Annotated in this window: 94 protein-coding genes, 1 other RNA gene and 2 riboswitches (2 of these 97 only partly in view); of the genes, 21 read left to right on the top strand and 74 right to left on the bottom strand. The window is 71.3% G+C overall.

The annotated features are described in order from the left end of the window. The 8 genes from JR065_RS06390 to JR065_RS06425 form a co-directional block, all read right to left on the bottom strand. A protein-coding gene (locus JR065_RS06390) for an amylo-alpha-1,6-glucosidase (RefSeq protein ID WP_206233152.1) crosses the window boundary here: on the bottom strand, positions 1-230 show its beginning. 1891 nt of this gene lie to the left of the window's left edge; 230 of the gene's 2121 nt are visible here — the first part of the coding sequence; it begins with the start codon at positions 228-230; the stop codon falls past the left edge of the window. Then, positions 223-1329 carry a glycosyltransferase family 4 protein gene (locus JR065_RS06395; RefSeq protein ID WP_206233154.1) on the bottom strand — a complete coding sequence of 369 codons (1107 nt, stop codon included), beginning with the start codon at positions 1327-1329 and terminating at the stop codon, positions 223-225. Before JR065_RS06395 ends, JR065_RS06390 begins: the two co-directional genes overlap by 8 nt. An 80-nt stretch (positions 1330-1409) precedes the next feature. Continuing rightward, positions 1410-1928 (bottom strand): Hsp20/alpha crystallin family protein, encoded by a 519-nt coding sequence (locus JR065_RS06400; RefSeq protein ID WP_241093425.1) that lies wholly within the window; start codon positions 1926-1928, stop codon positions 1410-1412. A gap of 316 nt (positions 1929-2244) precedes the next feature. Next, the gene (locus JR065_RS06405) at positions 2245-4206 is read right to left on the bottom strand and encodes an alpha/beta fold hydrolase (RefSeq protein WP_206233156.1); all 1962 of its coding nucleotides are present in this window, start codon (positions 4204-4206) and stop codon (positions 2245-2247) included. Further along, positions 4206-5216 carry a DUF4105 domain-containing protein gene (locus tag JR065_RS06410; RefSeq protein WP_206233270.1) on the bottom strand — a complete coding sequence of 337 codons (1011 nt, stop codon included), beginning with the start codon at positions 5214-5216 and terminating at the stop codon, positions 4206-4208. Before JR065_RS06410 ends, JR065_RS06405 begins: the two co-directional genes overlap by 1 nt. A gap of 71 nt (positions 5217-5287) precedes the next feature. Next, positions 5288-5863, bottom strand: a complete 576-nt coding sequence (locus tag JR065_RS06415) for a TetR/AcrR family transcriptional regulator (protein ID WP_241093426.1) — start codon at positions 5861-5863, stop codon at positions 5288-5290. A gap of 89 nt (positions 5864-5952) precedes the next feature. Next, positions 5953-8670: a phosphoenolpyruvate carboxylase gene (gene ppc, locus JR065_RS06420; protein WP_206233160.1), complete on the bottom strand. Its 2718-nt coding sequence runs from the start codon at positions 8668-8670 to the stop codon at positions 5953-5955. Between the two features lie 313 nt (positions 8671-8983). Beyond that, a complete protein-coding gene (locus JR065_RS06425; protein WP_206233162.1) occupies positions 8984-9820 on the bottom strand; it encodes a hypothetical protein in 837 nt (278 codons plus the stop codon). Between the two features lie 270 nt (positions 9821-10090). Beyond that, a riboswitch (S-adenosyl-L-homocysteine riboswitch) is annotated at positions 10091-10191 on the top strand. Positions 10192-10224: 33 nt separating this feature from the next. Between JR065_RS06425 and ahcY the strand changes: the two genes are divergently transcribed. After that, complete coding sequence (gene ahcY / locus JR065_RS06430; RefSeq protein ID WP_206233163.1) at positions 10225-11670, top strand: adenosylhomocysteinase; 1446 nt, start codon at positions 10225-10227, stop codon at positions 11668-11670. A gap of 124 nt (positions 11671-11794) precedes the next feature. On the opposite strand, the gene JR065_RS06435 is transcribed toward ahcY, so the two are convergent. The 4 genes from JR065_RS06435 to JR065_RS06450 are packed head-to-tail and all read right to left on the bottom strand — an operon-like array spanning position 11795 to position 15957. Further along, entirely contained in the window at positions 11795-12487 is a 693-nt protein-coding gene (locus JR065_RS06435; RefSeq protein ID WP_206233165.1) for a DUF2894 domain-containing protein, read from the bottom strand. Further along, positions 12484-13128, bottom strand: coding sequence for an OmpA family protein (locus JR065_RS06440; RefSeq protein ID WP_206233167.1), 645 nt, complete (start codon positions 13126-13128; stop codon positions 12484-12486). Before JR065_RS06440 ends, JR065_RS06435 begins: the two co-directional genes overlap by 4 nt. Continuing rightward, positions 13125-15221, bottom strand: coding sequence for a DUF802 domain-containing protein (locus tag JR065_RS06445; RefSeq protein WP_206233169.1), 2097 nt, complete (start codon positions 15219-15221; stop codon positions 13125-13127). Before JR065_RS06445 ends, JR065_RS06440 begins: the two co-directional genes overlap by 4 nt. Positions 15222-15231: 10 nt before the next feature. Beyond that, positions 15232-15957, bottom strand: a complete 726-nt coding sequence (locus JR065_RS06450) for a DUF3348 domain-containing protein (protein WP_206233271.1) — start codon at positions 15955-15957, stop codon at positions 15232-15234. 615 nt (positions 15958-16572) lie between these two features. On the opposite strand from JR065_RS06450, the gene JR065_RS21440 reads away from it, so the two are divergent. Genes JR065_RS21440 through JR065_RS06460 form a run of 3 tightly spaced genes read left to right on the top strand, consistent with a single transcriptional unit; the run spans position 16573 to position 19492 of the window. Continuing rightward, entirely contained in the window at positions 16573-17316 is a 744-nt protein-coding gene (locus JR065_RS21440; RefSeq protein WP_241093427.1) for an endonuclease/exonuclease/phosphatase family protein, read from the top strand. Beyond that, positions 17313-18530 carry a cardiolipin synthase ClsB gene (gene clsB / locus JR065_RS21445; protein WP_343237249.1) on the top strand — a complete coding sequence of 406 codons (1218 nt, stop codon included), beginning with the start codon at positions 17313-17315 and terminating at the stop codon, positions 18528-18530. Before JR065_RS21440 ends, clsB begins: the two co-directional genes overlap by 4 nt. Beyond that, positions 18527-19492: a lysylphosphatidylglycerol synthase domain-containing protein gene (locus tag JR065_RS06460; RefSeq protein WP_241093428.1), complete on the top strand. Its 966-nt coding sequence runs from the start codon at positions 18527-18529 to the stop codon at positions 19490-19492. Before clsB ends, JR065_RS06460 begins: the two co-directional genes overlap by 4 nt. A 33-nt stretch (positions 19493-19525) precedes the next feature. Here the strand turns inward: JR065_RS06460 and JR065_RS06465 are convergent, their stop codons facing one another. Continuing rightward, positions 19526-19933 (bottom strand): RidA family protein, encoded by a 408-nt coding sequence (locus tag JR065_RS06465; protein ID WP_206233173.1) that lies wholly within the window; start codon positions 19931-19933, stop codon positions 19526-19528. 130 nt (positions 19934-20063) lie between these two features. Between JR065_RS06465 and JR065_RS06470 the strand changes: the two genes are divergently transcribed. Next, positions 20064-20990 carry a LysR family transcriptional regulator gene (locus tag JR065_RS06470; protein ID WP_206233174.1) on the top strand — a complete coding sequence of 309 codons (927 nt, stop codon included), beginning with the start codon at positions 20064-20066 and terminating at the stop codon, positions 20988-20990. A gap of 126 nt (positions 20991-21116) precedes the next feature. Here JR065_RS06470 and JR065_RS06475 read toward each other — a convergent pair whose 3' ends face one another. Together JR065_RS06475 and JR065_RS06480 are read right to left on the bottom strand one after the other, a co-directional pair. Beyond that, positions 21117-21674: a DUF3228 family protein gene (locus JR065_RS06475; RefSeq protein WP_206233176.1), complete on the bottom strand. Its 558-nt coding sequence runs from the start codon at positions 21672-21674 to the stop codon at positions 21117-21119. Positions 21675-21887: 213 nt separating this feature from the next. After that, a complete protein-coding gene (locus JR065_RS06480; protein WP_206233178.1) occupies positions 21888-22805 on the bottom strand; it encodes a M14 family metallopeptidase in 918 nt (305 codons plus the stop codon). 239 nt (positions 22806-23044) lie between these two features. Here JR065_RS06480 and JR065_RS06485 point away from each other — a divergent pair, with 239 nt between their 5' ends. Together JR065_RS06485 and JR065_RS06490 are read left to right on the top strand one after the other, a co-directional pair. Continuing rightward, positions 23045-25396, top strand: coding sequence for a TonB-dependent receptor (locus JR065_RS06485; protein ID WP_206233273.1), 2352 nt, complete (start codon positions 23045-23047; stop codon positions 25394-25396). 348 nt (positions 25397-25744) lie between these two features. Then, on the top strand, positions 25745-27172 hold the full coding sequence (locus JR065_RS06490; protein WP_206233180.1) for an alpha-amylase family protein: 1428 nt from the start codon (positions 25745-25747) through the stop codon (positions 27170-27172). A 46-nt stretch (positions 27173-27218) separates the two neighbouring features. On the opposite strand, the gene JR065_RS06495 is transcribed toward JR065_RS06490, so the two are convergent. Both JR065_RS06495 and JR065_RS06500 read right to left on the bottom strand, forming a co-directional pair. Further along, positions 27219-28154, bottom strand: coding sequence for a Gfo/Idh/MocA family protein (locus tag JR065_RS06495; protein ID WP_206233182.1), 936 nt, complete (start codon positions 28152-28154; stop codon positions 27219-27221). A gap of 220 nt (positions 28155-28374) precedes the next feature. Further along, positions 28375-28611: a hypothetical protein gene (locus tag JR065_RS06500; RefSeq protein WP_206233184.1), complete on the bottom strand. Its 237-nt coding sequence runs from the start codon at positions 28609-28611 to the stop codon at positions 28375-28377. 194 nt (positions 28612-28805) lie between these two features. Between JR065_RS06500 and metF the strand changes: the two genes are divergently transcribed. Both metF and JR065_RS06510 read left to right on the top strand, forming a co-directional pair. Next, positions 28806-29630 carry a methylenetetrahydrofolate reductase [NAD(P)H] gene (metF, locus tag JR065_RS06505; protein WP_206233274.1) on the top strand — a complete coding sequence of 275 codons (825 nt, stop codon included), beginning with the start codon at positions 28806-28808 and terminating at the stop codon, positions 29628-29630. A gap of 691 nt (positions 29631-30321) precedes the next feature. Then, complete coding sequence (locus JR065_RS06510; RefSeq protein WP_206233186.1) at positions 30322-30933, top strand: DUF4124 domain-containing protein; 612 nt, start codon at positions 30322-30324, stop codon at positions 30931-30933. 524 nt (positions 30934-31457) lie between these two features. Here JR065_RS06510 and JR065_RS06515 read toward each other — a convergent pair. From JR065_RS06515 to JR065_RS06530, 4 genes are all read right to left on the bottom strand, one after another. Then, on the bottom strand, positions 31458-32411 hold the full coding sequence (locus JR065_RS06515) for a Nudix family hydrolase (RefSeq protein WP_206233188.1): 954 nt from the start codon (positions 32409-32411) through the stop codon (positions 31458-31460). 245 nt (positions 32412-32656) lie between these two features. After that, the gene (locus tag JR065_RS06520) at positions 32657-33031 is read right to left on the bottom strand and encodes a VOC family protein (RefSeq protein WP_206233190.1); all 375 of its coding nucleotides are present in this window, start codon (positions 33029-33031) and stop codon (positions 32657-32659) included. A gap of 399 nt (positions 33032-33430) precedes the next feature. After that, entirely contained in the window at positions 33431-36166 is a 2736-nt protein-coding gene (secA, locus tag JR065_RS06525; protein ID WP_206233191.1) for a preprotein translocase subunit SecA, read from the bottom strand. Between the two features lie 164 nt (positions 36167-36330). Further along, the gene (locus JR065_RS06530; protein WP_206233193.1) at positions 36331-37275 is read right to left on the bottom strand and encodes a M23 family metallopeptidase; all 945 of its coding nucleotides are present in this window, start codon (positions 37273-37275) and stop codon (positions 36331-36333) included. Positions 37276-37285: 10 nt separating this feature from the next. Between JR065_RS06530 and JR065_RS06535 the strand changes: the two genes are divergently transcribed. Further along, complete coding sequence (locus tag JR065_RS06535; RefSeq protein ID WP_206233195.1) at positions 37286-37765, top strand: DUF721 domain-containing protein; 480 nt, start codon at positions 37286-37288, stop codon at positions 37763-37765. A 156-nt stretch (positions 37766-37921) separates the two neighbouring features. Here the strand turns inward: JR065_RS06535 and lpxC are convergent, their stop codons facing one another. The 15 genes from lpxC to mraZ all read right to left on the bottom strand — a co-directional run bounded on the left by lpxC (position 37922) and on the right by mraZ (position 55806). After that, entirely contained in the window at positions 37922-38833 is a 912-nt protein-coding gene (lpxC, locus tag JR065_RS06540) for a UDP-3-O-acyl-N-acetylglucosamine deacetylase (protein WP_206233197.1), read from the bottom strand. Positions 38834-39161: 328 nt separating this feature from the next. After that, entirely contained in the window at positions 39162-40388 is a 1227-nt protein-coding gene (gene ftsZ, locus JR065_RS06545) for a cell division protein FtsZ (RefSeq protein WP_206233199.1), read from the bottom strand. A 321-nt stretch (positions 40389-40709) separates the two neighbouring features. After that, positions 40710-41945, bottom strand: coding sequence for a cell division protein FtsA (gene ftsA / locus JR065_RS06550; protein WP_003465508.1), 1236 nt, complete (start codon positions 41943-41945; stop codon positions 40710-40712). Continuing rightward, positions 41942-42835 (bottom strand): cell division protein FtsQ/DivIB, encoded by an 894-nt coding sequence (locus tag JR065_RS06555; protein WP_206233201.1) that lies wholly within the window; start codon positions 42833-42835, stop codon positions 41942-41944. Before JR065_RS06555 ends, ftsA begins: the two co-directional genes overlap by 4 nt. Positions 42836-42992: 157 nt before the next feature. After that, positions 42993-43958, bottom strand: coding sequence for a D-alanine--D-alanine ligase (locus JR065_RS06560; RefSeq protein WP_206233203.1), 966 nt, complete (start codon positions 43956-43958; stop codon positions 42993-42995). Then, the gene (murC, locus tag JR065_RS06565; protein ID WP_206233205.1) at positions 43955-45391 is read right to left on the bottom strand and encodes a UDP-N-acetylmuramate--L-alanine ligase; all 1437 of its coding nucleotides are present in this window, start codon (positions 45389-45391) and stop codon (positions 43955-43957) included. Before murC ends, JR065_RS06560 begins: the two co-directional genes overlap by 4 nt. Beyond that, entirely contained in the window at positions 45388-46629 is a 1242-nt protein-coding gene (murG, locus tag JR065_RS06570; RefSeq protein WP_206233275.1) for an undecaprenyldiphospho-muramoylpentapeptide beta-N-acetylglucosaminyltransferase, read from the bottom strand. The genes murC and murG overlap by 4 nt, the downstream gene beginning before the upstream one ends. A gap of 47 nt (positions 46630-46676) precedes the next feature. Continuing rightward, on the bottom strand, positions 46677-47999 hold the full coding sequence (gene ftsW, locus JR065_RS06575; RefSeq protein ID WP_206233207.1) for a putative lipid II flippase FtsW: 1323 nt from the start codon (positions 47997-47999) through the stop codon (positions 46677-46679). After that, positions 47999-49084 (bottom strand): phospho-N-acetylmuramoyl-pentapeptide-transferase, encoded by a 1086-nt coding sequence (gene mraY / locus JR065_RS06580; RefSeq protein WP_206233209.1) that lies wholly within the window; start codon positions 49082-49084, stop codon positions 47999-48001. The genes ftsW and mraY overlap by 1 nt, the downstream gene beginning before the upstream one ends. Then, the gene (locus JR065_RS06585) at positions 49074-50639 is read right to left on the bottom strand and encodes a UDP-N-acetylmuramoyl-tripeptide--D-alanyl-D-alanine ligase (RefSeq protein WP_206233211.1); all 1566 of its coding nucleotides are present in this window, start codon (positions 50637-50639) and stop codon (positions 49074-49076) included. The genes mraY and JR065_RS06585 overlap by 11 nt, the downstream gene beginning before the upstream one ends. After that, positions 50636-52093: a UDP-N-acetylmuramoyl-L-alanyl-D-glutamate--2,6-diaminopimelate ligase gene (locus tag JR065_RS06590; RefSeq protein WP_206233276.1), complete on the bottom strand. Its 1458-nt coding sequence runs from the start codon at positions 52091-52093 to the stop codon at positions 50636-50638. Before JR065_RS06590 ends, JR065_RS06585 begins: the two co-directional genes overlap by 4 nt. Positions 52094-52101: 8 nt before the next feature. After that, positions 52102-53958 (bottom strand): peptidoglycan D,D-transpeptidase FtsI family protein, encoded by a 1857-nt coding sequence (locus tag JR065_RS06595; protein WP_206233213.1) that lies wholly within the window; start codon positions 53956-53958, stop codon positions 52102-52104. Next, positions 53955-54218: a cell division protein FtsL gene (ftsL, locus tag JR065_RS06600; protein ID WP_206233214.1), complete on the bottom strand. Its 264-nt coding sequence runs from the start codon at positions 54216-54218 to the stop codon at positions 53955-53957. Before ftsL ends, JR065_RS06595 begins: the two co-directional genes overlap by 4 nt. Then, positions 54215-55345, bottom strand: a complete 1131-nt coding sequence (gene rsmH, locus JR065_RS06605) for a 16S rRNA (cytosine(1402)-N(4))-methyltransferase RsmH (RefSeq protein ID WP_206233277.1) — start codon at positions 55343-55345, stop codon at positions 54215-54217. Before rsmH ends, ftsL begins: the two co-directional genes overlap by 4 nt. A 14-nt stretch (positions 55346-55359) precedes the next feature. Beyond that, a complete protein-coding gene (mraZ, locus tag JR065_RS06610; protein ID WP_206233215.1) occupies positions 55360-55806 on the bottom strand; it encodes a division/cell wall cluster transcriptional repressor MraZ in 447 nt (148 codons plus the stop codon). A gap of 337 nt (positions 55807-56143) precedes the next feature. Between mraZ and JR065_RS06615 the strand changes: the two genes are divergently transcribed. Beyond that, positions 56144-56935 carry an NRDE family protein gene (locus JR065_RS06615; protein WP_206233216.1) on the top strand — a complete coding sequence of 264 codons (792 nt, stop codon included), beginning with the start codon at positions 56144-56146 and terminating at the stop codon, positions 56933-56935. Between the two features lie 291 nt (positions 56936-57226). Here JR065_RS06615 and rnpB read toward each other — a convergent pair. Both rnpB and rsmI read right to left on the bottom strand, forming a co-directional pair. Beyond that, positions 57227-57593: RNase P RNA component class A (gene rnpB / locus JR065_RS06620), an RNA gene on the bottom strand. Between the two features lie 68 nt (positions 57594-57661). After that, entirely contained in the window at positions 57662-58486 is an 825-nt protein-coding gene (gene rsmI, locus JR065_RS06625) for a 16S rRNA (cytidine(1402)-2'-O)-methyltransferase (RefSeq protein ID WP_206233217.1), read from the bottom strand. A gap of 82 nt (positions 58487-58568) precedes the next feature. Between rsmI and JR065_RS06630 the strand changes: the two genes are divergently transcribed. From JR065_RS06630 to JR065_RS06645, 4 genes are read left to right on the top strand one after another with little or no spacing between them, the layout of a single operon-like run. Beyond that, positions 58569-60293 (top strand): penicillin-binding protein activator, encoded by a 1725-nt coding sequence (locus tag JR065_RS06630; RefSeq protein WP_206233218.1) that lies wholly within the window; start codon positions 58569-58571, stop codon positions 60291-60293. Next, positions 60283-60651 (top strand): YraN family protein, encoded by a 369-nt coding sequence (locus JR065_RS06635; RefSeq protein ID WP_206233219.1) that lies wholly within the window; start codon positions 60283-60285, stop codon positions 60649-60651. The genes JR065_RS06630 and JR065_RS06635 overlap by 11 nt, the downstream gene beginning before the upstream one ends. Before the next feature lies 1 nt (position 60652). Further along, entirely contained in the window at positions 60653-61195 is a 543-nt protein-coding gene (locus JR065_RS06640; RefSeq protein WP_206233220.1) for a metal-dependent hydrolase, read from the top strand. Continuing rightward, the gene (locus JR065_RS06645; protein ID WP_206233221.1) at positions 61192-62577 is read left to right on the top strand and encodes an FAD-binding oxidoreductase; all 1386 of its coding nucleotides are present in this window, start codon (positions 61192-61194) and stop codon (positions 62575-62577) included. The genes JR065_RS06640 and JR065_RS06645 overlap by 4 nt, the downstream gene beginning before the upstream one ends. Before the next feature lie 116 nt (positions 62578-62693). On the opposite strand, the gene JR065_RS06650 is transcribed toward JR065_RS06645, so the two are convergent. Further along, positions 62694-65771 (bottom strand): efflux RND transporter permease subunit, encoded by a 3078-nt coding sequence (locus tag JR065_RS06650; protein ID WP_206233222.1) that lies wholly within the window; start codon positions 65769-65771, stop codon positions 62694-62696. Then, positions 65768-67024 (bottom strand): efflux RND transporter periplasmic adaptor subunit, encoded by a 1257-nt coding sequence (locus JR065_RS06655; RefSeq protein WP_206233223.1) that lies wholly within the window; start codon positions 67022-67024, stop codon positions 65768-65770. Before JR065_RS06655 ends, JR065_RS06650 begins: the two co-directional genes overlap by 4 nt. A 258-nt stretch (positions 67025-67282) precedes the next feature. Between JR065_RS06655 and JR065_RS06660 the strand changes: the two genes are divergently transcribed. The 3 genes from JR065_RS06660 to JR065_RS06670 all read left to right on the top strand — a co-directional run bounded on the left by JR065_RS06660 (position 67283) and on the right by JR065_RS06670 (position 69975). Continuing rightward, the gene (locus tag JR065_RS06660) at positions 67283-68083 is read left to right on the top strand and encodes a MipA/OmpV family protein (RefSeq protein WP_206233224.1); all 801 of its coding nucleotides are present in this window, start codon (positions 67283-67285) and stop codon (positions 68081-68083) included. A 32-nt stretch (positions 68084-68115) separates the two neighbouring features. Further along, positions 68116-68826, top strand: coding sequence for a response regulator transcription factor (locus JR065_RS06665; RefSeq protein ID WP_206233225.1), 711 nt, complete (start codon positions 68116-68118; stop codon positions 68824-68826). Between the two features lie 198 nt (positions 68827-69024). Next, positions 69025-69975: an acyl-CoA thioester hydrolase/BAAT C-terminal domain-containing protein gene (locus JR065_RS06670; RefSeq protein ID WP_206233226.1), complete on the top strand. Its 951-nt coding sequence runs from the start codon at positions 69025-69027 to the stop codon at positions 69973-69975. Positions 69976-70142: 167 nt separating this feature from the next. Here JR065_RS06670 and JR065_RS06675 read toward each other — a convergent pair whose 3' ends face one another. The 14 genes from JR065_RS06675 to JR065_RS06740 form a co-directional block, all read right to left on the bottom strand. After that, positions 70143-70868 carry a response regulator gene (locus tag JR065_RS06675; RefSeq protein ID WP_206233227.1) on the bottom strand — a complete coding sequence of 242 codons (726 nt, stop codon included), beginning with the start codon at positions 70866-70868 and terminating at the stop codon, positions 70143-70145. After that, the gene (locus JR065_RS06680; protein ID WP_206233228.1) at positions 70858-73536 is read right to left on the bottom strand and encodes a sensor histidine kinase; all 2679 of its coding nucleotides are present in this window, start codon (positions 73534-73536) and stop codon (positions 70858-70860) included. Before JR065_RS06680 ends, JR065_RS06675 begins: the two co-directional genes overlap by 11 nt. A gap of 82 nt (positions 73537-73618) precedes the next feature. Beyond that, on the bottom strand, positions 73619-74254 hold the full coding sequence (gene kdpC, locus JR065_RS06685) for a potassium-transporting ATPase subunit KdpC (protein WP_206233229.1): 636 nt from the start codon (positions 74252-74254) through the stop codon (positions 73619-73621). A gap of 42 nt (positions 74255-74296) precedes the next feature. After that, entirely contained in the window at positions 74297-76357 is a 2061-nt protein-coding gene (gene kdpB / locus JR065_RS06690; protein WP_206233230.1) for a potassium-transporting ATPase subunit KdpB, read from the bottom strand. A gap of 11 nt (positions 76358-76368) precedes the next feature. Beyond that, positions 76369-78183, bottom strand: coding sequence for a potassium-transporting ATPase subunit KdpA (gene kdpA / locus JR065_RS06695; protein ID WP_206233231.1), 1815 nt, complete (start codon positions 78181-78183; stop codon positions 76369-76371). A 16-nt stretch (positions 78184-78199) separates the two neighbouring features. After that, positions 78200-78292 carry a potassium-transporting ATPase subunit F gene (locus tag JR065_RS06700; RefSeq protein ID WP_206233232.1) on the bottom strand — a complete coding sequence of 31 codons (93 nt, stop codon included), beginning with the start codon at positions 78290-78292 and terminating at the stop codon, positions 78200-78202. 18 nt (positions 78293-78310) lie between these two features. Then, on the bottom strand, positions 78311-79039 hold the full coding sequence (locus JR065_RS06705) for a TorF family putative porin (RefSeq protein ID WP_206233233.1): 729 nt from the start codon (positions 79037-79039) through the stop codon (positions 78311-78313). Positions 79040-79212: 173 nt separating this feature from the next. Next, positions 79213-80790, bottom strand: a complete 1578-nt coding sequence (locus JR065_RS06710; RefSeq protein WP_206233234.1) for a CocE/NonD family hydrolase — start codon at positions 80788-80790, stop codon at positions 79213-79215. Positions 80791-81168: 378 nt separating this feature from the next. After that, positions 81169-82152: a thiamine-phosphate kinase gene (thiL, locus tag JR065_RS06715; protein ID WP_206233235.1), complete on the bottom strand. Its 984-nt coding sequence runs from the start codon at positions 82150-82152 to the stop codon at positions 81169-81171. A gap of 699 nt (positions 82153-82851) precedes the next feature. Next, entirely contained in the window at positions 82852-83331 is a 480-nt protein-coding gene (locus JR065_RS06720; RefSeq protein ID WP_343237250.1) for a hypothetical protein, read from the bottom strand. Between the two features lie 10 nt (positions 83332-83341). Continuing rightward, on the bottom strand, positions 83342-83821 hold the full coding sequence (nusB, locus tag JR065_RS06725) for a transcription antitermination factor NusB (protein WP_206233236.1): 480 nt from the start codon (positions 83819-83821) through the stop codon (positions 83342-83344). After that, positions 83818-84285: a 6,7-dimethyl-8-ribityllumazine synthase gene (ribH, locus tag JR065_RS06730; protein ID WP_206233237.1), complete on the bottom strand. Its 468-nt coding sequence runs from the start codon at positions 84283-84285 to the stop codon at positions 83818-83820. Before ribH ends, nusB begins: the two co-directional genes overlap by 4 nt. Positions 84286-84383: 98 nt before the next feature. Then, positions 84384-85562, bottom strand: coding sequence for a 3,4-dihydroxy-2-butanone-4-phosphate synthase (gene ribB / locus JR065_RS06735; RefSeq protein ID WP_241093441.1), 1179 nt, complete (start codon positions 85560-85562; stop codon positions 84384-84386). A gap of 119 nt (positions 85563-85681) precedes the next feature. After that, entirely contained in the window at positions 85682-86281 is a 600-nt protein-coding gene (locus JR065_RS06740; protein ID WP_206233239.1) for a riboflavin synthase, read from the bottom strand. A gap of 200 nt (positions 86282-86481) precedes the next feature. Continuing rightward, positions 86482-86672, bottom strand: a riboswitch (FMN riboswitch). 218 nt (positions 86673-86890) lie between these two features. Here JR065_RS06740 and JR065_RS06745 point away from each other — a divergent pair. Then, a complete protein-coding gene (locus JR065_RS06745; RefSeq protein WP_206233240.1) occupies positions 86891-87514 on the top strand; it encodes an outer membrane beta-barrel protein in 624 nt (207 codons plus the stop codon). Between the two features lie 336 nt (positions 87515-87850). On the opposite strand, the gene ribD is transcribed toward JR065_RS06745, so the two are convergent. From ribD to JR065_RS06770, 5 genes are all read right to left on the bottom strand, one after another. After that, the gene (ribD, locus tag JR065_RS06750) at positions 87851-88978 is read right to left on the bottom strand and encodes a bifunctional diaminohydroxyphosphoribosylaminopyrimidine deaminase/5-amino-6-(5-phosphoribosylamino)uracil reductase RibD (RefSeq protein ID WP_206233241.1); all 1128 of its coding nucleotides are present in this window, start codon (positions 88976-88978) and stop codon (positions 87851-87853) included. Beyond that, positions 88975-89865, bottom strand: coding sequence for a hypothetical protein (locus tag JR065_RS06755; RefSeq protein WP_206233242.1), 891 nt, complete (start codon positions 89863-89865; stop codon positions 88975-88977). The genes ribD and JR065_RS06755 overlap by 4 nt, the downstream gene beginning before the upstream one ends. 29 nt (positions 89866-89894) lie before the next feature. After that, the gene (gene nrdR / locus JR065_RS06760) at positions 89895-90428 is read right to left on the bottom strand and encodes a transcriptional regulator NrdR (protein WP_206233243.1); all 534 of its coding nucleotides are present in this window, start codon (positions 90426-90428) and stop codon (positions 89895-89897) included. 144 nt (positions 90429-90572) lie between these two features. After that, on the bottom strand, positions 90573-91826 hold the full coding sequence (gene glyA, locus JR065_RS06765) for a serine hydroxymethyltransferase (RefSeq protein ID WP_206233244.1): 1254 nt from the start codon (positions 91824-91826) through the stop codon (positions 90573-90575). A gap of 122 nt (positions 91827-91948) precedes the next feature. After that, positions 91949-92425 carry an RcnB family protein gene (locus JR065_RS06770; RefSeq protein ID WP_206233245.1) on the bottom strand — a complete coding sequence of 159 codons (477 nt, stop codon included), beginning with the start codon at positions 92423-92425 and terminating at the stop codon, positions 91949-91951. A 227-nt stretch (positions 92426-92652) separates the two neighbouring features. Between JR065_RS06770 and ettA the strand changes: the two genes are divergently transcribed. Beyond that, the gene (gene ettA, locus JR065_RS06775; protein ID WP_206233246.1) at positions 92653-94317 is read left to right on the top strand and encodes an energy-dependent translational throttle protein EttA; all 1665 of its coding nucleotides are present in this window, start codon (positions 92653-92655) and stop codon (positions 94315-94317) included. A 215-nt stretch (positions 94318-94532) separates the two neighbouring features. On the opposite strand, the gene JR065_RS06780 is transcribed toward ettA, so the two are convergent. Further along, positions 94533-95048 (bottom strand): peptide deformylase, encoded by a 516-nt coding sequence (locus JR065_RS06780; RefSeq protein ID WP_206233247.1) that lies wholly within the window; start codon positions 95046-95048, stop codon positions 94533-94535. A 286-nt stretch (positions 95049-95334) separates the two neighbouring features. Between JR065_RS06780 and JR065_RS06785 the strand changes: the two genes are divergently transcribed. Further along, entirely contained in the window at positions 95335-96351 is a 1017-nt protein-coding gene (locus tag JR065_RS06785) for a DUF4434 domain-containing protein (RefSeq protein ID WP_206233248.1), read from the top strand. A 16-nt stretch (positions 96352-96367) separates the two neighbouring features. Here the strand turns inward: JR065_RS06785 and JR065_RS06790 are convergent, their stop codons facing one another. The 14 genes from JR065_RS06790 to JR065_RS06855 all read right to left on the bottom strand — a co-directional run. Beyond that, entirely contained in the window at positions 96368-97501 is a 1134-nt protein-coding gene (locus tag JR065_RS06790; RefSeq protein ID WP_206233249.1) for an acyl-CoA dehydrogenase family protein, read from the bottom strand. Between the two features lie 2 nt (positions 97502-97503). Further along, complete coding sequence (locus JR065_RS06795) at positions 97504-98190, bottom strand: alginate O-acetyltransferase AlgF (protein WP_206233250.1); 687 nt, start codon at positions 98188-98190, stop codon at positions 97504-97506. Beyond that, on the bottom strand, positions 98187-99662 hold the full coding sequence (locus JR065_RS06800) for an AMP-binding protein (protein WP_206233251.1): 1476 nt from the start codon (positions 99660-99662) through the stop codon (positions 98187-98189). Before JR065_RS06800 ends, JR065_RS06795 begins: the two co-directional genes overlap by 4 nt. Positions 99663-99689: 27 nt before the next feature. After that, positions 99690-99920 (bottom strand): acyl carrier protein, encoded by a 231-nt coding sequence (locus JR065_RS06805; protein WP_206233252.1) that lies wholly within the window; start codon positions 99918-99920, stop codon positions 99690-99692. A gap of 13 nt (positions 99921-99933) precedes the next feature. After that, the gene (locus JR065_RS06810; protein ID WP_206233253.1) at positions 99934-101514 is read right to left on the bottom strand and encodes an MBOAT family O-acyltransferase; all 1581 of its coding nucleotides are present in this window, start codon (positions 101512-101514) and stop codon (positions 99934-99936) included. A gap of 11 nt (positions 101515-101525) precedes the next feature. Continuing rightward, positions 101526-102650 carry an alginate O-acetyltransferase AlgX-related protein gene (locus JR065_RS06815; RefSeq protein ID WP_241093429.1) on the bottom strand — a complete coding sequence of 375 codons (1125 nt, stop codon included), beginning with the start codon at positions 102648-102650 and terminating at the stop codon, positions 101526-101528. 4 nt (positions 102651-102654) lie between these two features. Next, a complete protein-coding gene (locus tag JR065_RS06820; protein WP_206233254.1) occupies positions 102655-103677 on the bottom strand; it encodes an alginate O-acetyltransferase AlgX-related protein in 1023 nt (340 codons plus the stop codon). Between the two features lie 18 nt (positions 103678-103695). Next, the gene (locus tag JR065_RS06825) at positions 103696-106527 is read right to left on the bottom strand and encodes an NfrA family protein (protein WP_206233255.1); all 2832 of its coding nucleotides are present in this window, start codon (positions 106525-106527) and stop codon (positions 103696-103698) included. Next, positions 106524-108668: a glycosyl transferase family protein gene (locus JR065_RS06830; RefSeq protein ID WP_206233256.1), complete on the bottom strand. Its 2145-nt coding sequence runs from the start codon at positions 108666-108668 to the stop codon at positions 106524-106526. Before JR065_RS06830 ends, JR065_RS06825 begins: the two co-directional genes overlap by 4 nt. Positions 108669-108674: 6 nt before the next feature. Then, positions 108675-110891 (bottom strand): hypothetical protein, encoded by a 2217-nt coding sequence (locus JR065_RS06835; RefSeq protein WP_206233257.1) that lies wholly within the window; start codon positions 110889-110891, stop codon positions 108675-108677. Then, the gene (wecB, locus tag JR065_RS06840; RefSeq protein ID WP_206233258.1) at positions 110888-112069 is read right to left on the bottom strand and encodes a non-hydrolyzing UDP-N-acetylglucosamine 2-epimerase; all 1182 of its coding nucleotides are present in this window, start codon (positions 112067-112069) and stop codon (positions 110888-110890) included. Before wecB ends, JR065_RS06835 begins: the two co-directional genes overlap by 4 nt. Positions 112070-112214: 145 nt before the next feature. Then, the gene (pncB, locus tag JR065_RS06845; RefSeq protein WP_206233259.1) at positions 112215-113411 is read right to left on the bottom strand and encodes a nicotinate phosphoribosyltransferase; all 1197 of its coding nucleotides are present in this window, start codon (positions 113409-113411) and stop codon (positions 112215-112217) included. A gap of 64 nt (positions 113412-113475) precedes the next feature. Next, the gene (locus JR065_RS06850) at positions 113476-114465 is read right to left on the bottom strand and encodes a glycoside hydrolase family 113 (RefSeq protein WP_241093431.1); all 990 of its coding nucleotides are present in this window, start codon (positions 114463-114465) and stop codon (positions 113476-113478) included. Beyond that, positions 114447-114965, bottom strand: the end of a protein-coding gene (locus JR065_RS06855) for a hypothetical protein (protein WP_206233260.1). 999 nt of this gene lie beyond the right edge of the window; 519 of the gene's 1518 nt are visible here — the last part of the coding sequence; its start codon lies off the right edge, out of view; the stop codon is at positions 114447-114449. Before JR065_RS06855 ends, JR065_RS06850 begins: the two co-directional genes overlap by 19 nt.

The raw sequence follows: 114965 nt of genomic DNA on the forward strand, positions 1-114965 counted from the left end.
TGCACGGTGAGCAGCACGTTGTCGCCGCCCACGCCGGCGCTCAGCAGCGACGGTTCGGTGTCGCCGAGCCGCAGCCGCAGCCGCGACAGCACCCGGGTGCCGTCGCGGTACAGCCCGTCGCCGTGGCTGTCGACGATGTCGCCGCGGGCGTCGCAGACCAGGAAGGTGTCGCCGTCCTTCAGCGCGTGCCGTACCGCCTGCTGGTTGGACGCGGCCGCCGCGTCAGACATGGGCCGCCTCGCCAAGGCCGTGCGCGGCGCGGCCCATCCGACCCACGTGGCCGAGCAGCGGGCTGGCGTTGCCGGAGCCGAGCAGCTGCCGGTACGCCTCGACGTAGCGGCGCGCCATCACCTGTGCCGAGAAGCGCTGCTCGAAACGGCGCCGGATCAGGCGCCGGTCGAGCGCCTGCGCGCGCTGCACCGCGGTCAGCGCCTGTTGTTCGGAGTCGACGATGAAGCCGGTGACGCCGTCCTCGACCACCTCGCGCACCGAGCCGTGGTCCCAGGCGATCACCGGCGTGCCGCAGGCCATCGCCTCGATCATCACCAGCCCGAACGGCTCCGGCCAGTCGATCGGGAACAGCAGCGCGCGCGCGTGGCCGAGCAGCTCGCGCTTGCCCGCGTCGCCGATCTCGCCGACCAGCTCCACCCCGTCGCCCAGCAGCGGCTGGATCGCCTCGCGGTAGTAATGCACATCGGCGGTGTCGATCTTGGCGGCCATGCGCAACGGCAGCCCGGCGCTGCGCGCGATGGCGATGGCGCGGTCGGGCCGCTTCTCCGGCGAAATGCGGCCGAGGAACGCCAGGTAGTCGCCGCGCGGCTGCGCCGCCGGCGCGTACAGCGCATCGGGCAGGCCGTGCGGCACCGTCGCCAGCCAGTTGCCCATCGGCAACGGACGCCGCTGCTGGTCGGAGATCGACACCAGCGGGTACTGCGGCCAGCGCCGGTAGGCCTGGTCCAGGTCCTTCAGGTCCAGGCGCCCGTGCAGCGTGGTCAGGGTGCGCGCGGCCAGGTCCTCGAAGAACGGGAAATGCAGCAGGTCCACGTGGAAGTGCAGGATGTCGAAGCGTCCGGCCTGGCGGCGTACTTCCTGCAGCATCGACAGGTGCGCCGCCAGGTCCGATTTCAGCGGCGCCGGATCCAGGCGGATGGCGCAATCGCGCATCGGCACCAGTTCGGCGCGGGTGCGGGTGTCGGCGCTGGCGAAGACGCTGACCTGGTGGCCAAGGCCGACCTGCGCATCGGCCAGGTAGGCGACGATGCGCTCGGTGCCGCCGTACAGGCGCGGCGGCACCGCTTCGTAGAGGGGAGCGATATGGGCGATACGCATGGAATCTCGCAACGCAGGGCCGGCGCGGGCGGGCCGCGCCGGCGTTGATCGGGAGGGAATGGCGCAGCGGCGTGCGCGGCTCAGCTGGACGTGCCGACCGGTATCCGGATCGGCGCCGGCTGCGCCTGCAGGTCCTTGGGCAGGGTGACGGACAGCACGCCGTCGCGGAACTCGGCGCGCGCCTGCTCGGCCAGCACCGGCGCATGCAGCGGGATGCGCCGTTCGAAGCGGCCGTAGTAGCGCTCGCTCAGGCGCCGTTCGCGGTCGTGGCGTTCGCTCGCGCGCTCGCCGCGCAGCACCAGGCTGCCGTCGTCCAGGGTCACCTCCACGTCGTCCTGGCGCAGGCCGGGCAGCTCGGCGCTGACCACGATCTCCTGGTCGCGCTCGGCCACTTCCACGCTGGGCCAGGTGCCGGCCGGGGCCACGTCGCGATCGGCGGCGCGGCCATCGGCGGGCGCGAACAACGCGTCCGCCTGCTGCCACAACTCGTCGAACAGGCGGTTCATGTCGCGGTGCAAGGCGGCGAAGGAAGCACGTCCATCGCGCACGGGTTGCAGGCTGCGATGGCGGTTCCAAGGGATCAACTGACTGATGCTCATGACAGTTCTCCTCGAAAGGCGGTCGGGACAAGGACACCCTCGCCGGCCCAGGCCTCCGCTGCATCCACGACGGCACCCGCCGTGGACAGCGCGCGGCGGCCTTGGCGCGCGGCGCTGGGCGCGGCGCTAGTTGGGAATCGTCGCAGGCGTTTTCAAGCCGGGGCCGGCCACGGCGGAACGCGGCGAATTCAGCGGACGGTTAGCAACATCATCGCGCGCGCCGCCGCGTCTCCGCGCTCATCCATCGCGTGCGCAATGTGGTGCGGGGCACGGCACCAGTGCGGCCCACGGTCGCTGGATCCGGCCACCGCGGCGGCTATTCCGATGCGATCTGCTCGTGCAGGATGCGGCGGATCTCGATGATCGCCTGCGGCGTCTCCTGCACGCTGTGCCAGGACGTGATCACCTTCTCCGACGCGGCGCCTGGCATGTGCGCGCTGCGGTACGGCACCAGGCCGTCGTCGGCGTCGGCCAGCGGCACCGCGGGATCGCGCCGGGCGATGATCGAGTGGTAGCGCACCGCCGGCGACACCGGCAGGTCGGCCGCCGCGCGCACGAATGGATCGGTGTCGCGCAGGTTGTCGATGCTGTTGGGCAGGGTCGGCGGGCCGCCGTCCTGCCCGCTCAGCTCGCGCACCGCATCGCCGAACCGGTCGAGCAGCGTGGCCGGCAGCCGGATCAGGCGGCCGATGAAGCGGCCCAGCCGGCCTTCGGCGATCGCGGTGCCGCGCTGCGGCGCGGCGATGAAGATCGCGCGGTCGACCTGCGGCAGCGGCGCGAAATGCAGCAGCGGCTGCAGGCGCTCGCGCAAGCGCGCGCCGCGTTCGCCCGGCAGCGCGCGCCCGGCGAGCAACGCATCCCAGACCTGCTCGCCGGAGGCGGTGACCAGCAGGCGCGCGATCACCCCGCCCATGCTGTGCCCGACCAGCACCATGTGCCGCGACGCCGGCGCGCGCCCCTGCGGATCGAAATGCTGCAGGGTCTGCTCGAGCAGGGTCTCGATCTGCGCGCGGTTCCAGGCGATCGGCATGTTGGTCGGGTAGTAGACCTGCCAGATCTGGTAGTGCCGGCGCAGCTGCTCGTCGCCCATGATCTCGTTGGCGACGTTGACCCAGGCTTCCGGGCTGCTGCCCAGGCCGTGCAGCATCAGCACGATGCGGCGCTGCGGGTCGTAGGGCTGCATCAGGTACAGATGCGGCCGCTCGATGCCGCGTTCGCGCCCGAGCATGGAGCGCAGCGATTGCGCGGCGAAGCCCGAGCGCGCCAGCCACAGGCCGTAGGCGGCGGTGAAGTTGGCCGCCAGCGGCAGCCGCTGCCCGTGCACATCGACCTCGGCCTGGCGGTACGGGTCGTACGGCGCCACCACCGCCGTGCGCGTGGCCAGCACCTGCGCCTGGGTGTCGCCTTCGAAGCGCAGCAGCGCGGTGGTCGGCGCGAACGGCATCTCGCTGAACCCCGGCAGGTCGCGCGGCGGTGTCGCCGACGCGGCGGACGCGGCCGGCAGCGCGGTCGGGTCGCCGACCTGCGCCGGCGATATCTCCGCGACCAGTTCGGCGCCGAAACCGTCGCGCCGGTAGCTGCTGCGCAGGCCGTCGAAGCGCAGCGACGATGCCGGGATCATCGCCTCCGGGCGCGCCGCGCCGCCGGGCAGGCGGAAGCCGCCCATCTCCGCGCGCACCGTCCACCCGGCCAGGGTCAACGTATCGGCCTCGCGCAGTTCGCTGGCGCCGCTGGCGCGCCAGCGCTCGAACAGGCCGCCGACGACCTGCTGCACCGCATAGTTGTAGTAGTCGCGCACCTGCGTCTGCCGGTCCTCGAAGGCGCGGGCGCTGGCCGGGCGCGCGGTGTAGAACAGATAGGCGTAGGCATGCCGCGCCGCTTCCAGCCACGCCTGCAAGGCCGCATCGTCCAGCGCCGCGCCGGCCTTGTTCGCGCGCGCGCCAGGGGTGCGCGCCAGCGCCGCGCGCACCCACAGCTCCGACAGCGTCGCCAGGCGGCGCTCCTCGTCCAGGCCCTGCACTGTGCCCAGTTGCGCCGCGCAGGCGGGAATGTCCGCCTCGCACGCCTTGAGCTCGATCGCCACCACGCGCAGCGCTTCGCGGCTGGCGTCGCTGAGCTCGCCGGTGCTGAGCACGTCGCCGCGCTTGGTCGCGATGTAGTCGCCCGAGCCGCGCGACTGCACGGTGACCATCGCGCAGCCGGACGCGGCGAGCAGGGCGCCGACGGCCAGCGCGCGCGCGGCGAGGACCCAGCCGCGCCTGCCGTCCGCCGCGCGCATCAGCGCGGCGCTCCGGCCATCGCCTCGCCCGGCACGCCGATGCGGATGCGCCGGGAGAAGTCCTCGCCGTCGCCGCCGGCGCGCGCGCGCTCGGTGATGCGACCGCGCGCGCGTAGCGTGGCCAGCGCGTAGCCGGGCACGAAGCCGCGCTGCGCGTGCACGTACGACGGCAGGTAGCCCGACAGCAGCAGCCGGTAGTCCAGCGGCAGCTGCGGATCGATCTTGCGCACCAGTTCGAACACGATGGTGGTGCAGTTGCTGGTGGCGGTGTTGTAGAACGCGGGCTTGCGCTGCAGCTGCCGCGCCTGCGCCACGTAGCCCAGGAACAGGCTCCTGAGCTGCGCCGGCGGGATGTTGAGGCGGTACAGGTACACGTCCTCGCCGCGCACGTTGCTGCGCACCGCCAGGATGTCGCGCTCGTCGGCGGCGACCATCACCTGCTCGAAGTTGCGGAAGAACCCGGCCAGGGCCGAGAACGATTCGCCGCGTTCCTTGCGGATCTCCAGCGAGAACACCACGCGCTGGCCATCGTCGAAGCCGAACGACACCAGCGTGTGCGCGATCGCCGGCCCCATCCAGTACGACAGCGCCAGGTCCGCCGACACCAGCCGGTCCAGGTCGTAGCGGCGGGTCTCCCAGCGCGGGGTGTAGTCGCTGTCGCTGCGCCAGGCGAAGTTGCGCACGTTGTGCAGGGTGACCACGCTGCCGTCGACCTGCGGCTGCAGGGTCATCGCCACGTCATCGGCCCAGTTCCGGTCCTGCTCGGGCAACAGCCGCGCCCAGCCGTACACCAGCCCGGCGCAGCCGACGGCGAAGATCAGCGGCAGCACGCGGTAGTCGCGCGCGTGGCGCAGGCCCCACAGCGCCGCGCCGCCCATCGCCACCCAGCTGATCGCCGCGGCGTAGCGCACCAGCGCGCCGGTGTGCGGCAGGTAGGCCAGGAACAGCCCGCCCCAGACGCTGGCCACCACGATCGCCAGCGCCGCGGCGATGCGCAGCGCCCGGCGCATGCGGCTGCGCCGCCTGGCGGCGGCCGGCGCCTTGGCCGCAGGCCGCGGCCTGTCCTCCTGCCCCGGCGCGCTCATGCGGCGTCCAGCGCGGCGGCGGCCGCCGGCGTGGCCAGCGCGAAGCACAGCAGCCGCCAGCCGCGCAGCGCCAGCGCCTTGCGCTCGGTCTCGTCGCTGCCGCGCTGGCACGCGCCGAGCATGTCCATCAGCAACGTGAGGTCCTCGCCGTCCACGCCCGCGCGGCACAGGCCGGCGTCGGTGGCGCGGCGCAGGAACGGCAGCAGCACCGTCAGCAGCCGCGCATGCGCCGCTTCCACCGCCGGATGGTCGCGCGGCATCGAACGCCAGTAGTCGGCCAGCGGGGCGGACATCGCGATGTGCTCGGCGACGTCGCGCAGCAGCAGAAACAGGCCGTCCGGGCGCTCGCCGATGTCGCGCGCGCAGCATTCCAGCCCGTCCAGGCCGCGCTGCAGCAGCGCCAGCATCAGCTCGGCGCGGTCGGCGAAGTTGCGGTACAGGGTGGCGCGGCCCAGGCCGGAGCGCTCGACCACCAGCTCCAGCGGCGCGAGCACGCCGTGTTCGCAGAAGACTTCGTCGGCGGCATCGAGCAGCAGGCGGCGGCGTTGGGCGGCATCGGGACGGATGTTCATCGCCGGCATTATCGGACAATTTTGTCCGACAGTGTCGGCGCCGCGCCTTCGCCCCGACCGGCGGTATCGGCGCCGCTCCGCTGCCGGCGTCAGCCGGTGTTCTGCACGCCCTGCGAGACGCCGTTGACGCAGGCCACCAGCGCGCGCAGCAGCGCTTCGTCTTCGCCGCCGGTCTGCCGCCAGCGCCGCAGCAGGTCCACCTGCAGCACGCTGATCGGGTCGATGTAGGGGTTGCGCAGGCGGATCGACAGCGCCAGGCGCGGATCGTGCTGCAGCAGCGTCTGCTGCCCGGTCAGCGCCTTGACCCAGCGCTTGGTCAGCGCCAGCTCCGCGCCGATGCGCGGGAAGAACGCCTCGTGCAGCGGCCCGGCCAGGCGCGAGAACATCTCGGCGATGTTGAGGTCGCCCTTGGACAGCACCATCGCGATGTCGTCCAGGAAAGTGCGGAAGAACGGCCAGTCGCGGGCCATCTCGCGCAGCGCGTCCTCGTGGCCGGCGTCGGCGGCCGCCTGCAGGCCGCTGCCCACCCCGTACCAGCCGGGGATCACCGCGCGCGCCTGGCTCCATGCGAACACCCACGGGATCGCGCGCAGGTTGGACAGCGCCGCGTTCTGGCCCAGCCGCCGCGACGGCCGCGAACCCAGGGTCATGCACTCGATCACGTCGATCGGCGTGGCCAGGCGGAAGTACTGCATGAAGTCCTTGGCGCCGACGAAGTCGCGGTAGGCGCCGGAGCTGCGCTCGGCGACCAGGTCCATCACCGGCCGCCACTGCGCCTCGCGCGGCTCGTCCGCGCGCGGGCGCAGGCTCGACAGCAGCACCGCGCCGGTCATCTGTTCCAGCGAGCGCAGCGCCAGCGCGCGGATGCCGTACTTGCGATGGATCACCTCGCCCTGCTCGGTGACCCGCAGGCGGCCGTCGACGCTGCCGCGCGGCGCCGCTTCCAGCGCGCGCGTGGTCTTGCCGCCGCCGCGCACGATCGAACCGCCGCGGCCGTGGAAGAAGGTCAGGCGGATGCCGAGTTCGGCGGCGGCGTCGAGCAGCTCCACCTGCGCGCGCTGCAGGCCCCAGCGCGAGGCGGCGATGCCGCCGTCCTTGCCGCTGTCCGAATAGCCGAGCATCACCATCTGCACGTCGTCGCGCGCCGCCAGGTGGCGGCGGTAGACCGGATCGGCGAGCAGGTCGCGCAGCGTGTCGGTGCCGCCGCGCAGGTCGTCCACGGTCTCGAACAGCGGCACGATGTCCAGCGGCACCGCGCCGTCGGCGTCGACCAGGCCGCCGCGCCGCGCTAGGGCCAGCACGGTCAGCACGTCGGCGCGATTGTGCGCCATGCTGATGATGTAGCTGCCCAGCGCGTCGGCGCCGTGGCGCTTGCGCGCGTCGGCCAGCGCGGCGAACACCGCGTCCAGCCGCGCGTTGCCTTCGTCGCCGGCGGCGGCCGGCAGCGTGCGCTCGCCGCCGGCGTAGGCGCCGAGCGCGGCCGCGCGTTCGTGCGCCGGACGCGACTCCCAGTCCGCCTCGCCCAGCGCGGCGGCCACCGCGCGCGCATGCACGCTGGACTCCTGGCGCACGTCCAGCCGCGCCAGGTGGAAGCCGAAGCTGCGCACCCGCCACAGCAGCCGGCGCACCGCGAACCAGCCCGCGTGCAGGCCCTTGTTGGCCTGCAGGCTGTCGAGGATCAGCTGCAGGTCGTGCTCCAGTTCGGCCGGGGCGGCGTAGGCGCCCGGCGCGTCGTCCAGCGTGGCCTGCAGCCGCGCGCGCATCAGGTCGTTGAACAGCCGGTACGGCATGTCGCCGTGGCGCGGGCGCGAGCCGGCGGCGGCGTCGGGCAGCAGCTGGCGGTAGCGTTCCAGCTGCGCCAGCAGCGCATCGCTGACCGCCACCAGCGTGGTCGACTGGCTGAGCAGGCTGGCCAGCTGCCACAGTTCCTTCAGGTAGCGGTCGAGCACCGCGCGCCGCTGCGCGTCCAGGGTGGCGGTGATGGTCCTGGCATCGACGTTCGGATTGCCGTCCATGTCCCCGCCGACCCAGGTGCCGAAGCGCAGCAGCCGCGGCAGCGCCAGGGTCTGGCCGTAGGTCTGTTCGACCGCCTGCTCCAGCGTCTCGTACAGCACCGGGATCACCCGGTACAGCACCTGGGTCAGGTAGAAGCCCACGTGCTCGCGCTCGTCGTCCACGGTGGGCCGCACCGGCGAGGAATCGGCGGTCTGCCACGACGCGGTCAGCGCCATGCGGAAGCGCGCCGCATCGGTGGCCTGCTCGCCCGGGGTGCGCATGCCGTCGAGGTTGTCGACCAGGCTGGCGACCATCAGCTGCTCCTTCTCCAGCAGCGCGCGCCGCACCGCCTCGGTCGGGTGCGCGGTGAACACCGGCTCCACGTCGATGCGTGGCAGCCAGTCGCCCAGTTCCTGCAGCGTCACGCCCTGCGCCTTGAGCCGGCGCAGGGCGTCGTGCAGCCCGTCCGGCTGCGGGGTGTCGGCGCTGCGGCGCTGGTAGTCGCGGCGGCGGCGGATTCGGTGCACGCGCTCGGCGATGTTGACCACCTGGAAGTAGGTGCTGAACGCGCGCACCAGCGCCTCGGCCTCGCGCGGCTCGCGTCCGTACAGTTGTTCGCTCAGCGACGACGGCGGCGCGTCGCTCTCGCGGCGCGCGATGGCGGTGGTGCGAATGGTCTCGACCTCGTCGAGGAACTGCGCCGACACCTGTTCGGCGAGCAGGTCGCCCACCAGCGCCCCCAATCGGCGTACGTCGTCGCGCAAGGGAATGTCGGGCGTGGCAAACACGATGCTGCTGCGGTACTCGTTCATCGGAAAACGCATGGCTCGGCGGTGGGGGCGCGGCAAGACTAACCCAAAAGTATTAGGCGCCCGCCCGGCGCGGCGACGGTTTCAAAGCGAACCATTGCCTGCGCGCGTGTCGCCGCGGCGCCGGCAGCGGCGCTTGCCTGGCTGGACCCCGTCGCGACCGGCGCCCGAAGCGGCTGTTCGCTCCACCAGAGCGCCAGGCCGACGGCCGCGTGCAGCGGCGCGGCTTGCAGGCCGGATGAGCCACCGGCCCAGGTCCGCCCACGTTCGCGGACCCTCGGTGCGCTGAGACCTGCAGCCGATGCGGGCGTGGCGGTCATAGCCGGTCCAGGCCCGCCACCGTGGTGGTGTACAACGCCAGGCCCGACCTGTCGATGACCTCGATCTTTCCGTTCGCGTGCTTGACGTCCTTGAGGTAGGGCAGGAACGCCACCTCGTCCGGCGCCGTGCGCACGATCGGCGTGTCGAGGATGAGCGCGTCCTTCCTGCGCACCCTGAAGTTCATCAGGAAGTGCCCGGTCGTCAACGCGCATTCCAGCGCGCAGCGATAGTCGGTCCCGGCGATCTTCCTGTCCTTGAAGATCCATTCGTTGCGGTAGCGGTCGCGGCGAAAATCGTCGATCGCCTGGCGCAACCGCGCCAGAGGCAGCGCGGTGTGGCTGGCGGCCTTTTCCAGGCCTTGCAGCAGCATCGGGATGAAGAACCCGTTGAGTTCCTCCGGCGAGGCGCATCGCCGGTAGCGTTCCACGTCCAGGGCGACATCCACGCTCAGCGCGCCGCTCGAGTTCACCTGCACGCCATCGGCCGGCTGCCGTTTGCCGACGATGCAGATCTTCTTGAAGCCTGCGGCCACGAACTTCTCGGCGCCAAGGCTGCGCTGCAGGAAGTTGCAGAGCGACCGGCTCTGGTCGCGGAACGGATGGACGACGTCGTCGCCGTATTCGCCCAGGTCGGGGTACAGGTACATCTCTTTCAGGATCATGTCTTTCAGAATCATGACGGGTCTGTCTGCTGGTTTCGGTTTGCGTGTGCTCGTCTTGCGTTCTTGCTGGCCCGATGAGCCGCGGCTCGCGAGCGTCCTTGGGCCCATGCCGGCCGGTTCGCGTCCGATCCGGCCTGCGCACGGTCCGCCGACGCCGGTCGCTGCCGGCACCGCACCACCGGCGCCGGCCGGGACGGGTGCGCCACGGCGGCTTGGCCCGACGCCAGCCCGCGGGTCGCGCCGCCAGCACGCAGGCCGATGGCGCGCCGTGCGAGCCGGGATCCGTCGCCTTCGTTCACCTTACCCTGCCCCACCCACCGCAACGGTAGCAGCCCTTCCCGGCCCCAGGCCGGCCAGTGCGGTGCGGATGTGCGCCAGAATCCAGAACCCGCCCCGCCTGTTCAAGCGCGGCGCGCGACAGCCGTTATAATCGGCTACCCCTCCGCCGAGGGGCGCTGCGACCGTTCGATCCCGAGATTGCCTTCGCGATCAGACCGGCCAGGCTCGGCGGCAGGCATGAGCTACAACGGCGCCCGGACCATCGCGAGAACTCTCGCCATCGACCGGAGCACATGATGAACGCTGTTGCCAAGACCTTTTCCACCGAGGGCGACTACAAGGTCGCCGACATCTCCCTGGCCGACTGGGGCCGCAAGGAGCTGGACATCGCCGAGCACGAGATGCCGGGCCTGATGTCGATCCGCCGCCAGTACGCCGCCGCCAAGCCGCTGGACGGCGTGCGCGTGACCGGCTCGCTGCACATGACCATCCAGACCGCGGTGCTGATCGAGACGCTGAAGGACATCGGCGCCGACGTGCGCTGGGCCTCGTGCAACATCTTCTCGACCCAGGACCACGCCGCCGCGGCGATCGCCGCCACCGGCACCCCGGTGTTCGCGTGGAAGGGCGAGACGCTGGAGGAATACTGGGACTGCACGCTGGAGGCGCTGACCTTCACCCTGCCCGACGGCACCCTGACCGGCCCGGAACTGGTGGTCGACGACGGCGGCGACGTGACCCTGCTGATCCACAAGGGCTACGAGCTGGAGAACGGCTCGAACTGGGTCGACAGCGCGTCCGCCTCGCACGAGGAACAGGTCATCAAGGACCTGCTCAAGCGCGTGGCCGTCGAGCGCCCCGGCTACTGGACCCGCGTGGTCAAGGACTGGAAGGGCGTGTCCGAGGAAACCACCACCGGCGTGCACCGCCTGTACCAGCTGGCCGAAGCAGGCACCCTGCTGGTGCCGGCGATCAACGTCAACGACTCGGTGACCAAGAGCAAGTTCGACAACCTGTACGGCTGCCGCGAGTCGCTGGCCGACGGCCTGAAGCGCGCGATGGACGTGATGCTGGCCGGCAAGGTCGCGGTGGTCTGCGGCTACGGCGACGTCGGCAAGGGCTCGGCGCATTCGCTGCGCGCCTACGGCGCACGCGTGATCGTCACCGAGATCGACCCGATCTGCGCGCTGCAGGCGGCGATGGAAGGCTTCGAGGTCAACACCGTCGAGGACAGCCTGGGCCAGGCCGACATCTACGTCACCACCACCGGCAACAAGGACATCATCCGCATCGAGCACCTGACGCGGATGAAGGACCAGGCCATCGTCTGCAACATCGGCCACTTCGACAACGAGATCCAGGTCGAGGCGCTGTACAAGTACCCCGGCGTGCAGAAGATCAACATCAAGCCGCAGGTGGACAAGTTCGTGTTCCCCAACGGCAACGCGATCTTCCTGCTCGCCGAAGGCCGCCTGGTCAACCTGGGCTGCGCCACCGGCCACCCGAGCTTCGTGATGTCCAACAGCTTCGCCAACCAGACCCTGGCGCAGATCGACCTGTGGCAGAACAAGGACAGCTACGAGAAGCAGGTCTACCGCCTGCCGAAGAAGCTGGACGAGGAAGTGGCGCGCCTGCACCTGGAGAAGATCGGGGTGAAGCTCACCACGCTCAGCGACGAGCAGGCCGCCTACCTGGGCGTGTCGGTGGACGGCCCGTACAAGCCGGAGCACTACCGCTACTGAGCCGCCGCGCGCACGCCCGCGGGCGTGCGCAAGGAACTCGAAGGATGGACGGGTGCCGAAAGGCGCCCGTTTCCGTTTGCGGGCCTGGAGCGCAAGGCGCCTGCCGCGCGCCGGACGCGCGACGTCAGTCGCGGCGCTTGCGCGTCCGGCTTCGCGCCGGCTTCCGCGCGCCGATGGCGGCGCGTGGCGCGGCGACGGCCGCCAGGCCGCCGCCGTCGCGCAGCTGCTCCAGCCACGACAAGGTGTCGACGTAGGACAGGAAGTGCTGGAGATATCCGGGCGACACCTCGCGCATCAGCGTGATCGAGCGCTGCACCAGCACGCCGGAATTGAGCGGGCCGGCATCCAGCGGCAATTGCTCGAGCGACTGCCGCAGCTGGCTGTCGCTGCGCAGCCGGTCCCAGGTCTTGCGGAACGCGTCGAGCGCGGGCAGTTGCGGAAACGCGGCCGGTGCGCGACCGGGCGCATCGGCGGCGAACACCTCGCCCGCCCCCGGCGCGCGCGCGCCGATATGCGCCAGCAGCCCGCCGAGCGGACTGCCGGCGGCGGCGCGCGGCGCTGTCGCGCCGTCGCCGTCGCCGTCGCCGTCGCCGTTTCCGGGTTCGGCGGGCGCCTTATCGAGGTCTTCGGCATAGGCGGCGAGCAGCTCGGACAGCCGTGCGTCCAGGATGCGCCGCACCTGGCCCTCGTGGGCGGCGGCGCGCGACGCCAGCGCGTCGATGAAAGCCAAGCGCAGCGGATCGGCGCGGTCGGCGTGCTGCCGCCGCCATGCATCGACCATCGCCCGCGCGCCGTCGCCGTCGCCGTCGCCGCTCATCGGGGCGTGGCGCCCGCCTGCCGCGGTTTGGGGATGGGCGCGATCTCCACGCGCCGGTTCCTGGCCCGCCCGTCGTCGTTCGCGTTCGAGCCCACCGGCTGCTGCGAGCCGAACGCGGCGGCGAATACCGACGCGGCGGGAACGCCCTCGGCGATCAGGGTACGGGTCACGGTCAACGCGCGTTGCGCCGACAGCTCCCAGTTGTCGGCGAACTGGCGGTTGCCGTCCAGCACCGGCCGGTCGTCGGTGAAGCCGCTGACCATCAGCACTTCGTCGCGCGACTTCAGGTACCCGGACAGCGGTGCGGCCAGGCTCTTGAGCACATCGCGGCCTTCGGGCTGCAGCTGGTCGGAATTGAGCGCGAACAGCACGCTGCCGCGGATGCCGATGCGGCCATCGACCAGGGTCACGCGGCCGGCGGCGAGCGGCGCGGCCAGCGCCTGCTCCAGCGTCTGCCGCCGTTGCGCCTCGATCTGCCGCTGCCGGACTTCCTCGTCCAGCCGGCTCGACAATTGCAGTTGCACGCCGATCACCCCGACCAGGATCAGCACGAAGACGCCGAGCAGCACCGACATCAGGTCGCCGAACACCGCCCACACCGGCGCGCTGGCATCGGCCTCGATCTCGATCTCGTCGCTCATGCCGCCTCGGCCCCGGCAGCGGCCTGCCGCGCGGCGAGCTGCTGCAGTTCGTCGATGATCTGCTTCTGCGACAGCACGCTCAGGTCGACGACCTCGCGCGCCTGCGCCACGTAGTACGCCAGCTGTTCGTCGCTGCGCGCCAGCGAGCTGTCCAGCGCGCCGGCGATGTGCTGCAGGCGTTCGCCCAACGCGTCGGCGGAGGTGCCGAACAGCTGCACCGCGGCGCCGAACGCATCGCCCAGGCTCGCCACTTCCACCGCGCTGCCGGTGACCTGCGCGGCCACCGCGCCCAGGCGCCCGGTCTCGGACTCGATGTGCTCGGCGAAGCGCGCGCCGACCCGGTCGAGCAGGTCCGCCGACGTGCCGACCAGCGCGTCGATCGCACTGCGCTGCTCGGCCGAGGCCTGGTTCACGCTGACCAGCAGGGTTTCCAGCGTCGCCAGCAGGCGGCCGCGCTCCTCGAGCATGGCGGTGTCGCGGACCATGCTGTCGGAGAGTTTCTGGCGCAGCTCGGCGACCACCTCGGCCGCCGCCTTCGGCGCTTCGGAGGCGATCTGCGCCAGCCGCGAGATCTCGGCGATGGTGTCGCGGGCGTGCGCCTGCGCCTGCGCCGAGATGTCGCCGGCGGTGCGCGCGAGCGTGTCGCAGATCTCCTGCTGGCGGCTGGCGACGAGTTCGCCGATCCGCTCCCAGTTGCCGCTCACCTGCGCGCTCATCGCCGCGAAGGTGTCCGTCCACGCCGCCAGGCGCTGCTGGTCGCGCGTTTCCAGCAGCGCCTGCAGGTCCGCATGCGACTGCTGCACCACGCCAACTAGCGCGGCGGCGTGCGCCTGGAAAGTCTCCGCGGCGGCGGCGTGCGCCTGCTGGTTGCCCAGCGCCAGGCGCTCGTTGAGCGCCGCCTGTCGCGACAGCGCCTGGTCCCAGGCGCCCGCGGCGGTGTCGGCGGTGGCGTCCAGGCGCGCCGAAACCGCCTCCACCAGGCCGGCCGAGCGTTGCGCGAAGGTCTCGGCGAAGCGATCCAGCGACGCGTGCAGGTCCGCGCTCAGCGCCTGGTTGGCCCGATGCTGTCCGGCCAGCGCCGCGTTCCAGCTGGCGGCCGCGCCGGCGCTTGCCGTTTCCAGGCTGGACGCCAGCGCGTCCAGCTGCAGTTGCACCGCGTGGCTGACGGTGTCGCGCATCGACGCCGTCTCGCGCGCCATGCCGGCCATCGTCGCCTCCATCACCGGTTGCAGCGCGACACCGACGGCCTGCGCGCTTTCGGCCACGCCCGCCTTCAGCGACTGTTCCACCGAACCGGCCAGGCGCGTGTAGGCGGCCTCGGTCCTGGCGTGGAAGTCCTCGTGGCTGGACAGCAGCCGCTGGTTCGCGGCGGCGCTGTGCTGCTCGATCGTGGCCATCATCGCCTGCAACCGGTCGACCAGCACCGGCAACAACTCGGCCTGCCGCTGCTGCAGCTGGAACGTCTCGCTGCGTTGGTGCGCCTGCGAGTGGCGGTGCAGCGTGGTCGCCACTTCCGCGTCCAGCCCTTGCACGGCCTGCAGCCGTTCGCGCCTGCACAGCGCCGAGAGCAGCCCCAGCATCGCCGAGGTGGCCACGCCGGCGATCGAGGTGCCGAACGCGAACCCGAGCCCCTTGACCGGTGCGGCGAGGGAGCCGCGGATCGCCTCCAGGTCGGTCGCGCTTTCCAGCGCCAGGCCGGTGCCCCTGAGCGTAGCCATCATGCCCAGCAGCGTGCCGAGCATGCCGAGCAGCACCAGCAGGCCGACCAGGTACGGCGTCATCGTCGGCGCAGGCAGCGCCACGCGCTCGCCCTCGATACGCAGGCGCACCGGGTTGCGCAGGGCCGCAGGCAGGCGGCCGAGCCAGGCGCCCAGCTCCGCCTGCGCCGAGGCGGCGTCGGCGACGGCCTGCGCCAGCGCCGCGGTGGCGTTGCGGTAGCGGTGCAGTTCCAGCGCGCCGGCCACGTAGCAGGCGCCGATCAGCAGCGTGACCGCCAGGCCCAACGGATTGGAGCCGACATAGCCGGCGCCGATCCAGCACACGGCGAGCAGGCCCAGCAGGAATACAGCGAGATTTAGCGGATTTCTGAACATGTCTTCCCAGTTAGCGGGTGCGAAGCGCTGCGAGCAGGCCTTCGATCGGTTGAAAACGGACATCCAGCTCGGCGAGCAGCACGCTGCGCATGTCGCGGACGAACACCTCCCGCCATGCGCCCGGCGATGCCGCCGTGGCGCTGGCCGGCATCGCGGCGTCGCCGGCCGGCGCCGTCGCCTCGGCCTGCCGCAGGCGCTCGAAATGCGTGCCGAGCAGCACCGGCACCGTGCCGAGCAGCGCCTGTTCGCGCGGACTCAGGGTCAGCTCCATGACCGCATCGACCTCGGCGAGCCGGGCCATGTCCGCCGACCGGTGCGCGAGCATGTCGCGCAGGCGGCCGCGCAGGCGGCCGGTGGCGGCCTGCATCGCACGCTGCGTGTCCACGCAGCGCCGCTGGAACGGCGCGTAGTCCGGCGCCGTGTCCGCGTCGCCGCCCTGCCCGGCGTCTGGCCGGCTCGCCGGAAGCGACTCCAGCCCCGCGATGGTGCCGGCCAACGAGGCGCGTACGCGCGCGCATTCGTCTTCGACGCCGCTGTCGATGCCGGGCGCGTCGGCCGCGGGCAGCGCGCCATCGAGCGCTTTGAACAGGGCCACGGCGCGGGTCCAGTCGATCCACTGGCTCAGCCGGTCCGACAGCGCCGGGCTGCTTTGCGCTACGTCGAGGTCGGTGAGGCGCGCGAGCAGGCGGATGAAAGCCGGGCCCGGCACAGGCGTGCGTTGAGGAGCTTTCGCCATTGTTCCGGTTAAAACGCGGCATTTTACCCCTATTGCGCGGCCGGCGCCCGGCGCCGCCCAAGTCCCGGCCCAGCGCCGGCGCGCGTCGGCATGGCGCCCCGCACCGTTGCGTGCTGGGCGTATCCGGATCCTCGGTAGCGGCCTGCCATCGCGGCCGGTCAGGTTCATGTACGCGAACCCGGCCAGGGCGCGATCGGCTCGAGGAATCGCTGTCCATCGCCAGCACGCCGGTTCGTACCGGTTCGTGGCGCGGCTCCACGCGCGATCGAAGCGTGTCTGTGGCCGACGCGGCCGCGCGCCCTGCGCACTGCCCCTGCGCGATGCCGTCGACAACCAAGCCGGCGCCCACCGCCGCGCGGAGAACTCAACCACCGGCGGCAATGCGATCGATGCGACGTCGCACGCCGGTTGGGCGCGCCTGCCGACGCCGGCCTGCATGCGGTCCGGCGTTGGCAGACGATCGAATGCCGTTCGCCACAAACGCGGTCCATGGCGCCGCGTCGGCCCACTGCGTTAAGCACGCGTGGAGGCCGTTACGCGATCGGCTTGCCGTTCCTCACGCGATGGCGCGCCCGCCGTCGGCAGAATGCGCTCGGTCCCACTCGTCCGCGTCGCATGACCTCGATCAACGTCCTGACCGTCAACGTGCACATGGGTTTCAACCTGCTCAACCGGCGCTTCGTGCTGCCCGAACTGCGCGAGGCGATCGGCGAGGTGTCGGCCGAGATGGTGTTCCTGCAGGAGGTGCTGGGCGAACATGCCGGGCATGCGCGGCGGCACGCCAACTGGCCGTCCGGGCCGCAGTACGAGTTCCTGGCCAATACGCTGTGGTCGCAGTTCGCCTACGGCCGCAACGCGGTGTACCCGCACGGGCATCACGGCAACGCGATGCTGTCCAAGTTTCCCATCGTCTCGTTCGCCAACCGCGACGTGTCGGTGCAGGGCCACGAGCAGCGCGGGCTGCTGCACGCCATCGTGCGCATCCCCAGCCACGACGCCGACGTGCACACGATCTGCGTGCACCTGGGCCTGCGCGAAGCGCACCGGCAGAAGCAGATCGGGCTGCTGTGCGCGATCGTCTCCAACGAGATCCCGCACGATGCGCCGCTGATCGTGGCCGGCGACTTCAACGACTGGCGCGTGCGCGGGCATCCGCTGCTGCGCCGCTGCGGGCTGATCGAGGCCTTCGACCACCTGCACGGGCGCGTGGCGCGGACGTTCCCGTCGCGCTGGCCGGTGCTGCCGGTGGACCGCATCTACCTGCGCAACGCGCGCTTCGAGCAGGCCCGCGTGCTGTCCGGGCGGCCGTGGTCGCACCTGTCCGACCACGTGCCGCTGCTGGCGAGGATCGCGCTGTGAGGGGCGCCACGCGCATCGATTCGTGTTGGCGCCACGGCCACCGCCTGCGCCTGCTGGAGAACGGCGACGTCTACTTCGCGCGGGTGTACGACGCCATCGACGCGGCGCAGCGCGAAGTGCTGTTGGAGACCTTCATCTGGTTCGAGGACAAGGTCGGCGTGCGGCTCAAGGACCACCTGGTCGCCGCGGCGCGGCGCGGCGTGCGCGTGCACCTGCTGGTGGACGCGTTCGGCTCGCCGGACCTTTCCCCGGCGTTCGTGGCCGAGCTGCTGGATGCCGGCATCGAACTGCGCATGTTCGACCGCAAACCAAAACTGTTCGGCATCCGCCTCAACGTGTTCCGGCGCATGCACCGCAAGCTGCTGGTGGTGGACGGGACGGTCGGCATGGTCGGCGGCATCAACTATTCGGCCGACCACCTGGCCGACTTCGGTCCGGAAGCAAAGCAGGACTATGCGGTGGAGGTCGAAGGCCCGGTGGTGGCCGACATCGCCTCGTTCATGCGCCATGCGATGCGCACTCACGGCACCGGCGAAGGCTGGGAGCCGCCGCCGGCGGCAGCCACGCGCGACGCCGCCGGCCCCGCCGAGGTGTGCTTCCTGCCGCGCGACAACGCGCGGCGCTCGCGCAGCATCGAGCGCGCCTACCGGCTGGCGTTCGGCCAGGCGCGGCGCGAGATCGTCATCGCCAACGCGTATTTCTTCCCCGGCTACGGCTTCCTGCGCGACCTGTGCGATGCGGCCCGGCGCGGGGTAAAGGTGTGCATGGTGTTCCAGGGACAGCCGGACACGCCGCTGGCGCTGATCGCCGCGCGCGCGCTGTACCGGCACCTGGTCGACGCCGGCGTGCACATCTTCGAGTACTGCGAGCGCCCGTTCCACGGCAAGGTCGCGGTCATCGACGGCGAATGGAGCACGGTGGGGTCGAGCAACCTCGATCCGCTGAGCCTGTCGCTGAACCTGGAAGCGAACCTGTTCATCCGCGACCCGGCGTTCGCGCACGAACTGCGCGGCTGCCTGCGCCAGCTCATGGACCATCACTGCCGCCGGGTCGATCCGGCAAGCGTGCCGCGCGGGCGCTTCTGGCAGCCGTTGACCCGGCCGCTGCTGTTCCACGTGCTGCGCAATTTCCCGCAATGGGCGGGGTGGGTACCCGCGCATACGCCGCGCACGGCGCTGGTGCAGCCGCCGCGCAAGGGAGATCCGTCGCCATGAAGACTTCGCGCAAACGCTGGCGCCGCGTGCGCCGGATCGTGTTCTTCGCCTTCCTCGCGCTGGTGGCGTTCCTGCTGGTGCGCTACGGGCGCTCGGTCGACTGGGCGCAGGTCGGCGCGACCTTGCGCGGCTACGACGCCGGCACCCTGGCCATGGCGCTGGCGCTGGCCGCGGGCAGCTACCTGCTGTACTCGTGCTACGACCTGGCCGCGCGCCGCTACGCCAGGCACACGCTGGCCACGCCGCGGGTGATGGCCATCTCCGTGGTCGCCTACGCCTTCAGCCTCAACGTCGGCGCGCTGGTCGGCGGCGCCGGCTTCCGCTACCGGCTGTATTCGCACGCCGGGCTGGGGCTGGGGACGATCGGGCGCATCGTCGCCTTCACCATCGGCACCAACTGGATGGGTTACCTGCTGCTGGCCGGCGCGCTGTTCGCCTCCGGCCTGGTGCGCACGCCGCCGCACTGGCCGGTCGGCGGCGCCGGCCTGCCGTGGCTGGGCGCGGCGATGCTGCTGGCGGTGGCGGGCTATCTGCTCGCCTGCCACGTCTGGCGCGGACGCGTGCTGCACGTGCGCGGGCACCATCTGCGCCTGCCGCCGGTGCCGCTGGCGCTGCTGCAGCTGGCGCTGGCGGCCGGCAACTGGGCGTTGATGGGGGCGCTGCTGTTCGTGCTGATGCCGGCCGGCGTGGACTACGCCTCGGTGCTCGGCGCGCTGCTGGTGGCCGCGGTCGCATCGGCCATCGCCCACATCCCGGCGGGCATCGGCGTGCTGGAGGCGGTGTGCATCCCACTGCTGGCGCACCAGGCGCCGCAACCGCAGGTGCTGGCGGCGTTGCTGGCGTATCGCGCCTGCTATTACCTGGGCCCGCTGCTGCTGGCGTTGGCCGGCTACGCCCTGCTGGAAGCGCGCAGGCGACGCGGCGCGGCCGGGTCCGCTACGCCGCCGCGCGCGGCGCCGTAGCGATCCGCTGCGGCGGTTCCGCCGGCGCGGCGGTCAGTGCCCGCCGGCGCCATCCGGCAGCCGCGCGATCACCTTGATTTCCACGTCGAACCCGTACAGCCAGGTCACGCCGACGGCGGTCAGCGTCGGATGCGGCGCGGCGCCCCAGTACTCCGGCACCACCGCCCAGACCCGTTCGAAGATCGACGGCGGGTCCACCATGAAGACGGTGACGTCGACCACGTCGTCGAAGCTGCAGCCGGCCGCGGCGAGGATCGCATTGAGATTGTCGAACGCGCGCCGCACCTGCGCTTCCAGTTCCGGTTCGGGCGAGCCGTCCTCGCGGCTGCCGACCTGGCCGGACACGAACAGGAAGCCGCCGGAGCGGATCGCCGGCGAGTATCGGTTGCGTTCGTACAGGGCCTGCCGGCCCGGCGGGAATACCACGTCGCGTGTTGCCATCACAGCCTCCATTGCGGGTCGAGCGCCCCGTCAGAACGATGCGCAGACAGTAGGCGCTTGCCGCCCGCGGATAAACGCGCAACGCTGTCCAGCACTGTTTGTGGAATCCAAACAATTCTTCGGAGCGCGGATGGACCGGTTCGACGCGATGCAGGCGTTTGCCAGGGTGGTGGAAACCGGCAGCTTCACCAAGGCCGCCGAGACGCTGCAGATGAGCAGGACCAGCGTGACCCAGCTGGTGCAGCAGCTGGAGGCGCGGCTGCGGGTGCGCCTGCTCAACCGCACCACGCGCCGGGTCAACGTCACCGCCGACGGCGCGGCCTTCTACGAGCGCGCGGTGCGCCTGCTCGCCGACATGGACGATGCCGAGACCGACCTGTCCAGCGCATCGGCCGCGCCGCGCGGCCGGCTGCGGGTCGACGTGCCGAGCCCGCTGGCGCGCCTGATCCTGGTGCCGGCCCTGCCCGCCTTCCACGAGAAGTACCCTGACATCCAGCTGCACATGGGCGTGAGCGACCGCCGCGTCGACCTGATCGACGAGAACGTGGACTGCGTGGTGCGCGGTGGCGAGCTCAGCGAGCAGTCGCTGGTCGCGCGCCGCATCGGCGACCTGCAGGCCGGGATGTACGCCGCACCGGGTTATCTGGCGCGCGCGGGCACGCCGTCGCATCCCCGCGAACTGGAAGACAGCCACCACCGCATCGTCGGCTACATGCGCTGGGGTGGCGGCAAGGTGCTGTCCCACCCGATGCGCCGCGGCGAGGAGCGCATCGACGCGCAGGGCCGCCACGTGCTCGCGGTCGACGACGGCAACGCCTATCTGGCCGCCGGCGTCGCCGGCATGGGCGTGCTGTGGCTGCCGGACTACATGGCCGCGCCGCACGTGGCCGGCGGCGAGCTGGTGCGCGTGTTCGCGGACTGGCGGCTGGAGCCGATGCCGCTGTACGTGGCGTTTGCGCCGAACCGGCATGTCAGCGCCAAGCTGCGCGTGTTCATCGACTGGATCGCCGAACTCATGGCGCGGCATGCGCCGGTGATGGCGCATCCGGGCGGGTGAGGCGCGGCCGGGCGCATGCGGATGCGGCGCCCTTGCCGAGTGCTAGGTGCGGATCATTGATGGCCGCTCTCGGCCGCTAGCCATGCCGGGCCGCGCCACGGCACGAGCGGTCAGTGCAGCACGCCGCTACGGCCGCCAGTTCGCGTTGCGGTCCCAGAACGCGACGCTGCGCCGGTAGGCCTCGCGGTCCAGCGGCACGCCGGAGCCGCCCTCCTCCACGCCCAGCGCGTTGCGCAGCATCGTGATCGGCGCCATCGGGATTTCCTCCGGCTCGGCGGTGTACAGGCATCCCACCACGCCCCAGTCGGCCTGGATCGGCGCGCGCTCGCTGGCCAGTTGCTCGCGGCTGTAGAGGATGACCACGAAGTAGCCGGCGACCGGCGGCTCCACGCCCTCGAACCAGCGCACCAGCACCGGCAGTTCCTCCGGACTGCGCGCCTCGTACGCCGAACGCAGCAGATGGCGGTTGCCCTCGCCGATCGGCGCGGTGAGGCAGCGGGTCGATGTCCAGTTGCGGTGCACGTGCAGCTTGCAGAACGGCGCGTAGCCGTCGAGCACCTTCAGCGGCGGCTCGTCGTTGAGGCGGCGCTCGAACTGCTCGGGCGTGCAGTCCTGGATCGCGTTGCGGCGGCGATCGCGGGGAAACAGGCGGGTACGGGCGAAGGGGGTCAGGACGATGGACATGGCGGTAGGCGCGAACGGAGCGCGTCAGGGTAGCGGGTGGAAGCGAACCTAGCGCATTTCTGGTGCAGGCTCGCAGCCTTGTGGAACGGTTTCAGTCACGACCGGCCGGTCGGTAACGCCCGTCGCGACTGAAGTCGCTCCCACAACGATTGCGCTGGCTGCCAGCACCCGCGGTGAAAAGGCGCTAAGGCCTGTTAACCTATCGGGACAGCCCTAGTGGGCCAGCGCGTAGTCGATCGCGGCACGGATCGCCGCCACCTGCGCGGCATTGCACTGCGCCGGCGTGGCCTTGGGGCTGTCGGGATAGACTTCGGTGGTGGTGGTGTAGCGCGCGTCGGTGATGCCGGCGCACAGCCCAAGCCTGCGCAGCGGATAGAGGATGACGCCCGGCGCCACGACCGCCGAGCCGATGATCCGGCCATCGGCATCGGCCGGCGCGATATGGGTCACCTTCGCCACCGCCGCCACCACCGCCTGCTGGAACGCCAGCTGCGGATTCTCGCTGTCGCCCACCAGGTAGAAGCCGTCCGGGACCCCGTCCGCCTCGTAGGCCACGCCGTCGCGCGCGGCCAGCGCCGGGCGGAACTCCGACTCGTCGCTGTCGGTGGTTTCGTGCAGGTCGATATGCAGCGCCACCTGCGTGCGCAATGGCGCGACCAGCCGCATCAGCGCGGCCGACTCGGCCGCCGGGCTGTCGGCGCGGAACGAACGGTTCGGATCCACCGCCTCCGCGTTCCAGCGCTGGATGCGCTCGTAGGCCCACGGGCTCACGCACGGCGCCAGCAACACGTTGGCGCGGCCCGCATGGTCGCCGGCATGCCGCTGGGCGAACTGCAGCGCGCCATGCACGCCGCTGGTCTCGTAGCCGTGCACGCCGCCGGTCACCAGCATGCACGGCAACGCGTCGTCCCAGCCGCGGCTGCGCAGCGCCAGCAGCGGATAGCGCTCCGGCGCGTAGTCCAGTTCGCCGTATTGCACCACGTCCCATTGCGCGCGCAGCGGCTCGATCGCCGCCACCACGTCCGCCTGGTAGCTGCGCTGGCGGCGCTGGCGCGACAGCCATTGCGCCTTTTCCGCAGGACCCCAGGGCCGGCCGGGCACGCCGATCGGGTAGAAGGCTTGGACTGTCATCGCGTCGCTCATGCCGAAGGAAACCGTGAAGCGGGCGACTTTAGCACCGCACGCGCCTGCGTTCCGGGCCGCCGCACGTCGCGCGCCGCGTATGCGGCGCGGCGCGCGCATGCGCCATGCAACCGGCGTGCAACACGGATGACATATCGTGCCGCGGCGCGGAACCGTCCGCCACACCGCCGCCGGCCTTGCGCAAGCCGAACGGAATTCGCACTGGCGCCATGAAAGGAACCACCTCGATGTACCTGCACGCCGATCTCCGTCCATCGCCGCGCCACCGCGCACGCGACCCGCAACGCCCGTCCACGCTGCCGCGCAGGCACAGGCTCGCCCTGGCCTGCAGCTGCCTGTGGCTGGCCACCGCCGCCGCTTCCGCCCAGGACGCGCCGCCGCCGGCGACCGCGACCTCGCTCGATGCGGTCACCGTCACCGCCGAGCACCGCGAGCAGGACCTGCAGGAGGTGCCGGTGTCGGTGGGCGTGGTGCAGGGCGAGGCGATGCGCGACTTCACCACCGGCGGCGACGACACGCTGCTGGCGCTGTCCGGGCGCGTGCCCGGCTTCTATGCCGAGACCACCACCGGGCGCATCTTCCCGCGCTTCTACATCCGCGGCCTGGGCAACATCGACTTCTACCTGGGCGCCTCGCAGCCGGTGTCGATCATCCAGGACGACGTGGTGCTGGAACACGTGGTGCTGAAGTCCAACCCGGTGTACGACGTGGACCAGGTGGAGGTGCTGCGCGGCCCGCAGGGCTCGCTGTTCGGGCGCAACACCACCGCCGGCATCGTCAAGTTCGACAGCCTCAAGCCGGGCGACGAGTACAGCGGCCGGCTCAGCGCCAGCTACGGCAGCTACAACACGGTCGCGCTCGACGGCGGCTTCGGCGGCCCGATCAACGAGGTGCTGTCGTTCCGCCTGTCGGCGCTGTACCAGCACCGCGACGACTGGGTGGACAACACCTACGACGGCCCCAGCGCCGACGGCACGGCGACGCCGAAGAAGGATGCGATGGGCGGCTACGACGACCGCAACGCGCGCCTGCAACTGCTGCTCAAGCCGAGCGAGAACTTTTCGCTGCTGGCCTCGGCGCATACCCGCGACTACGACGGCACCTCCACCCTGTTCCTGCGCAACGCGCTGCGCAAGGGGTCCAACCAGGTCGACGTGGCGCGCGACCGCGTCGCCTACGACGAGGCCCACGACAACCCGCAGGCGTACAAGACCCACGGCGGCTCGCTCAAGGCGGTGTACGACTTCGGCGGCGTGTCGCTGACCTCGATCAGCGCCTACGAGACCACCTCCGGCTACAGCCGCGGCGACACCGACGGCGGCGCGGCGGCCGACTACCCGGTCAACGGCGTGGCCAACGGCTACGGCCAGTCGATGGGCCAGGTGCGCGACCTGGACCAGTACACCCAGGAACTGCGCCTGGCCAGCGAAGGCGACGCGGCGCTGCAATGGCAGGCCGGCGCGTTCTACTTCGACGGCCAGGACACCACCGACTTCTACCAGCGCGCCTACTTCCTGCAGGGCCCGGCGCGCAACCCGAACAACTGGGTGCGCCTGCGCAACAGCAACACCTCCTGGGCCGGCTTCGGCCAGCTCTCGTACAAGGCCACCGACGCGCTGACCCTGACCGCCGGCGTGCGCCAGACCCGCGACAGCAAGGAGACCAAGCTGCTCAAGAGCGCCGACACCGCCGCCGGCGCGGTCACCTACCGCGGCCGCCGCGACGTGCGCATGGCCGACACCCAGCCCAGTTGGGACCTGAGCGCGATGTACGCCCTCGACGACGACGTGAGCGTGTACGCGAAGGTCGCGCGCGGCTTCCGCGGCCCGACCATCCAGGGCCGCTCGGCGGTGTTCAATTCCGACTTCACCACCGCCGATTCGGAAACCATCCTGTCGTGGGAAGCCGGCATCAAGAGCAGCCTGTTCGACAACCGGCTGCGCCTGAACGTCGCCGGCTTCACCTACACCGTCGACGACATCCAGCTCAACGGCAACGACTCCAACGGCAACGGCGTGCTGTTCAACGCCGACAAGGCGCGCGCCTACGGCCTGGAAGCGGACCTGGACTGGCGCCCGATCCCGAACCTGTCGCTGAGCGCCGGCCTGAGCCTGCTGCACAGCGAGATCCAGGACAAGCGCGTGTACGCGCAGGTGTGCGCGCTCAACGGCGTGGTGGTGTGCACGGTGAACGATCCGACGATCCGGGTCGGCGCCAACACCTTCGCCCAGATCGACGGCAACCCGCTGCCGAACGCGCCCAAGTACAACCTGAACCTGGCCGCGCGCTACGACATCCCGCTCGACGACGGCGGCGCGTTCTTCGTCGCCACCGACTGGAACAAGCAGGGCGAGACCAGCTTCGTGCTGTACGACTCGGCGGAGTTCACCTCCAAGGGCAATTTCGAGGGCGGGCTGAAGCTGGGCTACAGCGGCGGCTACGGGGCGTGGGAGGTGGCCGCGTTCGCGCGCAACATCACCGACGAGAAGAACCTCAAGGGCGTGATCGAGAACTACATGGCCGCGGTCTACAACGAGCCGCGCATCGTCGGCGTGTCGCTCAACGTCAACTGGCACTGATCGGCAGCATCCGGCAGGGCCGGCGCGGCGGCGTCGGCCCTGCCGGGGCCGATCCACCGGCACCCTTCCTGCCCGGCGAACGCGCTGCCGGCGCAGTGCAGCGCGATGAAATCCATCGATCGCCCGGACACGGCCCCGCCCGGGGCCGGGATGGCGGACCCAGCCGAAGCGGATCGCGCTCCCAGTTCCGGTCACCGGCGCCATGAATACGTATGCACACCTCCGGTGCTGCGCTGCGATGCGCGCTTAGCATCCAGGCCGAACCGTGCGATGCGCCGGAACCGGGCCGCACGCCATGCCGGCAGCGCCGCCACCGTGATGCCGGGCCTGCCCAAAGGAGACTGTGTGATGCGCGACGAATCCGTTTTCCCGATCGCTCCGCTGCCGCGCCGCCCGTGGCGCCTGGCGTTCGCCGGCCTGCTGCTCGCGTCGCTGGCCGCCAGCGCGCAGGCGGAGGTCATCCTGCACGCGTTCAACTGGCCCTATGCCACGGTCCAGGCGCGTGCGGCGCAGATCGCCGACGCCGGCTACCGCAAGGTGATGGTGGCGCCGGCCTACCGCTCGCAGGGCCACGAATGGTGGGCGCGCTACCAGCCGCAGGACCTGCGGGTGATCGACAGCCCGCTCGGCGACCGCGAGGACTTCGCCGGCATGGTGCAGGCGCTGGCCGACCACGGCGTGGAGACCTACGCCGACGTGGTGCTCAACCACATGGCCAACGAGGCCGCGACGCGCCCCGGGCTGGACTATCCCGGCACCGCGGTGCTGTCGCAGTACGCCGCCGATCCGGCGCGCTACCAGGCGCTGCGGCTGTTCGGCGACCTGGGCGCCAACTTCCTCGGCGCCGCCGATTTCGGCCCGGCGCAGTGCATCGGCAACTACGCCGACGCCTACGAAGTGCGCAACTACCGCATCTGCGGCGGCGGCAGCGATCCGGGGCTGCCGGATCTGCTCGGCAACGCGTGGGTGGTGCAGCAGCAGCGCGCCTACCTGCTTGCGCTCAAGGGCCTTGGCGTCACCGGCTTGCGCGTCGATGCGGCCAAGCACATGCAGTTCGCGCACCTGCAGCAGGTGCTGGATCCCGGCATCCGCGCGGGCATGCACGTGTTCGGCGAGGTGATCACCAACGGCGGCGCCGGCAGCGCGGACTACGACCAGTTCCTGGCGCCCTACCTGCAGCAGACCGGGCATGGCGCCTACGACTTCCCGCTGTTCCACTCGGTGCGCAACGCCCTGTTGCCGGGCGGCAGCATGGACCTGCTGGTCGACCCGGGCGCGTACGGCCAGGCGTTGCCGGGCGAGCGCGCGGTGACCTTCGCCATCACCCACGACATTCCGAACAACGCCGGCTTCCGCTACGCGATCCTCGACCCGGTCGACGAGACCCTCGCCTATGCCTACCTGCTCGGCCGCGACGGCGGCGTGCCGATGGTCTATTCGGACAACAACGAAAGCGGCGACAATCGCTGGGTCGACGCCTACCTGCGCCAGGACCTGCGGCGCATGATCGGCTTCCACAACGCGGTGCAGGGCAGCGACATGCAGGTGCTCGCGCACGGCCCCTGCCACCTGCTGTTCCGCCGCGGCAGCCTGGGCATCGTCGGCATCAACAAGTGCGCCGCCACGGTCAGCGCCACGGTGGCGATGAACGGCAGCGTGCTGCACTGGAACGTGGACTACGTCGATGCGCTGGGTTCGGGCAGCGTCGTGCGCATCGGCAGCGCCGCGTACACCTTCAGCCTGCCGCCACGGCAGGCGCGGATGTGGCGGCGCTGACGACGCAGGCGGGCGTGCCGGCCTGCGTCGCGGGCAAGGCCGCCGGCTACCACTCGAACGGCGGCATCGCCTGGCGTGCGCCGAGCATGAAGGCGTCGGCCACGTGCACGAACGGGGTCACGTCCACCTCCGATTCGCCGGCGCGCACCAGTTCGACGAAACGCCGGTACAGGCCGGCGTACTCGTCCGACGGGCCGACCTGCTGCGCCTGCCCGTCGATGCTGAGCTTGGCGCCGCCCTCGCTGAGCCGCAGCACGCCTTCATCGGTCTCCACCTCGATGTCCCAGCGCTGCGGGCCGGTCTGCAGGAAATCCAGCTCGGCCGTCACCGGCGCTTGCGCGGTGTCGACGAAGCTCAGCGCCGCGTACAGCGGCGCCTGGCGGTTCTCCGGCATGTGCAGTTCGGCCTCGCGCAGCGCGAACGGGCGCGGCAGGATGCGCGTGGCGATCGACAGCGCGTTGATGCCCGGATCGAACACGCCCATGCCGCCCGGGGCCAGGATCCAGTCCTGGCCAGGATGCCACTGGCGGATGTCCTCCTTCCAGGCGATGTGCGCGCGGCGCACCTGCTTGTCCGCCAGCCAGCGTTGCGCCGGCGCCACGCCGGCGGCGCAGCGCGAATGCCAGCTGGTGAACAGCGTGCGGTCCACGCGCTGCGCCTGCCGCCGCAGGTCCTCGATCTCCGACAGCGTGGCCGCCGGCGGTTTTTCCAGGAACACATGGCGGCCGGCGGCCAGCGCCTCGTGCGCCTGCGCATGGCGGCCGATCGGCGGCGTGCACAGCACCACCGCCTCGATCTGCGGATGCGCCGCGAGCGCCTCGTGCAACGTCGTATACGTAGGCACCTCGTCGACCGATGCGTGGCGGCTGACGGTGGCGACCAGCTCGACGTCGTCGCGCGCGGCGATCGTCGGCAGGTGCTGGTCCCGTGCGATCTTGCCGATCCCGACCACGGCGATGCGCAGTGCATCTGGATGATTCATCGAAAGCTCGTCCTCATGCGGAAATGTTCGGTGCGGTGGCCGGCGCGCACCCGCTTGCCGCAAGGCCGCCGCGCCCGCCACCATGATCGCGCCGGCGCCTATGTGAGCGGCCGGTCGGACCGCCCGTGGCGGTCGCCAGAGTGTACTTGCCGCGCGCGAGGCAGCGAAACGCGCGCCGATCGCCGGCACCCTGCGATGCCGGTATCGGCCGCGCCGCGTCTCACTCCTCGCTTGGCGGCGTATCCGTGCCCAGGTACTGGCGGATCGCCTCGAACACCTTCGAGGTACCGTCGTCCTGGTCCTTGGGCAGGCGCTCGGTGAAGTCCCGCAGCAGCTTGTCGCCATCGACGCCCGGCTGCTCGGCCAGCGCCAGGGCCAGGTCGCCGACGGTGCGCGCCAGCGCGACCCAGATCCGTCCCAGGGATTCCGCGATCACTTCCATTTCTTGGTCCTGCATGTCGCCTCCGATCAGGTTGCGTGGGGTCCGGCCAGCTTACCCCCTGCGGTCGGCGCCGTAGGCGCCAATGCGCGGGCGCGGCGCGTTGCCTCCCGAGTGCAGCATCCAGAAGGCAAGACGTAGCGGGCAAGAATGATTATGCATTCATCGCGATGAAGCGATATTATGGACGCACGTTCCGCCAGGCCGCCGCGATGATCCCGATCAGCTTCGAGTTCTACCCGCCCAAGACCGACGAGCAGCGCGCGCAGCTTGACCGTACCGCGTCCCGGCTCAAGGCGTTCGCGCCGGAGTACGTGTCGTGCACCTTCGGCGCCGGCGGCTCCACCCTCAGCTACACCTCCGAGACGGTGCGCCACCTGAAGCAGCACCACAGTTTCGAGGCCGCGCCGCACCTGTCCTGCGTCGGCGGCAGCCGCGAGGAGATCCGCGAACTGCTCAAGCTGTACCGCGCGATCGGCTGCCGGCGCCTGGTCGCGCTGCGCGGCGACCTGCCGTCGGGCATGGGCCATCCCGGCGACCTGCGCTACGCCGCCGATCTGATCGCCTTCATCCGCGCCGAGCACGGCGATGCGTTCCACCTGGAAGTGGGCGCGTACCCGGAGACGCACCCGCAGGCCAGCGACGCGCTGAGCGACCTGAAGCACTTCAAGGAAAAGGTGGACGCCGGCGCCGACGCGGCGATCACCCAGTATTTCTACAACGCCGACGCGTATTTCCATTTCGTCGACGCGGTGCGCAAGCTCGGCGTGGACATCCCGATCGTGCCGGGGATCATGCCGATCTCCAACTTCAGCCAGCTGCGGCGCTTTTCCGAGCAATGCGGCGCGGAGATCCCGCGCTGGATCGGCAAGCGCATGCAGGCCTACGGCGACGATGCCGAGGCGGTGCGCGAGTTCGGCGCCGACGTGGTGGCCGCGCTGTGCGACCGCCTGGTCGCCGGCGGCGCGCCGTCGCTGCACTTCTACACCCTCAACCTGGCCAAGCCGACCCTCGGCGTGCTGTCGCGACTGAAGTGAACGTCGCTGGCGCGCTACCCGGTGCGCGTAGCGCCCGCATCGGAGGCGACAAGCGGAGCTGCAGGCCTGCCGCCTCCGGAAGCAGTCGGGACTGAAGTCCCTCCTTACAGCGAGCCAATGCACCTTCTTCGCGGAACGCTCTGCACGAGCGGCTTCGGCCGCGACGAGCGAAGTGGCGGGTCTGCCGCCACCACGAGCGGTCGGCGCTGAAGCCCTCCTGGAGGGCACGCCCAGGCGAACCCGCGGGGCGACGTCCTTGGCGCCGGCATACGCCGTCCCCACCCGGGACCTCCTGTAGCAGCGACTTCAGCCGCGACGAACGAAGCGGCACACGAAGCGGCACACCCGCCGGATCGCGAGCGGCCGGCACTGAAGCCTTTCCTACGGCAGTACGCCATCCTCGTCAGAGCCTCTTGTGGGAGCAACTTCAGGCGCGAACGCATCGGCGCCCCGCCGCGCGAAGCCATCGGGATCGAACCCCACAGAAGATCGCCTGCCCTCGCAGACCCGGCCAGTCCGGTGAGCGCGGCCGCGCGGCATGCCTTCGGTCTCCGAATGCCCAGATGGAAGGCTCGGTTCCGCGCATCGTCGCGACGGCCCAGCCAGGCGCGGATGAATCCGTTCCTGCACCCGGCGCCATCCCTGCGTCCGGGCAGCTTCCCAGACGTCCGGCCTGCGACTAGGCTGGGCCATGCGCGCGCCCCCGATTCTCCTGCTGCTGTGCCTGTGCGCCGCGCCCGCCGCCGCGCAGACGGTGAACCGCTGCACCGGTGCCGATGGCGCGACCGTGTACAGCGACCGCCGCTGCGAAGACCTGGGCGCGATCGACCGGCTGCCGCCGCGCGCCGCGCCCAGCGCATCGCGCGAAGGCGCCGGCGGCCTGTACCGGCCCATGTGCGTGCGCCGGCTCAGCGAACTGGCGCAGCAGATCCGCACCGCGGTGGATGCGCGCGACGTCAATCGCCTGTCCACGCTGTACTGGTGGAACGGCGTGTCCAACGCGGCGGCGCTGCGCATCCTCGATCGCCTGGACGCGATCACGCGGCGGCCGCTGGTAGCGATCGTGCCGGTGCTACCCGAGCAGGGCCCGGTGTATGCGCAAGCCGCTCCCGCCGCCGCGATGCCGGCGTACGACCCGGCCGCGCCGGCGCCGGCCGCACCGCCGCAGACCGACGCAGCCCCCTCGCCACGCGCGCGTGCGACCGCGCTGCGCCTGGAGCAAACCATGGGCGGCAGCGCCACGCCGTCGCAGACGGTGCTGTACCTGCGCCGCCAGTACGGGTGTTTCTGGATCAGCTTCTAGCGCCGTTCCAGTTCGACTGCCTGCGCCCGGTAAGCAACCGTGGGAGCGGCTCCACGGCGGCGCGCACTATCGCGACCGACCGTCGGGGCCACCAAGCCGCCTGAAGAAGCGACATCGTCTGAATCGAAACGCCCTGACGCCACAGCGGATGGCCACACCGAGGCAGCACCAGCATTGCACGTCGCATAGGTCGCGCTGGTGGCGCTGGCGGTCGGCGCGATGATGCCGGGGCGGGCGACCAGCCACGCCAGCGCGACCTGGGCCGGTATGGCGCGGTGCTTGCGAGCAGTACCCACGAACACGCTGCTCTCTCGACGTGCGGGCGCCGCATGCGCGCGGCGTGGCGGCATCGCGAGATTGCGCCCCTGTGTGCAGCAGGGAACGGCCAGCGCCGGCACGTCGCGCGATTCCCGCTACCGCAGCAGCCGACGTACGCGACGCCGTGTTTCCGATGACATCCGTCGCGGCACTGCCGCTCGAACGCAACTGGCCGGCTGCACGCCCGCCCTCGGCAGCCGCGGTGGCTAGGCCTCGGCCGGCCACAGCCCAGCGATCGCCGCGATGCCCTGGGCGCCGTGCGAGCGGGCCTCGGCCACCTGCGACGGCGACAGTCCGCCGATCGGGTACAGCGGCAGCGCCACCTGTTCGCGCAGGCGCTCGAACGCCTCCCAGCCCAGCGGCGCGGCGCCGGGATGGCTGGCGGTCGCCGCCAGCGGCCCGACCACCGCGAAATCGCAGCGCAGCCGCTGCGCGGCCTGCAGGTCTTCCAGGGTGTGGCACGACGCGGCGACGCAGCGGTCGGCCGGCAGCGGGCGCTCGTGGCATTGCGCCAGCTGCTCGGAGCCAAGATGCACGCCGACCGCCAGCTCCTGCGCCAGCGCCACGTCGCGATTGACCAGCACCTGCACCCCGCGCGCCGCGCACAGCGCCGCCGCCGTGCGCGCCAACGCCCGCCAGCGCTCGGCCGGCAGCGTGCGCGCGCGCAGCTGCACGCGTTGCACGCCATCGCGCAGCGCACGCTCCAGCGACGTCAGCCAGCGCGCATCGTCGAGCGGCTCGGGCGTGACCAGGTAGCGGTCGGGCTGGCGCAGCATCGCCACCACCGGCTGGTCCGCCGGCGGCATCGAATAGCGGCCCAGCCTTTCCGGCGCCACCCAGGTCAGCGCCTGGCCCTCGCGCCCGCGCGCCACGCCCTTCCACGACAGCACCCGGCGCATTTCCAGGCGCAGGCGTTTGTCGGGATAGCGTTGCGGCACTTCCATCAGCGGCGCGCCGACCACCGCCTCGATGCCCAGTTCCTCGCGCAGCTCGCGGATCAGCGCCTGCTCCGAACTCTCGCCGGGCTCGCGCTTGCCGCCAGGAAACTCCCACAGGCCGGCCAGGTCGCGGCCTTCGGTGCGCCGGGCGAGCAGGATCCGGCCGCGCGCATCGATGATGACGCCGGCCACGACATGGATGGATCTGAGAGGTTCGGACATGGCGCAAGCTTGCCGTCTTCGGCGGTGCCAGCGCAATGAACTGGGTTCACATCGCCGCCGATCGTCTCGCGCGGAAGCGATTCCATGCGCGCTCGGCCGATATCGCGACGGGGGCTGCACCCTTCCTGCACGGGTCCGACGTCGGCAATGGCGGAATGATCGCGTTCGGCCGACCACGGGCGCCCTGCGACCGGCGCCAACGGCCGACGGCAGAGCGGCGCGGCAGAACGAATGGAGTGCCGCTGTCAGGCTGGCAGGTCGTGCCCGATCCGCCACAACACACCACCCGGGTCGTGCAGGGTGAAATCGCGCATGCCCCAGGGCTGGTCCTGCGGCGCGCCGAGGCGCGCGCCGTAGCGGACCGCCAGGTCGGCGGCATCCAGTCGCCGCCACCATGCATCGGCGTCCTCCACCCACAGGTGCAGCATCAGGTTGTGCGCCAGGCCCTGGTCGTAGAAATCCTGCAGCAGGAACGCGCAGCGCTCGCCATGGCGGAAGCAGGTCAGTTCCGGACCGATCTCCTCGGGCACGAACCCCACCTCGCGGTAGAACCGCAGCGACAGCGCATAGTCGCGCGCGGGCACGAACACCTTCAATTCAAGGCTGGGCGAAGGCTCCACGGCAAGCTCCTGCGACGATGGCGACACGCACCAGCCTACTCCGCCCACCGCGAGTCGGTGGATCCAATACACGGTACCAGCCGCCAGGCTCCCCAGCCGGAACGTCCCGCGCAAGTCTGGCGTAAGCGGAATGGATGTTTGCCTGCCGTGACCACAGCCTTCGTCCCGCCCCGACCTCCCGTCTGGAGCCACAGCCCCCTTTAGTAAAGGGGGCGCGCCGACAGGCGCGGGGTTTTGGGTACTGATGAGCCGGGGCCCGCGTTTTGCGAAGCAAAGCGTGGGGCTGGTGCGCGAATGCGCAACAGCGCTAGTGCTGATGAGCCGGGGCCCGCGTTTTGCGAAGCAAAACGTGGGGCTGGTGCGCGAACGCGCAACAGCGCGCGCAACAGCGTTCCTCCCTTAGTTCAGCTGCCCATGGCAGTGCTTGTACTTCTTGCCGCTGCCGCAAGGGCACGGATCGTTGCGGCCGACCTTGGGCGCATCGCGGGTGACCTGGGTCACCGCCGGCGCCTCGGCGCCCAGCGCCTGCGCGGCTTCTTCATCGGCGCTGTAGCCGCCCGATTCCTGGTGCTGGAACTGCGCCTGACGCAGCTGCGCCTCCATCTGCTGGCGCTCCTGCGCTTCCAGCGCCGCCACCTCCTCCTCGCTGCGGATGCGCACGCGCGCCAGCAGGGTCACCACTTCGCGCTTGGCGTGCTCGAGCATTTCCGAGAACAGCTCGAACGCTTCCTTCTTGTACTCCTGCTTGGGCTGCTTCTGCGCATAGCCGCGCAGGTGAATGCCCTGCCGCAGGTAGTCCATGCGCGCCAGATGTTCCTTCCAGCTCTGGTCGAGCACGGTCAGCATCACGTGCTTCTCCAGCGCGCGCATGGTCTCGGCGCCGACCGCGGCTTCCTTCTCGGCGAAGTGCCGGTTCACCGCTTCGCGCACCGTCTCGGCGATGCGCTCGGCGTCCATTTCCTCCTGGCTCTTGACCAGGTCGGTCAGCGACAGCGGCATGCCCAGGTCGGTCGCCAGGGTGGCTTCCAGGCCCTGCAGGTCCCACTGCTCGTCGATCGAGTTCGGCGGCACGAAGCGCGACACCAGGTCGTAGACCACGTCGTCGCGGATGCCGTCGACGTTGTCCTTGACCGACTCGGCATCGAGCAACTCGTCGCGCTGGGCGTAGATCACCTTGCGCTGGTCGTTGTTGACGTCGTCGAAGTCGAGCAGGTTCTTGCGGATGTCGAAGTTGTGCGCCTCGACCTTGCGCTGCGCCTTCTCGATCTGGCGGCTGACCAGCTTGTCCTCGATGACGTCGTCTTCCTTCATGCCCATCATCCGCATCGCCTTCTGCACCCAGTCCGAGGCGAAGATGCGCATCAGGTTGTCTTCCAGCGACAGGTAGAAACGGGACGAACCCGGATCGCCCTGGCGGCCGGAACGGCCGCGCAGCTGGTTGTCGATGCGCCGCGACTCGTGGCGCTCGGTGCCGATGATGTGCAGGCCCCCGGCCGCCTTCACCGCGTCGTGGCGCTCCTGCCAGGCCGCCTTCAGCCGCGCGCGTTCGGCCTCGTCGATGCCTTCGCCGAGCGCCTGCAGCTCCGCCTCCAGCGAACCGCCGAGCACGATGTCGGTACCGCGGCCGGCCATGTTGGTGGCGATGGTCACCGCGCCCGGCTGGCCGGCGTTGGCCACGATCTGCGCCTCGCGCTCGTGCTGCTTGGCGTTGAGCACCTCGTGCTTGACCCCGGCCTTGCGCAGGTGCTCGGACAGCATCTCCGAGGTCTCGATCGAGGTGGTGCCCACCAGCACCGGCTGGCCGCGCTTGGCGCAGTCCTCGATGTCGGCCAGCACCGCGTTGAACTTGCCCTGGCGGTTGAGGAACACCTGGTCCGGCCAGTCCTTGCGGATGGTCGGGCGGTTGGTCGGGATCACCACCACTTCCAGGCCGTAGATGCTCTGGAACTCGTAGGCTTCGGTATCGGCCGTGCCGGTCATGCCGGACAGCTTCTTGTACATGCGGAACAGGTTCTGGAAGGTGATGCTGGCCAGGGTCTGGTTCTCGCGCTGCACCGGCACGCCTTCCTTGGCCTCCACCGCCTGGTGCAGGCCGTCGGACCAGCGCCGGCCCGGCAGCGTGCGCCCGGTGAACTCGTCGACGATCACCACTTCGCCGTCGCGCACGATGTAGTCCACGTCGCGCTGGTAGATCGCGTGCGCGCGCAGCGCGGCGTTGAGGTGGTGCACCACGCTGAGGTTCTGCGCGCCGTACAGGCGGTCCTCGTCGTTGGTCAGGATGCCGGCCGCGCGCAGCAGCTCTTCGGCGTGCTCCATGCCCGCCTCGGACAGGTGCACCTGCTTGCCCTTCTCGTCGACCCAGTAGTCGCCCTCGCCTTCCTCCGACTCCTGTTTGGTCAGCTGCGGCACGATGCGGTTGACGCGGATGTACAGCTCCGGCGAATCGTCGGCCGGGCCGGAGATGATCAGCGGGGTGCGCGCCTCGTCGATCAGGATCGAGTCCACTTCGTCGACGATGGCGTAGTTCAGGCCGCGCTGGTAGCGGTCGGCGCGGGACAGGGCCATGTTGTCGCGCAGGTAGTCGAAGCCGAACTCGTTGTTGGTGCCGTAGGTGATGTCGGCGGCGTAGGCGGCGTGCTTGTCGCTGTGCGGCATGCCCGGATACACCACGCCCACGCTCAGCCCCAGCCAGTTGTACAGGCGGCCCATCTGCGCGGCGTCGCGCCGCGCCAGGTAGTCGTTGACGGTGACCACGTGCACGCCCTTGTCCTCCAGCGCGTTGAGGTACACCGGCAGCGTCGCCACCAGGGTCTTGCCTTCGCCGGTGCGCATTTCCGCGATCTTGCCCAGGTGCAGCACCATGCCGCCGATCAGCTGCACGTCGTAGTGGCGCATGCCCAGCACGCGGCGGCTGGCCTCGCGGCATACCGCGAACGCTTCCGGCAACACCTTGTCCAGCGTCTCGCCGCCGGCGACACGCGCGCGCAGTTCGGGGGTCTTGGCCTGCAGCTGCTCGTCGGAGAGCCGTTCCATCTCCGGTTCCAGCGCGTTGACCTTGGCGACGATGCGGGTGAGCTGGCGCAGCTGGCGTTCGTTGCGACTACCGAAAACGCGGGTAAGCAGACTGTTGATCATTGAAGGAACCGGTTGGAAAGGAACGCCCGTACGGCCGGGAATCCAGGAGGACTCCACCCGCCGCAAACGAAACAGGGCGCGAGGCGCCCTGTCTGTGGCAAAGCGTATTGTAGCTTGGGGCGGCGTCCGGCGATTCAAGCGCCGGCACCGCGCCCCGCCGGCGCTCAGCCGCGGCCGCGACGCCCCACCGGGGTGGCGCCATCGCCGAGGAACTGCCGCGGGTTCATCACCCGGCCATCCTTCCACACCTCGAAATGCACGTGCGCGCCGGTGGAGCGCCCGGTGGAGCCGGCCTTGGCGACCTGCTGCCCGACCCGGACCAGGTCGCCCACCTTCACCGACAGGCGCGAATTGTGCGCGTAGCGGGTGACGTAGCCGTTGCCGTGATCGACCTCGACCACATTGCCGTAGCCGCCGCGCACGCCGGAGTAGCTGACCACGCCGTCGGCCACCGCCAGCACCGGATCGCCGACGTTGGCGTGGAAGTCGATGCCCTTGTGGTTGGCGGCGCCGCCGCCGAACGGATCGGCGCGGCCGCCGAAGCCGGAGGTGATGTAGCTGTTGCGGATCGGCATCCGCGACGGCACCGCGTTCTGGTCGAGCTGGTGGTCGAACAGCAGCGACTCCAGCACCGACAGTTGCTTGCCGGACGTGTCGAACTGCTTCTCCAGCCCGTCCAGGTCCTGGTGCAGCTGCGCTGCCGGCATGTCTTCGCTGGGCTCGTCGCCGCCACCGACGCCGACCGGCTGGTCGAAGTCGAACTCGCCGTCCTGCAGCTTGCCCATGCGGGTCAGGCGTTCGCCCAACGCGTTCAGGCGCGTGGCCTGGGCCTGCAGCTCGCCCAGCCGCGCGGCCAGCGCATTGACCTGGGTCTGCGCGTCGCGGCGCACCTGCGCCAGTTCCGCGTCCTGCTGTGCGACCTTGGCGCGCAACTGCGCCGATCCGGCGATCCCGGTGGCGGCGCTGACGCCGATGCCGAGTACCATGCCGATGCCCAGGACGGTGCCGAGCACGGTCAGGGGCCGATGTTCCGCCAATTCGCGAAGCCGCCAGGGCAGGTCTTTTATCCCCTTTTCACGTGAATTGATTACGATCTTCTTAAACGCCATATGAGTTTTCATGTCTAAGCGAAAGTCCGGCGAGGGCCATACCGCCACGCCGCAGCCGGCACTGGATGCCGCGCTGGCGGACAAGGCCGGCGACCCGTTGCGACGCGCCTTGTGGCTCGACGCGCTGGACCGTCAGTTGCGCCCCCATCTGCCACCGAACCTGGGCCCCCGTTGCCGGTTGGCCAATGTGAACGGCGAACAGCTCGTTTTTCTCGTTGACTCTCCGGTCTGGCACGCCCGGGTAAGGCTGGCCGAGGCCGACATCATCGCTGCGGCCCGCTCCATCGGGCTGAAGGCCACCAAGGTGACCGTCAAGACTGCGACTGCACCTGCGCATTCCCCAATGCAGCAAGCAAGAAGCAAGCCAGCACCAATGTCCGCGACGACGCAGAAGGGATTGCGCGACGCGCTGGCGTCCCTGCAGGACGTCGTCTCCACGACGTCTAAAACGCCCGGGGCCTCCGGCCGCGGTTCCGGCCGGTCCGCGTAGCAACGCGCAAACACCGACCGACCGGACGCATCCTAGCCGTGACCGGGCGCGAGGTCGTTATCGATTCGTTAACTTAAAGTTAAATTCAGGCAGCGGCACGGTGAAGATTCACGAATCCGTGACGTGGGCAGGTCCCCGGCCGGGGACCGTTGAACTTTAGGCGTAGGCCGGGGCGCCGTAGACCACCGGCGGCGGCAGTTCCCCGCCCTGGAAGCTCACCCATTCCCACGCCGCCTGGTCGGCGAGCAGCGCGCGCACCAGCTTGTTGTTGAGCGCATGGCCGGATTTGTAGCCTTCGTAGGCGCCGAGGATGGCGCCGCCGGCCAGGTACAGGTCGCCGATCGCGTCGAGGATCTTGTGCCGCACGAACTCGTCGGCGTAGCGCAGGCCGTCGTCGTTGAGCACGCGGAACTCGTCGAGCACGATCGCGTTGTCCATCGAACCGCCCAGGCCCAGGTTGCGCTCGCGCATGTACTCCAGGTCGCGCATGAAACCGAAGGTGCGCGCGCGCGCGATTTCCTTGATGTAGGCCATGGTGGAGAACTCGATCTCCTGGCGCGACTGCTTGGCCGGGATCATCGGGTGGTCGAACTGGATGGTGAAGCCCAGCTTGTAGCCGTCGTAGGGATCGAAGCGGGCGATCTTGTCGCCGTCGCGCACTTCCACCGCATGCTTGATGCGGATGAAGCGCTTGGCCTTGTCCTGCTCGACGATGCCGGCGGACTGCAGCAGGAACACGAACGGACCCGACGAGCCATCCATGATCGGCAGCTCGGCCGAGGACAGCTCGACGATGGCGTTGTCCACGCCGAGCCCGGCCATCGCCGACATCAGGTGCTCCACGGTCTGGATCTTGGCGTCGCCGCGGCTGAGCCCGGTGCACAGCGTGGTCTCGGTGACCAGCTCGGCATCGGCCGGCACTTCCACCACCGGGTCCAGGTCGACCCGCCGGAACACGATGCCGTGGTCGGCCGGCGCCGGGCGCAAGGTCATGTAGACCTTGTCGCCGCTGTGCAGGCCCACGCCGGTGGCGCGGATCGTGTTCTTGAGGGTGCGTTGCTGGGTCATGGGGACAGTCTGGGAAGATCTGCACAGACGGGAACTGAACAGTATCGAGAATATCATGCGCTTAGCCGAATTTTAACAATTCGGTTACAGCGTCCTGTTTATGCAACGCCGGGCACGGCCCTGCGTCGCGGTCGCAAGAACCTGCCGGGTCGCGACGACCCGGCAGCAAGGGCATGGCACGCAGACCCGGGGGAACTAGGCCCTGGCCTGCGCTTTGTTTCCGTCGGCGGCGCGCTGCACATCGCGCGGTGGCGGACCACCGCCCGGGCGCATGCATCCGGCCGCGCGGTCGGCCGGGCATCGCCCAGCACGCTCCGCGATCACCGCATCAGTCGGCCTGGCGGCGCAGGAACGCCGGGATGTCCAGGTAGTCGTTCGGCAGGTCGGCCGCGGCAGGCGCCGACGCCGGCGCCGAACCGCCCATCGCGTCGCTGCTCGGGCGCCGCAGGCCAAGGCCCATCGCACCGCCGACCGCCTTGGACACGGCATCGCCGCCATGTTCGAAGTCGCCGAATTCCGGCTGGCCGGTGGTGGCGTTGCGCACCAGCTTGATCGGCGCGCGCTGCTCCGGACGCTGCGACTGGCGCGACACCGCGCGGTTCAGGCCGGTGGCCACGACGGTCACCCGCACTTCGTCCTGCATGTCCGGATCGAGCACGGTGCCGACCACGACGGTCGCATCTTCCGACGCGAAACCCTCGATGGTGCGGCCGATCTCGTCGAACTCGGACATGGTGAAGTCCGGACCGGCGGTGATGTTGACCAGGATGCCGTTGGCGCCGGCCAGGTTGACGTCGTCCAGCAGCGGGTTCTGGATCGCCGCTTCGGCCGCCGCCTGCGCGCGGTCGTCGCCGCGTGCCGAACCGGTGCCCATCATCGCCAGGCCCATCTCCGACATCACGGTGCGCACGTCGGCGAAGTCGACGTTGATCAGGCCCGGACGCACGATCAGGTCGGCGATGCCCTGCACCGCGCCCTGCAGCACGTCGTTGGCGGCGCGGAACGCCTGGATCATCGTCGCGTTGCGGCCGAGCACGGTGATCAGCTTCTCGTTGGGGATGGTGATCAGCGAGTCGCAGTGCTGGCTCAGTTCCTCGATGCCCTTCAGCGCGACCTGCATGCGCCGGCGGCCTTCGAACGGGAACGGCTTGGTGACCACGGCCACGGTCAGGATGCCCATCTCCTTGGCCAGTTGCGCCACCACCGGCGCGGCGCCGGTGCCGGTGCCGCCGCCCATGCCGGCGGTGATGAACACCATGTCCGCGCCCTGCAGCGCGTCCATGATGCGTTCGCGGTCCTCCAGCGCGGCCTGGCGGCCGACTTCCGGATTCGCGCCGGCGCCCAGGCCCTTGGTGACGTTGGTGCCGAGCTGCAGCTGCAGCTTGGCGCCGCAGTTCTTGATCGCCTGCGAGTCGGTGTTGGCGGTGATGAACTCCACGCCGTCCACGCTGCTGCTGACCATGTGCGCGACCGCGTTGCCGCCGCCGCCGCCCACGCCGACCACCTTGATTACCGCGTTGGGTGCCATCTTTTCAATCAGTTCGAAATGCGCCATGTCCGTTTCCTCTGTTGTAAGCCGGGACCGGGGACCAGGGACCGGGGACCGGGAAAAACAGCTTTCCGATTCCCTGTCCGACCCACGGGCCGGCGATTTTTTTATGGATGTTGCTTATTGCTCACTGCGTTCGTCGGGACCGGGGACCGGGGACCGGGGACCCGGAAAAGCGGGTTCCCTGTACCTGTCCGACCCTGGAGCCGGCGATTCCTTTGACACGTTGTTGCCCACCACCTACCGCTTCACTGCTCTCTCTCGTAGTCCTTCCGCTCTCCGCACCTGCTCTTCCGGGTCCCCGGTCCCTGGTCCCCGGTCCCGGCGTCAAAACTCACCCCGGTACCAGTTCTTCAATTTCTTGAACAAGCTGCCGGCGCGCCCGGTCGGCAGCGACGGGCGGCGCGGGTGTTCGATCTGGCTGCCCATCAGCAGCAGGCCCACGCCGGTGGCGTGCACCGGGTTGCCGACCACTTCGCCCAGGCCGGTGACGTGCTGCGGGATACCCACGCGCACCGGCATCTGCACCATCTCCTCTGCCAGTTCGACCACGCCTTCCATCTTCGAGGCGCCGCCGGTGAGCACCATGCCGGCGCGCACCAGTTCCTCGAAGCCGGAGCGGCGCAGTTCGGCCTGCACCATCTCGAAGATCTCCTCGTAGCGGCCCTGCACCGCCTGCGCCAGCGAATGGCGCGGCATGCGCCGCGGCGGACGGTCGCCGACGCTCGGCACCTGGATGCTTTCCTCGGCGGTGGCCAGCTGCGCCAGCGCGCAGGCGTAGCGCACCTTGATCTGCTCGGCTTCCGGCGTGGGCGTGCGCAGCATGTGCGCGATGTCGTTGGTGACGTGGTCGCCGGCGATCGGCAGCGAGGCGGTGTGGCAGATCGCGCCCTGCACGAACACCGCCAGGTCGGTGGTGCCGGCGCCCATGTCCACCAGCACCACGCCCAGCTCGCGCTCGTCGGCGGTCAGCACCGCCACCGAGGACGCCAGCGACGACAGGATCAGGTCGTCCACCTGCAGGCCGCAGCGCTGCACGCACTTGCTGATGTTGGCCGCCGCCGACTGCGCGCACACCACCAGGTGCGCGTGCACCTCCAGGCGCACGCCGGTCATGCCGACCGGGTTGCGGATGCCTTCCTGCGAATCGTCCAGCACGTACTCGCGCGGGATCGCGTGCAGGATGCGCTGGTCGGCCGGGATCGCCACCGCCTTGGCCGCTTCCAGCACCCGGTCCAGGTCGTTCCAGGTCACCTCGCCGTCGCGGATCGGCACGATGCCGGGCGAGTTCTTGCACTGCACGTGGTTGCCGGAGATCGACGCGTACACCGAGCGGATCTCGCAGCCGGCCATCAGCTCGGCCTCCTCGACCGCGCGCTGGATCGACTGCACGGTGGACTCGATGTCCACCACCACGCCGCGCTTGAGCCCGCGCGATTCGTGCGAGCCGATGCCGATCACCTCGATCGGGTTGCCTGGCGAATACTCGCCGACCAGCGCGACCACCTTGGAGGTGCCGATGTCGAGTCCGACGATGAGGGATTTGTCGCCTTTGCGGTTCATGTCTGGGTACTGCGTAGAGAGGGGGAATTCGGTGCCGGGACCGGGGACCGGGGACCGGGGACCGGGAATGGCGGGTTCGTGGCGAATGCCGGGCGACGCGGCGCCAACGACGCGGTCCCGGCAGGCGCGGCTGGCGCCGCGGCACGGCCGGGCTTCCTGTCCCCGGTCCCCGGTCCCCGGTCCCGGCTCTCCACGGCCTTGCGGCTCACCGTGAACCCATTGGTGTAGCGCAGGTCCGCGCGCTCGATCGGCGCCTGTTCCGGCGTCGCCAGCTGCGGCAGCACGCGCGCGAAGCGCGCCAGGCGGGTGCGGGCGTCGTCGCGTCCGACCACCACCTGCACGCCGTCGCCGAGCTGCAGCGACCAGCTGCCGCGCGCGTCCATCGCCACGCCGCTGACCGGCATGCCGGCCGGGGCGAACAGCGCGCGCGATTCGTTGTACAGCGCCACCACCTCGGCGGCCTTGCTGTCCGGCCCGGCCAGCTGCGGCAGCGCGCTGCTGCCGCGCAGGTCGCGCGGGATCGCGAAGATCCGGCCCTGCTCGGACAGCATGCGGTCGGCGCCCCAGCGCGCGAACGGGCGGTGCTCGGTGACCCGCACTTCCAGCACGTCCGGCCAACGCTTGCGCACCTGCGCGCTCTCCACCCACGGCAAGCGCTCGATCGCGTCCTGCGCATCCTGCAGCCGCACCGCGAAGAAGCCGCGGCGCGCGTACGGCAGCACCACCTCGCGCAGCTGCTCGGCCGGCACGCGCTCGAAATCGCCGCTGACCTGCAGCCGGCTCAGCGGCCAGCGCTCGGCACCGACCCAGCCGTTGAGCACCGCCACCACCGGCAGCGCGACCAGCGCCAGCGCCAGCAGCCAGGCGACGATGCGCAGGATGGCGCTCATGCGTTCGCCTCGCGGCGAACGCCGGGACCGGGGACCGGGGACCGGGGACCGGGAAAGCAGCCGCACGGCGCTTCCCTGCTGCGGGCGTATGCGCGGTTTGTCCGCACGCATGGCGCCGTTGTTCCGGGTCCCCGGTCCCCGGTCCCCGGTCCCGGCTTCATAGCGTCTGCTCCAGCACCCGCCACACCAGTTCCTCGAAACCGATGCCGGCCTGGCGTGCGGCCTTGGGCACCAGCGAATGGCTGGTCATGCCCGGGGCGGTGTTCGCCTCGAGCAGGAAGAACTCGCCGCTGTCCCGGTCGCGCATCACGTCGACGCGGCCCCAGCCGCGGCAGCCGGCGGCGCGGAACGCGGCCAGCGCCAGCGCGCCGAGCGCGCGTTCGTCGTCGCCGTCCAGGCCCGGGCACAGGTACTGCGTGTCCTCGGCCACGTACTTGGCGTGGTAGTCGTACCACTGGCCCTTGGGCACGATGCGGATCGACGGCAGTGCCCGGTCGCCGAGGATCGCCACGGTCAGTTCGTCGCCGACCACCATCTGCTCCATCAGCAGCTCGCCGTCGTAGCGCGCGGCCAGCGCCACCGCCTCGTCCAGCTGCGCGTCCTCGAACACGCGGCTGATGCCGACGCTGGAGCCCTCGTTGGCGGGCTTGACGATCACCGGCAGGCCCAGCTGCGCGGCGGCGGCGTGGATCGCGCCGCCCTGCGCGGCGTCCGCCGCCGCCAGGCGCACGTAGCGCGGCGTCGGCAGGCCCAGCGACAGCCACACCTGCTTGGTGCGCACCTTGTCCATGCTCAACGCCGAACCGAGCACGCCCGAGCCGGTGTAGGGCACGCCGAAGGCCTGCATCAGGCCCTGCACGATGCCGTCTTCGCCGCCGCCGTTGTGGCCGTGCAGCACGTTGAACACGCGGTCGAAGCGCTTGTCCACCAGCGCCTGCGCCAGCGCCGCGATGCCGTCCACCGCGGTGGCGTCGACGCCGCGCGCGCGCAAGGCCTCCAGCACGTTGCGGCCCGAATCCAGCGACACCTCGCGTTCGCTGGAGGTGCCGCCGAGCAGCACGGCCACGCGCCCGAACACGGCCGGGTCGGTGTGGCGCGGCGGCGGAAAATGCATCTCGCTCATGCGCTGCCGCCTCCGACGAATCCGTCCTGCGCGATCTGCTGGGCGACGTAGCCGATGTCGCCGGCGCCCATCATCAGCAGCAGGTCGCCGTCCTGCAGCACGTCCGGCAGCACCACGCTCAGTTCGGCGACCTGCCCGACCACCACCGGCTCGCTGCGGCCGCGCGCGCGGATCGCGCGCGCCAGCGAACGCGCATCGGCGCCGGGAATCGGCGCCTCGCCGGCCGGGTAGACCTCGCTGAGCACCAGCGCATCGACTTCCGACAGCACCGCGGCGAACGCGTCGAACTGGTCGCGGGTGCGGCTGTAGCGGTGCGGCTGGAACGCGACCACCAGGCGCTTGTCCGGCCAGCCGCCGCGTGCGGCGGCGAACACCGCCGCCAGTTCGCGCGGGTGATGGCCGTAGTCGTCGACCACGCGCACGCGCGCGCCGTGCGCGGTGGTGACCTCGCCCAGGTCGTTGAAGCGGCGGCCGATGCCGGCGAAGCCCTGCAGCGCGCTGGCGATGGCCTGCGGGCTCACTCCCAGCTGCCAGCCGATCGCCGCGGCGGCCAGCGCGTTGAGCACGTTGTGCCGGCCCGGCAGCGCCAGCGTCACCGGCGTGCTGCTGCCTTCGGGCAGGCGCAGGGTGAAGCGCATGCGCGGGCCGTCCTGGACCACGTCTTCGGCGCGCACGTCGGCGTTCTCGCTGAGCCCGTAGCTCATCACGTGGCGCGGCGTCTTCGCCGCCAGCGCGGCCACTTCCGGATCGTCGATGCACAGCACCGCCAGCCCGTAGAACGGCAGGCGCTGCAGGAATTCGGCGAACGCGGCCTGCACGCGGGCGAAATCGTTGCCGTAGTTCTCCAGGTGGTCGGCATCGATGTTGGTGATCACCGAGATCAGCGGGTTCAGGCGCAGGAAGCTGCCATCGCTCTCGTCGGCCTCGGCCACCAGCCACTGGCCGCCGCCGAGCTTGGCGTTGGCGCCGGCGGCGAGCAGCTGGCCGCCGATGACGAAGGTCGGGTCCAGCCCGCCTTCGCTGAGCACCGCCGCGGCCAGGCTGGTGGTGGTGGTCTTGCCGTGGGTGCCGGCCACCGCGATGCCGCGGCGGAAGCGCATCAGCTCGGCCAGCATCGCCGCGCGCGGCATGATCGGGATGCGCTGGCTGCGCGCCTCCATCAGCTCCGGGTTGTCGTCGCGGATCGCGCTGGACACCACCACGCAGTCGGTGCCGAGCACGTTGGCTGCCGAATGCCCGCGCATCACCCGCGCGCCGAGCGTGGCCAGGCGCCGCGTCGCCGCATTGTCGGCGTTGTCCGAACCGGACACCTCGTAGCCCAGGGTCAGCATGACCTCGGCGATGCCGCTCATGCCGGTGCCGCCGATGCCGACGAAGTGCACCCGCGGGAACGCGCGGACCAGGTCGCCGGTGTCGTGGAGGCGGCGGATCATGCGGCGCCTCCTGCGGAGGCGGCGGGACTCGGGACCCGGGACTCGGGACTCGGGGAAAGCGAAGCGATGGCGCTACGCGCCACCCCGTTGGAATCGTCTGCTTGCATATGCTTTTGCTCTTGTTCTTGCCGGTTGCGAGTCCCGAGTCCCGAGTCCCGAGTCCCGGCTCCACCACGTCCCGAGTCCCGAGTCCCGGCTTCTTCCAAAATGATGTCCGCGATGCGCTCGGCCGCATCCGGCTTGGCCAGGGTGCGCGCGGCTTCGGCCATCGCCAGGCGCTTGCCCGGGTTGGCGAGCAGGTCGCGCAGCACGCCTTGCAGATTGACCGCCAGCGCCTCGTCCTGCTTCAGCAGCACGGCGGCGCCGCGTTCGACCAGGTATTCGGCGTTGCGGGTCTGGTGGTCGTCCACGGCGGCGGCGAACGGCACCAGCACGCTGCCCACGCCGACCGCGCACAGCTCGGCCAGGGTCGAGGCGCCGGCGCGGCACACCACCAGGTCGGCCCAGGCGTAGGCGGCGGCCATGTCGGCGATGAACGCTTCGACGCTGGCGGCCACGCCGGCCTGCGCGTACGCCGCCGCGGCTTCCTCGCGCAGCTTCTCGCCGCACTGGTGGCGCACCTCGACCTGCATCGCCAGCGCCGCCAGCGCGGTCGGCAGCGCCTGGTTCAGCACCCGTGCGCCCTGGCTGCCGCCGAGCACCAGCAGCCGCACCGCGCCGTCGCGCGCGCGCAGGCGCTGCGCCGGCGGCGCGAGCGCGGCGATTTCCTCGCGCACCGGGTTGCCCACGGCCTCCTCGCGCGCGGCGAAGCTGCCCGGAAAGCCGGTCAGCACGCGCCGCGCGAAGCGCGACAGCACCTTGTTGGTGAAGCCCGGCGCGCGGTTCTGTTCGTGCACCAGCAGCGGCAGCTTCAGCAGTCGCGCCGCCATGCCGCCGGGACCGGCGGCGAAACCGCCGAAACTGATCACTGCGCGCGGCGCGCGGTCGCGCAGGATGAAGCCGGCGGCGCGGATCGCGCGCATCACCCGCAGCGGCGCGCCGAGCAGCGCCAGCTTGCCCTTGCCGCGCAGGCCGCCGATCGCCAGCGTGTCCAGCGTGATGCCGTGCTGCGGCACCAGCCGCGTCTCCATCGCGCCGTCGGCGCCGAGCCAGGTCACCGGCACGCCGCGCGCGCGCAGCACCTTGGCCACCGCCAGCGCCGGGAAGATGTGCCCGCCGGTGCCGCCGGCAAGGATCATCACCGGACGCGCCTGGGCGCCGGACGCGGGCTGCGAGACAGTCGCGCTCACGAGATCCTCCCGAACGTCGGTTCCACGCGCGGCTGCATGCGGCTGGTGCCGCGCGCCGGCGAGCTGGCCTGGATCGCCGCGGCCACCGCGCTGGCGCTGGCGTCGCGCGCGGCCTGCAGGTCGGCGGCGCTGTCCACGGTCTGCGTGGCCACCGGCGCGGCGTCGCTGCGCACCCGCGCCACCTGGCGCTCAGCACGGTCCAGTTCGTAGGACACGCGCAGCAGCAGGCCCATCGCCACGCAGGTCATCAGCACGCTGGAGCCGCCGGCCGAGATCAACGGCAGGGTCAGGCCCTTGGTCGGCAGGATCCCCAGGTTCACCCCGACCGAGACGAAGCTCTGCAGGCTGATCCACAGGCCGATGCCGAAGGCGATGTAGCCGGAGAAGTGGCGCTTCATCTCCACGCAGCGCATGCCCAGCCAGAACGCGCGCCCGACCAGCAGCGCATACAGCGCCACGATCAGGCACACGCCGACGAAGCCCAGTTCCTCGGCGATCACCGAGAAGATGAAGTCGGTGTGCGCCTCGGGCAGGTAGTTGAGCTTCTGCACCGAGCCGCCCAGGCCGACGCCGAACCATTCGCCGCGGCCCACCGCCATCAGCGCGTTGGACAGCTGGTAGCCGGAACCGAGCTGGTCGGCCCATGGGTCCAGGAACGAGGTGATGCGGCGCAGCCGGTACGGTTCCAGGATCGCGATGAAGGCGAACACCGGCAGGCCGATCACGATCGGCATCGACATGCGCGGCAGGTTGACCCCGCCCAGCACCAGCATGCCGGCGGTGATCGCCAGCAGCAGCGTGGAGGAGCCGAAGTCCGGCTGCATCAGCAGCAGGGCGACCAGCGCCACGGCCACGCCCAGCGGCTTGAGCATCGCCGGCCAGGTCGCGTTGACCTCGTCGCGGAAGCGCACCAGGTAGCTGGACAGCCACACGATGTACAGCACCTTCACCGCTTCGACGGTCTGGAACTTGGAGATGCCCAGGTTGATCCAGCGCCGCGCGCCGTTGACGCTGCTGCCCAGGCCGGGCACGAACACCACGATCAGCAGCGCGAAGCAGGCCAGCAGCAACAGCTGGTTGTACTGCTCGATGTTCTTCAGCTCCGTGCGCATGGTCCAGAACGCCAGGCCGATGCCGATGCCGAGGAACAGCAGGTGCCGGGTCAGGTAGTAGAACGGGCTGACGGTCAGCTCGATCGAACTGGAACCGACCATCACCACGCCCAGCGAGGCCAGCGCCACCGCGGCGCCGAGCAGCCACGGATCGTAGCGGCCGCCGATGGCGTCCAGTCGGGTGGCCTGGCGCGCGGTCTCGTTCATCAGCGCACCTTCAACGTGGCCAGGCCGACCAGCACCAGCACCACCGAGATGATCCAGAAGCGCACGATCACCCGCGGCTCCGGCCAGCCCTTCAGTTCGAAGTGGTGGTGGATCGGCGCCATGCGGAACACGCGCTTGCCGGTGAGCTTGAACGAGGCGACCTGGATCATCACCGACAGCGTCTCGACCACGAACACGCCGCCCATGATCACCAGCACCAGTTCCTGGCGCACGATCACCGCGATGGTGCCCAGCACCGCGCCCAGCGCCAGCGCGCCGATGTCGCCCATGAACACCATCGCCGGGTAGGTGTTGAACCACAGGAAGCCCAGCCCCGCGCCGGCGATCGCCGCGCAGATGATGACCAGTTCGCCGGCGCCGGGAATGGCCGGGATCTTCAGGTATTCGGAGAACACCATGTTGCCCGACGCATAGGCGAACACGCCCAGCGCGCAGGCCACCAGCACCGTGGGCATGATCGCCAGCCCGTCCAGGCCGTCGGTCAGGTTCACCGCGTTGGAGAAGCCGACGATCCAGAAGTAGGCGATGGCGACGAAGCTGATCCCGGCCAGCGGCAGCGCGATCGCCTTGAACATGGGGATGTAGAAGGTGATCGCCGCCGGCACGTCGGCGGTGTAGTACAGGAACAGGCCCGCGGCCAGGCCGAAGATCGACTGCAGCAGGTATTTCCAGCGCGACTTCAGCCCGTTGGGATCGCGGCGCACGATCTTGATCCAGTCGTCGTACCAGCCGATCACGCCGAAGGCGATCATCACCGCCAGCACCAGCCACACGTAGCGGTTGCGCAGGTCGCCCCACAGCAGCACCGACAGCAGCACGGTGATCAGGATCATCGACCCGCCCATGGTCGGCGTGCCGGCCTTGGAGAAGTGGGTCTGCGGGCCGTCCTGGCGGATCGGCTGGCCGCCCTTGAACTGCGCCAGCTTGCGGATCACCGCCGGCCCCAGCCACAGTGACAGGAACAGCGAGGTCAACGCGGCGAGGATGCCGCGGAAGGTCAGATAGCCGAACAGCCCGAACAGGCTCTCCAGCTGCTGCAGCCAACGGGTCAGTTCAAGCAGCATGCGGCGTCTCCTCCCCGTGCGCCAGCAGCGCGCTCACGATCCGGTCCATGGCGCTGCCGCGGGAGCCTTTGACCAGGATCGTGGCCGGGACTCGGGACTCGGGACTCAGTGAAGCCGGGACTCGGGACTCGGGACTCGGGACTCGTAAAGGCGCAGCGCCATCTGCCGCCGCACCGGTGTTCTCATGCATCTGCTCTGGTTCCTGCTCTTGATTCCGCTGTTCCCGAGTCCCCAGTCCCGAGTCCCGAGTCCCGGCAACCGCGGCGATATCGCGCTGCAACGCCGCCACCAACGCCGCATGGCTGTCGAACACCCGGCCGTTCTCGCCGAAGGCCTGCGCGGCGATGGCGCTGAGTTCGCCCAGCGCGTACAGCCGGGTCAGGCCTGCGTCGCGCGCGCGGCGGCCGCCGCTGGCGTGCAGCGCCTCGGCCTCGGCGCCGAGCTCGCGCATGTCGCCGAGCACCAGCCAGCGTTCGCCGCCGGCCGCGGCCAGCGCGTCGATCGCCGCGGCCAGCGAGCCGGGGTTGGCGTTGTAGCTGTCGTCGATCAGCACCGCGCCGCCCGGCAGCGTGTGCGCGATCTGCCGCCCGGGCACCGGGCGCACCTGCGCCAGCCCGGCCACGATCAGCGCCGGCGCCACGTCCAGCGCCAGCGCCAGCGACGCGGCGGCCAGCGCGTTCATCAGGTTGTGCCGGCCCGGCAGCGGCAACGTCGCCTCCGCCTCGCCCTGCGGGGTGACCAGCACGAACTGCGAACGGTCCGCATGCATGCGCAGCTGCGTGGCGGTGACCTCGGCGCTGGCCTGCAGGCCGAAGCGCAGCAGCCGCGGCGCCACCGGCGACTGCAGGCGCTGTTCGAACCACAGCCCGAACGCGTCGTCGGCATTGATCACCGCGGTGCCGTCGGCCGGCAGCGCGGCGTAGATCGCGCCCTTGGTCTGGGCCACGCCGAGCAGGCTGCCCATGCGCTCCAGGTGCGCCGGGGCGACGTTGTTCACCAGCGCCACGTGCGGGGCGACGATGTCGGTCAGGTAGGCGATGTCGCCCGGCTTGCCGGCGCCCATCTCGTAGATCGCGTAGTCGGCGTCGTCCGGCGCCTCGATCACCGCCAGCGGCAGGCCGATCTCGTTGTTGCGGTTGCCCGGGTTGGCGTAGACGCTGCCGCCGCGCACGCGGCAGGCGTGCTGCAGGATCGCCAGCAGCAGCGCCTTGACACTGGTCTTGCCGTTGCTGCCGGTGATCGCGGCCACGCGGGTGGCGCGGTCGCGCTGCATGCCGGCGGCGATCCGCGCCAGCGCCAGCTGGCTGTCGGCGACCAGGATCTGCGGCAGCTCGATCTCCAGCAGCAGGCGCTCGACCAGCAGCGCGCCGGCGCCGCGCAGCGCGGCGTCGGCGGCGAAGTCGTGGCCGTCGAAGCGCTCGCCGCGCAGCGCCACGTACAGGCTGCCGGGCGCCAGCGCGCGGGTGTCGTGGGCGATCGCGTCGATCGCCGCGTCGTCGCCGTGCAGCTCGCCGCCGGCCCAGTGCGCGATCAGCGACAGCGGAAGACGTTTCATCGCCGTGCCTCCAGCGCCTTGGCGGCGACCTGGGTATCGTCGAACGGATGCTTGATACCTGCGATCTCCTGGTACGGCTCGTGGCCCTTGCCGGCGACCAGCACGATGTCCTCGCCCGCGGCCTGGGCGATGGCCTGGGCGATGGCCTGCGCGCGGTCGCGCTGCACGATCGCCGCCTGCGGGCGGTCGAAGCCGGCGAGGATGTCGGCGACGATGCGGTCGCCGTCCTCGCCGCGCGGGTTGTCGTCGGTGACCACGACCACGTCGGCCAGGCGCTGCGCGATCGCCGCCATCTGCGGACGTTTGCCGCTGTCGCGCTCGCCGCCGCAGCCGAACACGCACAGCAGCCGGCCCTGCACGTGCCCGCGCAGGCTGCCCAGCGCCTGTTCCAGCGCGTCGGGGGTGTGCGCGTAGTCGATCACCACCAGCGGCTGCCCCGGCTCGCCGCCGAGCCGGTTCATGCGGCCGTGGATCGGCTGCAGCTGCGACAGCGTCGCGGCGATGTGCGCCGGCGCCACGTCCAGCGCGTGCAGCGCGCCGGCCACCGCCAGCAGGTTGTCGACGTTGAAGCGGCCGAGCAGCGCCGAGCGCACCGGATGCCGCGCATCGCCCACGCACAGCTCGAAGGCGATGCCGCGCGCGTCCAGGCGCAGCGCCTCGCTGCGCAGCGTCGCGCCGGCCTGGCCGCGCGAGCTGACGCCGATGCGCTGCAGCGCCGGGTCCAGCCGCGCGAACAGCGCGCGGCCGAACTCGTCGTCCAGGTTCACCACCGCCGACTTCAGCCCGGGCGTGGCGAACAGGCGCGCCTTGGCCGCGCCGTAGCCGGCCATGTCGCCGTGGTAGTCGAGATGGTCGCGGGTGAGGTTGGTGAACACCGCGACGTCGAAATGCACCGCGTCCACCCGCCCCTGCTGCAGCGCGTGCGAACTCACTTCCATCGCCACCGCCTGCGCGCCGCCGTCGCGCAGCTGCGCCAGCAGCGCATGCACCTGCAGCACCAGCGGGGTGGTGAAACCGGTCGGCACCACCTCGCCGTACAGACCCACGCCCAGCGTGCCGATGCTGCCGCTGCGCGTGCCCAGGCGCTGCCAGGCCTGCGCGAGCAGCTGCACGGTGGAGGTCTTGCCGTTGGTGCCGGTCACCCCGACCATCGTCATCGTCTGCGACGGGTGGCCATGGAACTGGTCGGCCATCGCGCCCATGCGCGCGCGCAGCCCGGGCACCGCGATCGCATCGGCCGGCGGCGCGAGCTCGGCCGGCGCCGGCGGCTCGAACAGGATCGCCGCCGCGCCCTGCACGCGCGCCTGTTCGACGAAACCCAGCCCATGCGCGCCGAAGCCGGCGATGGCCACGAAGGCATCGCCCGGCTGCACCTGGCGGCTGTCCATCACCAGCCCGGACACCTGCGCATCGCGGTCCAGCGCCAGGTCCGGCAGCAACTGCGACAAGGCCATCGCCCGGCTCACTGGCGCACCTCCTGCAGCGGCGCCGGCAGCGGCGCGGCGGCGGCGCGCGCGCTGGGCAGCGCCGCGTCCACTTCCATCGCCGCGTCGGGCACGCTGGCCGGGTCCGGCTCGACCGCTGCCGGCGGCGGCGCATGGCCGCTCTTGCCGGCGGCCTGCGCCGCCAGCCACGCCTGGATGTCGTCCGGCGGCACGTCCATCAGCCGCAGCGCGCCTTCCATCACGTTGTGGAACACCGGCGCGGAGACCAGGCCGCCGTAGTACTTGGCGCCCTGCGGATCGTTGATGACGATGACCGTGGCGAAGCGCGGCTTGGTCGCCGGCACCAGGCCGGCGAACAGCGAGTTGTAGTGGCCGCGCTCGTAGCCGCCCGGCCCGGTCTTGCGCGCGGTGCCGGTCTTGCCAGCGACGTGGTAGCCCAGGATCGCCGCGCCCTTGGCGCCGCCCTGGGTCACCACCGTCTCCATCATCGCCACCACCTGCTTGGCCACCTCCGGCTGCAGCACGTCCTGGGTTTCCTCGTGCTGGCCCTTGACGAAGGTCGGCGTCACCAGCTTGCCGCCGTTGCCGAGCGCGCAATAGGCGCGCGCGATCTGCAGCGGCGTCACCGACAGGCCGTAGCCGTAGGACATCGTGGTCTTGGACGGGCCGCTCCAGCGCGCCGGCTGCAGCACCACGCCGGCCGACTCGCCCGGAAAGCCGCTGTGCGGCGCCGTGCCGTAGCCGAAGTTGCGGATCGACTGGTAGAAGGTCTGGTCCGGCACCTTGGCCGCGATCTTGGCCGCGCCGATGTTGGAACTGCGGGTGATCACCCCGGTCACGTTGAGCACGCCGTTGTTGCGCGGCACGTCGCGGATGGTGAAGCGGCCCACGGCCATGTAGCCGGGGTTGGTGTCGACCACGGTGTCCTTGGTCACCACGCCGGCGGTCAGCGCGGTGGCCACCGTCAGCGGCTTCATCGTCGAACCCGGCTCCACCAGGTCGGTGACCGCGCGGTTGCGGCGCGCGTCGGAATTGATGCCGCTGACCGAGTTCGGGTTGTAGGTCGGCAGGTTGACCATCGCCATGATCTCGCCGGTGGCCACGTCCATCACCACGATCGAACCGCCGGCGGCCTTGTTCTCGATCAGCGCGTTGCGCAGCTCCTTGTAGGCCAGGAACTGGATGCGGCGGTCGATGCTCAGGGTCAGGTCCTTGCCCGGCTCGGCCGGCTTGACCAGATCGATGCTCTCCACGATCGCGCCCTTGCGGTCGCGGATCACGCGCTTGGAGCCGGGCTTGCCGCGCAGCCATTCGTCGAACGCCAGCTCCAGCCCTTCCTGGCCGCGGTCGTCGATGTTGGTGAAGCCCAGCACGTGCGCCATCGCCTCGCCCTGCGGGTAGAAGCGGCGGAACTCACGCTGCGAGAACACCCCGGGAATGCCCAGCGCGACCACCGCATGCGCCTTGTCCGGGTTGATCCGGCGCTTGAGGTACATGAACTCCTTGTCGGCCTTCTGCGACAGCTTGGCGGTCAGCTCGTCGGCCGGCAGCTCCAGCGCCTGCGCCAGCTGCGGGATGCGGTCGGGGCTGCGCAGCAGCTCCTGCGGGTTGACCCAGATCGACTCCACCGGCGTGGACACCGCCAGCGGCTCGCCGTTGCGGTCGGTGATCATGCCGCGCGAGGTGGCGATCGGCAGTTCGCGCAGGTAGCGCGCCTCGCCCTGGCGCTGGTAGAAGTCGCTGTTGACCAGCTGCACGTAGGCGGCGCGGCCGATCAGCGTCACCGAGCACAGGCCCAGCGCCGCGCCGACCAGCATCAGCCGGCCGCGCAGGTTGAAGTGGCTGCGGGAACGGTTGCGGCCGGTCTTGTTCATGGCCGCACCACGACGATGTCGCCGGTCTCGGGGAACTTCATCCCCAGCCGCTCGCGCGCGACCTGGTCGACGCGGTTGCTCTCGGCCCAGGTCGCCTGCTCCAGCTGCAGCCGGCCGAATTCGATGTTCAGCTCGTCGCGGTCGTGCTCCAGCCGCGACAGCTCCACGAACAGCTGGCGATGGCGGTGGCGCATGTACACCACGCCGATCGCCGAGGCGACGGTGCAGGCGAGCAGGATGACGAGCAGCAGGCGGCTCATGGCGCGCTCCCGTGGAGCGGCGCCGGGACTCGGGACTCGGGACTCGGGACTCGTGAAAAGCTCAACCCGCGCGCCGACCGATCACTGCTGCTGTTGCTTCCACCGGGTCCCGAGTCGCGAGTCCCGAGTCCCGAGCTCCTGTCGGGTCCCGAGTCCCGGGTCCCGAGTCCCGGCTCTCCCAGCTTCTCGGCCACCCGCAGCACCGCGCTGCGCGCGCGCGGGTTGGCGGCCAGTTCGTCGGCGTCGGCCTTGATCGCGCCGCCGTGCAGTTGCAGCGTCGGCACGAACGCCTGCGCTTCGGGCAGGCGGCGATTGCTCGGCGGGGCCTTGGCGTGGCGGTTCATGAACTGCTTGACGATGCGGTCTTCCAGCGAGTGGAAGCTGATCACCGCCAGCCGGCCGCCGGGCCGGAGCTTGGCCAGCGCCGCGTCCAGCCCGGCTTGCAGATCGGCCAGCTCGCGGTTGATGTGGATGCGGATGGCCTGGAAGCTGCGCGTGGCCGGGTGGATCTTCTCGCCGCGAGGCATCACCGAGGCGATCAGCTCGGCCAGCTGCGCGGTGCGGGTCAGCGGCTGCTCGGCGCGGCGGGCCACGATCGCGCGCGCGATGCGCCGGCTCATGCGCTCCTCGCCGTAGGTCCACAGCACGTCGGCGATGTCGCGCTCGTCGGCGCGCGCCAGCCACTGCGCGGCGCTTTCGCCGCTGTCCGGGTCCATGCGCATGTCCAGCGGGCCGTCCTTGCCGAAGCTGAAGCCGCGTTCGGCCACGTCCAGCTGCGGCGAGGACACGCCCAGGTCGAACAGCACGCCGTCCAGCCCGTTCGCCGCGTCCCACTGCCCCAGCTCGGCAAAGCTGCCGCGGTGGATCGTCACGCGCGCATCGCCACCGAACCCATGTTCGGCTTCCGCGATCGCCTCGGGATCCTTGTCCATCAGCAGCAGCCGGCCTCCTGGGCCGAGTCGTTGCAGCACCCCGCGCGCGTGTCCGCCACGCCCGAACGTGCCATCCAGATAGATTCCGTTTTCGATCACCTGCAGCCCGTCCATGACCTGCGCGAACAACACCGGCAAGTGCGCCGCCGGCGGTTGCGTCCCCGGGAGGTGACCGGCCTGCGCCTGCCCGCGCATCCGGACACCCCGGCTCACAACTTCAGGTCGAGCAACCCATCGCTCAGATCCTCGTCAGACAGCGTCTGCTGGATCAGTGCGCGATGAGCCTGCTCGCTCCACAATTCGAACTTGTCGCCCATGCCAAGCAGCACGGCGCGCTTCTCGATGCCGACCGCGGCACGGTGGCTCGGCGGGATGGTGATGCGGCTGTTGGCGTCCAGCTCCAGCGCGGCCGACGAACCGACCAGCTTCTGCTGCAGGACCCGCACCACGCGCTGGGTGTTGGGCTTGGCCATGACGTCGTCACGGACCCGCTCCCACTCCTTCTCCGCGTACAGCCACAGGCAGCCGGCCTCGAACGGGTTGTAGGTCAGCACCAGGCGATTGCCGCTCGCACGCGCGACGAGGTCGCGGTACGCGGTGGGAACCGCCATACGCCCCTTGTCGTCCACTGTGATCGCGGTCTCGCCTTGAAACACGACGCCTACACCTTTCCAAATCCGCCTGGGCGGTCATTGAACCACGAAAAACCACAAAAACCCCGGTTTTCCCTCAGGTGCCCACCTTAGCAGCGCGCAAAAGGTTGTCAACAACTTTGCGACCCACAAATCGCCTGCCGCATCAATGGCTTGCGCCGTTCTTTAGAGACTTGTTCAAAGCTTATCCACAAGTTGCTGTTTCGTCTCATATTTTGAGATTGGGCTGAAATTCAGGGGTGTGTACGGGCCGTTAAGGCGACGCCCCGCCGCCGCCCTCCGGTTTCGCCGGCCGCCAGCGGACTGCGCAAAGCCGGCACAAGAACGGCACAATCGCGGCATGTGTCTGGTCGCCCTCGCTTTGCAGATCCACCCGCGCTGGCGCCTGCTGCTGGCCGGCAACCGCGACGAATTCCACGCCCGCCCGACCGCGCCGCTGCAGCGCTGGCCGGCCCCGCAGGCGCAGGTGCTGGCCGGGCGCGACCTGCGCTCCGGCGGTACCTGGGTGGGGCTGAGCGACGCCGGCCGCTGCGCGGTGGTCACCAACGTGCGCGATCCGCTGGCGACCATGTCCGGCGCCTCGCGCGGCGCCCTGGTCGCCGACTACCTAGGCGGCCACGACGCCGGCGCGGACGCCTTCGCCGCGGCGCTGGCCGCGCGCGCCGACGACTACCCGCCGTTCAACCTGCTGCTGGCCGACGCGTACGGCGCCACCTACCTGGGCAACCACCCGCTGGCGCGGCAACGCCTGTCCCCGGGCCTGCATGGCATGTCCAACGGCGCGCTCGACGCGCCTTGGCCCAAGACCCTGCGCCTGCGCGAGGCGCTGGCGCGCTGGCTGGACAGCGGCGAACAGACCCTGCAGCCGCTGTGGCAGGCGCTGGCCGACGAGACCGTGGCCGCCGACGCCGAGCTGCCCGACACCGGCGTGGACCTGGAGCTGGAACGCCGCCTGTCGCCGGCCTTCATCCGCGGCCGCGACTACGGCACCCGCGCCAGCACCATCGTGGCGGTGGACCACGCCGGCCGCGGCTGGATCCACGAGCGCCGCTTCGGCGCGGACGGGGTGTTTCTGGGGGAGACGAGGCTGGAGGGGCTCGGGACCGGGGACCAGGGACTCGGGACCCGGTAAGAGCAAAGCAACAGCGACGCGCGGCATTCCGGCTTTTCCGAGTCCCGAGTCCCGAGTCCCCGGTCCCGAGTCTTGAGGTCGGAACCGGTGACCGGGGACCAGGGACCCGGTAAGAGCAAAAGCAAGCGGCATTCCCGGCGCTTCCGGTCCCGGTCCCGCATCTGGAGCAAAGCCCCCTTTGTAAAGGGGGCGCGGCGAAGCCGCGGGGATTTGGCAGGCCAAGGGCCTGGGGCCCAAACTTTTGCTGCGCAAAAGTTTGGGGCTTTTTTTAGCGCGACGCGCGAAAAAAAGCGGCGGAGCCGGCCGATAAGCCGGGTTCTGTCGTGGACAGTCATTCTTCTAGGCGCACCATCACCGGTACGCTCGAGCAACCTACCCGGACCCGACGCGGGCAGCGCCATGAGGTCCCTATTTGGTCTTGCTCCAGGTGGGGTTTGCCGTGCCGGTCCGTTACCGGACTCGCGGTGCGCTCTTACCGCACCATTTCACCCTTACCGGCCTGCTTGCGCAGACGTAGGCGGTATCTTTCTGTTGCACTAGTCCGTCGGCTCGCGCCGCCCAGGCGTTACCTGGCACCTTGCCCTGTGGAGCCCGGACTTTCCTCGGCACCCCGACGCACCTAAATGCACCGGGATGACGCGACTGTCTGGCCGACTCCGCCGCGCGCATTGTCGCACGTGCGGCGGGCCGCATGTTCCCGGCGCGGCGCCGGGGAGTCCATGCGGCTCAGCCGCCGTACAAGGCCTTGCGCGGCGCGCCGGTGATCTCCGCGGCGAGCTTGGCGGCGGTGGACGGCGGCAGGTGCTCGCTGAGCTTGGCGTAGACGCGGCGGCCTTCGGCCAGCTGCGCGTCGGCGTCGTCGCCGGCGCCCTGCACCACCAGCACGAACTCGCCCTTGCGCTGGTTGTCGTCGGCCTCCACCCGCGCCTGCAGCTCGGCCAGGGTGCCGCCGAGCACGGTCTCGAACAGCTTGGTCAGCTCGCGCGCCAGCACCGCCGCACGCGCGTCGCCGAACGCGGCGCGGCAGTCGCCCAGCGACTCGGCGATGCGGTGCGAGGATTCGTAGAACACCAGGGTGCGGGTTTCGCCGGCCAGCCGTGCCAGGCGCTCGCGCCGCGCCGCGGCCTTGGCCGGCAGGAAGCCTTCGAAGCTGAAACGGTCGCTGGGCAGGCCGGCCACGCTGAGCGCGGCGATCGCCGCGCACGCGCCCGGCACCGGGCTGACCCGGACGCCGGCCTCGCGCGCCGCGCGCACCAGCCGGTAGCCCGGGTCGCTGACCAGCGGGGTGCCGGCGTCGCTGACCAGCGCCAGCGAATCCCCGCCGAGCAGCCGCGCCACCAGGCGCTGCGCCAGCGCGTCCTCGTTGTGTTCGTGCAGCGCCAGCAACGGCTTGTCGATGCCGAAATGGCTCAGCAGCTGGCCGCTGCGGCGGGTGTCCTCGGCGCAGATCGCGGCCACGCCGCGCAGCGTCTCCTGCGCGCGCGGCGTCAGGTCGGCGAGGTTGCCGATCGGCGTGGCGACGACGTGCAGGGTTCCGGGGCTGGCGCTCATCTGCGTGCTTTCCATGGTCAAGGGTAGAATCGTAGCGGTTTTCCCCGGCGCGCCTTGGCGCGTCCCGTCGAATGGACCAGAAATGAACAAGCGATTCGCAAGGATTTCCGCCCTGTCGCTGCTGGCGCTGCTGTTCGCCGGCTGCGCCACCACCCGCGTGACGCCGAGCGCGTCGCCGGCGCGGTCGGCGGCCAACGCGCTGCTGGAGCAGGGCAAGCCGCGCGAGGCGGCGCAGCAGCTCGAGGCGCAGGCCGCCACCGCCAGCGGCAGCGAGCGCAACTACCTGCTGGCCGACGCGGCGTTCGCCTGGTACGAGGCCGGCGACAAGGCGCGCGCGCGCAGCCTGGCGGCGCAGGTGCAGCCGCGCCAGCTCTCCGGGCTGAGCAAGGCGCGGCTGGGCCTGCTCGGCGCCGAACTGGCGCTGGCCGACCGCCAGCCGGCGCAGGCGCTGCAGGCGCTGGGTAACGATCCGCAGGCGCTGCCGCAGGACCTGCGCGCGCGCTGGCACCTGGCGCGCGCGCAGGCGCTGGAGGGCAGCGGCGACGCCAACGCGGCGCTGGACGAGCGCGCCCGCGCCGACGCCGGCCTGACCGGGCAGGCGCGCACCGACAACCAGCGCGCGATCGTGCGCCAGCTGGCCGCGTTGAACGACGCCACGCTGCAGGCGCGCGCCGCCGCGCTGCCGGCCGGCGACCCGCTGTACAACTTCGCCGGCCGCGCGCTGATCAGCCGCGGCCTGCCGCTGCCGCGCCCGTTCGACCGGGGCGAGCAGTGGGGCTTCGACACCAGCAAGCGGCCGCCGGCCGAGCGCGACGGCTACCGCCCGCCGGCCAGGTTGGCGGTGCTGCTGCCGCTGACCGGCACGCTGGCCACCGCCGCCGCGCCGGTGCGCGACGGGCTGCTCGCCGGCTACTACGGCGAGACCCGGCGCCGGCCGGACATCAGCTTCATCGACACCACCGGCACCCCGGCCGGCGCGCTGGCCGCCTACCAGAAGGCGATCAATGCCGGCGCCGACTTCGTGGTCGGCCCGCTGGGCCGCGACGAGGTCAGCGCGCTGTTCGCGCGCGATGCGCTGCCGGTGCCGCTGCTGGCGCTCAACCGCGGCACCAGCGCCCCGCCCGGCGGCAACGCCGGCTTCTCGCTGGCGCCGGAAGACGACGGCATCGCCGCCGCCGAATACCTGCTGGCGCGCGAACGCCGCAACGTGCTGGTGATCGGCAGCAACGACGACACCGGCCGCCGCGCGGTGGCCGCGTTCCGCGAACGTTTCAGCGAGCGCGGCGGCCAGGTCGCCGCCAGCGTCAACGTCGCCGACGCGCCGGGCGACATCGGCGCGCAGCTGCGCAACGCCGGCGCCGCCGATGCGGTGTTCCTGGCGGTGAAGGGCGCGACCGCGCGCGCGCTGGCGCCGCAGCTGGCGCTGGCCGGCTTCGCCGGCAAGAGCCGGGTCGGCACCTCGCAGCTGGTGCTCGGCACCGGCAAGCCGGAAGACGACCTGGCGCTCGACGGCATCGTCTACCCGAGCGAGCTGTGGAACACGCGCGGCGTCAACGGCCTGCCGGCGGCCGGCACCGTGGCCGAGATGCTGCCGACCGCGCGCGGCCCGGCCGCACGGCTGTTCGCGTTCGGCTACGACGCCTGGCAGATCACCGCCTACCTGGAAAAGCTCGCCACCGGCGCCGACAGCAGCCTGCGCGGCGCCACCGGCGTGCTGCACCTGGACGGCTTCGGCAACATCCTGCGTACCCCGGCGTGGTCCACCTTCAACGGCGGGCGGGCGACGCCGATCGCCGATGGGCGTTGACCGCCGGCAGCGCGGCAACGACGTGGAAGCGGCGGCGCGCGCCGAACTGGAGCGCGCCGGGCTGCGGCTGATCGCGGCCAACGTGAACTACCGCGGCGGCGAACTGGACCTGGTGATGGAGCATGCGCAGTGCCTGGTGTTCGTCGAGGTGCGCTACCGGCGCAGCGCCGCGTTCGGCGGCGGCGCCGCTTCGGTGGACCTGCGCAAGCGCCGCCGCCTGCTGCTCGCCGCGCAGCTGTTCCTGGCCGGCCACCCGCGCTACGCGCAGTGGCCGTGCCGCTTCGACGTGGTCGCGGCCGAGGGCGAGCCGCCGCGGCTGACCTGGCTGCGCGACGCGTTCCGCGCCGACGACTGCTGACATGCCCAGCATCTTCACCCACGCCGCGGTGCCGCTGGCGTTGTGGGCCGCCGCCGACCGCGGGCGCATCTCCGCGCGCCTGCTAGGCGCCGGCATCGCCGCGGCGATCGCGCCGGACCTGGACGTGCTCGCCTTCGCGCTGCGCATTCCCTACGCCGACGCGTTCGGCCATCGCGGCGCCAGCCATTCGCTGCTGTTCGCCGCGCTGCTGGCGCTGCTCGGCGCGGCGCTGCACCGGCCGTTGCGCGCCGGCGCGGCGCAGGCCGGCGCGTGGATCTTCGTCTGCGCCGCGTCGCATCCGCTGCTCGACGCGCTGACCTCCGGCGGGCTCGGCGTCGCGCTGGGCTGGCCCTGGAGCGAGCGGCGCTGGTTCGCGCCGTGGCGGCCGATCCGGGTCTCGCCGTTCGCCAACGGTTTCTTCAGCGCGCGCGGCGTGGCCACGCTGGCGTCGGAGCTGCGCTGGGTCTGGCTGCCGCTGGCGCTGGCGGTGCTGGGCTGGAAGCTGATCCAACCGCCGGTTTCCCCTGCCCGGTCCGCGCCATGAACACACCCTTGCCCGCTGCCCTCGTCCACACCCTGTCCCGCCTGCTCGGCGCCGATGGCTGGCGCAGCGACGCCGCCGCGCGCCGCGCCTACGGCGAGGACGATTCGCGGCGCTGGGCGCTGGCCGACGCGGTGGCGCTGCCGAGCACGCGCGAGCAGGTGCAGGCGATCGTGCGCGCCTGCCGCGCGCATGGCGTGCCGATCGTGGCGCGTGGCGCCGGCACCGGCACCACCGGCGCGGCGGTGCCGCTGCACGGCGGCGTGGTGCTGTCGTTCGCGCGCATGAACCGGATACTGGACATCCGCGCGCAGGACCGCTGCGCGGTGGTCGAACCGGGCGTGCTCAACGGCGAGCTGCAGCAGGCGCTGGCGCCGCACAAGCTGTTCTGGCCGCCGGATCCGTCCAGCGCGGAGATCTGCAGCGTCGGCGGCAACCTGTCGACCAACGCCGGCGGCCCGCGCGCGGTGAAGTACGGCGCCACCCGCGACAACGTGCTCGGCCTGGTCGCGGTGACCGGCGCCGGCGAGCTGATCCGCTGCGGCGGCGCCTACACCAAGAACGCCACCGGTTACGACCTGACCCATCTGCTGGTCGGCAGCGAAGGCACGCTGGCGCTGATCGTGGAGGCCACGCTGAAGCTGTCGCCGCGGCCGCATGCGCAGGCCGGGCTGCGCGCGTTCTATCGCGACGCCGGCGCCGCCGCCGCGGCGGTGTCGCGGCTGATGGCGCAGCCGACCACGCCGGCGATGCTCGAGTTCATCGACCGGCGCAGCCTGCAGCTGCTTCGCGCCCACGGCAGCGACCTGCCCGAGGCCGGCGCGATGCTGCTGATCGAGGCCGACGGCGACGACGACACCTTGCCGTTGGCGCTGCAGGCGCTGGGCACGGCCGCCGACGGCGACGGCCTGCTGGCGCTGGATGTGGCCACCGACGGCGCCGCGCGCGATCGGCTGTGGGCGGCGCGGCGCGCGCTGTCGCCGGCGCTGCGCACGATCGCGCCGGGCAAGATCAACGAGGACGTGGTGGTGCCGGTGTCGCGCATCCCCGAACTGGTCGCCGGGGTGGAAGCGCTGGCCGCCGAGTTCGACCTGGTGATCGTCGCCTTCGGCCATGCCGGCAACGGCAACCTGCACGTCAACATCATGTACCACCCGGACGATGCGTCCGAGAGCGCACGCGCGCAGGCCGCGCTGCCGCGGCTGTTCGCGCTGGCCCTGGCGCTGGGCGGCACGCTGTCGGGCGAGCACGGCATCGGCGTGGCCAAGCGCGACTACATGGCGCAGGCGTTCGACGCGGCCACGCTGGCGGCGATGCGCGCGGTCAAGCGCGCGCTGGACCCGGACGGCATCCTCAATCCCGGCAAGGTGCTGCCGGACGCCTGAACCACGATGGCCGACGCTGCGGCGCGGATCCTCCACGCGCCGAAGGCGGCGACGGCCCCGCATGGCGCGCGGCATGCACCACGCGATGCGCGGCGATCCTTGCCACGCCGCGCGCCCTACTCGGCCGGACGCTGCGCCCACGCGGCGACACCGCCGCGCCGGCGCGCGATGCGCCGCGTCCACGCCCAGCCGTCCTCCACGCAGGTGAACACGACCGGCACCACCAGCAGGCTGAGCAGCGTGGAGGTCGCCAGCCCACCGATCACCGCGATGGCCATCGGCTGGCGGAAGCTGGCATCGGCGCCCAGCCCCAGCGCGATCGGCAGCATGCCGGCGATCATCGCCAGCGAGGTCATGACGATCGGGCGGGCGCGCTGGCTGCAGGCCTCCAGCAGTGCCGTGGCGCGGTCCAGCCCATGCGCGCGCATCGCCTGCACGGCATGGTCCACCAGCAGGATGGAGTTCTTGGTCACCACGCCCATCAGCATGACCAGGCCGATCATCGCCGGCACGTCCAGCGCGCTGCCGCTCGCCAGCAGCGCCAGCAGCGCGCCGCCCAGCGACAGCGGCACCGCCGAGAGGATCGTCAGCGGCTGGAACACGTCCTTGAACAGCAGGATCAGCACGCAGAACATGCAGGCCACGCCGGCGCAGATGGCCATCAGGAAGCCGCTCGCCAGTTCCGCGGCAAGCTCCGAATCGCCGGCCTCGATCCGGCTCACGCCCTTGGGCATGGCGCGGCTCACCTGCAGCGCGGCCACCGCCGCGTCCGCATCGCCCAGCGGCATGCCGGCCAGGCCCGCGCTCACGGTCACGTAGCGGCGCCGGTCGTAGCGGTCGATCTGGTGCGGGCCGCTCTCGATCGAGAGGCTGGCGATGCTGTCCAGCGGCACCGAACCTGCGCGCGCCGGCACCCGCAGCCGGCCGATGGCCTCCAGGTCGTTGCGCAGCCGCGTCGGCACCTGCACCCGGATCAGGATCTGCCGGTTGTCCAGGTTCAACCGCGGCAGGTCGGTATCGAAGTCGCCGCCGAACGCGACGCGCACCGTCTCGGCGATGGCGGCGGTGTCCACGCCCAGCTCGGCCGCGCGCACGGTGTCCGGCCGGATCGTCACCTCGGGCTGCTCCATGCTCGCGGTCGAGGCGACGTTGACCAGGCCCTGGATGCCGCGCATCTGCCGCTCCATCGCCTGCGCGGTCTCCTTGAGCAGGCGGGCGTCGTCGCTGGCCAGGATCAGCGCCAGATCGCCGCCGAGGTTGTTGCCGCCCACGGTGAAACGCGCCCCCGGGATCGGCTCCAGCCGCTCGCGGATCGCCCGTTCGATCTGCGGCTGCGACGGGCGCGCGTCGCGCGGCTGCAGCTTCAGCGTCAACCGCGCGCGCCGCGCCTCCGGGCTCGAATGGCCTTCGTTGTCCTGCGCCTCGCCGACGCTGGTGAACACCGAGGCGACACCCGGCACGCCGTCCAGCGCGTGCCGGACCCGCTCCGCCGCGCGCAGCGTGTCCTCCAGCGCGCCGCCGGGCGCCAGTTCCAGCCCCACCTCCACGAAGCCCTGTTCGGCCGCCGGAATGAACCCGGTCGGCAGCAGCGGCAGCAGCGCGAACGAGCCGGCCATGAACGCGCCGGCGGCGGCGAGCGTGGCCTTGCGGTGCGCCAGGCACCAGCTCGCCGCCGCGAGGTAGCGCGCCATCCACGGCCCGCGGTGCTCGCGCTTGGCCGGCGCGTCCTTCAACCAGTGCACCGCGAGCAGCGGCGTCAGCAGGCGCGCCACCAGCAGCGACGCCAGCACAGCGATGACCGCGGTCCAGCCGAACTGCTCGAACAGCATGCCCGGCACGCCCGGCATCACCGCGGTGGGCAGGAACACCGCCACCAGCGTCAGCGTGGTCGCCATCACCGCCAGCGCGATCTCGGTCACCGCGTCGCCGGTGGCCTGCCGCAGCGGCTTGCCCTGGCGCCGGTGGCGCTCGATGTTCTCGATCTCCACGATCGCGTCGTCGACCAGGATGCCGGCCACCACCGCCAGCGCCAGCAGGGTCAGGGTGTTGAGCGAAAATCCCAGCCACGGCATCAGCGCGAAGGTCGGCAGGATGGACAGCGGCAGCGCCATCGCCGCGACCAGGGTGGCGCGCCAGTCGCGCAGGAACCACCACACCACCAGGATCGCCAGCACCGCCCCTTCCAGCAGCATCTGCATCGAGCCGTGGAACTGTTCCAGGGTGTAGTCCACGCTGCCCGCTATCCGGGTCGCCACCAGCTGCGGATGGCTCTCGCGCAACGCCGACAGCGCCCGCGCCACCTCCTCGGCGATCACCGTCTCGTCCATGCCCTTGGCCCGGTAGACGTGGAAGCCGACCACCGGCGCGCCGTTGAGCAGCGCGGCCTGGCTGCGGTCGCGATGGCCATCGACGACGGTCGCCACCTGATGCAGGTGCACCCGGCGGCCGTCGGACAGCGGAATGGCCAGGTTCTGCAGCTCGTCCGCCTGGCGCGCGGTGGCGATGGTCCGCAACGACTGCTCGCCGCCGCCCACGCGCGCCAGGCCGCCGGAGGCCTCCTGCTGCACGCGGCGCAGTCCGCGCGAGACGTCGGCCGCGGTCACGCCGAGCGCGGCCAGGCGGATCGGATCGACCTCCACCCGCACTTCGCGCTGCACCCCGCCGATGCGTGCCACCCGGCCCACGCCGGGAATCGCGCGCAACGCCTTGTCGATCGTATCGTCCACGAACCACGACAGCGCCTGCTCGTCCATCGCCGTGGACGCCACCGCATAGGTGACGATCGGACTGCCGCCGACCACTTCGGCGCTGACCGCCGGCTGCAGCACGTCGGCCGGCAGGTCCGAGCGGGTGCGGTCGACGGCCTGCTTGACCTCGTTCAGCGCCTCCTGCAGCGGCTTGCCGATCTCGAACTCCGCCGAGATCTGCACCGCGCCGTTGCTGACCTGGGTGCGCAGGTGGCGCAGCCCGACCACGCCGGTGATCGCGTCCTCCACCGGCCGCGCGACCTCGGTCTCCAGCTGCGCCGGCGCCACGCCTGGCTGCGCCAGGGCGACGTTGACGGTGGGAAGCTCGAAGTCGGGCAGGTTCTGGATGGGCAGGCGCCCGAACCCCAGCCCGCCGGCGACGGCCAGCAGCAGGAACAGCAGCACCACCGGCATCGGATTGCGGATCGACCAGGTCGCCGGATTCATGGCGCGACCGCCTCCACGCCGCCGCCCGGTACCGCCGATGCGACCGCGTTCGTGCCGATCCTCACCCGGTCGCCGTCGGCCAGGAATCCCGCGCCCAGCTCGGCCACGTGCGCGCCCTCGCGCAGGCCGGACACGATCTCCACCGAACGCCCCTGCCGGCGCCCGACCGTGACCGCGCGTGCGCTGGCCTTGCCGGTGCCGCCCTGGGCGCTGATCTCGAACACGAAACTGCGCCCATCGCGGATCACCACCGCCGCCGCCGGGACCACCAGCGCCGCCGAGGTCGCCTGCGCGATCTCGCCCTCGACGTACATCCCCGCCCGCGCGCCGCTGCCGGGGCGCAGGTCGGCATAGACCAGGCCCATGCGCGAATCGGTGCCGAGCGTCGGCGCCGCCTGCCGCACCGTGGCCACGGCGCGGCTGCCATCGGGCAACGCCAGCACCACCTCGCGTCCCGGCAGGATCTGCGCGATCTGCCGCGCGCCGACCTCGCCACGCCATTCCAGGCGCTGTTGGCGGATCAACCGGAACAACGGCTGGCCCTGCTCCGGTACCGCGCCGAGCGTGGCGGTGCGCTCGCTGATCACCCCATCGTCCGGCGCGCGCAGCACCGCGTACGCGATCTCCACCTGCTTGGCCCGCAACGAGGCCTGCGCCGACCGCACCGCGGCGGCGGCCGATTCGGCCTGGGTCAGCGACTGCAGGATCGACTGCTCGCTGAGCGCGCCGCTGGCGCGCAGCTTCACCGCGCGTTCGGCATCGCGCGCGGCCTGCGCGGCCTGCGCCTGCGCCTGGGCCAGGGCCGCCTGCAGCCGGTGCGCCTCGGCCTGCAGCAGCGCATCGTCGAAACGCGCCAGCACCTGGCCCCGGCGGACGCGGTCGCCGACCTGCGCATCCACGCTGGCCACGCGCAGCCCGCCCAGCGGCGCGCCCAGCGCCGATTCCTGCCACGGCACGATCGCGCCGGAGGCACGCAAGGTTTCCCGCCACGACTGGTAGGCCGCACGGGCGGTGGTGATGGTCATCGCCATCGGCGCGGCGTCGGCCGCGGGATCGGCATGCGGCACGGGCGGCTGCGGACCCGGCTGGGCCACCACGATCGAGGCCAGCACCGCCGCGCCGGCGGCGAGCGCACCGATCAGGCAGATGAACCACAGTTGGCCGCGTCCGCGCAGGCGGCGCCTGCCCGAACCGGGGTGGACGCCGCCGGCGCGGACGCGGGCGACGGCGTATCGATGGCGCAACGGTGCCATGCGGGATCCAGTGATGGAGGGGGATGGGCGCGGCGTGGCTCGGGCGCAAGCGCGCCGGGGGCTGCCGTTCGCCGCCGACTGTAGGGGCGGGCGAATTACCTGCTTCTTACTGCACCGGTGCGCGGATCGGTCCTGTTCGATCGGCGCGTTCGCCGCGCCGACCGGGCGCGCGCGCGTCTTCAACGCGACGCGTAAGTCGCGCGTAAGTCGCTGCCGGCAAGAATCATCCCCGCCCCCTTCCCAAAGCAGCCCAACCCCATGCTCAAGTACGTCGCGACCATCCCCTTCCTACTCCCCACGCTGGCCCTGGCGCAGACCGCCTCCAGCAGCAGCGACCTGCTGGCCCAGGCAGACGACGATCGCTGGTCGATCGGGGTGGGCGCCGCCGTGCGCCAGAGCCCCTATGCCGGCGAGGGCACGCGGATCCGTCCGGTGCCGCTGCTGACCTACGACGGCGAGCGCCTGTTCTGGCGCGGCCTGAGCGGCGGCATGCATCTCATCGGCGGCGACACCTTCAAGCTGGACGCGATCGTCGCCGGGCGCTTCGACGGCTTCGATATCGAGGACCTGGGCCGCACCGAGCTGGCCCGCAACGGCGTGGACGCCTCGCTGCTGGAGGACCGCGACGACGGCCTGGATGCGGGCATGGCCGCGAGCTGGAGCGGCCGCGCCGGCGAGTTCAAGCTGCGCGCGCTGGTCGACGTGACCGATGCCAGCGGCGGCTACGAAGTGGCCGCCGACTACGCCTACCGCCTGCAGTGGGGCCGCACGACCGTGGTGCCGGGCGTGGGCGTACGCTGGATGTCCGACGACATGGTGGACTACTACTATGGCACCCTGGACGAGGAGGTCGCGCGCGGCGTGCCGTTCTACCAGCCCGGCGCGGCGCTGGTGCCGCAGGTGAGCGTGGGCTTCTCCCGTCCGCTGGGAGAGAAGTGGAAGCTGCAAGGATCGCTGGACTACAAGTTCCTTCCCAACGAGATCACCGACAGCCCGCTGATGGAACCGGACACCGACGGCTCGGCAGGCCTGATGATCGGCATCAGCCGCGGCTTCTGACCGGTACCACCCGCTTCCTTTTCCCGACCTCCATGTCCCAGCCCGCCACGCCCCTTCCCAACAGGATCGCCCTGGTCGAGGACCACGAGCGCCTTGCCGTGCTGGTGGAGCGCGGGCTGGGCGCTGCGGGAATCGCGGTGGACACCTTCCACACCATGGACGCGGCCTGGCACGGGATTTCCCAGCACGCGTACGCCGCGGCCGTCATCGACCGCGGCCTTCCCGACGGCGACGGCCTGAACCTGGTCCGGCGCATGCGCGCGGCCGACAACCGCGTCCCGTGCCTGATGCTGACCTCGCGCGATGCGCTGCGCGACCGCGTGGACGGGCTGGACGCCGGCGCCGACGACTACCTGCCCAAGCCGTTCGCGATGGAGGAACTGGCCGCGCGCGTGCGTGCGCTGATGCGGCGTCCGCCGGAACTGCGCGACCTGCAACTGGTCCATCACGGCCTGCAGGTCCTGCCCGAAGCCGGCTGCATGCGCTTCGGCGAGGAACAGGTCAGCCTGGCGCCGGCGGAACTGCAGATCGCGATCTGCCTGGTCCGCGCCGCCGGGCAGGTGGTGCGCCGCGGCGCGCTGGAGGCGGCGGCCTGGGGCGTGGCGGACGCGGTCACGCCCAATGCGCTGGACGTGGCCCTGCACCGGCTGCGCAAGAAACTGGCCGCCATCGACTGCGACCTGTCCGTGGTCAACGTGCGCAACCTGGGCTTCGCGCTGCGGCGTGCGGAGGCGGCGGCGTAGTCCTGCCGGACCGCGGTTCGACCATGGCGGCGAACGATGCGGGCGCGTCGCCGTTGCCGCGCGGCGGCCTCGCGGCAACGCGGGCATGACGATCCGGCCATGCGGTGGCGCCGCGCTTGCGCGACAGTGGCGGCGTGGCGGAGACAGCGCGGCGCATTCGCGCCGCGGTCGCGCCGCCTCGACAAGGGAGCGATTGGCATGGCGATCAGGTTCGGTATCGTGGCCGCCGTGGCGTGGCTGGCGGGCGGCGCTGTCGCCTCGGCACAGCCGGTGGCCGAACGCACGATCGAGACCGCCACGCTCTCGGCCACGCTGTACGCGCCGGACGACGGCGCGGCGCATCCGGCGGTACTGGTGCTGGGCGGCGCGGAAGGCGGGCGTGGCTGGGCCAAGGGGATCGCCCGGCGTCTGGCCGAGCAAGGCTATGTCGCGCTCGCGCAAAGCTACTTCAACGGCCCCGGCCTGCCGCCGCAACTCAGTGCGATACCGCTGGAACGGCTACAGGCCGGCATCGATTACCTGGCGCAGGCGCAACGCGGGGCGCCCTCGCGCATTGCCGTGCTCGGGCTGTCCAAGGGCGCGGAAGCGGCGCTGGTGCTGGCCGCGCACGACGCGCGCGTCGCCGCGGTGGTGGCGGCGTCGCCATCGGACGTGGTGTGGCAAGGCATCGACCGCAGCGGCGGCGCACCGGCCAGTTCGTGGACGTTCTCCGGCAAGCCGCTGGCCTATGTGCCGTTCGCGCCATGCCCCGACTGCAAGGGCCTGCTGGATCTGTACCGGCACAGCGGCGAGGCGGTGGCGGCCGACAGCGCCGCGAAGATCGCGGCAGAGCGCATCCGCGGGCCGGTGCTGCTGATCGCCAGCGCGCAGGACCAGGTGTGGCCGTCCGCGCAGATGGCCGCCTCGCTCGCCGGGCGCCTGAAGCGCGCGGGCTTCGCCCACCGCGTCGACGTGCTGCAGTACCCGCAGGGCGGGCATTTCGCGTTCGGCCCGCCCCCGACCGACGCCACGCTGCAGGAGGACATCGGCTTCGGCGGCGGCACCCCGTCCGGGCTGCGCGAAGCGCGCGCGCACAGCTGGGCGCAGGTGTCGGCCTTCCTCGACACCGCGCTGCGCGGCGACGACGTGCCGGCGGCGCCTACGAATTGACGGATTTCTTGCGCGCGCCGTGCTGCCGCTCGAAGGCAGGTTGCCGTTTCAGCGCCCATCCAGCCGTTCGGCGCAGCGTATGTAAGGCGGCCAAAATCCAGTGGCACCGCTGCCGATGCGACCACGGCGCATGATCAAGGATGCATCGGTCGCAGGTACCGCCACCGTCACTGGCGGTCACCCGTGCCGATGAAGCGCAGGCCCACGCCCGGTTCGGTGGCGATGTAGCGCGGCGCCACCGCGCTGTCGCCGAGTTTCTGCCGCAGCTTGCCGACCAGGATGCGCAGGTAGTGGGTGTCCTCCTGGTGCGTCGGCCCCCACACTTCGCGCAGCAGTTGCGGCTGGGTGACCACCCGCCCGCTGTGGCGCAGCAGCAGCGCCAGCAAGGCGTACTCCTTGCGGCCCAGCGCCAGCGCCTCACCGTCCACGCGCACTTCGCGCAGGCCCAGGTGGATATGCAGGTGGCCGTCGTCGAACACCGGCTCGGCCTCGCCGGCCACCGGCTGCATGCGCAACAGCACGCGGATGCGCGCCATCAGCTCCTGCACGCCGAACGGCTTGGTCACGTAGTCGTTGGCGCCGGCGTCCAGCGCCTGCACCTTTTCCGCCTCGCCGGCGCGCACGGTGAGCATGATCACCGGCACCGACGACCACTGCCGCAGTTCGCGCAGCACGCTGTGCCCGTCCTGGTCCGGCAGGCCGACGTCCAGCACCACCAGCTCGGCGCCGTGCGCGGCCAGCTGCGCCAAGCCGTCGGCGCCGGTGGCGGCCTGCAGCACGCGGTAGCCCTGCGCGCGCAGGCTGATGTCGAGGAAGCGGCGGATCTGCGGCTCGTCGTCGACGACCAGCACGCGCGGCGGCGGAATCGGATCGGCGGAGGAGTCAGTCGGCATCGGGATGGGGCGGCGGCGCGGCGGGTTCGATCAGCGGCAGGGTAATGCGGATCGTGGTGCCGCGGCCATCGGCGCCGGGCAGCGCCTCGACGCTGCCGCCGTGCGCGCCGATCATGCCCTGGCAGATGGTCAGGCCCAGGCCGGTGCCGTGGCGGCCGCGGTCGCCGCGCTCCACGCTGTAGAACATGTCGAAGATGCGCGCGCGTTCGTCCTCGGGAATGCCCGGGCCGCGGTCGCCGATGTCGATGCGCAGGCGCCCGTCGGCCATCGCCGCGCGCACGTCGATCGCCTCGCCCGGCGGCGAGAACTTGGCCGCGTTCTCCAGCACGTTGAAGATCGCCTGCTCGACCAGCGCCGGGTGCACCCACAGCGTCGGCAGGTCCGCGTCCAGCGCGATGTCCAGGCGCACCTGCGGCTGGTAGCGCTGCAGCCGCCGCGCGGCCGAGCCGATCAGCTCGTCCACGCCGATCCAGTCGCGGTTCAAGGTCAGCCCGGTGTGGCCCAGGCGGGTCATGTCGAGCAGATTCTGGATGTAGCGGTCCAGGCGCTCGCCTTCCAGCTGGATCGTCTCCAGCAGGCTGCGGCGGTCGTCGGCGTCCATCGCCTGGCCGTAGCTGGCCAGGCTGCTGGCCGCGCCGATCATCGCCGCCAGCGGCGAGCGCAGGTCGTGCGACACCGACGACAGCAGCGCCGAGCGCAGGCGCTCGGTCTCGCCGCTGACCCGCGCGCTTTCCAGGTCGGCCACCAGCCGCGTGCGCAGCGCGGCCTGGCCGATGTCCTCGACCATCGCCTCGGCCAGGCGCTGCTGCTCCAGGCCGGGACGCTGCACCCCTGGCGCGAAGCGCATTCCGACCACGCCGATCGCGCCGCGCTCGTGGCGCACCGGCAGGAACCACCAGCTGGCGCCGGCCAGGGTGTCGGTGAAGCGGCCGGTGGCCTGGCCGTGGCGCTGCGCCCAGTCGGCGGCGCTGCGGTCCACCGCCGCCATCGACGCCGGATAGCCGTCCGCGCCGTCCTGCGCGGCCTCCAGCGGCTGCAGCCGCAGCCACGCCTCGGCATCGAGCGTGGCGGCCAGCGCGCGGCGCCCGGCCTCCAGCACCTGGCCCAGGTCGGCGGCGCTGGTCAGCTGGCGGCCGAGCGCCTGCAACGCGGTGGTCTGCGCATTGGCCGCGCGCAGCGCCAGCACCTGCATGCGCAGCCGCGACGCCAGCCGCCCGGCCACCAGCGCGGCGACCAGGAACAGCATCACCGTGACCACGCCCTGGCGCGCGCCGATGTGCAGCGTGTAGCGCGGTTCGATGAAGAAGAAGTTGTAGGCCAGGAAGCTCAGCAGCGCCGACAGCACCGCCGCGGCCATGCGCGTCTTCGCCGCGACCATCACCACCGCGACGATGAACACCATCGACAGGTCGTCGATGCCGACCCAGCGCTCGGCGATCCACGCCAGCGCCACCGCCAGCACCGAGGCGACCGCGGCGAACGCCAGGTCGTCGCGCGACAGCCAGTGGCCGGGGCTGCGCCAGCGCCGCCGCGCGCGCGCGCGCGCCTCGGGCGAGCTGATGATCACCAGTTCGTAGTGCGCGCCGCGCTGCAGCAGCTGCTGGGTCAGGGTGCGGTTGACCATGCGCGCCAGCGGGCGCTCGCGGGTGCGGCCGAGCAGCAGCGTGGACACGCCGTTGCGCGCGGCGTGGTCGAGCAGGGTGTCGGCCACGCCGGTGCCGTGCAGCAGCGCCGCGTCGCCGCCGAGCCGCCGCGCCAGCGCGAACGCGCGGTCGATCTCCAGCTGCCACGCCGCGTCCGGCTGCGCGCGGGTCTGCACGGTCACCACCGTCCACGGCGCGCCGCGGCGTTCGGCCAGGCGCCGCGCCACCCGCACCAGGTACTCGGACTGGCCGCGGCCGTCGATCGCCACCATCACCCGCCGCCGCAACGCCACGCCCGGGCGGCCCTGCGCGGCCTGCACGTCGCGCAGGTCGTTGTCGACGCGGTCGGCCGCGGTCTGCATCGCCAGCTCGCGCAGCGCGGCCAGGTTCGACGGCGAGAAGAACGCCTGCAGCGCCTGCCCCGCCTGCTCTGGCAGGTACACCTTGCCCTGCTGCAGGCGTTCGATCAGCTCGCGCGGCGGCAGGTCGACCAGCACGATGTCGCGCAGCCGGTCGAAGATCGCATCGGGCACGGTCTCGGCCACGCGCACGCCGGTGATGCGGTGGACGACGTCGTTGAGGCTTTCCAGGTGCTGGATGTTGACCGTGCTGTAGACGTCGATGCCGGCGTCGAGCAGTTCCTGCACGTCCTGCCAGCGCCGCTCGTGGCGGCTGCCCGGCGCGTTGCGGTGCGCCAGTTCATCGACCAGCACCAGCGGCGGACGCCGCGCCAGCAGCGCGTCCAGGTCCATTTCCTCGAGCATCCGTCCACGGTACTCCACGCGCCGCCGCGGCTGCACCGTCAACCCGTCCAGCAGTGCCGCGGTCTCGGCGCGGCCGTGGGTCTCGACCACGCCGACCACCACCTCGCTGCCCTGCTGCTGCAGCTGCCGCGCGCGCGACAGCATCGCGTAGGTCTTGCCGACGCCCGGCGCCGCGCCCAGGAACACGGTCAGCCGCCCGCCGCGCTCGCGCTGGAGTTCGCAGATCAAGGCATCGGCCTGCTGGGTGCGGGGGTCGGGCATGGGCGGAATGATGGCGTGAGTGAGACGGGACCGGGGACCGGGGACCGGGGACCGGAAGAGCCTACAGCGTGCAGTCCCGGCTTTAGCGCTTTTGCCCTTCCCGGGTCCCCGGTCCCCGGTCCCCGGTCCCGGCTCCATCCAACGCCAGATTCAACACCAGCACATTCACCCGCGGCTGGCCGAGCACGCCGAACTGGCGGTCCTGGGTGTGCGCGGCGACCAGCGCGGCGACGCGCTCGGCCGGCAGGCCGCGCGCCTTGGCCACGCGCGCCACCTGCTGCTGCGCCGCGGCCACGCTGATGTCCGGGTCCAGGCCGCTGCCGGACTGGGTCAGCAGGTCGTCCGGCACCTGCGCCGGGGCGACGCCGTCGCGCGCGGCCACGCTGGCGCGCGCATCGGCGATGCGCTGCTGCAGCTCGGGATTGCTGCGCGCCTGGTTGCTGCCGGCCGCGGCCATCGGGTCGAACTTGGCCGCCGACGGGCGCGGCTGGAAATAGCCGGGCGCGGCGAACGGCTGCGCCACCAGCGCCGAGCCGCGCACGCGTCCGTCGCGTTCGAGCAGGCTGCCGTTGGCCTGCGCCGGGAACAGCGCGCCGGCGAGCACGGTGGCGAGCAGCGAATACAGCGCGGCGGCGCCGAGCACCAGCAGCGGCAGCAGCACCGCGGCGCGCCAGCGCAGCGGCTCGCGGCGGGAAGAAGAAACCGGGGAAACGTTCATCGCGGGAGATCCGGGAAAGAAGCGGAAGATCGGCGCCAAGGCTCAGCCCAGCGCCACCAGCAGCAGGTCGATCAGCTTGATCCCGGCGAACGGCAGCAGCACGCCGCCGACGCCGTAGAGCAGCATGTTCCGGCGCAGCAGCGACGTCGCCGTGGCCGGGGTGAAGCGCACGCCGCGCAGCGCCAGCGGGATCAGCGCCGGAATCACCAGCGCGTTGAAGATCAGCGCGGCCAGCACCGCATGCGTCGGGCTGGACAGGCGCATCACGTTCAACGCGGCCATCTGCGGGATCGAGGCGGCGAACAGCGCCGGCAGGATCGCGAAGTACTTGGACACGTCGTTGGCCAGCGAGAAGGTGGTCAGCGCGCCGCGGGTGATCAGCTGCTGCTTGCCCACTTCCACCACCGCCAGCAGCTTGGCCGGATCCGAATCCAGGTCGACCATGTTGCCGGCCTCCTTGGCCGCCTGCGTGCCGGAGTTCATCGCCAGGCCGACGTCGGCCTGGGCCAGCGCCGGCGCGTCGTTGGTGCCGTCGCCGACCATCGCCACCAGCCGCCCGCCGGCCTGCTCGGCGCGGATCCGCGCCAGCTTGTCCTCGGGCGTGGCCTCGGCGATGTAGTCGTCCACGCCGGCCTCGGCGGCGATCGCCGCGGCGGTGAGCGGGTTGTCGCCGGTGATCATCACCGTCTTGATCCCCATCGCGCGCAGCCGCGCGAACTTCTCGCGCACGCCGTGCTTGACCACGTCCGACAGCTCGACCACGCCGAGCACATGGCGGCCTTCGGCGACCACCAGCGGCGTGGCGCCGCTGCGCGCGACCTGCTCCACGCGGCCCTTCAGTTCCGCCGGCACCTGCCCGCCCAGCGCGGCGACGTGGCGGATCACCGTATCGGCCGCGCCCTTGCGGATCGCGCGCGGCGGCTGCTGTCCCTGGCCGGGCAGATCGACGCCGGACATGCGCGTCTGCGCGGTGAAGGCGATGAACTGCGCGCTGTCCGGTTCCTGCAGCGGCATGCCCTGCTCGCGCGCCAGGCGCACGATCGACTTGCCCTCCGGGGTGGGGTCGGCCAGCGAGGACAGCATCGCCGCCTCGCGCAACCGCGCCGCGTCGATCCCGGCCAGCGCATGGAACGCGGTGGCCTGGCGGTCGCCGTGGGTGATGGTGCCGGTCTTGTCCAGCAGCAGCACGTCCACGTCGCCGGCCACTTCCACCGCCTTGCCCGACTTGGCCAGCACGTTGGCCGACAGCGCGCGGTTCATGCCGGCGATGCCGATCGCCGGCAGCAGCCCGCCGATGGTGGTCGGGATCAGACACACCAGCAGCGCGATCAGCAGCAGCGGGTCGATGCGCACGCCGACGAAGCCGGCGATCAGCGGCAGGCTGGCGACCACGATCAGGAAGGTCAGCGTCATCGCCGCCAGCAGCATGGTCAGCGCGATCTCGTTCGGGGTCTTCTGCCGGTTGGCGCCCTCGACCAGCGCGATCATGCGGTCCAGGAAGCTGTGGCCCGGCTCGGCGGTGATCTTCACCACGATCTGGTCGGACAGCACCTTGGTGCCGCCGATCACGCCGGAGCGGTCGGTGCCGGCCTCGCGCAGCACCGGCGCCGATTCGCCGGTCACCGCGGCCTCGTTGATCGTGGCCACGCCGTGCAGGATCTCGCCATCGGCGGGGATCAGTTCGCCGGCGGCGACCACCACCAGCTCGCCGGGCCGGAGTTCGGCGGCGGCGACGCGGGTCTCGCCGTCCAGCCGCACGCTGGCGACGCGGCGCGCCACCAGGTCCTTGCGCGCGCGCCGCAACGACGCGGCCTGGCCGCGCCCGCGCGCCTCGGCCACCGCTTCGGCGAAATTGCCGAACAGCACGGTGAGCAGCAGGATCGCGGTCACCGCCCAGCCGAATTCGGGCGCGCCCTGCCCGGCCGCGGTGATCAGCGCCGACAGCACGGTGCCGGCGAACACCACCGCCATCACCGGGCTGCCGAGCAGGTGCCGTGGCGAAAGTTTCAGCACGCTGGCGCGCAGCGCCGCACGCAGCGCCGGGCCGTCGAGCAGGCCGGGCCGGCGCCCGGAGGAAGAAGCTTGCGGAAGCGGGGTACTCATCGTCGTCGGTCTCAGTGCGCGCTCAGGGTCAGGTGATCGGCGATCGGGCCCAACACCAGCGCGGGGGTGAATTGCAGGATGGTCAGCACCGCGATGACCGCGATCAGGGTCAGCGCGAAGGTCGGCGTCTCCACCTGCAGGCTGCCGCCGCTCTCCGGCGCCACCCGCTTGCGCGCCATCCGCGCGGCCACCATCAGCGGCACGATCAGCGCCGGGTAGCGGCCCAGGATCAGCACCGCCGCGCAGCTCAGGTTCCACCACGGCGTGGCGTCGCCCAGCCCCTCGAACCCGGAGCCGTTGTTGGCGAACGCCGAGGCGTACTCGTAGAACACCTGGCTGATGCCGTGGAAGCCGGGATTGGAATTGCCGGCGAGCGCCGGCAGCGCCAGGGTCAGCGCGGTGAAGCCGAGCAGCACCAGCGGCTGCAGCAGGATCAGCAGCGCCAGCAGGCGCACCTCGCCGGCCTCGATCTTGCGTCCGAACAACTCCGGCGTGCGCCCGGTCATCAACCCGGCCAGGAACACGCTGAGCAGCAGGTACACCAGGAACTGCTGCAGGCCGCAGCCGATGCCGCCCCAGATCGCGTTGACCAGCATGTCGACCATCGCCACGCCGCCGGTCAGCGGCGCCAGCGAATCGTGCATCGCGTTGACCGAGCCGTTGGAGGTCTGCGTGGTCAGCGACGACCACGCCGCCGACGCGTCCACGCCCAGGCGCACTTCCTTGCCTTCCATCAGCGCCGCGCTGGCGGTGCTGAGCGAATGGCCTTCGGACCACACCGACGCCGCGGTGGAAACCAGCGACATCGCCAGCATGCTGCCGAACACCAGCGCGGTGAATCTGCGCCGCCCGGTGAACGGACCGACCATGAACGCCACGGCCACCGGGATCAGGATCAGCGCGAGCGTTTCCAGCAGGTTGGAGAACGGGGTCGGGTTCTCCAGCGCCACCGTGCTGTTGGGCCCGTACCAGCCGCCGCCGTTGGTGCCGAGCTGCTTGATCGCGACCATCGCCGCGACCGGGCCGAGCGGGATCTTCTGCGCGGCCATGCCGGCGCTGGCGTCCAGCGGCGTGGCGACGGGGCCGGCGGCCAGCGTCGACGGCACGCCCTGCTGGGTCAGCAGCAGCGTCCACAGCAGGCACAGCGGCAGCAGGAAGCGCAGCGTCGGGCGGATCACGTCGGCCCAGTAGTTGCCGACGTCGGCGTCGGCGTCGGCGCCGAGCGCGGTGTGCTGCATTGGCGCTACGACGATGGTCGCATGCTGCCGTCCATGGCGCGACGGCGTCGGCTCCGGATCCTCCGGCCCGGTCGCGGCCGATGCCGATGGGGCATCGGCCGGGCGTGCGACCGGTCGCCCACCGAACAGCGCGCGCAGCGTCGCCGTCACCAGCGCCAGGCCCATCATCGGCGTGACCAGCTGCAGCCCGACCACCGCCACCATCTGCGACAGGTACGACAGCTGCGCCTGCCCGGAATAGTGCTGCTGGTTGGTGTTGGTCAGGAACGACACCATCGTGTGCAACGCGGTGTCCCAGCGCAGGTTCGGGATCGCGTCGGGGTTCAACGGCAACCACGCCTGGGTGAGGAACAGCACGAACACCAGCGCGCCCAGCACCAGGTTGCTGGCCAGGAACGCGGCGGCGTAGCCGCGCCAGCCCATGCCCCGCGCCGGATCAGTGCCGAGCAGGCGGTACAGCGGCCGTTCGATCCAGCCGAACAGCGCGTCGCCGCGCATCGGCGCACCGCGCATCACCCTGGCCAGGTACAGGCCCAGCGGCCAGCCCAGCAGCAACGCGAGCGCATAGACAAGCAATGTATCGATCATGGGAGCGGCACTCGGCTCAGAAGTCTTCGGGACGCAGAATCACGTACAGCAGGTAGGCGGCGGCGACGAGCACCGTCACCCCGCAGATCAGCGCTAGCCAGGCAGGCATGTCATCTCTCCCAGGGAATCAGAACGTGGCTTGCAGCGCGGCTTCGACGCGCGCGCCGGCCATGCCGGGGAACAGCCGCTCGGCGGCGTGGTCGGTGTCGTGCGCGGTCAGCCGCAGCTCCAGACCCGGGCCGCCCTCGCGGCCACCGGGCAGGGCGAACACGGCGCTGACCAGCCCATGCGTGTAGCTGTCTGCGTAGCCGCGGGCGAGCCGGTAATGGCCCACCGCCGCCTCGACGCGGACGCGTTCGTTGAACGGATAGCGCGCGCCCAGCTGCGCGTAGGTGCCGGTGGTGCCGCTGGCCAACGCGTCGTCGGACCAGCCGAGCTGCGCCCACACGCGCTGCTTCCAGGTCACGGTGGCGCCCAGCTCGGTCCAGTTCAGTGCGGCGGCCGAGGGATACTGGTAGCGGGTCAGGTTCGCATCCCAGGCCCAGTCCGGCGTCCACTGGCCGCGCCAGCCGAGTACGCCATCGACCTCGGTGCTGGCATGCGGAGCGCCGTCGAACGCGATCGACGATGCCCACAGCGACGCATACGCGCCGTGGTCGGCGGCCAGGGCCAGACCGGCCTGCACGGCCGGATCGCCGTCGCTCTGGGTGCTGCCGCGCCAGACGTAGTCGCTGGTCAGGGTCGCGTTGCCGCTGACCGCGGCGGCGGCGGCCGACGCGGCGGCGGCCAGGAGGGAAAGCGCCAGCGCGGCGCGCGGCAGCGGCCGGCAGGCGGCGCAGGAAAGCGGGGAAAGCATGAGATCGGATCCAGGGCGGAACCGTTCCGCCGACCTGGTCATGTTCCGGCGCGGGGCCGTAAAGTCGCTATCGGCCGGCACCGGGGCCGGCGTAAATTCCGCGTAATTTCTGCCGCGCGCCGGCGTCGGCGTCGCTCGCGGATGCCGGCGCGCGCCGGCATCCGACCCCCCGCTCAGTGCAGCGGCACGCTCAGGCTCGACGGCGCCGCCGCCGGCGAACTGAAGCCGACCGTGCCGCCGAAGCGGCTGGCCGAGGTGTAGCGCGGATCGGTGGTGTCCACCACCAGCACCAGGCGGCGTCCGGCCGGGATCTCGGCGGCGGTCGCCTGCAGCGCCAGGTCGACGGTGACGGCCGCGCCCGGGGTCGCGTTGCGCAGCGTGTACGGCGCATGGCTCAGCAGCTGCGCCACGCCCAGCGCGTCCATGCTGTAGAGGTAGGCGAACAGCGACACGTCGGCCTGGCTCGGGGTTACGGTCAGGCGCAGCGACGGGCTGCCGGCCAGGCGCCTGGCGCTGGCGTACACCGGCCCGGTCCACACCGCGGCGCCGTTGCGCGCCACCAGCGGAATCGACGTGGTCACCGGCTGGCCGAAGCCCTGCAGCAGGCCGCTCACCAGCACCACGCCCGAATCGGCCAGGGTCGGCACGCCGGTGGCGATGCGGTGGCTCCAGCCGGTGCTGGTGCCGCCCAGGGTGCCGGTCGGCGCCAGCAGGCCGCTCGGGCGGCTCAGGCCGTAGCGGGTCGCGCCGGCCTGCACGCTGTTCCAGTCGGCATAGCGCTGCCAGCTGCCGCCGAGGGCGGACAGCTGCACCGGCGGTTCGCGGTCCACGCCGTTGGCCCGGCCCTTGAGGTAGTGGTCGAACCAGCGCGTGGTGGCCGTGTACACCTCGTTGGGCAGTCCCAGCGCGCCCGGCAGTTCGGCGGTGGCGTGGTCGCCCTGGCTGAGCATCAGCTGCTTGGGCACGCTCAGGCGGTTGTACAGGTCGATGTACTGGTTGGGCGGGAACAGGCCGTCGTTGAACGCATTGGCCATCAGCACCGCCGGGCCGTTGCGGTTGAGCGCCTGCAGCTCGTTGATCACCCCGCGCTCGGCGGCCTTGGGCAGGAAGCCCTGCACCGCGCCGTCGTAGTCGCCGGCCGCCACCCGCGCGCTGATCTGCGCCAGGTCCGGGCCGGGCCGGCCGGTCAGCGCGCCGGCCGTCACCAGCAGCGCCACGCCCTGCTGACTGACCGTGGCGTTCGCGTACAGCGACGCCTGCAGGTCGGCCCAGCCGCTGAGCGCGGCGACCGCCTTGATCCGCGGATCGCGCGCGGCGGCGAGCAGGCTGGTGCCGGCGCCGTAGGAGATGCCGGACACGCCGATCGCCTTGTCGTTGGCCGGGGTGTTCGCCAGCGCCCAGTCGATCATCGCGCTGACGTCCTCCACCGTCGGCGCGCCGGCGATGTCGATCTGCCCGGCCGAATCCCAGAACCCGCGCGAGGTGTAGCTGACCACGACGTAGCCGTCGCTGGCCAGTTCGCTGGCGCGGCCCACGTATTCCAGGTTGGGCAGCGACCAGCTGGCCGGCATCACCACCAGCGGGAACGGCCCGGGCCCCTGCCCTTGCGGCACCAGCACCAGCGCGCCGAGCCGGGTGCCGTCCCAACTCGGGATGGTCTGGTACTGCTTGCTGAAACCGCCGGCGAACGCGGCGGCGGAGAAGAACAGCATCGCGCACACGGCGATGCAGCGGGACATGGACCTGCGCATGTACTGCCTCCCAGGCGGCGCCGGACCGGGATGGTCCAGCTGCCAATACGGTTGCGAGCACGCGACGTGGAGTCGAGCGCCGCGACCATACCAGCAGGTACGGACGGTTACACGCCGCAGTGCGGCACGGTATGGTGCGCCTTGGCCCCTCTGCCACCGGGAGAGGCGTGGGGTGAGGGTGCGGCGCGAAGCGGCTCGCTGATTTGGGTGCACGAGGCTGGGCTCGTACCCTCATCCGCCCCTGCGGGGCACCTTCCCCCGAAAAGGGGGCCATGGTCCCGACGGGAGAAGGGAACAGCCGCGGCGTGCCTTGGCCCCTCTCCCACCGGGAGAGGGGTTGGGGTGAGGGTACGGCGCGAAGCGGCTCGTGGATTTTCCCTACCCGGAGAAATGCTCGTAGCCGGCGCACGGCGGTCGCCATGCCCGCCCTTGCGCGTCGTGCACCACGATGCCGCTGGCGGCGGTGATGCGGCCGATGCGCGTGGCCGCCACGCCGGCGAATTCCGCCGCCAGCGCCACCGCGTCGCGGTCGCGCGGCGAGGCGGTGAAGCACAGTTCGTAGTCGTCGCCGCCGGCGCACAGCAGCGGCGCACGGTCGGCCGCGCCGACGCACGAACGCAGCGCGGCCGAGGCCGGCAGCGCCGCCAGCTCGAGCCGCGCGCCGACCTGGCTGCGCGCGCAGATATGGCCCAGGTCGGCGAGCAGGCCGTCGGACACGTCGACGCAGGCGGAGGCCAGGCCGGCCAGGCGCAGGCCGGCGTCCACGCGCGGGGTCGGCCGCAGCAGGCGCTGCCGCAGTCGCTCGGTCGCCGCATCGGCCGCGGTGGCGGCCACGTCCAGCGCGCCGCGCCGCCACAGCGCCAATGCGGCGGCGGCGTCGCCGAGCGCGCCGGTCACCCACACCTCGTCGCCGGCGCGCGCGCCGTCGCGGCGCAACGCCGCGCCGGCCGGCACCCGGCCCATCGCCGTCACCGAGATCGACAACGGCCCGCGGGTGGTGTCGCCGCCGACCAGGGCGATGCGATGCTGGTCGGCCAGCGCGAAGAAACCGTCGAAGAAGCCGTCGGCCCATGCCGGGTCCGCGTCCGGCAGCGACAACGACAGCGTGCACCACGCCGGCTGCGCGCCCATCGCCGCCAGGTCCGACAGGTTCACCGCCAGCGCCTTCCAGCCCAGGTCCTCGGGCAGGGTCTCGGGCGGGAAATGCACGCCTCTGTTGAGCGTGTCGGTGGTGACCACCAACTGCTCGCCCGGCGCCAGCTGCAGCAGCGCCGCGTCGTCGCCGATCCCGAGCGCCACGCCGTCGCCGGCACGCGCATCGCTGCGCTGGCGGATACGGTCGATCAGTTCGAACTCGGACATGGACGGACGCGCTGGAAGGATCGGGCGAGGCTGGCGCATGGCCCGCATGCGGTCAAGCGCGTCGAGCGGATCGGCGCCGGTCGCCGCGCGTGGGCCATGCATGCCGCGCGGTGCGATCGCCAATCCGTCGACTAGAACAACGCGACTGCATTGGCGTTTGACATGGCTGCAGATCGCCCCAAGGACTCTACAGTCCCGGGTCCCGGGTCCCGGGTCCCGAGTCCCGCACCTCGCCGCGCGGCTGCCGGCAACCCGGGTGCGAGATCGTACGACCTGCGCTTCGCAGCATGCGGCCTGCACCAGCCATTGCGCGGACGGGATCGCCCCAGGGCCTGCGCTATCGGAACAGACGCCGTGCCTGGGCGCGTGCAGGGCAAGGAAGCTATGTCGTCGCCCGTCACCGCGGCTACGGCACCGAGCCGTTCCCGGGCTGGCGCGTGGTGGCGCTGGCCTGCTCGGTGTGCTGCCCGGACTGGGGCCGGTGGCGCCGATCTTCATCGACATCGGCGACGGAGCTTGTGCCGACAAGCGACCGAGCGATGACGCCACACCGTGCGCGCCGAAGCGCGGCCCTGCGGGTTGCCGTGCCCAGCTCAGGCCACCGCGCGCGGCTTGGGCAGGCGGCCAACCTGCCGCGGCGCAATGCACAGCCATCGCCGGACACGGCAACGTGGCCTGTCCCACTCGCATCGACCGGCGCTAGTCCTCGAGCACGCCGCCGTACATCTGCACCGCGCTGGCCAGGCTCGACGCCAGGCTGTCCAGCCGCTGCAGCAAGGCGGGCATCGATTGTTCCGGATCGACATGGAACAGCTCGATCACGAAGCACAGCGTGTCGCCGAACTGCTCGGGCAGCGGCGGCAGGCCCAGGCTGCGGATCTGCAGCGGCTCGCCGCTGCGCGCGCAGTCGCGCACCCACCACGACACGAACTCCAGCGCGCGCAGGCCGCGCTCGTCGCGCTCGATCGCAAAGCGCGCGTACACCAGCATTTCGTCGGCGAGCCCGCCGCCGGTGCGGCCCAGCGTCGCCAGCGGCATGTCGCCGTAGATCGGCAGCATGAAATCGCCGTGCCGGATCGACGAGGCGTCGGCATTGCCCAGCGCCACGTCGACCAGCCCCGGCACCGCCAGCAACGCCTGTTGCAGGCGCAGCACTTCCGCCGGCACCTGGGCGTTCACGCGCCAGCCCTCAGGCGTGGCCGCCGCCCGCTTCGGCCGGGCGCCACTGCAGCGCGGCGCGGTCGAGCACGCCGTTGACGTAGGTGTGGCCGTGCTCGGAGCCGAAGCGCTTGGCGGTCTCGATCGCTTCGTTGATCACCACCCGGTACGGCACGTCGAGCCGGTGCAACAGTTCGTAGGCGGCCAGGCGCAGCACCGCGCGCTCGATCGCGTCCACTTCCTCGACCGTGCGGTCCAGGTAGCCGACCAGCGCCGCGTCCAGCTCGGCGCGATGCTTCAGCACGCCTTCGACCAGGTTCTCGAAATAGACCAGGTCGGCGATCTCGTGCGCCTGTTCGTGCGCGAACTGCGAGATCACCTGCTGCACGTTGCCGCCGGAGATCTGCCAGGCGTAGATCGCCTGCAAGGCGCGCCGGCGCGCGCGCGAACGCAGCACCGGATCGATGCCGTCGCGGCGCGGGTGGTGCTTGTGGCCAGCGGACTTGTTCACGGCAGCAGCTCCAGCAGGTTGACCATCTCCAGCGCGCTCAACGCCGCTTCCTCGCCCTTGTTGCCGTGGCTGCCGCCGGCGCGCGCCTCGGCGTCCTCGGCACGCTCCACCGCCAGCACGCCGTTGAGCACCGGCAGGCGGAACTCCAGCGACACCCGCATCAGCCCTTCCGCGCAACCGTCGGCGACGTGCTCGTAGTGGCGCGTGTCGCCGCGGATCACGCAGCCCAGCGCGATGATCGCCGCATGCCGGCCGGCGGCGGCCAGGCGCGCGGCGGCCAGCGGCAGTTCCCACGCGCCGGGCACGCGGATCACGTCCACCGCCTCGTCGGCGATGCCGTTGCCGGCCAGGCTCTGCCGCGCGCCGGCGACCAGCACATCGGTGATGCGTGCGTTCCAGCGGCTGGCGATGATCGCGAACCGGGCCGCTTCGGGAGCGCGGAGGTCGCCTTCGTAGTGGGTCATGGCGGTGGCGGGTTCAGGGGGTGGGAGAGTTTAGCAGTGCGGCCGGGACCAGGGACCGGGGACCCAGGACCCGGAAAAGCAAAAGCGCGCCGCGGACTTCATGCGGTTGGCTCTTGCCGTTCCCGGTCCCCGGTCCCCGGTCCCCGGTCCCGCTCGGGTCCCGGGTCCCGGGTCCCGAGTCCCGACCCCACCTCCACATGCTCCACCACCTCCAGCCCGAACCCGGCCAGGCCGATCTGGCGCCGCGGCGTGCCCAGCACGCGCAGCTTGCCCAGCCCCAGGTCGGCCAGGATCTGGCTGCCGGCGCCGTTGCGCCGCCACTGGCCCACGTCCTTGCCCTGCGCCGCTTCCGGCTGCGCGCGCAGCCGCGCCAGCAGCGCCTGGCTGTCGCGCGGCGCCGACAGCACCACCATCACCCCGCGGCCGGCGGCGTCGATCGCGCGCAGCGCGTCGCTGGCGGGCACGCCGAAGTCGTCGCGGCGCCAGTGCAGCAGGTCGGCCAGCGGGTTCTCCACCTGCACCCGCACCAGGGTCGGGGTGTGCGCGTCCGGCGTGCCGCGGACCAGCGCGAAATGCAGGTCGTGGGCGATGCGGTCGCGGTAGGTGACCAGGGCGAACGGACCGAACTCGGTCTCGATCGCGCGCTCGTCGATGCGCTCGACGGTGTGCTCGGTGGCCAGCCGGTAGGCGATCAGGTCGGCGATGGAGCCCATCTTCAGCCCGTGCTCGCGCGCGAACACCTCCAGCTGCGTGCGCCGCGCCATGCTGCCGTCGGGATTGAGGATCTCCACCAGCACCGCCGCCGGCTCCAGGCCGGCCAGCATCGCCAGGTCGACGCCGGCCTCGGTGTGGCCGGCGCGGGTGAGCACCCCGCCCGGCTGCGCGATCAGCGGGAAGATGTGCCCAGGCTGGCTGAGGTCGCTGGCCTTGGCGTCCGGGCGCACCGCGGTGCGGATGGTGTGGGCGCGGTCGTAGGCGGAGATGCCGGTGGTGACGCCCTCGGCGGCCTCGATGCTGACCGTGAAGTTGGTCTGGAACTGCGCGGTGTTGGTCTGCACCATCGGCGCCAGGCCGAGCTGCGCGCAGCGCTCGCGGGTCAGCGGCAGGCACACCAGCCCGCGCGCGTGGGTGACCATGAAGTTGATGTCCGACGGCTTGACCAGTTCGGCGGCCATGATCAGGTCGCCCTCGTTCTCGCGGTCCTCGTCGTCGACGATGACCACCATGCGGCCGGCGCGGATTTCCTCCAGCAGCTCGGGGACGGGGGCGAAGTTCAGGCTAGGGGTAGTGGACGGTGACATGGGGACTCGCAGCTATCGCGTGAGGTGGCGCCGCGCCGCGCGCCGCAGCACGAACTGCGGCGGCGACACGGCCGTTGGTAAGGAGCGGCGCGGCGTCAGCCCTCGCGGCCCTGCAGCAGGCGTTCGACGTAGCGTGCGACCAGGTCGATCTCCAGGTTCACCGCCGCGCCGACCGCCGCATGCGCGAACGCGGTGTTGGCGACCGTGTGCGGAATCAGCGCCACCTCGAAGCCGATCGCGTCGACCTCGTTGACGGTGAGGCTGACCCCGTCCACGCAGATCGAGCCCTTCTTGGCGATGTAGCGCAGCAGCGCCTGCGGCGCGGAAAAGCGCCAGCGCTGCGCGCGCGCGTCGGCGTGCACGTCCAGCACCTGGCCGATGCCGTCGACATGGCCGCTGACCAGGTGCCCGCCGAGGCGGTCGCTGGGGCGCATCGCCCGCTCCAGGTTCAGCGCCGCGCCTTCGCCCAGGCGGCCGAGCGTGGTCAGGCCCAGCGTCTCGGTGGACGCATCGGCCTGGAACGACGCGCTGTCGTAGGCGACCACGGTCAGGCACACGCCGTTGACCGCGATGCTCTCGCCCAGGCTGACCTGGTCGAACGGCAGCGTGCCGGTGTCGAAGGTGAAGCGGACGTCGCCACCGCGCGGATCGCGTGCGGCCAGTCGGCCGACGCCTTCGATGATGCCGGTGAACATCAGCGCGCCTCCGGCCGGCGGGCGGCGCAGGCGCGCGAACCGGTGCGCGGCGCCGGCGCGGCGCGACGCGCCGGGCGGATACGGGCGCCGGTGCGGCCGGGCGTAGGCGAAACAGCTTGCATAGGCATATACGTTTCTCGCGGAAGTGAGCGAAAAACGCCACAAGGCAAACAGGCACGCGCACGGCTATGCCGCGCGAATGCCGTCTTCTTTCATCCGGACTATGACCGTCGGCTCCGGCATCTGACCGGATCTGCTGACCTTGCGCACGGGAGAGTCGCACCGGGAAGTGCGGGCTCTGCGAGGGGACTCGCATGCGTAAGCGCTCGCGGGCTCGTGCGCTGGCGCACCTACCGCCGGTGGGGAATCGCACCCCGCCCTGAAGACGTTTGTGGATGCCGGCGAACCGGCCCGCGCATTCTAGCAGCGCAGTCCGCCGTAGCGCGGCCGACACGCGCGGCACCGGCAGGACACTGCGTCGTGTCGGGAAATTCCCGATAGCCCGCATTGTGAAGAATCAGTTAAGGTGCGCGCCGCGACGGGAGACGTCGCTTTTTTCGCCTCGCAACGAGGCGAAGACACGGACATCAATTCGGAGAGAAGTACCCAATGCGTAACACCCTGATTCTGGCTGCCATGCTGGCGGCCGCACCGTTTGCCGCCCACGCCGAAGGCCTGAGCTACACCTATGTCGAAGGCGGCTGGAACCGTACCGACATCAACGTCGACGACGGTTCCCAGGACATCGACGGCGGCTACCTGCGTGGCTCCTGGCAGATCGCCGAGCCGGTGTATCTGTTCGCCGGCTATCAACGCGCCAGCGACGACTACACCGTCGCCACGTTCTACTCCAGCAAGATCACCGTGCAGCAGGCCAGCCTGGGCATCGGCTACCGCATGGAAATGACCGAGCGCGTGGACTTCACCGCCGACGCCGGCGTGCTGCGGGTGAAGGCCGAGGCCGACCTGCGCGAAAACGGCGATCGTCTTGCCCGCGCGTCCGACTCCAGCACGCTGGGCATGGTCAACCTCGGCCTGCGCGGCAAGCCCTCGCCGCGTACCGAAGCCTGGGTGAAGGCCGGCTACATCGACGGCAGCGACGTGGACCAGGGCGAGTTCGTCGGCACGCTCGGCGGCCAGATCAACTTCACCCGCACCTGGGGCCTGGTCGGCGAAGCGGAGTTCATCGACGACGCCAACCAGTACAAGGTCGGCGTGCGCGCCAGCTTCTGATCCAGCGCGTCAACGCGGGCGACCGCGATCGGCACGGGCCCGGCAACGGGCCCGTGCTTTTTTATGGGCGATGCCGCGGCCGGTGCGCGCGCCGAGGCGAATACCCGCCGCACCCTTACCGCGTTCCGGAGGTACCACAACGTGCCGGCGCGCCGCCGAAAACGCATGCACGGCGTGTTGGCGAGAGCTCCGCACGCTGCGCAACGAGAGCAACGCGACGCAGTAGACAGCGTTGTGGATGGAGAGGTTGCTGCAGTGCGCGGCGCCCGCTGCCGCGTTCGTCCTGCGACCGTATCCGGCCGCGACAGGGACCGCCGCGGGCGCCGAGGCGGCCGGCTAGCGCGCGACTCCGGCGTCGTCGCCCTGCGCCGCGAGCGGCCGCAGCAGCCAGCGCAGGTCCTCGCCGAGCACGCGGGTGTCGATCACCTGCAGCGCCTTGCGCTGCGCCATCGAGCCGATGCCCAGGCCGGCGAGCAGCGGCCGGGTGTCCTCGCCGAGCAGCAGCGGCGCCATGTACAGCAGCAGTTCGTCGACCAGGCCGGCGGCATACAGCGCACCGCCCAGGATCGGCCCGGCCTCGACCTGCACTTCGTTGATGCCGCGCTGGCCGAGCAATCGCAGCACCGCGGCCAGGTCGAAGCGCCCGGCCAGCACCGGCGCGACCGCGAACTCGGCGTCGGCCAAGGCCGGCGGCCGCACGCCGGGCGCGTGCAGGTACAGCGTCGGCGCGCCGCCTTCGCGCACCCGCGCGCGCGACAGCGTGCGCAGCTGCGCGTCCAGCACCACCCGCAACGGCGGCACGAACGCGACGTCCTCGCCCAGGCGCACGGTCAGCGCCGGGTCGTCGGCCTGCACGGTGCCGCTGCCGGTCAGGATCGCGCCGGCGCGCGCGCGCCAGCGCTGCACGTCCTGCCGCGACGCCGCGCCGCTGATCCATTTCGATTCGCCGTCGGCCATGCCGGTGCGCCCGTCCAGGCTCGCCGCCAGCTTCAGCCGCAGCCACGGGCGCCCGCGCTCGAGCCGCGACAGGTAGCCGCGATTGAGTTCGCGCGCCTGCGCCTGCATGAAATCGCTGCACACCTCGATGCCGGCCTCGCGCAGCTGCGCGAAACCGCCGCCATCGACCTTGGGGAACGGGTCGCGCATCGCCGCCACCACCCGCACCACGCCGGCCTGGATCAGCGCCTGCGCGCACGGCGGCGTGCGCCCGTGGTGCGCGCACGGCTCCAGGGTCACGTAGGCGGTGGCGCCGCGCGCGCGTTCGCCGGCCGCCTGCAGCGCGAACACCTCCGCGTGCGGGCCGCCGGTGCGCTGGTGGAAGCCCTCGCCGACCATCTCGCCGCCGCGCGCGATCACGCAGCCGACCATCGGATTGGGCCGCGCGGTATAGGCGCCGCGCTCGGCCAGGCGCAGCGCCTGGGCCATGAAGCGGTGGTCGTCGGCGGAAGGGCCGGGGACGCTCATCGCGCGTAGCGCCCGCGCTCGCCGCGTCCCGGCCATGTCGGCAGCAGCGTGTCGCCATCGATCCGCAGCCGCGTGGGCAGCGGCGGCGCGTCCATCAGCGCCGACAGCCGGAAGTCCACCATGAGCGGAACCGGCGCCGCGGCGTCCAGCGCGATCCAGTCGCCCGGCTCCAGCTCCGGATGCCGCAGGCGCAACGCGACCGGCCGCTGCGCGCGCGGCGCGAACAGCGCCACGCCGCCATCGACGACCGCCTCGCGGGTCTGCCCATCGGCCCAGCGCAGCGTCGCCACGATGCCGCTGGTGCTCATGCGGTACTCGCGCTCCACCACGTAGACCGGCAGTTTCGAACGGTGCTCGGCCGGCGCGTACTGGCGCCATTCGTCGAACATTTCGCGCACCTCGCCGCCGTCCTCCGGGCGCAACAGCACGAACGGCGACTGCCCGCTGCGCGGATCCGGCGCCAGGCCGATGCAGTCGCCGGCGCGCCACCAGCGCCCTTGCGCCGACTGGTCCACCGCCCCATAGGCCAGCATCCACTGGAACCTGCCATCGGGCCGCAGCAGCAGTTCCGAACCGGTTTCGCGGATGCCGCTCAGGTAGTAGTGGCCGGCGAACGGCTCCGCCTGCGGGTCGAATTGCGCTGCAGGACACTCGTCCGCCGCGGCGCTCGCCGTTGCGTCGGCGTGCGCCTGGATCGACGTGGCTTCGGCCGTCGCATCGATAGCCGCTTCGGCCGCCACCCGGGCAGCGGCGGCGGCGGCAGCCTCGGCCGCAGCGCGTCCGGTGGCGGTCGCCTGCGCCTGCGCCGTCGCGCTGCCGATCGCCGCGCACAGCAGCGCGGCGATCGCGCAAGACCGCACCAGGTGCGGGAACTTGAATACCGGCATGGTCGTTCGCTTCCGGAAGGCGGGACGGCTCAACGCTTCTTCGGCGGCTTGTCGGCGACGCGCTCGAAGGCCGCCTCGCCGAGCAGCGGCAGCTGCTCACTGCCCACCGGCAGGTCGCGCTCCAGCTTCTCGATCTCCTCGCGGAAATCGGCCACGTCCTCGAAGCTGCGGTAGACCGAGGCGAAGCGCACGTAGCCGACATGGTCGAGCTTGCGCAATTCGGCCATCACCAGTTCGCCGACCCGGATCGACGGCACTTCGCGCTCGCCGCACATGCGCAGCTGGTGCACCACCGCGCGCACCGCCGCCTCGATCCGCTCCTCGGACACCGGCCGCTTCTGCAGCGCGCGGTCGAAACCGGTGCGCAGCTTGCGCGCATCGAAGGCCTCGCGCCCGCCGTCGCCCTTGATGATCACCGGCAACTTCAGCTCGATGGTCTCCAGGGTGCTGAAGCGCTCGCCGCAGGCCTCGCACTCGCGGCGCCGGCGGATCGTCGCCCCGTCCTCGGACACGCGCGAATCGATCACGCGGGTGTCGGTGTGCTGGCAGAAGGGGCAGTACATCAGAGTAGCCGGGACCCGGGACTCGGGACTCGGGACTCGGGGGAAAACGCAATCCATCGACCGGCCGGTGTGACGGCCATGCCAGCGGATGCGGGAGCCGGCGCTTCGCCGAGTCCCCCGTCCCGAGTCCCGAGTCCCGCCACGTCAGCCATACACCGGATACGTCCTGCACTGCGCGGTGACCTTCTCGCGCACCGCGGCGATCACCGCCTCGTCGCCCGGGGCGTCGAGCACGTCGGCGATCCAGTTGGCCAGGTCGATGCTGTCCTGCTCCAGGTAGCCGCGGGTGGTGATCGCCGGGGTGCCCAGGCGCAGGCCCGAGGTCACGAACGGCGAGCGCGGGTCGTTGGGCACCGAGTTCTTGTTGACGGTGATGTGCGCCTTGCCCAGCGCGGCCTCCGCGTCCTTGCCCGATACGTCCTTGCCGATCATGTCGACCAGCATCAGGTGGTTCTCGGTGCCGCCGGAGACGATCTTGTAGCCGCGCGCGATCAGGGTCTTGGCCATCGCCTGAGCGTTCTTCACCACCTGCGCCTGGTAGGTCTTGAACTCCGGTTCCAGCGCCTCCTTGAACGCCACCGCCTTGGCCGCGATCACGTGCATCAGCGGGCCGCCCTGGATGCCCGGGAACACGATGCTCTGCAGCTTCTTCTGCAGGTCCTCGTCGGCGCCCTTGGCCAGGATGATGCCGCCGCGCGGGCCGCGCAGGGTCTTGTGGGTGGTCGAGGTGACCACGTGCGCGTGCGCCAGCGGGCTCGGGTAGACGCCGGCGGCGACCAGGCCGGCCACGTGCGCCATGTCCACGAACAGCCAGGCGCCGACCTTGTCGGCGATGGCGCGGAAGCGCGCCCAGTCGATCTTGCGCGAATACGCCGAGAAGCCGGCCACGACCATCTTCGGCTTGTGTTCCAGCGCCAGCCGCTCGACCTCGTCGTAGTCGATCAGGCCCTGCTCGTTCACCCCGTACTGCACCGCGTTGAACAGCTTGCCCGAGGCGTTGACCTTGGCGCCGTGGGTCAGGTGGCCGCCATGGGCCAGGCTCATGCCCAGGATGGTGTCGCCCGGCTGCAGCAGCGCGAAGTACACCGCCTGGTTGGCCTGCGAGCCGGAGTGCGGCTGCACGTTGGCGTAGTCTGCGCCGAACAGCTGCTTGAGCCGGTCGATCGCCAGCTTCTCGGCGATGTCGACGAACTCGCAGCCGCCGTAATAGCGCTTGCCCGGATAGCCCTCGGCGTACTTGTTGGTCAGCTGGCTGCCCTGGGCCTCCATCACCCGCGGGCTGCAGTAGTTCTCGCTGGCGATCAGCTCGACATGGTCCTCCTGGCGGCCGGCTTCGGCGGCGATGGCCTGGGCCAGTTCAGGATCGTAGGTTTCGATGCGGGCGTCGCGCGGGAACATCGGGTCTCCGGGGCATGGGCGAAAGGCAGAGCGCTAGTTTAAGCCCCCCGCGGGGTCCGCAGCGAACCGCAACGACGACGGCCTCCCGAAGGAGGCCGTCGAGGCGAACCGGGCCGCAGGCGCTAGCGGCCGTTGAGCACCAGGTCGGCGATGATGCCGGTGGCGATGGCGACCATCAGCATGTTGCCACGGTCGTCGCGCACCCAGTGGTAGCCGCGGGGCGGGCGGCGCAGCTCGTAGCGCGGGTAGTCGTTGACCACGTAGATCGGGCCGCGGTAGTAGTCGTGGTAGCGCTCGCCGCGCGCCCAGTAGTGCGGGCGCGGCGGTGCCGGGCGGTAGTAGCCGTAGCCGCGGTCGCGCTGGTACGACTGGCGGTAGCCGTCGCGGTAGCCCTGGCGATAATAGCGGCGATCGTCGCGCCGGTCGTCGCGGTAACGGTCGCGGTCGCGGTGGCCATGGCCGCGGCCGTCGTCGCTCCAGCCATGGCGGTCGCGGTAATCGCGGTCGCGATCGTGGTCGCGGGCGAAGGCCGGCGGCGCCATGAAGCCCAGCGCCAGCACGGACGAAAGGGCAAGGGTGGCAAAGCGTTTGGTGTTCATGGCATCTCCGTCACTTGGTGTCACGACCGCATTAATACGCCTGGCGTCTGAACCGCTTCCTGCTGGAACCGGTTACGTATTCAGGTTGTCGAAACCGCTAAGCCGGCATTAATTCGCCCGGTCCCGCCGGCGCGGCTGAATGGCCTTGCCGGTATACTGGCCGACATCCCTTTTTCTGCCGCCCCCGACCGTCCCGGCCGGGCGCCGGCATGCGCTACGGAGACCCCATGTCGCAATACATCTACACCATGAACGGCGTCAGCAAGACGGTGCCGCCGAAGCGCCAGATCATCAAGGACATCTCGCTGTCGTTCTTCCCCGGCGCCAAGATCGGCCTGCTCGGCCTCAATGGCGCCGGCAAGTCGACGGTGCTGAAGATCATGGCCGGCGTGGACACCGACTTCAGCGGCGAAGCGCGTCCGCAGCCGGGCATCAAGGTCGGCTACCTGGCCCAGGAGCCGGAGCTGGACCCGACCAAGACCGTGCGCGAAGCGGTCGAGGAAGGCGTCGGCGAAGTGCTGCAGGCGCAGGCCGCGCTGGACAAGATCTACGAGGCCTACGCCGAGGAAGGCGCCGATTTCGACAAGCTCGCCGCCGAGCAGCAACGCCTGGAGGCGATCCTGGCCGCCGGCGATGCGCACCTGCTCGAGCAGCAGCTGGAAGTGGCCGCCGACGCGCTGCGCCTGCCGCCATGGGACGCGGTGATCGGCCCGCTGTCCGGCGGCGAGAAGCGCCGCGTGGCGCTGTGCCGGCTGCTGCTGCAGAAGCCGGACATGCTGCTGCTCGACGAGCCGACCAACCACCTGGACGCCGAGTCGGTGGAATGGCTGGAGCAGTTCCTGGCGCGCTACACCGGCACCGTGGTGGCGGTGACCCATGACCGCTACTTCCTCGACAACGCCGCCGAATGGATCCTGGAACTGGACCGCGGCCGCGGCATCCCGTGGAAGGGCAACTACACCGACTGGCTGATGCAGAAGGAAGAACGCCTGAAGCAGGAAGACAACCAGGAGAAGGCGCGGCAGAAGGCGATCCAGAAGGAGCTGGAATGGTCGCGGCAGAACGCCAAGGGCGGCCGCACCAAGGGCAAGGCGCGCCTGGCGCGGCTGGAAGAACTGCAGTCGGTCGACTACCAGCGCCGCAACGAGACCAACGAGATCTTCATTCCGCCGGGCGAGCGCCTGGGCAATGCGGTGCTCGAGTTCAAGCACGTCACCAAGAAGTTCGGCGACCGCCTGCTGATCGACGACCTCAGCTTCCTGGTGCCGTCCGGCGCCATCGTCGGCATCATCGGCCCCAACGGCGCCGGCAAGTCGACGCTGTTCAAGATGATCATCGGCAAGGAGAAGCCGGACTCGGGCGAGATCGTGCTCGGGCCGACGGTGAAGCTGGCCTACGTGGACCAGAGCCGCGACAAGCTGGAAGGCAACCACAACGTGTTCCAGGAAGTCTCCGGCGGCCTGGACATCCTCAACATCAACGGCGTGGAGATCCAGTCGCGCGCCTACCTGGGCCGCTTCAACTTCAAGGGCCAGGACCAGCAGAAGCTGGTCGGCAGCCTGTCCGGCGGCGAACGCGGCCGCCTGCACATGGCCAAGACCCTGCTGCAGGGCGGCAACGTGCTGCTGCTCGACGAACCGTCCAACGACCTGGACATCGAGACCCTGCGCGCGCTGGAAGACGCGCTGCTGGAGTTCCCCGGCAACACCTTCGTCATCAGCCATGACCGCTGGTTCCTGGACCGCATCGCCACGCACATCCTCGCCTTCGAAGGCGACTCGCACGTGGAGTTCTTCCAGGGCAACTACCGCGAGTACGAGGAAGACAAGCGCCGGCGCATGGGCGCCGAGGGCGCGCAGCCCAAGCGCCTGCGTTTCAAGGCGCTGAAATAAGCGCGCGCGAAGCACGCGAATGTTCCTTTGCCACGGCCCGCGCACAGCGGGCCGTGTGCATTTGGGCGACCTGCTGCGGCTCGGGGTCCCTCAGTCGCCTTGACCTGTAGGAGCGGCTTCAGCCGCGACAGGCGTTACCGGGAAAGCCCGGTCGCGGCTGAAGCCGCTCCTACAGGTGGGAATCGCCCGATCGAAGCGCGCTAGCACGGCCGGCGCTACAACTCGTAGGACAACACATCCTCGAAGCCGAACTTGCCGAAGTCGCGGATCCGCGACGGGTACAGGCGGCCGATCAGGTGGTCGTGCTCGTGCTGCACCACGCGTGCGTGGAAGCCGTCGGCATCGCGCTCCAGCGGCGTGCCGTCGGGCGCGACGCCGCGATAGCGGATGCGGCGGTAGCGCGGGATCACCGCGCGCAACCCGGGAATGGACAGGCAGCCTTCCCAGCCGTCCTCCAGCTCGTCGGACAACGGCTCGAACTGCACGTTGGCCAGCGCGGTGCGCGGCACCGCCGGCGCGTCGGGATAGCGCGCGTTGCGTTCGAAGCCGAACACCATCAGCTGCAGGTCCACCGCGATCTGCGGCGCGGCCAGGCCGACGCCTCCGGCCGCGTCCATGGTGTCGAACATGTCGGCGACCAGCGCGTGCAGTTCGGCGCTGCCCAGGTTGTCCACCGGCTGCGCGATGCGCAGCAGGCGCTCGTCGCCCATGCGGATGATGTCGCGGATCATGAGAAGGCCCGGTTGCGGAAGGTATGGCGATTATCCGCGCGGCGCGCTCCGCGTGCAGCCGGCGTTCTTTCGCTTCGAGAACGCGCCCCCAAGCCGGAACGTTGCTTCGTGCGACGAGCCAAGCCCGGACCGGACACGCGCCAGGAGCCGCCGCGCGCTCCTGCGTGTCCGCGGGCGAACCGGACCGGCAACGGAATCCGCGCGCGGCGGTTCATGCGACGCTATGCGATCTTTCCCGGCGATGGTGTAGAACAAACGGTCTGGAACCCGCCGCATGCCGGACGCAATGAACGACGATCGCCCTGGATCCCGCCCCTTTTCGCCACGCCGCCGCGACCTGCTGCGGCTGGCCGCGCTGGCACCGGCCGCGTTCGGGCTGGGCATGCTGCCGGGCTGTTCGAATCCGCCGCACTTCGACGGCAGCTTCATCCAGCCGTGGCGCAGCCACCTGGAACTGGGCGCGCAGGACTGGCAGCAGCACATGGCGCTGGCGCGCAAGCTCGGCTGCCGCCAGCTCGTGGTGCAGTGGGCCGGGCTGTACGGCGGCGGCGGCGACGCGGACTGGAACCTGCCCGACAGCGTGATGCAGCTGATCTTCTCCACCGCCGCGGCCGCGGGCCTGCAGGTGCGCGTCGGCCTGCCGTATCACAGCGGCTGGTGGAAGGCGCTGCAGGCGCCGGACCTGGCCACGCTGGACGCGTTCCTGGCGCTGACCCTGGACAACGCGCGCGCCTACCTGCACGGCGCGCCGTGGGCCCGGCAGGCCAACTTCGCCGGCTGGTACGTCCCCTACGAACTGGAACAGTTCCACTGGGCGCAGGACGACCGCCAGCAGCGCCTGTGCGCATGGCTGGCGGCGCTGTGCGCCGCGGCCGGCACCGGGACCGCGCAGGTCACCGCGATCTCCACCTACTTCAGCCGCCTGCAGACCCGCGGTTCGCTGCCGCAGCTGTGGTCGCGCATCCTCGACCAGGCGCCGCTGCGGCCGATGGTGCAGGACGGCGTCGGCGTGGCCGGGCTTGCGAACCTGGACGGCGTGGATCCGCTGCTGGCGCTGCTGCGCGCGCGCCAGGTCGACTTCGACGTGGTGGTCGAACTGTTCGAGGAATTGCCGACCTCGGCCGCCGACGGCAGCCATTTCCAGGCGCAGGCCGCCGATGCGGCGCGCATCGGCAAGCAGCTGGCCTGGGCGCAGCGCAGCGGTGCCGGCGGGATCTTCGCCTTCGCGCTGGATCCGTGGCTGTCGCAGGACACCCCGCGCTCGCAGGCGCTGCGCCGGCAGTGGCGCACCGGGCGCCAGTAGCCGGCCCGCCGCGCGCCTACAGCGCGCGGCCGATGATCTCGCGCAGGATCTCGCTGGTGCCGCCGAAGATGCGCAGCGCGCGCGCGTCGGCCCAGGCGCGGCCGATGCCGTACTCGCTGCTGTAGCCGTAGCCGCCGTGCAGCTGCAGCAGCGCGTCGAGCACCTGGCCCTGGATTTCGGTGGCGTTGAGCTTGGCCATCGCCGCGGTGGTGGCCTGCAGCCGGCCCTGCATCTGCTCGCCCAGGCACTGGTCGAGGAAGCTGCGCAGCATCGCCAGCCGCGACGCCGCGTCGGCGAGCACGAAACGGGTGTTCTGGTGGTCGATCAGGTGGCGGCCGAACGCCTTGCGCTGGCGCACGTAGGCCACGGTCTCGGCGAGCATGCCTTCGGCCGATGCGGCCGCGCGCAGCGCGATCGCCAGGCGCTCGGCGGCCAGCTGCTCGCCGAGGTAGTCGAAGCCGCGCTGCTCCTCGCCGAGCAGGTGCGAGACCGGCACCGACACGTCCTGCAAGAACAGCTCGCTGGTGTCCTGCGCGTGCTGGCCGATCTTGGCCATCGGCGCGCCGCGGGTGACGCCGGGCAGCGCGGTATCGACGCAGAACAGGCTCAATCCGCGCGCGCCCAGCTCCGGGGCCACCGTGGCCACCACCACCACTACATCGGCATTGCTGCCGTTGGTGATCCAGGTCTTCTGGCCGTTGAGCAGGTAGTGGTCGCCCTGGCGCTGCGCGCGGGTGCGGATGGCCTTGAGGTCGCTGCCGGCGCCGGGTTCGGTCATCGCGATCGCGCCGATCGCCTCGCCGCGCGCCATCTTCGGCAGCCACGCGTCGCGCAGCGCGTCGCTGCCGTACTGCATCAGGTACGGCGCGACCATGTCCGAGTGGATCGAAAAGCCGATGCCGAGGAAGTTCGCCCGCGCCAGTTCCTCGATCACGCAGGCGGCGTGCCCGTAGTCGCCGCCCAGGCCGTAGGGTTCGGGCAGCTGGCAGTTGAGCAGGCCGGCGGCGCCGGCCGCGCGCCACAGCGCGCGCGGGGTGATGCCGTCGCGTTCCCACTGCGCGTAGTGCGGGCCGATCTGGCCGTCGATGAAGCGCCGCACCTGCTCGCGGAACAGGTCGTGGTCTTCGCGGAAGACGGGACGCCCCGGCATGCTCAGCGACCGGCCGGATCGGTGCCGCTGAGCTGCCCCTGCAGCACCGGTGCGCTGGCGCTGCCGGTCAGGAACAGGCTGTAGTGGTCGCCGGGCTGCAGCGGCGGCAGCGCCAACGGCGCGCTGTCCTTGCCGCCGCAGCCGGCCACCAGGCGCGCCTTGACCGGGTTGATCGCGCGCGCGCTGCTGTTGCCCGCGGCGACCGCGGCGAACACCACCGGTCCCTGGTCGGCCATCGCCAGCCGCGCCTGACCGCAAGCGCTGGCCAGGTTGTAGAAGCGGATCTCGGCCTTGAGCGCGTCGGTGCTGCCGCCGCCGTCGGCGAGCGCCGCCAGCGGCCGCGACGGCACGGCCGGGTCCAGCACCAGCGTGGTGAAGCTGCCGGCGGCGACCTGCGCCTGGTCGCGCGCCTTGCCGGCCACGCGCACCGCGAACGGCCTGCCGCCTTGGACGATCGCATAGCGGGTGGCGCGGGTGGCCGGACCGATGCTCTGCTCGGCGCCGCCGGCGATGCCGACCTTGAGCGCGGCGTTGCCTGGATTGAGCACGCGCACGAACGCCGAACCGGCCGGCGGGCGCGCCGCGTACAGCTGCGCCAGGCGGCCTTCCGGCGCGCCCTGCTGGGCGCTGGCGGCAAGCGGCGCGAGCGCCAGCACGGCGGTGGCGAGCAGGGTGAGGATCGGTTTCATCGTTTCGTTTCCTGGCTGCGGAGCGTGCGCGCCAGTGCGTAGCGCTGCTCCAGTTGTTTGCGATCGACCTTGTGGGTGGCGCCGGTGGGCAATGTGTCCACGGCGATCAGTTCGGAGGGGATCAGGTACGGCGGCACGCGGCGGCCGAGTTGCTGCTTCCAGTCCTGCAGCGCATCCGGCAGTGGCTGTACCGCGCCCTCGCCCGGCGCCGCCAGTTCGACGAAGCCGATCATCCGCACCAGGCTGCCATCGGGCCGCCGCAGCACCACCGCCGCGCCGGCGACCACGCCGTCCAGGGTGGACAGCGCCGCATCCACTTCCGCCAGTTCGATGCGGTAGCCGTTGAGCTTGATCTGGTCGTCCTTGCGGCCGCGGAAATAGATGCGGCCCTGCGCGTCGACCTCGCCCAGGTCGCCGCTGCGGTAGGCGCGCTTGCCGCCGTGTTCGAACAGCACGCCGCGGTCCAGGTCCGGCCGGTCCAGGTAGCCGCGCATCACGTGGTCGCCGGCCATGCAGATCTCGCCGTCGTCGATGAACACTTCGGCATACGGCTTGGCCACGCCGATCGGGAACGGATTGGGCGCGGCCGCGCGCAGCGCCGGATCGATCTCCACCCAGGTCGTCGAACAGGTCGCTTCGGTCGGGCCGTAGGAATTGACGATGCGCGCGTGCGGGAAGCGCGCCCACAGTTCCTCGGCCACGCGCGGGGTCAGCGACTCGGCACCGAACACGAATACCTGCAGCGTGGGCAGATGCTCGGCGCCGAAGCGCGGGTTGAGCATCTGCTGGCGCACGAACGAGGGCGTGGACGCCCACACCGCCACGTCGGACCGGCGCAGGTGCTCGACGAACCGTTCGCTGTCGGCGATCACCTCGCGCGGGCACAGCACGCAGCAGCCGCCCAGGCCGAGCGCGCCGCACAGGTCGAACAGCGAGAAATCGAAGCTGAAGAGCATCTGATTGAGGAACGCCGGCGCCGGCGCCAACGCCAGGCAGTCGCGGATCCAGCCGGCGAACAGCGCCACGCTGTCGCGGCCGATCTGCACGCCCTTGGGATCGCCAGTGCTGCCGGAGGTGAACATGATGTAGGCCAGGTCCGGCACCGCCAGCGCGCGCGCGTCGTCGGCCCCGGCGCCGAACGTATCGGCCGCCGCGTCGTAGACCGCGACAGCATGCACCAGCGCGGTGATGCGCTGCAGCCGTGCCGGCGGATTGATGGTATCCACCGGCACGTAGGTCGCGCCCATCTGCAGGCAGCCGAGCATGGCCACCACGAAGGCGGACTGCTTGTGCCCGGAGATCACCAGCGCATGCCCCGGGCCCACGCCAGCCTGTTGCGCGCGCGCGATCCAGTCCTGCGTGGCCTGGTACAACCCGGCCCAGTCCAGCACTCCGTCGGCATCGTGCAACGCGGGCGCATGCGCCGCCTGTTCGCGTTCGACGAAGCGGCATTGGTCGAAATCAAAGCGCATGCGGGCGGCTCCGGCCGGGGTCCAGGATCAACGCCGGTGCGCGGCGACGTAGTCGGCCAGCACCTGCACCGATTCGACCAGCGTGTCGATCTCGTCGATCGGCAGGGTCACGCCGAGGCGGTCCTTGACCTCGACCATCAGCTGCACCTTGGACATCGAATCGAACAGCGATTCCATGTACTCGTCGGCCTGCACGCGGGTGCCGATCACGGTCTCGACGATGTCGATCAGCTGGGTCTGGAGGGTCTGGGTATCCATGGGGTTCACCTTGTCAGAACTGGAAATAGAGGAAGCGCGATTCTTTGTGCAGGCTCAGCAGGCACAGCCCGAGCATCAGCAGCATCACCAGCAGCCACTGCCAGTTCGGCTGCCAGCGCATCCACGCGCGCGGCGCCGGGCTCGGCCTGGCCAGCGACGGCGAGTACACGCCCATGATCTGGTGCGCGTTGGGCGCCAGCCACACGATCGCCAGCAACGCCACGATGTACAGCAGCTGCACGTGGTGGCCCAGCAGCAGGCGCCAGCCGTCGGCCAGGCCGAACCCGGCGACATGGCCCAGGCTCCCCAGGCTTTCCCAGCCGCGCACGCCGGCCATGCCCTGCACCAGCCGCCATGCATCGCCGACGCCGTCGGCGCGGAAGAACGCCTGCGCCACCAGCACCGCGGCGAAGGTCAGCAACAGGTAGCCCACGTGCTGCAGCGGGTTGAGCTGGCGCAGCGCCGCCGGCTTGCGCCCGCCGACGAAGACGCGCCAGCCATGGTTGATCGCCAAGTAGGCGGCGTGCAGCAGGCCGAAGATCAGGAACTGCAGGCCGGCGCCATGCCAGATCCCGGCCAGGGCCATCGCCCACACCGTGGGCAACACGATCAGCGACGCGAAGCCGCCGGCCGAAGCCACCGCGGCCGGGCCGGTGGCGCGCCCGTGGCGGGTGCGCCAGCGCGTCACCGCCATCGCCACCGGATAGTACAGGTAGGCGGTGATGTAGCGGGTCAGGGTCATGTGCCAGCGCGACCAGAAGTCGATCACGCTGGTCGCCTTGTACGGCGAGTTGAAGTTGAGCGGGAAGCGGATGCCGAACATCCGCGCCAGCCCCAGCGCCATGTCCGAATAGCCGGAGAAATCGAAATACAGCTGCAGCGCGTAGCTCAGCGCGGTGGCCCACGCGCCCCAGAACTGCACCTGCCCGGTGCTGGCGAAACCGGCGTCGGCGTACGGCGCGATGGTGTCGGCCAGCAGCACCTTCTTGGCCAGGCCGATCACGAACAGCATGCCGCCGACGGACAGGTTGTCGGCGTGGAAGCGGTAGGTTTCGCGCCTGCTGAACTGCGGCATCATCTCCTTGTGGTGGAGGATGGGCCCGGCGATCAGGTGCGGAAAGAAGGTCACGAACAGCACGTAGCTGAGCGGGCTACGGTCGTTGACCACGCCGGCGCGGCAGTCGAGCAGGTAGCCGATCTGGGTGAAGGTGAAGAAGGAAATGCCCAGCGGCAGGATCAGCGCGTCCATCGGGCCGACATCGAAGCCCAGTCCGTGCACGAAGGTGACCATCGCCGCGAAGTATTTGTAGTGCACCAGCAGCAACAGGTCGGCGGTCACGCCCAGTGCGGTGACCAGCAGCTGCAGCCGCGGCCGCGCGGCCAGCGACAGGATCGCCAGGCTGACCAGGTAGTTGAACACGATCGAGCCGGCCAGCAGCACCACGAACTGCGGATTCCACCAGCCGTAGAACACGATCGAGGCCACGCACAGCCACAGCGCCGCCAGGCGCGGCCGCAGCGCGCCCAGCAGGTAGTGCACGCCCAGCGCCACCGGCAGGAAGATCAGCAGGAACAGGAAGGAGTTGAAAAGCATCGTCGTCGCGCTCAGTCGATCTCGGCCAGCGTCGCGCGCTCGCCGTCGGTCAACGGCAAGGACAGGGCCATTTCGGAGAATTCCCAGACCACCAGCTTCAGGCTGGGCGGCCATTGCGCGCGCTGCGGCCAGGCCGCCAGCAGCGCGCCGGAGAACTGGCCGCCGTCCAGGCTCTGGTTCCACACCTCGCGGCCCAGGGCATGGCCCAGCCGCTCGGCGAACAGGCTGCGACGTCCGTTGGAACTGCCCAGCAGCAGCACCTCCACCGGCGCGACATCGTCGAGCAGGCCGCCGCTGCGCAGCGGCGCGATCACCTGCTCCGGCTCGCGGTCCAGCGCCGGGCGCCAGGCCGGCGGCGCGTGTTCCAGCCCGGCCAGCACGATCAGGTCGCCCATCCGCGGCTTCGGCGCGCTGGGCGCACCGACCTCGAAGGCCTGCCCGCCACGCCCGCCCAGCAGCGGCAGCGCCGAGGCGGCCACCGCGTCGGCGGCGCGCTGCGCGCCGATCCGGTTCATGTGCACGTCGGTGCGGAAGAACACCGGTTCCTGCCCGGCCTGCAGCACCGGCAGCAGGTCGGCCGAGGCCACGCCGGCGGCGGCCAGCGCCTGTTGCCACTGCCCCAGCCGCGCGCGCATCGGCGCCGAATGACGCAGGCCGCAGGTGTGCGCCTGCTCGATGCGCGATTTGTCTGGCACCACCACCACCAGCAGGCGCACGCCCTGCGCCTGCAGCTGCCGCGACCAGTGCCGCATCAGGCGCACGCGCTGGGCGAACACCGCCTCGCCCGCGCCCGCGGCCGGACGCAGGCCGTCGCGGTAGAACAACCAGTCCGGACAGCCCATCGCGACCTGCGGGCCGAGATCGCCGAGCAGCCGGTAGCGCACCGCCGCGCCGGCCAGGTCGGCCTGCGCCTGCAGCGGCAGCTTCAGCGCCTGGTTGATCGCGCGGCCAGCCTCGCCATCGGCCCAGCGCGCCGGCGCCAGCGACGCCGCCGGCAGCTTGGCGCGGGCCAGCATCCAGCCGCCGGACAGCAGCCCGGCGACCAGCAACAGCACCACCACCACCGCGGTGGCCACGTGCGCGCGCGCAGGCGCCGCCGCAGGCAGGGGCGCAGGCGCGCCGGGACGTGCACTCATCGGCTTACTTTCCCAGGGCCTTGTGCAGGCGCGCCTGCCACTGCTGCGCGCTCATGATCGAGGCGTTGTCCCACTGCCCGCGCGCATCCGGGCCCTGCACATAGGAGGGCTCGAACATCTGCCACACCAGCACCTGCGGCTTGGTCTTCTGGAACTCGGGCGATTCCAGGTACTCCAGCAGCATCACCCAGGGGCCGACGTTGCCGGGCTTCCAGTTCACCGACACCGGGCGATCGATCAGGTTGGACAGCTTCTGCGGGAAGCCGAAATACGGCTGCACCATGCTGTGCCCGGTGACATGCAGCGGCGCCGGCGCGTCGTCCAGCAGCGATTGCTGCTCGGACTGGCGGCGCACGGTGAAGGTGTCGCGGCCCACCGCCTTGCGCTGCGCCTCGGTCAGGAACAGTTCGGCCAGATCGCCGAAGCGGCGCTCCTTGATCTCGCTGCCCAGGGCCATGCCGGTGCCATCCTGGCCCTGCAGCTGAGGCACCTGCTGGCGGACCTGCGCGGCGACCGCCGCGGCCACCGCGTCGGCGGCCGGCTGGGTCCAGTGCTGGTCGCTGCGGTAGAACACCTCCTGCCCGCCCTGCTTGACCTGGCGCAGCACCTGCAGCGCATCCACCGCCGGCACCTGCGCCTTGCCCAGGCTATCGTGGATCAGCGCATAGCGGCCGCGCACGGCATCGCTCATGCGCTTGCCGTCGGGCAGCTTGTCCTCGTAGAACAGGGCCTTGTCCGGCAGCACCAGCACGTCCAGCCTGACCCCGGCCGCCGCCAGCGCCGTGCGCGCCTCGGCGATCAGCGCGGTGTTGCGCTCGATCGCGGCACCGTCGACCTCGGTCAGGCTGCCCCATCCGGGGAACAGCCAGCCGTCCTTGCCGACCATCACGATCGAGGAATCCTGCGCGGCGCCGGCGGCGGCAGGCGGCGCCTGGGCCAGCGCCGGCGCGGCGGCGAAGGCGCACAGCAGGCCCAGCCACAGGGCGCGGGCCTGCGCGCGGGGGGGCGGGAAGACAGCAGCGGTCATTTCGGCTCCTTGCGGGAATCAGTAGTACAGGGTGGCGGTGGCGAACAGGCCCTTGGCGCGCTGGGTATCCCCGCCGCCGAGCGCGAAGCGGTACTGCACGCTCAGGTCCAGGGAGGAGCGCGCCGCGTTGTAGTGGTCCTCGCGGAACCAGTAGCGCACGCCCAGGCCCGGACCGGCGCCGACCGACCAGCTGCGGTCGGTGTCGGACAGCGCGAACGACTGCGCGCCGATCAGCGGGTACTCGATGCCGCTGACCCGCGAACGCTGGTCGAGCCAGTCCGCGCCCACCACCACCGACGGAGTCAGCACCCAGCGGGTCTGATCGGCGCCGAAGCGGTAGCTGCGGCCCAGGCGCAGTTCCGCGGCGGCGAACCATTGCGTGCGGTGCAGGCGGCCATCGGAGTCGAGCAGGCTTTCGACCGGGGCGCCGGTGGCGTCCAGCCGGTCCACGCTGAAGCGCGCGCGGTTGTCGTCCCAGCTGTAGCCGGCCTGCGCGTAGCCGCTCAGCGTCCACCACTGGTTCACGTCGGTGCGCACGCCGGTGCCGTGGTAGAAGCCATAGGTCAGGTACGACATCCAGCCGCCGGCGTTGCTGTCCAGGCGGTAGCGCGCCAGCGTGTTGACCTGCAGCGGCTGGTTCGAGTCGCGCTGGATGCGGCACTGGATCGCGGCCGCGGCCGGATAGACGCCGCCGTTGCGGGTGGCGGTGCCGAGGAACTGGCGGCGCTCGATGCCCGCGCTCAGGCCGGTGCGGCCGAACGCATAGCGCACGCCGAACGATCCGATGGTGGAGGGCCAGCCGGCGATCGAGCGCGAGCGGCTCAAGCGCTCGGCCCGCGCGCGCGCGTCCTCGGTGGCTTCTCCGGTGCAAGGATCCACCGCGCGCACCGATTCGAACGTGCCGCCCTCGTCGTACAGCGTGTTGGCCATGCGTGCGTACGCTTCCAGCGTGCCATGGCGGTTGTTGAGCGCCTCCGGCCGCCAGAACGCCTCCACGGTGCCGAAGGCCGAATCGCCCGGGGTGCTGATCGCCGACCCGCCCAGGTTGGTCGCGGCCTGGCGCGCGCCGCGGTAGCCGGCCGAGGCGATCAGGCCCCACTCGCGCGAGAGGTTGGCGATCGAACTGCGGGTGTTGTAGCGCTGCGCCTTGTCCAGCGGCAGCCGGCCCTGGTCGGCGCGGTCGATCGCGCTGCGCAGCAGCGCCACCGCCTGCGTGTTGTCGCCCTGGGCGGAGCTGGCATAGGCTTGGTCGAGCACCACGCTGGGCGGCGCCTTGCCGGTGGCTTCGGCGGCGCGGAAATCGTCCAGCGCCTGCGCCGGTTCGCCGATGCGCTGGTACAGATAGCCGCGCTGCATCAGCAGCCCGGCGTCGGCGGGGCGCTGGCCCAGGGCGCTGTCCAGGCGTTGCCGCGCCTGCGCCTGCTGGTCGCGATCGCCGGCGGCCAGCGCGGTGGTGAGCAGGTTCTGCAGACTGGCGTTGTCCGGGCTCTCCTGCACCGCGCGCTGCGCTTCGCGGATGGCTTCCTGGTAGTCCTGCCGTCCGTACGCGGCGTAGGCGCGTTGCGCGGCGCTGCCGCTACCCTGCAGGTCGGCCGGGGTCAGTTCGCACTGGGTGCCGTAGGGCGTATCGCGGCATTGCTGGAACGGCGCCGGGTACGACGCCAGGGTCAGCGACGGTGCCGGACGCGCCTTGCGCAGCGCCTTTTCGCGCTGGACGATGGCCTGGCCGATCTGCTTGCGCAAGGTCTCGTCCGCGTCGTCCAGCGGATCGGCCTGCAGCGGCTGCAGCAGGCGCGCGGCACGTTCGCGATCGCCTGCGGCGATGGCCGCATCCACCGCCAACAGGCGCACGTTGCGCTGCTGTTGCGCATCCAGCCAGTCCTGGCGCAGGGCGGCGTCGAAATCGGCGTTGGCCTGGGCGGTGCGCGACTGGCGCTGGCGCAGATACCCGCGCATGACCAGCGCCACGGTGTCTTCGCTGTCGTTGTCCAGCGCCTGGTCGGCGGTGGCCTCGGCGGCGGACAGCTGCCCGTCCAGCAGTTGCACGGTCATCAGCAGCAGGCGGTGCGAGGCCACGTCCGGCGCATACGCCACCGCTTGCCGGGCGAACCCGGCGGCGGCGCCGAAGTCCTGCTCGATCAACGCCTGGTAGCCCTCCTGCGCTGGCTTGACCGCGCGCTGGCGGCCCAGCGCCACGCGCTTGGCCTGCAGGTCGGCGACATTCGGCGCGCCCAGCTGGATCGCGGCGGCGGTCGCGGCTTCGGCCTGTTCGAGTTGCTGCTGGGCCTCCAGCGCGGCCACCCACAGGACCGCCCAGGCCCCCTGCTGCGGCTGCTGGCGGAAGGCCTGTTCGGCCTTGTCCGCCGCTTCGGCCATGCGGTCGTTGTTGTAGGCGTCGTAGGCCTGGGTGGCGAGCGCGAAGGCGCGTTGGTAGGCCTGCTCGGCCGCGCTCGGGCGCGCCGTGGCGCGTGGCGCGGGCGCGCCGCCGGCACGTGCCGAGGCAGAGGCAGAGGCAGAGGCCGGGGCGGCGGCCAGGCCCGGCAACGCCGGATCCTGCAGGCCGTCGGCCAGCGCGCGCCGCGCCTGCGCGCGCGCCTCGTCGTGGCGGCCCAGCTTCTGCAGCGCATAGATCTGCAGCAGGCGCAGGCGCGCCACGTCCGGGCGCAACCGCGCCGCTTCGGCGGCCTGGCGGCTGGCCTGCCGGTAGTCGCCGCGCGCGTAGGAGGCGTAGGCATCCTCGGCGATGCGGTAGGCGGCACCGGCCAGCGGCGGCTGTTGCGCGTAGGCGGGGGCGCTGCCCAGGCCGAGCAGGCCCAGCACGATGACAGCGGAGAGCAGGGTGGTTCTCATGCCTTCAGCTCTCCGCTGGCGCTGTATTGCGGTTGGCCGGAACGGCGGTGCTGCTCGCGCACGGCTTCGGCGATCGCCGCCTCGGTGGCGACGCCGTGCTTGACCAGGTAGTCGCCGATGCGACCGTCCAGGTGCGGCTTGTATTCGTCCAGCACGCGCTCGAACTGATCGCGCGCGATCAGGCGCATTTCCACCAGCAGGTCGCCCAGCAACGGCACCGCGTCGATGCGGTAGCTTTCGCCGCTGATCAGCCGCAGGCCGGCGTTGATCTCGCTTTCGCGCGCGATCGATTGCTTGAGTGCGCCGGCTTCCACGTCGCGCAGCAGCCGTGCCTGTTCGGCTTCGGACAGCGGGTTGGACACCGCGACCGACAGTTCGCCGGGCGTGTCCGACGGCAGCGGCAACAGGCGCCACTGCACGCAGGCCTCGACCGACAGCGGCAGCTCCCCGGCCTGCAGGTAACCGACATCGATCACCGCGCGCGGCAGCTCGCCCTGGAAGGCGATGGCTTCGGCCAGGGTTTCGTCGTCCAGCCAGCCCTGCGAGACCAGGATCCGGCCGAGCGGCTGCTGGCGCCCGCCCTGCTGCTGCTGCAGCGCCTGCTCCAGGCGCTCGGGCTCCACCGCCTGCCAGATGGTCAGCAGTTCGCCCAGGCGCCTGCGGGTGTGCACCAGCTGCGAGGCATCGGGAAAATCGTGCATGGTCTTGTCCCACACCATGCGCTTGCCGAACAGCATGTACAGGGTGAAGATCCGCCAGGCGCGCGCGGTGGCCATGAAGTTGATCATGTTGCCGACCACCATGCGCGGGATCGACATCAGCGCATGCTCCCACCCGTACAGGCGGTTGACGAAGTAGAAGCGCTGCACCACGCGCGTGAGCAGCGCGGCGGTGGTCAGCAGCGCCACGTTCATCTGCCAGGTGCCGTCCTGGAAGATGGTCGGGAACTGGGTGTCCCACAGCCCGATCGCCTTGAGCAGCCAGAACAGCATCAGCTGCAGGAAGATCAGGTAGGCGAAGACGCTGATGAACGAGGTGACGATGCCCTTGCGGTCGCGCGCCAGCAGGTACTTGGTCGCCAGCGAGCCGCGCCAACCCAGCGTTTCCCAGCTCTGCAGGCCGATACCCAGCACCCAGCGCGCCTTCTGCCGGTACGAGGCGCGGAAGTTGTCGGGGAAGTACTCGCGCACGCACAGCGGCATGCTCACGGTGCGCTCGCGCACCGGGCCCCAGCCGAACCACGACGGGCGGCGCACGCGGAACTGCACCGGGAAGCGGGCGAAGATCGAATGCATGCCCATCGCCGCCAGCCGCGCGCCGACGTCGTAGTCCTCGGTCAGGCTGTCGGTGCTGAACGGCTGCTTGTCGGTGGCCTCGCTCAGCGCCAGCAACGCCTTGCGCGAGAAGCAGGTGCCCACGCCGGCCGAGGGCACCATGCCGGACACGCTTTCGCGCACCACCAGGTCCTTGGCGTGCCATTCGGCGAACTCGTCCATGTACACGCCGGCGACCAATTCGTACCACTCGCGGTCCAGCGAGGTCACCGGCAGCTGGATCATGTCCTTGCGCGGCAGCAGGTAGTTGAAGAAGCGCAGTTCCAGCGGATGCAGCACGTCTTCGCTGTCGTGCAGGACCACGCCGGCGAACTCGATGCCGTTGCGCTTTTCGTATTCGAAGATCGACAGGATCAGCCAGTTCAGGCAGTCGGCCTTGCTGGTGGGGCCGTCGTGCGGCACCTCGACCCGGCGCATGCGCTTGTAGCGGCGGCGCATGCGCTCCACTTCGGCGATGGTCTGCGCATCGTTGGGATAGGTGCCGACGAAGACCACGTAGTCGTGGTAATCGAGCACGTCGATCATGTTCTCGACCATCTGCGCGATCACGTCGTACTCGGCCCAGGCCGGCACCATGATCGCCAGCGGCTGTTCCGGGCGCTGCAGCAGGTCCTGCTGGGTCAACGCCCGGTACTGGCTGCGATTCTTGACGGTCAGGCTGCGCCAGATCTCGCGCACCCAGTACCAGACGTCGATGAACAGGTCATCGAGGCTGGAGATCAGGATCACCACCGCGACCACCACCGCCGCCATTTCCAGGGCGGCGTAGTAGTTGGCCAGGTGGATGTTCCAGTACAGGCCGTCCACGTGCGGTCAGTGCCCGTTCTGCGCGGACTTGCGGCGACGACGGACCTGGGTCACGCGCGCGGCCAGCAGCATCAACACGATCACCGCCACCAGCACCAGCAGCCACACCATGTGCTGCTGCCAGACCGGCTGCGGGTCGGCCTGCTCGGCCAGCTGCGCGCCGCTCGGGTCCTGGCCGTCGAAGTCCTGCACCACGCCGCGCGCGTCCAGCAGCGCCAGGTTGCCGCGGATCAGCCGGAACGGCTCGTCGATCTGCGGCCCCTGCGCGCCCAGCTCGCGGTAGATCACCCCGGTGCTGGCGCCGCTGCCGACCACTTCGACCAGCGCGGCGCGGTCGAGCCCGGCCAGGTCCAGCAACACCTGGTCGCCCGGGCCGGACACCACCAGCTTGCCGTCGCGCACCGCCCCGCTCTGCTCCAGGCCCTTCGGGGCCAGCGCGAAGCTGAGGTAGGCGCCGGTCGGCGCGATCGCGGTCTTGGCCTCGCCGACCTTGAGCACCGCCTTCATCGGCGAGGCGCCGGCCGCGCTGGCGATGTGGATCACCTTGGCCAGCGACGCCGGCGCGTCCTGCAGCCAGCTCGAGGGCACGAACACCTCGTGGGCGCCGGCCAGCTGCGCGGCCGCGCCGACGAAATCGCCGCCGAGGCCGCGATCGGCCAGGCGGATGTGGCTGCTGGGCAGCACCGACACCGGATAGCCGGTGGCCGGATCGTGGCAGTACGGACGTGCCGGCTGGCGCAGGAAGCTGATCCGCACCTGGTTGCGCGCGGCCAGCGCGAAGGTCGGCACCTTCACGATCAGCCGCTGCGGCTTGCCGTCGCTGTTGAGCACCTTGGCGCCCAGCAGGTAGTCGTTGAAGAAGATCGAGGCGACCGCGCCCTGCCCGGCCGGGTTCGGCGCGGCGGAGACGTCGATCACCACTTCGCTGGGCAGGCGCCCATCGCTGGACAGCGCGCCCAGGTCGAAGTTGGCGGTGCGGTCGCCGCGGGTGACGATCTCCTGGGTGCCGGCCATGGCACCGAAGCGCCCGAGCAGCACCACGTCCTTTTCCGCCGGCGGCAGCACCGCGGTGCCCACCTGCAGCGAGCGGCCCAGCGCATAGGCGCGCCACTGCTCGGTCAACAGGCCGGCGACCTTGGCGCCGGCACCGGTGGCGACCAGCAGGGTCGGACGGCCGCCGACCAGCGCGACCTGCACCGACGCGGTGCCGGCCGGCTGTTCGAACCCGGCCATGTCGGCCTTGCGCCAGTCGGCGAACGCGGTGGCCGCGTCCGGCGCGGCGGCGGCGACCTGGGTCGCCAGGGCATCCAGCGCGGCGCGCACGCCGGCGCGCAGCGGATCGCTCAGCACCGCCACGTCCGCGGCCAGCGGGCCGGCCTCGCCCAGCGACAGCAGCGCGCCGACCTCGGCCAGGCTGCCGATGCGGTGGCTGGCACTGCCATCGGCCAGGGCCGCATAGGCCGGGATCCCGGCCAGGCTGGCCGGGATCGCCAGCCCGCGCAGGTCCACGCTCGCGCCCACCGCCGGCAGCGCGATCACCTCCACGCGCTTGCCGCCGTTCTCCAGCGCCGCGCCCACGCGCCAGGCCGCGTCGTAGCTCTCTACGCTGGTGGCGCGCCCATCGACGAGCAGCCGCACCTTGGCCGGCAACGCGCCCCAGGCCTTGGCCACGGTATCGATCGCGCGGCCATCGAAGCGGTAGCTGAAACGCGAATCCGGCGACAGCCGCAGCACGTTGGCCGGCGCGCTCTGGTCGGCGCACTGGTAGTCGGAGACCACCGACCACCAGCCCACGCCGAACCGCACGAAGCCGCTGGGGCGGGCGAAGCCGTCGATGCCGATCAGCTGGCTGGCGTCGCCCTGGGCATCGGTGATCGAACGCGCCGCCACCGGGTCGCCGTCGACCGACAGCAGGCTGGAGGTGCGCCCGGTGTGCCCGCGCACATAGCGCGCATCCACCTGCAGTTGCGCATCGCGGGTCGGCACGCCGGCCGGCACCGGCAAGTAGATCTCGCGCTGGCTTTCCTGGCCGCTGAGCACCAGCGGCGTCTTGAAGCCGAGCTCGCGCAGGGTCATCGAGCGCTCGACCGTGCTGTCGCCGGCCCACTCGCCGAACTGGCCGGCGACGGAGTCGGCGGCGGCGGCGGTCAGGGGATTCAGCAGGACCAAGGCCAGCGGTAATACCTTGGGGAAACGTGCGGCACTACGTCGGGTCTGGGTCATGGCGTCAGTTCTGAAGGAGAGAGGTGGGAAACCGCCGCGGCCGCGCCGGGCATGAATTCGTCGAACGGCAGGCCGCACAACGCGGCCACGATCCGCGCCGAGGCGCGGCCATCGCCGTAGGGACTTGCATCGGGCAGGAAATGCGCCGGCCGCACCGGCCGGTCGCAGGCCGCATCGACCGCGGCGACGATCCGCGCCGGGTCGGTGCCGACCAGCGTGACCACGCCGGCCTGGACCGCCTCGGGGCGCTCGGTGACGTCGCGCATCACCAGCACCGGCCGGCCCAGCGCCGGGGCTTCTTCCTGCACCCCGCCCGAATCGGTCAGCACCACGTGCGCGCGCTGCATCAGCCGCACGAAGTTGAGGTAGTCCTGCGGCGCGATCAGGTGCACGTTGTCCAGGCCGCCCAGTTGCGCGTGGATCGGGCCCTGCACGTTGGGATTGAGGTGCACCGGGTAGACGATCTCCAGGTCCGTGCGCTGCGCCAGTTCGGCCAGCGCGCGGCAGATGTTGGCGAAGCCCTCGCCGAAGCTCTCGCGGCGGTGCCCGGTGACCAGCAGCAGCTTGCGCTGCGGCGACAGGAACGGGAACTGCGCATCGACCGAGGCGCGCAGCGCGCCGTCCTGCTCGAGCCGCTCGACCGTCAGCTCCAGCGCATCGATCACCGTGTTGCCGGTGACGCTGATGCGCCCGGACAGGTTCTCCTGCTCCAGGTTGGCGCGCGAACTGGCGGTGGGCGCGAACAGATGGTCGGCGACCACGTCGATCACCCGCCGGTTCATTTCCTCCGGCCAGGGCCGCTGCAGGTCGCCGGTGCGCAGGCCCGCCTCGACGTGGCCGACCGGGATGCGGCGGTGGAAGGCGGCCAGCGCGGCGGTCATCGCGGTACTGGTATCGCCGTGCACCAGCACCCGGTCCGGCCGCACCTGCTCGTACAGCGCATCGAGCCTGGCGAACAACCGCGAGCACAGCCCGTTGAGGGTCTGGTCGGCCACCATCACGTCCAGATCGTGATCCGGCCGGATCTCGAACAACGCCATCACCTGGTCCAGCATCGCCCGATGCTGCCCGGTGATGCATACCAGCGATTCGATGTGCGGCGCGGCATGCAGCGCGCGAACCAGCGGCCCCATCTTGATGGCTTCAGGGCGCGTGCCAAAGACCGAAAGAACCTTCACCAACCCCGCTCCCTGTGAACCTAATCGTGATCTCCGTCACGCAAATAATAGGCCAAGTGGCGCGCGCTAGCCAGCGCAATGTGTCGTCCGTCGCATTTCCCCAGGAATAGTGACGCAAAACGTCACTTATTGACCCGGCAACGCCTCATTGTGGTGCTTTTGCGTCGTCCCCCGGCGGCAACTCGAACACTTGGCGCAGGTAGGCCAGGTACGCCGGATCGTCGCACAGGTTCTTGCCCGGCGAATCGCTGAGCTTGGCCACCGGCTGGCCGTTGCAGCGCACCATCTTGATCACGATCTGCAGTGGCGTGGGCCCCAGGTCGTTGGTCAGGCTGGTACCGACCCCGAATGCCAGCCGGCAGCGTCCGCTGAAATGCGCGTACAGGCGCATCACCTTGTCCATGTTCAGGCCGTCGCTGAACACCAGCACCTTGGCGCGCGGGTCCACGCGGTGCGCCTGCAGGTGGGCCAGGACCCGCTCGCCCCATTCGAACGGGTCGCCCGAATCGTGGCGCATGCCGTCGAACAGCTTGCAGAAGTACAGGTCGAAGTCGCGCAGGAACGCCTCCAGCCCGACCACGTCCGACAGCGCGATGCCCAGGTCGCCGCGGTATTCGCGCGCCCACGACTCCAGCGCGGCCACCTGCGAATCGCGCAGCCGCGGGCCAAGCGCCTGGAACGCCTGCAGGTACTCGTGCGCCATCGTGCCCAGCGGGGTCAGCCCGTAGGCGCGGGCGAAGTGCACGTTGCTGGTGCCGACGAACTGCGCGCCCAGCGTGCGCTGCAGCACCGGCAGCAGTTCGGCGTGCCAGGCACGCGAATAGCGGCGGCGGGTGCCGTAGTCGGCGATCGCGCAGCCGCCGTAGCCGTCGCTGTCGCGCAGCAGCGCGATCTTGGCCTGCAGCCGGCGCAGGCCCTCGTCGTGGTCGGCGCCGCCGGTGTTGCGGAACCAGACCTCGTTGACGATGGCCAGCAGCGGCACCTCGAACAGGATGGTGTGCAGCCACGGGCCGCGGATCTCCAGCTCGATCTCGCCCGGCGCGCTGGCCGACGCGCGCAGCTGCAGGTACTTGCGGTCCAGGTGGAACAGGCCGAGGAAGTCGGCGAAATCGGGCTTGATGAAGCGCAGCCCGCGCAGGTAGTCCAGTTCCCCGTCGCCGAAGCGCAGCGCGCACAGCGCGTCGATCTCCGCGGAGATCTGCTCGATGAACTGCGCCAGGTCGATGCCCGGCGTGCGGCACTTGAAGCGGTATTCCACCTGCGCGCCGGGATGCTGGTGCAGCACCGCCTGCATCATCGTGAACTTGTAGAGGTCGGTATCCAGCAGCGATTCGATGATCATCGCGGCATTATGCGCCCGGCGTGTCGCCGGCTTGCGCCTTTCCCCTGTAGGAGTGCGGAAAGCGTCAGGGCGCAGGACGCCGCGCCAGCACCGCCTGCGCCGGCTTGTGCTGCAAGGTGAAGTCGCTGTCGTGCGCGCCGCCCGCGTCCGGATCGGTGTACCAGCACCAGATCGCGATGCCGGCGATGGCATGCTCGCCGAGCACGCGCCGCCAGTCCTGCAGCACCTGCGCCTGCAGCGCGGTGTCCACCGCCGCGGTGCGCTGCTCCGGACTTTCCCACGGCGCGGCGAGGCTGCCGCGCGCCGAGCGCAGGCCCAGTTCGGCCACCCACACCGGGCGGCCGCTGCGCGCGCCCAGCGCCTGCACCCGCGCGGCGGCATCGCGCATCTGCGTTCGCCGCCGCGCCGGGTCCTCGGCCAGCGACGGATACAGGCTGGTACCGACGAAGTCGAACCGGTCCCAATAGCCGAATCGCTCGGCCTGCTCCAGGCCATCGGCGACGTAGCCCAGCGGGCCGCGATAGACCTGCCGCACCGCCGCCACCAGCGCCGGCCATTGCGCCGCGTCCTGCAGGCGGCGCAGTTCGGTGCCGACGATCAGCGCGTCCGCCCGCTCCTCGGCGGCGACCTGCGCCAGCTGCAGCAGCGCGCGCTGGTAGGCCGCGAACCACGCGGCCGCATCGCTGGGCGCCGCGTCGCCGGCCCAATGTCCGGGAATCCACAGGTGGACCTTCAGCACCGGGCGCAGCCCGGCCGCGCGCATCTGCCGCAGCCCGGCGCGCACCTGCGCTTGGCTGCTGTCGCTGCCCAGCACCGGATCGTTGGACTGCGGCGTGGCCTGCCAGACGAAGGCGACCAGCAGCGCGCGCTCGGCGCCGCTGTCGGCCAGTTGCCGCAGCGAGCGCTGCGCCGCGTCGCTGCCCCATGGCGCGTGCGCCGACACCTTGACGTTGGCGCCCATCCACGGCGCCGGCGCGGGCGGCGCGGCGCCGCAGCCGCACGCGCCCATCGCGAACAGCGCCCCGGCCAGCAGTCTCAAGGCGATCGACGCCATACGCGGTAGGCCCCTTGTCGGTAGACCAGACTGTAGCCCGGCAGGCCCTGCCGCCACAGCTGCGGCAGGCGGCGGTTGACGCTGTCCAGGCCGCCGGCCTGGCTCGCCGGATCGGCCACCACCACCTGCGCCGGCATCTGCCGCGGATCGTCCATGGCGCGCTTGAAGCGCGGATCGAACGGCAGGATCAGGCCTTGCGCATCGCCGCGCGCGGCGATCACCGCATAGCCGGCGCGATCGTCGAGCAGCGTCGGCAGCCGCGCCTCGGCCAGCCAGGCGCCCAGCCGCACCGCGTCCGGATGGCGCGGGGCGACCGGCGCCCACAGCGCGGCGACCCAGTCGCGGGTGGTCGACGAGCCGGTGCGCGCGATCACCCAGGCACTGGCGCCGGCGCCGGCCAGCAGCAATGCCAGCGCCAGCCAGCGCAGCCGCGGGCGCAGATCGCCGAGCACCAGCGCCGCCGGCGCCAGCAACAGCGCGAGGAAATCCAGCGGCTGCGC

The sequence above is a fragment of the Xanthomonas sp. genome, assembly GCF_017163755.1.
GTDB lineage: Bacteria > Pseudomonadota > Gammaproteobacteria > Xanthomonadales > Xanthomonadaceae > Xanthomonas_A.

Bases quoted from the DNA above. Each gene is read 5' to 3' on its own strand.
- JR065_RS06805 (WP_206233252.1), bottom strand. From the start codon at position 99,920: ATGGATACCCAGACCCTCCAGACCCAGCTGATCGACATCGTCGAGACC.
- JR065_RS06435 (WP_206233165.1), bottom strand. From the start codon at position 12,487: ATGAGCGGCGACGGCGACGGCGACGGCGCGCGGGCGATGGTCGATGCA.
- JR065_RS06740 (WP_206233239.1), bottom strand. From the start codon at position 86,281: ATGTTCACCGGCATCATCGAAGGCGTCGGCCGACTGGCCGCACGCGAT.
- JR065_RS06785 (WP_206233248.1), top strand. From the start codon at position 95,335: ATGAACGACGATCGCCCTGGATCCCGCCCCTTTTCGCCACGCCGCCGC.
- JR065_RS06675 (WP_206233227.1), bottom strand. From the start codon at position 70,868: ATGCCGACTGACTCCTCCGCCGATCCGATTCCGCCGCCGCGCGTGCTG.
- secA (WP_206233191.1), bottom strand. From the start codon at position 36,166: ATGATCAACAGTCTGCTTACCCGCGTTTTCGGTAGTCGCAACGAACGC.
- rsmI (WP_206233217.1), bottom strand. From the start codon at position 58,486: ATGAGCGCCAGCCCCGGAACCCTGCACGTCGTCGCCACGCCGATCGGC.
- JR065_RS06825 (WP_206233255.1), bottom strand. From the start codon at position 106,527: ATGAGAACCACCCTGCTCTCCGCTGTCATCGTGCTGGGCCTGCTCGGC.
- JR065_RS06795 (WP_206233250.1), bottom strand. From the start codon at position 98,190: ATGAAACCGATCCTCACCCTGCTCGCCACCGCCGTGCTGGCGCTCGCG.
- JR065_RS06515 (WP_206233188.1), bottom strand. From the start codon at position 32,411: ATGTCCGAACCTCTCAGATCCATCCATGTCGTGGCCGGCGTCATCATC.
- ribD (WP_206233241.1), bottom strand. From the start codon at position 88,978: ATGAGCGTCCCCGGCCCTTCCGCCGACGACCACCGCTTCATGGCCCAG.
- JR065_RS06660 (WP_206233224.1), top strand. From the start codon at position 67,283: ATGCTCAAGTACGTCGCGACCATCCCCTTCCTACTCCCCACGCTGGCC.
- JR065_RS06395 (WP_206233154.1), bottom strand. From the start codon at position 1,329: ATGCGTATCGCCCATATCGCTCCCCTCTACGAAGCGGTGCCGCCGCGC.
- metF (WP_206233274.1), top strand. From the start codon at position 28,806: ATGATCCCGATCAGCTTCGAGTTCTACCCGCCCAAGACCGACGAGCAG.
- JR065_RS06475 (WP_206233176.1), bottom strand. From the start codon at position 21,674: ATGTCCATCGTCCTGACCCCCTTCGCCCGTACCCGCCTGTTTCCCCGC.
- JR065_RS06535 (WP_206233195.1), top strand. From the start codon at position 37,286: ATGTCTAAGCGAAAGTCCGGCGAGGGCCATACCGCCACGCCGCAGCCG.
- JR065_RS06405 (WP_206233156.1), bottom strand. From the start codon at position 4,206: ATGCGCGCGGCGGACGGCAGGCGCGGCTGGGTCCTCGCCGCGCGCGCG.
- JR065_RS06465 (WP_206233173.1), bottom strand. From the start codon at position 19,933: ATGGCAACACGCGACGTGGTATTCCCGCCGGGCCGGCAGGCCCTGTAC.
- JR065_RS06410 (WP_206233270.1), bottom strand. From the start codon at position 5,216: ATGCGCCGGGCGCTGCGCATCGCCGCGGCGCTGGCGATCGTGGTGGCC.
- JR065_RS06495 (WP_206233182.1), bottom strand. From the start codon at position 28,154: ATGAATCATCCAGATGCACTGCGCATCGCCGTGGTCGGGATCGGCAAG.
- JR065_RS06500 (WP_206233184.1), bottom strand. From the start codon at position 28,611: ATGCAGGACCAAGAAATGGAAGTGATCGCGGAATCCCTGGGACGGATC.
- JR065_RS06585 (WP_206233211.1), bottom strand. From the start codon at position 50,639: ATGAAACGTCTTCCGCTGTCGCTGATCGCGCACTGGGCCGGCGGCGAG.
- JR065_RS06630 (WP_206233218.1), top strand. From the start codon at position 58,569: ATGAACAAGCGATTCGCAAGGATTTCCGCCCTGTCGCTGCTGGCGCTG.
- JR065_RS06450 (WP_206233271.1), bottom strand. From the start codon at position 15,957: ATGGCGAAAGCTCCTCAACGCACGCCTGTGCCGGGCCCGGCTTTCATC.
- JR065_RS06510 (WP_206233186.1), top strand. From the start codon at position 30,322: ATGCGCGCGCCCCCGATTCTCCTGCTGCTGTGCCTGTGCGCCGCGCCC.
- ppc (WP_206233160.1), bottom strand. From the start codon at position 8,670: ATGAACGAGTACCGCAGCAGCATCGTGTTTGCCACGCCCGACATTCCC.
- ftsL (WP_206233214.1), bottom strand. From the start codon at position 54,218: ATGAGCCGCCTGCTGCTCGTCATCCTGCTCGCCTGCACCGTCGCCTCG.
- JR065_RS06615 (WP_206233216.1), top strand. From the start codon at position 56,144: ATGTGTCTGGTCGCCCTCGCTTTGCAGATCCACCCGCGCTGGCGCCTG.
- JR065_RS06530 (WP_206233193.1), bottom strand. From the start codon at position 37,275: ATGGCGTTTAAGAAGATCGTAATCAATTCACGTGAAAAGGGGATAAAA.
- JR065_RS06640 (WP_206233220.1), top strand. From the start codon at position 60,653: ATGCCCAGCATCTTCACCCACGCCGCGGTGCCGCTGGCGTTGTGGGCC.
- ftsW (WP_206233207.1), bottom strand. From the start codon at position 47,999: ATGAACGAGACCGCGCGCCAGGCCACCCGACTGGACGCCATCGGCGGC.
- JR065_RS06555 (WP_206233201.1), bottom strand. From the start codon at position 42,835: ATGAGCGCCATCCTGCGCATCGTCGCCTGGCTGCTGGCGCTGGCGCTG.
- JR065_RS06485 (WP_206233273.1), top strand. From the start codon at position 23,045: ATGTACCTGCACGCCGATCTCCGTCCATCGCCGCGCCACCGCGCACGC.
- kdpA (WP_206233231.1), bottom strand. From the start codon at position 78,183: ATGATCGATACATTGCTTGTCTATGCGCTCGCGTTGCTGCTGGGCTGG.
- JR065_RS06700 (WP_206233232.1), bottom strand. From the start codon at position 78,292: ATGCCTGCCTGGCTAGCGCTGATCTGCGGGGTGACGGTGCTCGTCGCC.
- JR065_RS21440 (WP_241093427.1), top strand. From the start codon at position 16,573: ATGACCTCGATCAACGTCCTGACCGTCAACGTGCACATGGGTTTCAAC.
- ftsZ (WP_206233199.1), bottom strand. From the start codon at position 40,388: ATGGCGCATTTCGAACTGATTGAAAAGATGGCACCCAACGCGGTAATC.
- JR065_RS06710 (WP_206233234.1), bottom strand. From the start codon at position 80,790: ATGCGCAGGTCCATGTCCCGCTGCATCGCCGTGTGCGCGATGCTGTTC.
- JR065_RS06755 (WP_206233242.1), bottom strand. From the start codon at position 89,865: ATGCCGGTATTCAAGTTCCCGCACCTGGTGCGGTCTTGCGCGATCGCC.
- kdpC (WP_206233229.1), bottom strand. From the start codon at position 74,254: ATGAACGTTTCCCCGGTTTCTTCTTCCCGCCGCGAGCCGCTGCGCTGG.
- JR065_RS06440 (WP_206233167.1), bottom strand. From the start codon at position 13,128: ATGAGCGACGAGATCGAGATCGAGGCCGATGCCAGCGCGCCGGTGTGG.
- JR065_RS06790 (WP_206233249.1), bottom strand. From the start codon at position 97,501: ATGCCGGGGCGTCCCGTCTTCCGCGAAGACCACGACCTGTTCCGCGAG.
- glyA (WP_206233244.1), bottom strand. From the start codon at position 91,826: ATGTTCCCGCGCGACGCCCGCATCGAAACCTACGATCCTGAACTGGCC.
- JR065_RS06850 (WP_241093431.1), bottom strand. From the start codon at position 114,465: ATGGCGTCGATCGCCTTGAGACTGCTGGCCGGGGCGCTGTTCGCGATG.
- JR065_RS06480 (WP_206233178.1), bottom strand. From the start codon at position 22,805: ATGACAGTCCAAGCCTTCTACCCGATCGGCGTGCCCGGCCGGCCCTGG.
- JR065_RS06815 (WP_241093429.1), bottom strand. From the start codon at position 102,650: ATGAGTGCACGTCCCGGCGCGCCTGCGCCCCTGCCTGCGGCGGCGCCT.
- JR065_RS06470 (WP_206233174.1), top strand. From the start codon at position 20,064: ATGGACCGGTTCGACGCGATGCAGGCGTTTGCCAGGGTGGTGGAAACC.
- ettA (WP_206233246.1), top strand. From the start codon at position 92,653: ATGTCGCAATACATCTACACCATGAACGGCGTCAGCAAGACGGTGCCG.
- ahcY (WP_206233163.1), top strand. From the start codon at position 10,225: ATGAACGCTGTTGCCAAGACCTTTTCCACCGAGGGCGACTACAAGGTC.
- JR065_RS06490 (WP_206233180.1), top strand. From the start codon at position 25,745: ATGCGCGACGAATCCGTTTTCCCGATCGCTCCGCTGCCGCGCCGCCCG.
- JR065_RS06680 (WP_206233228.1), bottom strand. From the start codon at position 73,536: ATGCCCGACCCCCGCACCCAGCAGGCCGATGCCTTGATCTGCGAACTC.
- lpxC (WP_206233197.1), bottom strand. From the start codon at position 38,833: ATGACCCAGCAACGCACCCTCAAGAACACGATCCGCGCCACCGGCGTG.
- JR065_RS06445 (WP_206233169.1), bottom strand. From the start codon at position 15,221: ATGTTCAGAAATCCGCTAAATCTCGCTGTATTCCTGCTGGGCCTGCTC.
- JR065_RS06400 (WP_241093425.1), bottom strand. From the start codon at position 1,928: ATGAGCATCAGTCAGTTGATCCCTTGGAACCGCCATCGCAGCCTGCAA.
- JR065_RS06645 (WP_206233221.1), top strand. From the start codon at position 61,192: ATGAACACACCCTTGCCCGCTGCCCTCGTCCACACCCTGTCCCGCCTG.
- murG (WP_206233275.1), bottom strand. From the start codon at position 46,629: ATGATCCTTGCCGGCGGCACCGGCGGGCACATCTTCCCGGCGCTGGCG.
- nrdR (WP_206233243.1), bottom strand. From the start codon at position 90,428: ATGTACTGCCCCTTCTGCCAGCACACCGACACCCGCGTGATCGATTCG.
- JR065_RS06650 (WP_206233222.1), bottom strand. From the start codon at position 65,771: ATGAATCCGGCGACCTGGTCGATCCGCAATCCGATGCCGGTGGTGCTG.
- thiL (WP_206233235.1), bottom strand. From the start codon at position 82,152: ATGTCCGAGTTCGAACTGATCGACCGTATCCGCCAGCGCAGCGATGCG.
- JR065_RS06595 (WP_206233213.1), bottom strand. From the start codon at position 53,958: ATGAACAAGACCGGCCGCAACCGTTCCCGCAGCCACTTCAACCTGCGC.
- mraY (WP_206233209.1), bottom strand. From the start codon at position 49,084: ATGCTGCTTGAACTGACCCGTTGGCTGCAGCAGCTGGAGAGCCTGTTC.
- JR065_RS06635 (WP_206233219.1), top strand. From the start codon at position 60,283: ATGGGCGTTGACCGCCGGCAGCGCGGCAACGACGTGGAAGCGGCGGCG.
- ribH (WP_206233237.1), bottom strand. From the start codon at position 84,285: ATGACCCACTACGAAGGCGACCTCCGCGCTCCCGAAGCGGCCCGGTTC.
- kdpB (WP_206233230.1), bottom strand. From the start codon at position 76,357: ATGAGTACCCCGCTTCCGCAAGCTTCTTCCTCCGGGCGCCGGCCCGGC.
- JR065_RS06560 (WP_206233203.1), bottom strand. From the start codon at position 43,958: ATGAGCGAGATGCATTTTCCGCCGCCGCGCCACACCGACCCGGCCGTG.
- JR065_RS06705 (WP_206233233.1), bottom strand. From the start codon at position 79,039: ATGCTTTCCCCGCTTTCCTGCGCCGCCTGCCGGCCGCTGCCGCGCGCC.
- JR065_RS06770 (WP_206233245.1), bottom strand. From the start codon at position 92,425: ATGAACACCAAACGCTTTGCCACCCTTGCCCTTTCGTCCGTGCTGGCG.
- JR065_RS06810 (WP_206233253.1), bottom strand. From the start codon at position 101,514: ATGCTTTTCAACTCCTTCCTGTTCCTGCTGATCTTCCTGCCGGTGGCG.
- JR065_RS06745 (WP_206233240.1), top strand. From the start codon at position 86,891: ATGCGTAACACCCTGATTCTGGCTGCCATGCTGGCGGCCGCACCGTTT.
- rsmH (WP_206233277.1), bottom strand. From the start codon at position 55,345: ATGCGCGGGCAGGCGCAGGCCGGTCACCTCCCGGGGACGCAACCGCCG.
- JR065_RS06670 (WP_206233226.1), top strand. From the start codon at position 69,025: ATGGCGATCAGGTTCGGTATCGTGGCCGCCGTGGCGTGGCTGGCGGGC.
- JR065_RS06800 (WP_206233251.1), bottom strand. From the start codon at position 99,662: ATGCGCTTTGATTTCGACCAATGCCGCTTCGTCGAACGCGAACAGGCG.
- JR065_RS06820 (WP_206233254.1), bottom strand. From the start codon at position 103,677: ATGACCGCTGCTGTCTTCCCGCCCCCCCGCGCGCAGGCCCGCGCCCTG.
- JR065_RS06780 (WP_206233247.1), bottom strand. From the start codon at position 95,048: ATGATCCGCGACATCATCCGCATGGGCGACGAGCGCCTGCTGCGCATC.
- JR065_RS06835 (WP_206233257.1), bottom strand. From the start codon at position 110,891: ATGACCCAGACCCGACGTAGTGCCGCACGTTTCCCCAAGGTATTACCG.
- pncB (WP_206233259.1), bottom strand. From the start codon at position 113,411: ATGATCATCGAATCGCTGCTGGATACCGACCTCTACAAGTTCACGATG.
- JR065_RS06590 (WP_206233276.1), bottom strand. From the start codon at position 52,093: ATGGCCTTGTCGCAGTTGCTGCCGGACCTGGCGCTGGACCGCGATGCG.
- murC (WP_206233205.1), bottom strand. From the start codon at position 45,391: ATGATCCGCCGCCTCCACGACACCGGCGACCTGGTCCGCGCGTTCCCG.
- JR065_RS06665 (WP_206233225.1), top strand. From the start codon at position 68,116: ATGTCCCAGCCCGCCACGCCCCTTCCCAACAGGATCGCCCTGGTCGAG.
- JR065_RS06460 (WP_241093428.1), top strand. From the start codon at position 18,527: ATGAAGACTTCGCGCAAACGCTGGCGCCGCGTGCGCCGGATCGTGTTC.
- JR065_RS06415 (WP_241093426.1), bottom strand. From the start codon at position 5,863: ATGAACATCCGTCCCGATGCCGCCCAACGCCGCCGCCTGCTGCTCGAT.
- JR065_RS06655 (WP_206233223.1), bottom strand. From the start codon at position 67,024: ATGGCACCGTTGCGCCATCGATACGCCGTCGCCCGCGTCCGCGCCGGC.
- ftsA (WP_003465508.1), bottom strand. From the start codon at position 41,945: ATGAACCGCAAAGGCGACAAATCCCTCATCGTCGGACTCGACATCGGC.